This window comes from Candidatus Kerfeldbacteria bacterium (genome assembly GCA_016214565.1).
Classification (GTDB): Bacteria; Patescibacteriota; Patescibacteriia; order UBA10025; family JAHIVO01; genus JAXDBW01.
In genome coordinates this window covers 403206-518548 of sequence record JACROE010000002.1, presented here as the reverse complement: position 1 = coordinate 518548, position 115343 = coordinate 403206, and the positions used below count along the sequence as shown (strand labels likewise).

The 115343-nt window shown below is 48.3% G+C and carries 115 protein-coding genes, 6 tRNA genes, 2 rRNA genes and 1 pseudogene (2 of these 124 cut by a window edge); 81 read left to right on the top strand and 43 right to left on the bottom strand.

Going from position 1 to position 115343, the window contains the following annotated elements; all coding sequences use genetic code 11:
* The 6 genes from HZC01_02620 to HZC01_02595 all read right to left on the bottom strand — a co-directional run.
* Positions 1-578 carry the start of a beta-propeller domain-containing protein gene (locus HZC01_02620; GenBank protein MBI5037570.1) on the bottom strand. Its footprint begins 1837 nt before the window's first position, so 578 of the gene's 2415 nt are visible here — the first part of the coding sequence; the start codon lies at positions 576-578; its stop codon lies off the left edge, out of view.
* Between the two features lie 95 nt (positions 579-673).
* On the bottom strand, positions 674-2788 hold the full coding sequence (locus HZC01_02615; GenBank protein MBI5037569.1) for a lamin tail domain-containing protein: 2115 nt from the start codon (positions 2786-2788) through the stop codon (positions 674-676).
* Between the two features lie 75 nt (positions 2789-2863).
* Positions 2864-3289 (bottom strand): single-stranded DNA-binding protein, encoded by a 426-nt coding sequence (locus HZC01_02610; GenBank protein MBI5037568.1) that lies wholly within the window; start codon positions 3287-3289, stop codon positions 2864-2866.
* 280 nt (positions 3290-3569) lie between these two features.
* On the bottom strand, positions 3570-4121 hold the full coding sequence (locus HZC01_02605) for a hypothetical protein (GenBank protein ID MBI5037567.1): 552 nt from the start codon (positions 4119-4121) through the stop codon (positions 3570-3572).
* A gap of 84 nt (positions 4122-4205) precedes the next feature.
* Positions 4206-4880: a M23 family metallopeptidase gene (locus HZC01_02600; protein ID MBI5037566.1), complete on the bottom strand. Its 675-nt coding sequence runs from the start codon at positions 4878-4880 to the stop codon at positions 4206-4208.
* 1226 nt (positions 4881-6106) lie between these two features.
* Positions 6107-6826, bottom strand: a complete 720-nt coding sequence (locus tag HZC01_02595) for a hypothetical protein (protein MBI5037565.1) — start codon at positions 6824-6826, stop codon at positions 6107-6109.
* Positions 6827-7492: 666 nt separating this feature from the next.
* Between HZC01_02595 and HZC01_02590 the strand changes: the two genes are divergently transcribed.
* From HZC01_02590 to HZC01_02575, 4 genes are all read left to right on the top strand, one after another.
* Positions 7493-7579 (top strand) — tRNA-Leu (locus HZC01_02590).
* Positions 7580-7595: 16 nt separating this feature from the next.
* Positions 7596-8234: a hypothetical protein gene (locus HZC01_02585; protein ID MBI5037564.1), complete on the top strand. Its 639-nt coding sequence runs from the start codon at positions 7596-7598 to the stop codon at positions 8232-8234.
* 64 nt (positions 8235-8298) lie between these two features.
* Positions 8299-8844 (top strand): hypothetical protein, encoded by a 546-nt coding sequence (locus HZC01_02580; GenBank protein ID MBI5037563.1) that lies wholly within the window; start codon positions 8299-8301, stop codon positions 8842-8844.
* A 75-nt stretch (positions 8845-8919) separates the two neighbouring features.
* Positions 8920-9909: a hypothetical protein gene (locus HZC01_02575; protein ID MBI5037562.1), complete on the top strand. Its 990-nt coding sequence runs from the start codon at positions 8920-8922 to the stop codon at positions 9907-9909.
* 117 nt (positions 9910-10026) lie between these two features.
* Here the strand turns inward: HZC01_02575 and pyrC are convergent, their stop codons facing one another.
* On the bottom strand, positions 10027-11076 hold the full coding sequence (gene pyrC / locus HZC01_02570) for a dihydroorotase (GenBank protein ID MBI5037561.1): 1050 nt from the start codon (positions 11074-11076) through the stop codon (positions 10027-10029).
* Positions 11077-11219: 143 nt separating this feature from the next.
* Between pyrC and HZC01_02565 the strand changes: the two genes are divergently transcribed.
* From HZC01_02565 to HZC01_02520, 10 genes are all read left to right on the top strand, one after another.
* Positions 11220-11942, top strand: coding sequence for an FAD-dependent oxidoreductase (locus HZC01_02565; protein MBI5037560.1), 723 nt, complete (start codon positions 11220-11222; stop codon positions 11940-11942).
* A gap of 77 nt (positions 11943-12019) precedes the next feature.
* Positions 12020-12922, top strand: coding sequence for a dihydroorotate dehydrogenase (locus tag HZC01_02560; GenBank protein ID MBI5037559.1), 903 nt, complete (start codon positions 12020-12022; stop codon positions 12920-12922).
* Positions 12923-13078: 156 nt separating this feature from the next.
* Positions 13079-13441, top strand: a complete 363-nt coding sequence (locus tag HZC01_02555; GenBank protein MBI5037558.1) for a hypothetical protein — start codon at positions 13079-13081, stop codon at positions 13439-13441.
* 220 nt (positions 13442-13661) lie between these two features.
* Positions 13662-13883: an acyl carrier protein gene (acpP, locus tag HZC01_02550; protein MBI5037557.1), complete on the top strand. Its 222-nt coding sequence runs from the start codon at positions 13662-13664 to the stop codon at positions 13881-13883.
* Positions 13884-13980: 97 nt separating this feature from the next.
* Entirely contained in the window at positions 13981-14649 is a 669-nt protein-coding gene (locus tag HZC01_02545; GenBank protein MBI5037556.1) for an HD domain-containing protein, read from the top strand.
* A gap of 56 nt (positions 14650-14705) precedes the next feature.
* Positions 14706-15014: a GIY-YIG nuclease family protein gene (locus HZC01_02540; protein ID MBI5037555.1), complete on the top strand. Its 309-nt coding sequence runs from the start codon at positions 14706-14708 to the stop codon at positions 15012-15014.
* 706 nt (positions 15015-15720) lie between these two features.
* Positions 15721-18761 (top strand): 23S ribosomal RNA (locus HZC01_02535).
* A 127-nt stretch (positions 18762-18888) separates the two neighbouring features.
* Positions 18889-19005, top strand: a 5S ribosomal RNA gene (rrf, locus tag HZC01_02530).
* Positions 19006-19100: 95 nt separating this feature from the next.
* Complete coding sequence (locus HZC01_02525; protein MBI5037554.1) at positions 19101-19970, top strand: NDP-sugar synthase; 870 nt, start codon at positions 19101-19103, stop codon at positions 19968-19970.
* Between the two features lie 84 nt (positions 19971-20054).
* Positions 20055-21113, top strand: coding sequence for a carbohydrate kinase family protein (locus HZC01_02520; protein MBI5037553.1), 1059 nt, complete (start codon positions 20055-20057; stop codon positions 21111-21113).
* A gap of 61 nt (positions 21114-21174) precedes the next feature.
* Here the strand turns inward: HZC01_02520 and HZC01_02515 are convergent, their stop codons facing one another.
* Entirely contained in the window at positions 21175-22338 is a 1164-nt protein-coding gene (locus HZC01_02515) for a 6-phosphofructokinase (GenBank protein ID MBI5037552.1), read from the bottom strand.
* A gap of 130 nt (positions 22339-22468) precedes the next feature.
* Here HZC01_02515 and HZC01_02510 point away from each other — a divergent pair, with 130 nt between their 5' ends.
* On the top strand, positions 22469-23458 hold the full coding sequence (locus tag HZC01_02510) for a carbohydrate kinase family protein (GenBank protein ID MBI5037551.1): 990 nt from the start codon (positions 22469-22471) through the stop codon (positions 23456-23458).
* 44 nt (positions 23459-23502) lie between these two features.
* Here HZC01_02510 and HZC01_02505 read toward each other — a convergent pair whose 3' ends face one another.
* Positions 23503-24468, bottom strand: a complete 966-nt coding sequence (locus tag HZC01_02505; GenBank protein MBI5037550.1) for a hypothetical protein — start codon at positions 24466-24468, stop codon at positions 23503-23505.
* A 65-nt stretch (positions 24469-24533) separates the two neighbouring features.
* On the opposite strand from HZC01_02505, the gene HZC01_02500 reads away from it, so the two are divergent.
* From HZC01_02500 to HZC01_02455, 10 genes are all read left to right on the top strand, one after another.
* On the top strand, positions 24534-25796 hold the full coding sequence (locus HZC01_02500) for a DNA helicase UvrD (protein MBI5037549.1): 1263 nt from the start codon (positions 24534-24536) through the stop codon (positions 25794-25796).
* 1 nt (position 25797) lies between these two features.
* Positions 25798-26340, top strand: a complete 543-nt coding sequence (locus HZC01_02495; GenBank protein ID MBI5037548.1) for a class I SAM-dependent methyltransferase — start codon at positions 25798-25800, stop codon at positions 26338-26340.
* 26 nt (positions 26341-26366) lie between these two features.
* A tRNA-Ser gene (locus tag HZC01_02490) sits at positions 26367-26453 on the top strand.
* Between the two features lie 210 nt (positions 26454-26663).
* Positions 26664-27560, top strand: coding sequence for a DMT family transporter (locus tag HZC01_02485; protein ID MBI5037547.1), 897 nt, complete (start codon positions 26664-26666; stop codon positions 27558-27560).
* A 70-nt stretch (positions 27561-27630) separates the two neighbouring features.
* The gene (locus tag HZC01_02480; protein MBI5037546.1) at positions 27631-28257 is read left to right on the top strand and encodes a DedA family protein; all 627 of its coding nucleotides are present in this window, start codon (positions 27631-27633) and stop codon (positions 28255-28257) included.
* Positions 28258-28562: 305 nt separating this feature from the next.
* On the top strand, positions 28563-29414 hold the full coding sequence (locus HZC01_02475; GenBank protein MBI5037545.1) for a cytochrome b5 domain-containing protein: 852 nt from the start codon (positions 28563-28565) through the stop codon (positions 29412-29414).
* 2 nt (positions 29415-29416) lie between these two features.
* Positions 29417-29719, top strand: coding sequence for a hypothetical protein (locus tag HZC01_02470; protein MBI5037544.1), 303 nt, complete (start codon positions 29417-29419; stop codon positions 29717-29719).
* Positions 29720-29858: 139 nt separating this feature from the next.
* A complete protein-coding gene (msrA, locus tag HZC01_02465) occupies positions 29859-30398 on the top strand; it encodes a peptide-methionine (S)-S-oxide reductase MsrA (protein ID MBI5037543.1) in 540 nt (179 codons plus the stop codon).
* Positions 30399-30472: 74 nt separating this feature from the next.
* Positions 30473-31390: a DUF2807 domain-containing protein gene (locus tag HZC01_02460; protein ID MBI5037542.1), complete on the top strand. Its 918-nt coding sequence runs from the start codon at positions 30473-30475 to the stop codon at positions 31388-31390.
* Positions 31391-31460: 70 nt separating this feature from the next.
* Positions 31461-32753, top strand: a complete 1293-nt coding sequence (locus tag HZC01_02455) for a phosphoribosylamine--glycine ligase (GenBank protein MBI5037541.1) — start codon at positions 31461-31463, stop codon at positions 32751-32753.
* 26 nt (positions 32754-32779) lie between these two features.
* On the opposite strand, the gene HZC01_02450 is transcribed toward HZC01_02455, so the two are convergent.
* Positions 32780-33886: an ABC transporter permease gene (locus HZC01_02450; protein MBI5037540.1), complete on the bottom strand. Its 1107-nt coding sequence runs from the start codon at positions 33884-33886 to the stop codon at positions 32780-32782.
* A gap of 2 nt (positions 33887-33888) precedes the next feature.
* The gene (locus HZC01_02445; protein MBI5037539.1) at positions 33889-34833 is read right to left on the bottom strand and encodes an ABC transporter ATP-binding protein; all 945 of its coding nucleotides are present in this window, start codon (positions 34831-34833) and stop codon (positions 33889-33891) included.
* A 93-nt stretch (positions 34834-34926) separates the two neighbouring features.
* Between HZC01_02445 and HZC01_02440 the strand changes: the two genes are divergently transcribed.
* The 13 genes from HZC01_02440 to HZC01_02380 all read left to right on the top strand — a co-directional run bounded on the left by HZC01_02440 (position 34927) and on the right by HZC01_02380 (position 45159).
* Entirely contained in the window at positions 34927-35418 is a 492-nt protein-coding gene (locus HZC01_02440; GenBank protein ID MBI5037538.1) for a C39 family peptidase, read from the top strand.
* Positions 35415-35981 carry an MFS transporter gene (locus HZC01_02435; GenBank protein MBI5037537.1) on the top strand — a complete coding sequence of 189 codons (567 nt, stop codon included), beginning with the start codon at positions 35415-35417 and terminating at the stop codon, positions 35979-35981. The genes HZC01_02440 and HZC01_02435 overlap by 4 nt, the downstream gene beginning before the upstream one ends.
* 26 nt (positions 35982-36007) lie before the next feature.
* Positions 36008-36346 (top strand): hypothetical protein, encoded by a 339-nt coding sequence (locus HZC01_02430; GenBank protein MBI5037536.1) that lies wholly within the window; start codon positions 36008-36010, stop codon positions 36344-36346.
* Entirely contained in the window at positions 36318-36701 is a 384-nt protein-coding gene (gene msrB / locus HZC01_02425; GenBank protein ID MBI5037535.1) for a peptide-methionine (R)-S-oxide reductase MsrB, read from the top strand. Before HZC01_02430 ends, msrB begins: the two co-directional genes overlap by 29 nt.
* Positions 36698-37507 (top strand): protein phosphatase 2C domain-containing protein, encoded by an 810-nt coding sequence (locus HZC01_02420; GenBank protein ID MBI5037534.1) that lies wholly within the window; start codon positions 36698-36700, stop codon positions 37505-37507. Before msrB ends, HZC01_02420 begins: the two co-directional genes overlap by 4 nt.
* A 3-nt stretch (positions 37508-37510) precedes the next feature.
* Positions 37511-37825 carry a nucleotide pyrophosphohydrolase gene (locus HZC01_02415; GenBank protein ID MBI5037533.1) on the top strand — a complete coding sequence of 105 codons (315 nt, stop codon included), beginning with the start codon at positions 37511-37513 and terminating at the stop codon, positions 37823-37825.
* Between the two features lie 76 nt (positions 37826-37901).
* Positions 37902-38243, top strand: a complete 342-nt coding sequence (locus HZC01_02410) for a hypothetical protein (protein ID MBI5037532.1) — start codon at positions 37902-37904, stop codon at positions 38241-38243.
* A gap of 154 nt (positions 38244-38397) precedes the next feature.
* The gene (locus tag HZC01_02405) at positions 38398-39273 is read left to right on the top strand and encodes a UTP--glucose-1-phosphate uridylyltransferase (protein MBI5037531.1); all 876 of its coding nucleotides are present in this window, start codon (positions 38398-38400) and stop codon (positions 39271-39273) included.
* 4 nt (positions 39274-39277) lie between these two features.
* On the top strand, positions 39278-40654 hold the full coding sequence (locus HZC01_02400; GenBank protein ID MBI5037530.1) for an extracellular solute-binding protein: 1377 nt from the start codon (positions 39278-39280) through the stop codon (positions 40652-40654).
* 1 nt (position 40655) lies between these two features.
* Complete coding sequence (locus tag HZC01_02395) at positions 40656-42206, top strand: hypothetical protein (GenBank protein ID MBI5037529.1); 1551 nt, start codon at positions 40656-40658, stop codon at positions 42204-42206.
* A gap of 23 nt (positions 42207-42229) precedes the next feature.
* The gene (locus HZC01_02390; protein ID MBI5037528.1) at positions 42230-42622 is read left to right on the top strand and encodes a hypothetical protein; all 393 of its coding nucleotides are present in this window, start codon (positions 42230-42232) and stop codon (positions 42620-42622) included.
* 108 nt (positions 42623-42730) lie between these two features.
* Positions 42731-43084, top strand: a complete 354-nt coding sequence (locus tag HZC01_02385) for a hypothetical protein (GenBank protein ID MBI5037527.1) — start codon at positions 42731-42733, stop codon at positions 43082-43084.
* 98 nt (positions 43085-43182) lie between these two features.
* A complete protein-coding gene (locus tag HZC01_02380) occupies positions 43183-45159 on the top strand; it encodes a DUF2079 domain-containing protein (protein MBI5037526.1) in 1977 nt (658 codons plus the stop codon).
* On the opposite strand, the gene HZC01_02375 is transcribed toward HZC01_02380, so the two are convergent.
* From HZC01_02375 to HZC01_02345, 7 genes are all read right to left on the bottom strand, one after another.
* Positions 45146-46735: a hypothetical protein gene (locus HZC01_02375; protein ID MBI5037525.1), complete on the bottom strand. Its 1590-nt coding sequence runs from the start codon at positions 46733-46735 to the stop codon at positions 45146-45148. The two genes, HZC01_02380 and HZC01_02375, sit on opposite strands and share 14 nt — an antisense overlap.
* Entirely contained in the window at positions 46722-47645 is a 924-nt protein-coding gene (locus tag HZC01_02370; protein ID MBI5037524.1) for a flippase-like domain-containing protein, read from the bottom strand. The genes HZC01_02375 and HZC01_02370 overlap by 14 nt, the downstream gene beginning before the upstream one ends.
* Before the next feature lie 47 nt (positions 47646-47692).
* Positions 47693-48664 (bottom strand): glycosyltransferase family 2 protein, encoded by a 972-nt coding sequence (locus HZC01_02365; protein ID MBI5037523.1) that lies wholly within the window; start codon positions 48662-48664, stop codon positions 47693-47695.
* The gene (locus HZC01_02360; GenBank protein MBI5037522.1) at positions 48651-50114 is read right to left on the bottom strand and encodes a hypothetical protein; all 1464 of its coding nucleotides are present in this window, start codon (positions 50112-50114) and stop codon (positions 48651-48653) included. Before HZC01_02360 ends, HZC01_02365 begins: the two co-directional genes overlap by 14 nt.
* An 82-nt stretch (positions 50115-50196) precedes the next feature.
* Positions 50197-51393 (bottom strand): DUF2029 domain-containing protein, encoded by a 1197-nt coding sequence (locus HZC01_02355; GenBank protein MBI5037521.1) that lies wholly within the window; start codon positions 51391-51393, stop codon positions 50197-50199.
* A 2-nt stretch (positions 51394-51395) separates the two neighbouring features.
* Positions 51396-53015 carry a hypothetical protein gene (locus HZC01_02350; GenBank protein MBI5037520.1) on the bottom strand — a complete coding sequence of 540 codons (1620 nt, stop codon included), beginning with the start codon at positions 53013-53015 and terminating at the stop codon, positions 51396-51398.
* 30 nt (positions 53016-53045) lie between these two features.
* A complete protein-coding gene (locus tag HZC01_02345) occupies positions 53046-54119 on the bottom strand; it encodes a hypothetical protein (GenBank protein MBI5037519.1) in 1074 nt (357 codons plus the stop codon).
* Positions 54120-54220: 101 nt separating this feature from the next.
* Between HZC01_02345 and HZC01_02340 the strand changes: the two genes are divergently transcribed.
* The 8 genes from HZC01_02340 to HZC01_02305 all read left to right on the top strand — a co-directional run bounded on the left by HZC01_02340 (position 54221) and on the right by HZC01_02305 (position 63079).
* A complete protein-coding gene (locus HZC01_02340; protein MBI5037518.1) occupies positions 54221-54943 on the top strand; it encodes a YebC/PmpR family DNA-binding transcriptional regulator in 723 nt (240 codons plus the stop codon).
* Positions 54930-55427 carry a crossover junction endodeoxyribonuclease RuvC gene (ruvC, locus tag HZC01_02335; protein ID MBI5037517.1) on the top strand — a complete coding sequence of 166 codons (498 nt, stop codon included), beginning with the start codon at positions 54930-54932 and terminating at the stop codon, positions 55425-55427. The genes HZC01_02340 and ruvC overlap by 14 nt, the downstream gene beginning before the upstream one ends.
* Before the next feature lie 6 nt (positions 55428-55433).
* Positions 55434-56909, top strand: a complete 1476-nt coding sequence (locus HZC01_02330) for a glycogen synthase (protein ID MBI5037516.1) — start codon at positions 55434-55436, stop codon at positions 56907-56909.
* Positions 56906-58138 (top strand): polysaccharide deacetylase family protein, encoded by a 1233-nt coding sequence (locus tag HZC01_02325; GenBank protein MBI5037515.1) that lies wholly within the window; start codon positions 56906-56908, stop codon positions 58136-58138. The genes HZC01_02330 and HZC01_02325 overlap by 4 nt, the downstream gene beginning before the upstream one ends.
* Positions 58139-58146: 8 nt before the next feature.
* Positions 58147-59529, top strand: coding sequence for a UvrB/UvrC motif-containing protein (locus HZC01_02320; GenBank protein MBI5037514.1), 1383 nt, complete (start codon positions 58147-58149; stop codon positions 59527-59529).
* 2 nt (positions 59530-59531) lie between these two features.
* Complete coding sequence (locus HZC01_02315) at positions 59532-60515, top strand: phosphotransferase (GenBank protein MBI5037513.1); 984 nt, start codon at positions 59532-59534, stop codon at positions 60513-60515.
* Between the two features lie 106 nt (positions 60516-60621).
* Positions 60622-62124, top strand: coding sequence for a glycogen synthase GlgA (glgA, locus tag HZC01_02310; GenBank protein ID MBI5037512.1), 1503 nt, complete (start codon positions 60622-60624; stop codon positions 62122-62124).
* Positions 62099-63079, top strand: a complete 981-nt coding sequence (locus HZC01_02305) for a DUF4931 domain-containing protein (protein MBI5037511.1) — start codon at positions 62099-62101, stop codon at positions 63077-63079. Before glgA ends, HZC01_02305 begins: the two co-directional genes overlap by 26 nt.
* Here the strand turns inward: HZC01_02305 and HZC01_02300 are convergent.
* Positions 63076-64086, bottom strand: coding sequence for a hypothetical protein (locus HZC01_02300; protein ID MBI5037510.1), 1011 nt, complete (start codon positions 64084-64086; stop codon positions 63076-63078). The two genes, HZC01_02305 and HZC01_02300, sit on opposite strands and share 4 nt — an antisense overlap.
* Before the next feature lie 91 nt (positions 64087-64177).
* Between HZC01_02300 and HZC01_02295 the strand changes: the two genes are divergently transcribed.
* The gene (locus tag HZC01_02295; protein MBI5037509.1) at positions 64178-64522 is read left to right on the top strand and encodes a hypothetical protein; all 345 of its coding nucleotides are present in this window, start codon (positions 64178-64180) and stop codon (positions 64520-64522) included.
* Between the two features lie 81 nt (positions 64523-64603).
* Here HZC01_02295 and HZC01_02290 read toward each other — a convergent pair whose 3' ends face one another.
* Positions 64604-65791, bottom strand: a complete 1188-nt coding sequence (locus tag HZC01_02290; protein ID MBI5037508.1) for a tyrosine--tRNA ligase — start codon at positions 65789-65791, stop codon at positions 64604-64606.
* A 70-nt stretch (positions 65792-65861) separates the two neighbouring features.
* Between HZC01_02290 and HZC01_02285 the strand changes: the two genes are divergently transcribed.
* Positions 65862-66761 carry an ROK family protein gene (locus tag HZC01_02285; protein ID MBI5037507.1) on the top strand — a complete coding sequence of 300 codons (900 nt, stop codon included), beginning with the start codon at positions 65862-65864 and terminating at the stop codon, positions 66759-66761.
* 3 nt (positions 66762-66764) lie between these two features.
* Positions 66765-69395: a penicillin-binding protein gene (locus HZC01_02280; protein MBI5037506.1), complete on the top strand. Its 2631-nt coding sequence runs from the start codon at positions 66765-66767 to the stop codon at positions 69393-69395.
* Positions 69396-69456: 61 nt separating this feature from the next.
* On the opposite strand, the gene dnaN is transcribed toward HZC01_02280, so the two are convergent.
* Together dnaN and dnaA are read right to left on the bottom strand one after the other, a co-directional pair.
* On the bottom strand, positions 69457-70557 hold the full coding sequence (gene dnaN, locus HZC01_02275; GenBank protein ID MBI5037505.1) for a DNA polymerase III subunit beta: 1101 nt from the start codon (positions 70555-70557) through the stop codon (positions 69457-69459).
* Between the two features lie 279 nt (positions 70558-70836).
* On the bottom strand, positions 70837-72201 hold the full coding sequence (gene dnaA, locus HZC01_02270) for a chromosomal replication initiator protein DnaA (GenBank protein MBI5037504.1): 1365 nt from the start codon (positions 72199-72201) through the stop codon (positions 70837-70839).
* Between the two features lie 182 nt (positions 72202-72383).
* Between dnaA and rpmH the strand changes: the two genes are divergently transcribed.
* Genes rpmH through HZC01_02245 form a run of 5 tightly spaced genes read left to right on the top strand, consistent with a single transcriptional unit; the run spans position 72384 to position 74198 of the window.
* Positions 72384-72521 carry a 50S ribosomal protein L34 gene (gene rpmH, locus HZC01_02265; GenBank protein ID MBI5037503.1) on the top strand — a complete coding sequence of 46 codons (138 nt, stop codon included), beginning with the start codon at positions 72384-72386 and terminating at the stop codon, positions 72519-72521.
* A 21-nt stretch (positions 72522-72542) separates the two neighbouring features.
* Entirely contained in the window at positions 72543-72887 is a 345-nt protein-coding gene (gene rnpA / locus HZC01_02260; GenBank protein MBI5037502.1) for a ribonuclease P protein component, read from the top strand.
* Between the two features lie 6 nt (positions 72888-72893).
* Entirely contained in the window at positions 72894-73133 is a 240-nt protein-coding gene (gene yidD, locus HZC01_02255; GenBank protein MBI5037501.1) for a membrane protein insertion efficiency factor YidD, read from the top strand.
* A 20-nt stretch (positions 73134-73153) separates the two neighbouring features.
* On the top strand, positions 73154-73954 hold the full coding sequence (locus tag HZC01_02250) for a membrane protein insertase YidC (protein ID MBI5037500.1): 801 nt from the start codon (positions 73154-73156) through the stop codon (positions 73952-73954).
* Positions 73920-74198 (top strand): PRC-barrel domain-containing protein, encoded by a 279-nt coding sequence (locus HZC01_02245; GenBank protein ID MBI5037499.1) that lies wholly within the window; start codon positions 73920-73922, stop codon positions 74196-74198. The genes HZC01_02250 and HZC01_02245 overlap by 35 nt, the downstream gene beginning before the upstream one ends.
* Here the strand turns inward: HZC01_02245 and tsaE are convergent.
* Positions 74195-74641: a tRNA (adenosine(37)-N6)-threonylcarbamoyltransferase complex ATPase subunit type 1 TsaE gene (gene tsaE, locus HZC01_02240; GenBank protein MBI5037498.1), complete on the bottom strand. Its 447-nt coding sequence runs from the start codon at positions 74639-74641 to the stop codon at positions 74195-74197. The genes HZC01_02245 and tsaE overlap by 4 nt on opposite strands.
* Before the next feature lie 178 nt (positions 74642-74819).
* Here tsaE and HZC01_02235 point away from each other — a divergent pair, with 178 nt between their 5' ends.
* The 3 genes from HZC01_02235 to HZC01_02225 all read left to right on the top strand — a co-directional run bounded on the left by HZC01_02235 (position 74820) and on the right by HZC01_02225 (position 78040).
* Positions 74820-75965, top strand: coding sequence for a hypothetical protein (locus HZC01_02235; protein MBI5037497.1), 1146 nt, complete (start codon positions 74820-74822; stop codon positions 75963-75965).
* A 63-nt stretch (positions 75966-76028) separates the two neighbouring features.
* Positions 76029-77822 (top strand): type II/IV secretion system protein, encoded by a 1794-nt coding sequence (locus HZC01_02230; GenBank protein ID MBI5037496.1) that lies wholly within the window; start codon positions 76029-76031, stop codon positions 77820-77822.
* 20 nt (positions 77823-77842) lie between these two features.
* Complete coding sequence (locus tag HZC01_02225; protein MBI5037495.1) at positions 77843-78040, top strand: hypothetical protein; 198 nt, start codon at positions 77843-77845, stop codon at positions 78038-78040.
* A gap of 10 nt (positions 78041-78050) precedes the next feature.
* On the opposite strand, the gene HZC01_02220 is transcribed toward HZC01_02225, so the two are convergent.
* Together HZC01_02220 and tsaD are read right to left on the bottom strand one after the other, a co-directional pair.
* Positions 78051-80573 carry a valine--tRNA ligase gene (locus HZC01_02220; GenBank protein MBI5037494.1) on the bottom strand — a complete coding sequence of 841 codons (2523 nt, stop codon included), beginning with the start codon at positions 80571-80573 and terminating at the stop codon, positions 78051-78053.
* Between the two features lie 27 nt (positions 80574-80600).
* On the bottom strand, positions 80601-81620 hold the full coding sequence (gene tsaD / locus HZC01_02215) for a tRNA (adenosine(37)-N6)-threonylcarbamoyltransferase complex transferase subunit TsaD (GenBank protein ID MBI5037493.1): 1020 nt from the start codon (positions 81618-81620) through the stop codon (positions 80601-80603).
* Between the two features lie 132 nt (positions 81621-81752).
* On the opposite strand from tsaD, the gene HZC01_02210 reads away from it, so the two are divergent.
* Positions 81753-82106, top strand: coding sequence for a hypothetical protein (locus HZC01_02210; protein MBI5037492.1), 354 nt, complete (start codon positions 81753-81755; stop codon positions 82104-82106).
* A 51-nt stretch (positions 82107-82157) separates the two neighbouring features.
* Here HZC01_02210 and HZC01_02205 read toward each other — a convergent pair.
* Positions 82158-82232, bottom strand: a tRNA-Glu gene (locus tag HZC01_02205).
* Positions 82233-82395: 163 nt separating this feature from the next.
* Between HZC01_02205 and HZC01_02200 the strand changes: the two genes are divergently transcribed.
* The 5 genes and pseudogenes from HZC01_02200 (at position 82396) to ruvB (ending at position 87362) form a co-directional block, all read left to right on the top strand.
* Positions 82396-82887, top strand: a complete 492-nt coding sequence (locus HZC01_02200; GenBank protein MBI5037491.1) for an Hsp20/alpha crystallin family protein — start codon at positions 82396-82398, stop codon at positions 82885-82887.
* Positions 82888-82891: 4 nt separating this feature from the next.
* Positions 82892-83125: a hypothetical protein gene (locus HZC01_02195; GenBank protein MBI5037490.1), complete on the top strand. Its 234-nt coding sequence runs from the start codon at positions 82892-82894 to the stop codon at positions 83123-83125.
* 6 nt (positions 83126-83131) lie between these two features.
* Positions 83132-84991: a VanW family protein gene (locus HZC01_02190; protein MBI5037489.1), complete on the top strand. Its 1860-nt coding sequence runs from the start codon at positions 83132-83134 to the stop codon at positions 84989-84991.
* A gap of 301 nt (positions 84992-85292) precedes the next feature.
* Positions 85293-86249 (top strand): annotated as a pseudogene (locus tag HZC01_02185) (NGG1p interacting factor NIF3).
* 87 nt (positions 86250-86336) lie between these two features.
* Entirely contained in the window at positions 86337-87362 is a 1026-nt protein-coding gene (gene ruvB / locus HZC01_02180) for a Holliday junction branch migration DNA helicase RuvB (GenBank protein MBI5037488.1), read from the top strand.
* Here the strand turns inward: ruvB and HZC01_02175 are convergent.
* Positions 87359-88006 (bottom strand): sortase, encoded by a 648-nt coding sequence (locus tag HZC01_02175; GenBank protein MBI5037487.1) that lies wholly within the window; start codon positions 88004-88006, stop codon positions 87359-87361. The two genes, ruvB and HZC01_02175, sit on opposite strands and share 4 nt — an antisense overlap.
* An 83-nt stretch (positions 88007-88089) precedes the next feature.
* Here HZC01_02175 and HZC01_02170 point away from each other — a divergent pair, with 83 nt between their 5' ends.
* The 5 genes from HZC01_02170 to HZC01_02150 all read left to right on the top strand — a co-directional run bounded on the left by HZC01_02170 (position 88090) and on the right by HZC01_02150 (position 91329).
* Positions 88090-88350 (top strand): hypothetical protein, encoded by a 261-nt coding sequence (locus HZC01_02170; GenBank protein MBI5037486.1) that lies wholly within the window; start codon positions 88090-88092, stop codon positions 88348-88350.
* Entirely contained in the window at positions 88334-88951 is a 618-nt protein-coding gene (locus HZC01_02165; protein ID MBI5037485.1) for a PH domain-containing protein, read from the top strand. Before HZC01_02170 ends, HZC01_02165 begins: the two co-directional genes overlap by 17 nt.
* Positions 88911-89945: a tRNA preQ1(34) S-adenosylmethionine ribosyltransferase-isomerase QueA gene (gene queA, locus HZC01_02160; GenBank protein MBI5037484.1), complete on the top strand. Its 1035-nt coding sequence runs from the start codon at positions 88911-88913 to the stop codon at positions 89943-89945. The genes HZC01_02165 and queA overlap by 41 nt, the downstream gene beginning before the upstream one ends.
* Positions 89946-90062: 117 nt before the next feature.
* Positions 90063-90494, top strand: coding sequence for a hypothetical protein (locus HZC01_02155; protein MBI5037483.1), 432 nt, complete (start codon positions 90063-90065; stop codon positions 90492-90494).
* Between the two features lie 307 nt (positions 90495-90801).
* On the top strand, positions 90802-91329 hold the full coding sequence (locus HZC01_02150; protein ID MBI5037482.1) for a hypothetical protein: 528 nt from the start codon (positions 90802-90804) through the stop codon (positions 91327-91329).
* A gap of 8 nt (positions 91330-91337) precedes the next feature.
* On the opposite strand, the gene HZC01_02145 is transcribed toward HZC01_02150, so the two are convergent.
* From HZC01_02145 to HZC01_02135, 3 genes are read right to left on the bottom strand one after another with little or no spacing between them, the layout of a single operon-like run.
* A complete protein-coding gene (locus HZC01_02145; GenBank protein ID MBI5037481.1) occupies positions 91338-92066 on the bottom strand; it encodes a ferric reductase-like transmembrane domain-containing protein in 729 nt (242 codons plus the stop codon).
* Positions 92067-92068: 2 nt separating this feature from the next.
* A complete protein-coding gene (locus HZC01_02140; protein MBI5037480.1) occupies positions 92069-92737 on the bottom strand; it encodes a hypothetical protein in 669 nt (222 codons plus the stop codon).
* Positions 92738-92763: 26 nt separating this feature from the next.
* Positions 92764-94671 carry a hypothetical protein gene (locus tag HZC01_02135; protein ID MBI5037479.1) on the bottom strand — a complete coding sequence of 636 codons (1908 nt, stop codon included), beginning with the start codon at positions 94669-94671 and terminating at the stop codon, positions 92764-92766.
* Positions 94672-94953: 282 nt separating this feature from the next.
* On the opposite strand from HZC01_02135, the gene HZC01_02130 reads away from it, so the two are divergent.
* Genes HZC01_02130 through HZC01_02110 form a run of 5 tightly spaced genes read left to right on the top strand, consistent with a single transcriptional unit; the run spans position 94954 to position 101755 of the window.
* The gene (locus HZC01_02130; protein MBI5037478.1) at positions 94954-96372 is read left to right on the top strand and encodes a flippase; all 1419 of its coding nucleotides are present in this window, start codon (positions 94954-94956) and stop codon (positions 96370-96372) included.
* A 3-nt stretch (positions 96373-96375) separates the two neighbouring features.
* A complete protein-coding gene (locus tag HZC01_02125; protein ID MBI5037477.1) occupies positions 96376-97500 on the top strand; it encodes a glycosyltransferase family 4 protein in 1125 nt (374 codons plus the stop codon).
* A 1-nt stretch (position 97501) separates the two neighbouring features.
* On the top strand, positions 97502-98929 hold the full coding sequence (locus HZC01_02120; protein MBI5037476.1) for an O-antigen ligase family protein: 1428 nt from the start codon (positions 97502-97504) through the stop codon (positions 98927-98929).
* Positions 98916-100412, top strand: a complete 1497-nt coding sequence (locus HZC01_02115) for a glycosyltransferase family 39 protein (GenBank protein ID MBI5037475.1) — start codon at positions 98916-98918, stop codon at positions 100410-100412. The genes HZC01_02120 and HZC01_02115 overlap by 14 nt, the downstream gene beginning before the upstream one ends.
* A gap of 32 nt (positions 100413-100444) precedes the next feature.
* A complete protein-coding gene (locus HZC01_02110; protein ID MBI5037474.1) occupies positions 100445-101755 on the top strand; it encodes an O-antigen ligase family protein in 1311 nt (436 codons plus the stop codon).
* A gap of 197 nt (positions 101756-101952) precedes the next feature.
* Here the strand turns inward: HZC01_02110 and HZC01_02105 are convergent.
* From HZC01_02105 to HZC01_02075, 7 genes are all read right to left on the bottom strand, one after another.
* Positions 101953-102028, bottom strand: a tRNA-Ala gene (locus HZC01_02105).
* 166 nt (positions 102029-102194) lie between these two features.
* A complete protein-coding gene (locus tag HZC01_02100; protein MBI5037473.1) occupies positions 102195-102446 on the bottom strand; it encodes a hypothetical protein in 252 nt (83 codons plus the stop codon).
* Positions 102447-102476: 30 nt separating this feature from the next.
* Positions 102477-102553 (bottom strand) — tRNA-Val (locus HZC01_02095).
* Positions 102554-102579: 26 nt separating this feature from the next.
* Positions 102580-102654, bottom strand: a tRNA-Arg gene (locus HZC01_02090).
* Positions 102645-102917, bottom strand: coding sequence for a GIY-YIG nuclease family protein (locus HZC01_02085; GenBank protein ID MBI5037472.1), 273 nt, complete (start codon positions 102915-102917; stop codon positions 102645-102647). The genes HZC01_02090 and HZC01_02085 overlap by 10 nt, the downstream gene beginning before the upstream one ends.
* A gap of 178 nt (positions 102918-103095) precedes the next feature.
* A complete protein-coding gene (locus HZC01_02080; protein MBI5037471.1) occupies positions 103096-104151 on the bottom strand; it encodes a type IV pilus twitching motility protein PilT in 1056 nt (351 codons plus the stop codon).
* On the bottom strand, positions 104126-104296 hold the full coding sequence (locus HZC01_02075) for a hypothetical protein (protein MBI5037470.1): 171 nt from the start codon (positions 104294-104296) through the stop codon (positions 104126-104128). The genes HZC01_02080 and HZC01_02075 overlap by 26 nt, the downstream gene beginning before the upstream one ends.
* A gap of 169 nt (positions 104297-104465) precedes the next feature.
* On the opposite strand from HZC01_02075, the gene HZC01_02070 reads away from it, so the two are divergent.
* The 6 genes from HZC01_02070 to HZC01_02045 all read left to right on the top strand — a co-directional run bounded on the left by HZC01_02070 (position 104466) and on the right by HZC01_02045 (position 110375).
* Entirely contained in the window at positions 104466-105272 is an 807-nt protein-coding gene (locus tag HZC01_02070) for a HAMP domain-containing histidine kinase (protein ID MBI5037469.1), read from the top strand.
* 4 nt (positions 105273-105276) lie between these two features.
* Positions 105277-105666, top strand: a complete 390-nt coding sequence (locus HZC01_02065; protein ID MBI5037468.1) for a response regulator — start codon at positions 105277-105279, stop codon at positions 105664-105666.
* The gene (locus HZC01_02060) at positions 105656-107347 is read left to right on the top strand and encodes a type II/IV secretion system protein (protein ID MBI5037467.1); all 1692 of its coding nucleotides are present in this window, start codon (positions 105656-105658) and stop codon (positions 107345-107347) included. The genes HZC01_02065 and HZC01_02060 overlap by 11 nt, the downstream gene beginning before the upstream one ends.
* A 28-nt stretch (positions 107348-107375) precedes the next feature.
* Positions 107376-108587, top strand: a complete 1212-nt coding sequence (locus tag HZC01_02055; protein MBI5037466.1) for a type II secretion system F family protein — start codon at positions 107376-107378, stop codon at positions 108585-108587.
* 1 nt (position 108588) lies between these two features.
* A complete protein-coding gene (gene pilM / locus HZC01_02050) occupies positions 108589-109854 on the top strand; it encodes a pilus assembly protein PilM (GenBank protein MBI5037465.1) in 1266 nt (421 codons plus the stop codon).
* 71 nt (positions 109855-109925) lie between these two features.
* A complete protein-coding gene (locus tag HZC01_02045; protein ID MBI5037464.1) occupies positions 109926-110375 on the top strand; it encodes a prepilin-type N-terminal cleavage/methylation domain-containing protein in 450 nt (149 codons plus the stop codon).
* 70 nt (positions 110376-110445) lie between these two features.
* Here HZC01_02045 and HZC01_02040 read toward each other — a convergent pair whose 3' ends face one another.
* From HZC01_02040 to HZC01_02025, 4 genes are all read right to left on the bottom strand, one after another.
* Positions 110446-112059 (bottom strand): hypothetical protein, encoded by a 1614-nt coding sequence (locus HZC01_02040; GenBank protein ID MBI5037463.1) that lies wholly within the window; start codon positions 112057-112059, stop codon positions 110446-110448.
* A gap of 131 nt (positions 112060-112190) precedes the next feature.
* Positions 112191-112529, bottom strand: a complete 339-nt coding sequence (locus tag HZC01_02035; GenBank protein MBI5037462.1) for a hypothetical protein — start codon at positions 112527-112529, stop codon at positions 112191-112193.
* Positions 112530-112573: 44 nt separating this feature from the next.
* Positions 112574-112834: a hypothetical protein gene (locus HZC01_02030; protein ID MBI5037461.1), complete on the bottom strand. Its 261-nt coding sequence runs from the start codon at positions 112832-112834 to the stop codon at positions 112574-112576.
* Between the two features lie 77 nt (positions 112835-112911).
* Positions 112912-113178 (bottom strand): hypothetical protein, encoded by a 267-nt coding sequence (locus HZC01_02025; protein ID MBI5037460.1) that lies wholly within the window; start codon positions 113176-113178, stop codon positions 112912-112914.
* Positions 113179-113292: 114 nt separating this feature from the next.
* On the opposite strand from HZC01_02025, the gene HZC01_02020 reads away from it, so the two are divergent.
* Positions 113293-113868: a ribonuclease H-like domain-containing protein gene (locus HZC01_02020; protein MBI5037459.1), complete on the top strand. Its 576-nt coding sequence runs from the start codon at positions 113293-113295 to the stop codon at positions 113866-113868.
* Between the two features lie 146 nt (positions 113869-114014).
* Complete coding sequence (locus HZC01_02015; GenBank protein ID MBI5037458.1) at positions 114015-114278, top strand: RNA-binding protein; 264 nt, start codon at positions 114015-114017, stop codon at positions 114276-114278.
* Positions 114279-114452: 174 nt separating this feature from the next.
* Here HZC01_02015 and rpiB read toward each other — a convergent pair whose 3' ends face one another.
* Positions 114453-114881: a ribose 5-phosphate isomerase B gene (rpiB, locus tag HZC01_02010; GenBank protein MBI5037457.1), complete on the bottom strand. Its 429-nt coding sequence runs from the start codon at positions 114879-114881 to the stop codon at positions 114453-114455.
* 114 nt (positions 114882-114995) lie between these two features.
* Positions 114996-115343, bottom strand: the final stretch of a protein-coding gene (locus HZC01_02005; protein ID MBI5037456.1) for a DUF2029 domain-containing protein. The gene runs 975 nt beyond the window's last position; 348 of the gene's 1323 nt are visible here — the last part of the coding sequence; its start codon lies off the right edge, out of view; its stop codon occupies positions 114996-114998.

Genomic DNA, 115343 nt, shown 5'->3' with positions numbered 1-115343 from the left:
AAAGATTGTTTCGTGTCCGTTAAATCCGTGGTCCCTAGACCAAATGAAGTGCCTATATCATCCACGGCGCTGGTCGGCGCGGGCATTGCCTCACCAACGGCATCTATAGATCGAGCCATTGAACCGCTCAAGCCATAATAACTTCCCGCGGAATAATTCGCTTGAAGATACGCTACAAGTTCATCGGCATCATTAAATTGCTTCAGTGTGCTCTGGGCGGCTAACTGATCTCGAATTGGCACGAGCGTCGCGTTGGTCACGGGATCACCGGAACTCGTGAGGCCTCCAATCAGATCAAATCGATCATTGACGAAGTAAAGCGCAGCCGCAACCACGACCACTGCCAACACCGAGCCCATGGTCACCCAGGCGCGACGTGCCGACCCTATGCTTTCCCGCGCTACCGGCTGCTGAGCATGCAGCGCCTGGCGCACTGGTGCTACCGCTGACTCATTCATGGCAATATCAATTTGACTTGCTAGCCAGCCGTGTGAACGCAAATCTTCTCGAATCTGCTGATCGGTTTTCCCGGCTGCCCGAGACTGAATAATCCACTGGCTGATGTCATTGGTTGTCATAAGGGGTATAAGTATTAGTAATACATATATAGTATAGCTTTTTTAGGTAAAAAAAAGAAGCCAACTTCAGGCAAGACGGTTCTTTTCCCCTTTAACTATGACTGATGCCGAGCTCGATATTCTCTAATAATGTAAGCGGCCACTCCAGCAATCACCACCACTCCCGCCACTATTAAATATCGAGTGGTGGCGTGATTAGCACCGCTTGATTCAATCGGTATCACCACCGATTGATCCGTACTTGCGCCCAGCACCTGACCAGTTTCCCCAGCGCTCTCCGACTGAACAATAATATCATCAGCGGTCTGAGGCAGTAACCGCAAACCGGCGCTAGTTTTATCCAGCATTCCGCTGACAGTAATACGGTTGCCTGGCTCAAGCTTGGGCGGTTCGATGCCAGTAGCTTTTTGGATAAATACTCGCACAATAGTTCCCTGCTCATCCATGACATAAATCCCCCGGCTGTTCACCCGCTCCACCTCACCGGTAATAGTCAGTCGCGAACCAACCATCTCCTCATTCACATCACTGATTGCCACCAAGCCTAAATCAACGAGTGTATTTTTGGTATCTGCATTGGTCTCATCTTCAACGTCTAACTCAACAATTTTATTCGGCGCGCCGGGCGTCATCGCTTCCGTCCAAAACCATCGACCATCGGCCCGAGCAAAAGAATAATCCTTACTTGCTTTGCCGTAGGTCACGCCGTCAATAATCGCGCGCGACGGATCCAAGAGGTAAACTGTATCACCACTATTATTGAGGGCGATGCCGGTAGTTGGACGATCGGCAGACAGGCACGACTGCGCTCCAATAAAGCTGCCCTCGGAAAATGTATAATACTTTGATTGATCGGTGAGTTGCCAGCCTGCTAAATCAACGGATTGATCAGTCTCATTGCACAATTCAATATATTCACACGTACTATCAGCTGGTGAACAGCTAGGCAATAGTTCAAATAACCTCACGCCCTTAGAATAATCATAATCACGAACTTCAATCATTTGAGTTTCATCAGTGGCGGCGCCATGACTATCAGTGACGGTTAATCGAACGATGAATACCCCTGTGCGATCATAGGCATGTTCAGCCGTTTCACCGGATGCCGTCGTGCCATCACTAAAATCCCAACGATATTCAATCGGATCCGCATCCGGATCATCGCTTGACCGCGCGTCAAATCTCACTGTCTGCCACAAGCGCACGCTTTCAGTATCAGTCGTAAAATCTGCCACGGGCGGTTCGTTCGCAATCAGAAACTCATTAGCCAAACCAGGGGTGACCGCATCGGTCCATTGCCACGTTCCATCAACCAAAGCAAAAGACTGACCTTCATTGGCAGTCGCATACTCACGTTCATCAACCAAAGTGCCATCAGGCCAATACAGCTGCGCCGTATCGCCGGTGTTATTCAGAGAAATGCCCGTCGCTGACTTTTGAAATGCATAATACCCATGACCCGGAATAGATAATTCGGGAATAGTATACCGGCGGGTACTGGTGTCACCTAATTGCCAGCCGGTAACCACAACGCTCTCTCCACTCATGTTGATCACCTCTATGAACTCACCGTCATCCGTCCCTATCGGATTGGGAAATAATTCAGCTAATCGGATCGCATCGGAGTAGACTACCGGTGCTGGTTCTTCGTCCGGTATTATGGAGGCGCTATTCGACGGAGTAGGCGTATCACGAATAACAAAGTCGTTCGCATTATGATCACTATCGCCACCAACCATCAATCGCTCAATACTCTTCGTACTTCCCGGATTGCTCGCTGGCGCGCCCTCAAATGTCTGCGCACTGCCATAGCCAACCATATCAACGGTTTGACCACCAGCGTCTTTTAATACAACCGTGTTATTGTCAGCAATTGAACTACTGGTCGTATACACTAGATCTGCCGTCGGTTTACCGAGATATCCCGTCGGATGAGTAATGAGTAGAGAGCGCTGGGGTAATACGGTCATAGCACCAAAATTACTTACCAATACCGACTCAGTACCTGTGCTCGTTCGTTTCACCAGTTGCCAACCAGTAAGTGAAATAGAATTGCCAGTCGGATTAAATAGCTCAATATATTCATCAGTACTCTGGCCACTGATACCGCTAACCTTAATTTCATTAATGACAACGTGGCCAGCTTCTGCCGCGGCAAATCCAGACGGAACCATCATTATAAAAATGATAAAAATGTATAGTAGTTGCATAGATTAATACCCTCTTTCTTCCGGACCGTATCGAGACCTTCCCCAAGAACGATACGACCCGGGAGAAAAGGAGGATTACTCCTTTTCTGAAACCGGCACTTTATTAACGTCGATTTCCTCGACGACAACCTCATCATTGACCTTTGTCGTCGCATCCCCGGCTTTCTTTTTAGCTCCGCCGAGCATGATGAGATTCTCCAGTACGATTTCCGTACGAAAATGTTTCTGCTTATCTCGGCCTTCCCAGCTGCGATTGTGCAGCCGGCCGTCGAGATATACCCGATCGCCCTTCTTCAGGTACTTTCCCACTACCTCACCTAAACGCCCCCAGGCAACCACCGGTAAAAATTCCGTGGCTTCCTGACGCTTCTTTGTCTTCACGTCCACCCAGCGGTGGCTGGTGGCCACGCGGAAGAAAGCGGTCGACTGACCCGAAGGCAATGTCCGGACTTCCGGATTGACCGCCAGGTTTCCGATGATCTGCGTTTTGTTCAGATTCATAGATCTGTGCATACTTAGTTAATTAATGCTTTCCATCTGTCATGCGCGCTTGACAGTTTAGGAATAAAACTTAGAATATAAGCAAGCTCAAGAAATCTAAAAGCGTTTCAGCACTACCGCACTTTCATCCGACCACACCGTTTCCGCGGTAGCTATGGATGAGAGAGCAATGAAATGTTTTCGATTCTTACCTAGAGCGCCAAAAACCCGACCGACCTATCCCAAATACTAAGGTCGTGTTTTTGGGGTTGAGAATAATCAAAGATCCATAATGAAAAAACTATTCTAACTCAGTCGGAACTGCGCTGAGACCGTTTGCAACATTGAGTGAATACACTTGGCCCCCGTCATTAAAGTAAATCGTATCATTATTGGATCCTATAAGTTTCAGTGTTCCGGAGATTTTGCTTTGGGGGTCATATACAATTTCGGTAATCGCATTGGGATCCGGATCATTGAGATCAATGTAAAAGAATGTGGTAATCTCTTTGGAAACAGACGTCGCCGAGAAATAAATTCGACTGCTTTTTTCATCCCATATGAAACTATGTAACTGTGATGGGGCGTGAGTAGAAAAAGTTTTCCTAATCTCACCTGACGATGAATCAACTAGCGTGAGTGAAGAAGTGTCTGCTCGCTGATCGCTTTCGAGTAACACATATATATGATAACTAGCAATATAGAGGATATTCTCAGAACTAGAACTATTGGAAATCTGAGTGTTACCGTTAGTCGAATTTTCTTCATTATTGTTTTTCGATATAAGAATCAATGACACTACAATGATGATTGCTGCGAGAACGATGGCACTGAGTAAAACATTTTTCTTCATATATTATGTATTAATTACTTAAATGGATTATTGTAGAGAGGCCGAGGAACCTCTCTACAATATTGGTTTGATGATATCTCTTTACTAGAAGTAAAAAGCGGTGATGCAGGCGTAATACATATCATCATTGGGGGTCGGGATAATCGGCCAACCACCTGAGAAGTGGTCAATATTCTCAAATGATACGATATGCAGATGCGGCCCCGATGAACGACCGGACGTACCCATGGCGCCAAGATACCTCCCAACGCTTACCCAGGTTCCCAAGTTTACATCAAGAGCCACAAATGACAGATGCGCATAGCGTACAGCCACATGACGACTCCAGTCGTACACAACAACTTCGTTACCATAACCACCATTGCAGGCACTATTGATGTTGGCGCATGTTTTGTACACTTTCACAACCTGTCCACTGATACCGGCATGAATGGAAACTCTGGTATATGACGGGTGTGCCAGGTCGCGAGCATAATACTCAGCGCCGCGGTGATAGGACGATGTGCCGGTCCGATCACCATCAACACCCGTCCATCCACTGGGGCTGACACCGAGTGGCCATTTGACCGATAACCGGCCTCCGATGCTGGCCGCGGTTGGCTCAATCTCACCCTTACGGGTGGAATCATGGGTGGCGGATGAATCCATCGGCGGAGAGCCAGACTGCGTTGGCGACTGAATCGGCCGATCGCAGGCGATGCCGAGAAAAGTAATAGCCGAACCGGCCATCAACAGTTTAAAGAATAACGTGCGTGTCATAGTGACACCTTCCTTTCACGAAAAATCAGAATTTCAATTTATCGTCATGCATTCCGTGCACTAAATTGTAATGAACATGCTATTCGTGAAGGAGAGACCCACGGAAACTAACCTTCTCCCTACGAACTGACTGGCAGTGTAAATTGACTTACCTCGCTTTCTGCTCAGAATGAGCGGTTTGTTTATTTTGGATTTCCTAACTTAACTTCATTATTGATTAATTGTTGTTACTAATACTTTCATACTAAGAAATACTACTACAAATACCAACCACCCTAACAACGCCCCTTGCGCATACTTTTTGTACTTCAAATCATTAAGAAAGAACTACGCAGCAAATAAAGTAACTGCTCCAAAAATTGAAGATATCTCGACCGCGTACCAGGATTTTTCTGTGTTAATAAGTTCCTCCACCACCCTCAGAACAGACAATGGTACAAAAGCAAAAATAAAACCTCGTGTGCTTTCTTTTTTGAAAAATGGTTGGCGTCCAATCAACATACTGATTATTTACTAGGACTCTGAGTTTTTTTTATTTGACGGTCAAATAAAATGAAGATGATCGCTGCACCAAGTAAAACTAATAGATATTGCAACGAAAATGATTCCCAAATAAACACAAAATAATAGATAAGAGTGACGTAGACTAAAGCGAAGCAAGAACGTAACAATACCAAACGAGCAGCGGTAATATTCTGAAACTTGGCTTTTGACTGATACATCACGAAACTCGCAACTAGTATCAGTAATGCCCCTCCTGCAATGTACAGTTCAAAATACATAATAAGTAAATTAGTTTGAAATCTATTTTTTTAGTAATTTGAGCACTCGAGCAATAATTGTTAACAAATAACTAATGATAAAGCTCTCAATAACAACGAAAATGGGTAGCGCTATGTAACTTAATGGACTCTCGGTTCCTCTGACAAGTAATTCAGTCAATATCGTGGCTGGCAAAAAAGTTGAATAAACTATCTCGCCAACACCTCGGGAAAATGGTCCCAAGTCAAAAAACGAAAAAATTGCAAAAAATATACATATCGCAGCCATCCAAAGAAACGTATTTCGAGAAGGCTTTATTTGCAACTGTGGTGTTCCAATTTCCATATATTAATGTCAAGAGTATGCATATAATATTTTGTAGGGTAGAGAAACGAACGGATCCCTACCCTACTCTATCAACGATTGCCAGAATAGGGCTTGGCTTTCGGCTGGGTTGTCACCCACTAGTAAGCCGTCATCATGACCGAAGCAGATTTATCATTGTTCTGCACAACGACGAAGAGATAAGCAATATCTGCGCTTCCACTGTATAGTGTCTTAAAGGTATACCATGGAGCGCACCACCAGGCGGTCCACTGATTCCACCCAGAACTCGCATTCCTCCACGACGGTAACATGAGGACCTCGTAGTTCCAGACGATGTTGTTCTTGAACTTCAAGGTCTTATACCCGGCTTTGCGCGGATTATAGTACACCCAGGCTTGATCGCTGCTACCCATGATAACAGCATATACCCACTCATTATCTTTAAGATAATAATTGGTGATATTACCGCCGAGGGCGATAGCACTCGGAGCTAGTTGCCGTAGGTTTTTTTCATCCTCTGGCGAGATAGTGCCGGTATTGCCAAGATCAATCACTGGATGGATAAGTCGATATTCAGTGCCATCGAGAAGGACAATGGTCCTGATGACATCTTCATCAACAGCGCTGGCAGTAACCTCCTTTAGGTTATCGATGATCGTCGTATCGGTCGTTCCGATCACTTGTGAAAAATCATCCGGGAAATACAGGTTGCCATTTTTCACGAGATCAGCGGCATTTACCGTAATCTCGGGATTAACGACAACACTTGATGCTTTGTCGCTGGTCTTTGAACAACCAGCGATGACTACGATCGTGACCGTCAAGGCCCGGATCGTAAATTTCTTCCAGTTCAACATGATAACTACCTCTTGTAGTACATCGAGAAACCGCGAGTACTTGTGTCAAAAAACAAATGTAAGAAGAGACCCACGTTATCTTCCTACTGTTTTTCAGTCGTTGCCGACCTCCTTTCTCACTTTCAAAGTGCGTTTTGGACTTGTTAGGTACGGTTACCCACATTTTTTTGCGACGGCGATTATCGAGGACGGCCCGCCTAGACTCGGCGAGGCTGGCGCGAAATTGATGCATTCAATCAGTGAATATTTTTCATCAGCCATGGCGCGACGCGCTTCAGCTTTTGTGATCTACCGCCGTCTGTTTTTTCGTATGACAATGTTCATTTCTACTGTAATTATAGCAAAAAAATAACCACTCAAACAGTGTTGTATATCTAACTAAAATGATGTATGTTGAAAGCACACCCAAACTCAACGGAGGTGAGTGAGTCATGAATACCGCTCGTCGCATCCAGCTATTAGTACAAGCGTCACATCGGCGCACAACACTGGGCGTTCACGGCCCACAAAAAGAAAAGGACAGCCCTCCACCGGCACCACCAAAAACCAACAAATCAACCTAGTTCTCGCTCCAAACCATTTTCGACCCCATCAACCGGTGGGGTCGCCTTTTTACCTATTTGCTTGTTTGCTGGTAATGCCTATAATAGGTAGAATCATTTATATGCCGAGGTGGCGGAACTGGTATACGCGCTAGCCTTAGGAGCTAGTCCCCGCAAGGGGTTGGAGGTTCGAGTCCTCTCCTCGGCACCATATACAATTGAAGAATATGAACACCGAAGAACTACCTTCATCTGACCACCAATCATTCCGTGCCACGAATGACGACACATCTAGCGTGGAAAATGAACTTGCTGTCCTACAGCCAGAAAAAATTACCTTCGACGAGAAAAATTTCTCCCTGTTGATTAACCTTTCAGCAGAGACAATACAAACAGATGAGCTCACGGAATCCGCTGCGTCTCACCATATGACCAAAAAACCCGAATTCCATATCACTGCCTTTGGATTCAAAACCGGATCGGAAATAAAAAAGGCCGTTAAGGCAAGCGGCAATCCCAAACTATTCACCCAGATCAAGCAGCTTATTGAAACTGCCGATTTCAGCTACCGACTGGAACCGACACGATCACATATTGCTAAGGATTATCCCTTGGATCCCCAGCATCCTGACCGCGAACCCGAACATCGAGAATCATACATTCAAATGGTATCAGTGCCTGGATTAACCAAACTATACAACGATATCAATGCGTTGCTTGGCACCCACCTAGAACCGCCGCCCACCCACATCACCCTCTTTACTGGCAGCACGTACCCAGAGAATGCCAGCCAGGGCATTGGCATTCCTACTCAAGCTGAATTTGAAAAACTTGATCGACGCCACATTGCTGAGACACAAAAATAACGGCTGAAAAAAACTTGCCCGGGTTATGCTATACTGATGGTATTAAATCAATAATTTATTCACTATGCCCACCCCACCACTCGAGACGCCCAAGCCGTCGTCATCGAAAGCAAAAATAATTACCTGGGTCATCCTCGGCGCTATCTTTATCGGCGTGCCGATAATTTTTTTCATGACCAGCAAAGACGCGCCAGTGAATCCTAACGCAAACGTCGTCACTATTGATTATTACCGAGCCGGGGTGAAGACATCAATACCGGCAGATTCAGCGACATATGAATCCATCAAATCGTATATTGTGAGCGCTGTCAGGGATGTAGATAGTTTTAATGGATTCGCAACCACCAATGATGACATTACGCGAGCAAAAAATGGTGAAGCAATCGAGGTTGCCTACGGCAGCCTGCAAAATGAACTCTTTTCAATCACCAATGCATTAGACCTAGACTACAACCGTTTAGTTTTTGAGCCGACCGACACGTTCCAGCAAACTTCACGCATCTATTTTGCCATTGATGACCGATGGACGCATAGTACTGATTATTCAGGGACATGGGTAAATAGCTTATTCAATGAAGTCCGAGGTATCGTGCAAAACATAAATCAATAAATTCGGATAATCAATATTATTTTTTGTACAAGATTTTATTTATAGCTACTTATTAAGCAATAAAAATTAACGCTTATGAAAAATCAAAAAGGAGTTGCGAAAGCACCCCTCATCATGATCGGCCTTATTGTGTTGATATTGATCGCTGTCGGGGCGTGGGTATTGACCCAAGACAAGACGGATAATAATGCTCTTAATACAAACACGGCGGTCGGAAGAAATGAGAATGTAAATACGGCCAATGCGAATGAAAATATCAATACGACCACCAACTCAAATCAAACGACTACTGAAAATCCCTATGAGGGCGTGGATATTGCACTGAATGCATATGATATGAATACGATAAAAACGGGTGATAAAGTTGGTGTTATGACTGCACAAACTATCGGCACTGATGCGTCGGGGAATTTTACCGCACAATTTACTGGCGAGGCGACAATGACGGGGTACGTATCATATGATCCAGAGCAAATCGGAGCGACGTGCGATGGCGTAAATATGTATATATCTGCCACATCAGGAGAGGTGCTTCCGAGAGAAAAAAATGTTGGGCAGCCAGAGAGTATTTGCTTCACCAACACTGCCGAAGCGGTGGCTGCTTTTGAGCCTTTTGATCCATATGCGCCAGCTAATAATCGAGTGGTAGTGGTGATTGATGAGTACTTCGATACCCTTTCTGGTAATGGGCCAACCGCACGATTTGTCCGCAAAAGTACCTATGATGAGATCGCGAGCTGGGACACATACACAAATACGGACCTCGGTTTCACTCTAAAATTTCCAGCCAGCTGGGATGGATACACGGTCAATAACGCGAGTGCAACATCGGTAGTATTCACCCGCCCTCAAATAATCAATAACGAGGGTGACGCAGACGAGGCAAGCTTTACTGTATTGCGATTTGCTCAAGGATCGATCAGGCCTGATGACACAGTATTAATTAACACCTATGGTAATTATGATTTCGCATATAAAATGAACACTGGCGAATCATTAGATGATGAGACATACTGGTGGAATTTAATCCGGGATATCATTAACACATTCCAATATTCTCAATAGAGAAGGTTGAATGTTGAGCCATTGATTAACTTGACCGATCCGCTTCCTCCTCCTCAAATAAAGCGCCCGTTCAGCAAATACTGAGCGGGCGTTTGTGTTTCGAGCGGGCCAAAGGTGCTACGATTCCAATCGCCAGGCGAGTTCTTCGCCGGCACAGAATGGAATCAATTCCCCGGATTCCCCATAGGGAATCGATCGTGGCACGCACCGCGGCTTTTTGAGCAGGGTAACGGTGCCAGCGTTGAGGGGCAGTCCATAAAAATGCGCCCCGCGCCGACTGGCAAACGCTTCAAGGAGATGCAGTGCGTTGCACTCCTCAAAAACCTGTGCGTACAATTCCAGCGCGCATGGTGCCGAGAAACATCCCGCGCAACCGCAGGCTGATTCTTTTGCCGTACGTGCATGCGGCGCTGAGTCAGTCCCGAGAAAAAATTTCGGACTGTCCAGAGTAATCACGCTGCGCAAGGCCGACTGATGCGGAGTGGCCGCCTTCACGATTGGCAGACAGTATCGATGCGGATGCAATCCCCCCACCAATAAATCATTCCGATTATACATGAGGTGTTGCGGCGTGATGGTGGCAGCAACGTGCGGGGAGGAGGAGAGGACGAAATCAACCGCGTCCTGAGTCGTGATATGTTCGAGTACCACTCGCAAATGAGAAAACCGATTGATAATCGGTTGCAGCACCTGCTCGATGAAGATGCGCTCAAAATCGAATACATCGGCATTCGGATGCGTGGTGAGTGTGACCTCGCCATGCACTGACAGCACCAAATCACATTCTTCCATCGTTTCCAATACCGGATACAGTCCGAGGATATCAGTCACTCCGGTTTCAGAATTTGTGGTAGCACCGCGCGGATACAACTTTGCTGCAAAAACGATGCCAGAATCGCTTGCCTGCATAATTTCATCAGACGTCGTCTGATCGGTGAGATACAGCGTCATCAGCGGTTCGAAAGAATGATCACCAACGCATCCGAGAATCTGTTGGCGATACTCCTGTGCCTGCTGAGTAGTGGTAATCGGCGGGGTGCAATTGGGCATGATGAGCGCCCGAGCAAATTGCCGCGCCGTGTAAGGCGCGACCACTCGCAGAGCATTTTCCTGCCGCAGGTGGACGTGAAAATCGTCCGGTCGAATAATCGTCAATGGTTCAGACATGACTACGTTCCTTTCGGGGAATATACTGTAAAGAGCTTTTCACATTGTTGTACCATAAAGCCCCACCACTTGGCAATCATTGTCAGTAAGCAGGGGTGGGCTTTATGCAATTAGGATTCCGATGTATACTGACTGACGAACCTATGCCTGAATACGCAGCCAAATTGATGAGCCAACGAATCATCGCGCATGAGACGCGAGAATTTGTTTTTGAAAAACCGACCGGTTTTGATTTCAAACCAGGTCAATTCATGACTTTGATTCTCCCCGATCTGGATATGAAAGTACCCAAAGGCAACCGCCGCAGCATGTCGATTGCCTCATCGCCTACTGAATCGAACATATCGTTCGGCATGCGCATGGGGACTTCGGCATTCAAACAGCGGATTGAAAAGCTGAAACCAGGCGAAGCAATCAACTTGATGGGACCCTTTGGTCACTTCACCATGCCTGATGATGTCAATCAACCGTTAGTATTTCTCGCCGGCGGTATCGGCATCACACCATTCCTCGGCATGATCAAATATAGTATTGATACCAAATCACCACGCCAGCTTTATCTACTCTACGGCAACAGCTGTATCAGTAATTCATCCTATCTCCCGGAAATTGAAGCGCTCACCAAGCGATCAGACAAACTGCACTATTTGCCTACGATGAGTGACCTGACACATCTCGAACATGAGTGGAAGGGACAGACCGGATTCATCAATGCAGACTTGATCAAAAAAACCGTGCCCGACCACATGAGGCCGACCTATATGATTGTCGGACCGCCGGGCATGGTGGAGGCCATGGTGGCACTACTCAAAGAAATGGGCCTCCCCGACACACAAATCATCATCGAAAAATTTACTGGATACTAAAACCGTCGAGCTAAGCTCGATGGTTTTTTCTTAGCCAAAAAAGAACATTACCATTCTATAACCCCTGGAGGAATACCATGGATTTATTTTGTACCTGTCTCGGTTTGGAGCTGGAGCATCCGGTCATGAATGCTGCCGGCACCTGCAAACACCTGGACGGCGATCTCGGTGTACAGCAATTTTCCCGTTCTGCCACCGCAATGATTATGGTCGGCTCTGCGACGATTGAGTCACGGTTGGGCAATAGCGGCGACGTGTACTATCACGATACATACTTCTCCCTCAATTCAATCGGCCTGGCCAATCCGGGAATCGAATACTACCGTCGGAACCTGCCTGAGATGAACCAAATCAGTCATGGTGTCGGAAAACCGCTTGGCTTCAGCATCGCTGGCTTCACGCCGGATGAATACGCGATGATGGCAAAGGTGGCGGCTGAAGCGCATGTGGATCTGATCGAGCTCAATCTCGGTTGCCCCAATATCTGGGATGGCGGGAAACAAAAGCGTATTGCCAGCTTTGACCCCACGATGATTGCGGCGATCCTCGATGCGGTCACGCGGCAAATCGGCACGAGCTGCCGACTATCCGTGAAGCTCTCACCAATCGCCGACCCCTACCTGCTCCAGCAAGTCGGGTCATGCCTCTCCGCGTACCCGATCGTCAAAGCGATCACGGTATGCAACACCTTCCCGAATGCCCTGGCACTGAAAACCAACGGCCAGCCAGAGATTACTCCCGCTTCAGGCCTCGGTGGTCTAGCAGGCGCTGCACTCAAACCAATCGCCCTCGGGCAAATCCACCAGCTGCACACAATCCTTGGTGAGCAGGTCAGCTACATCGGCGTCGGCGGTATTACCACTGGCGCAGACGTCCGCGACTTTCTCCATGCCGGCGCTTCGTGCGTGCAAATCGCCACACCCATCATGAACCAGGGACTTCGTTCGTTCAGTATCATCCTCGATGGATTGATTGATTAACTCACTACCCATAATCAATCAGGGTAACATCAGATACTAGGGCACTAAAAAAACCGTTCACACAAGTGGACGGTTTTCTTCTTGACATCATCAGAATGGCATGATAATTTGGCTTAATTCTTTGACAATCACGAACACATACAGAAAGGAGTGACTATGTCACTGATCATGGTTCATCATCGGGGCTACACAGACGCCGTCCACCACCAGACCTTCTTAGAGTTCTTCAATGGGCTCGCACAAATAGTGGGGTCAGTGATGGGAGAAAACCCAAATGACTATTTCATATGGGAGTCCAAATTGCCCCATGTCGAACGGGCCGGCGTGGTGCCAAATGAAATCGATATTCTGATATTTATCGACAGTAAAGTATATTCGGAAGCCGAGACATGGCGCGCTACCCAGGAAATCACTAGCCAGATACAGCCGCTGATCCCGGCTGAGAGCTCATTCCGAGTCACGCTGATACCCGCGCCAATGTATTCTTGTCAGGCTTCGGGTACTGCGCCCGTCAAATAAGTACGTTCTTGATTACCAGAAGGGTCATGCCGAGTGACCCTTTCTTTTTTTATTATACAGCTACCGCCACTCACGGTATCACCTTGACACTACTGATAAAATTACCTACACTCAAACTCCAAAATTGCACAATCAACTAACAATCAATACACCCGAACTGGGAAGGAGTGCCACCATGAGCACCACTGAACCGCTGACCCGCGAGGGAATCCAGGCGCGAATGAAAAAAGCGCTGAAGGATCACGCCTCCGATGAGGCAATCAAGAATGTGACTGAGACATCGAATTTTTCGGCAGATCTCGAACTCGATTCGCTTGACCTGGTAGAAATGGTCATGGCAATTGAGGAAGAATTCGGGATAGAAATCCCGGAAGAAGATGCTCAAAAGCTTCACACCTTCGGTCAGATGACCGACTATCTGCTCGAGCGCGCGACGAAATAATCGCGTGCAAATTCTCCAGCCAAAACAAGGATCGTGCCCCCGGCGATCCTTTCTTTTTTTCTCGCCAAATGATAGACCACAGTGCTACACTATACGTATGCATATCAATAAAACCCAACGCACCATTATTAATCGCGTTGCTCGGGAAATGCGGCGTCGGTTCGGAGGCGAGGCGTCCGGCCACGACTGGCAGCACTTTCGTCGTGTCTGGGATAATGCCCGATACATTGGCAAGCAAGAAAAGGCAGACATGTTTATTGTTGAATTAGGCGCTCTACTGCATGACATAGCTGACCATAAATTTCATAACAATGACCATACCGTCGGACCGCGCGAAGCTCGAAAATTACTTGCCACATACCATCTTGATGAGAAAACGATCGACCATGTCGCGTATATCGTGGGCAATGTGTCATTTGGGAAAGCCGGTCGCAAAAAAACCATGAAAACCCTGGAGGGTAAAGTCGTGCAAGATGCCGATCGCCTAGACGCGGCTGGTGCCATTGCCATTGCCCGCACCTTCCACTATGGCGGCGGCCGGCAGCGACCCATCTATAACCCTCGCGTCAAACCGTTTAAACAGATGTCGGTAGCTGCGGCTAATCGCGGTGCTTCTTCTCTCCACCACTTCTATGAAAAATTGCTGCACATCCCCGAACTGATGAATACCAAAACCGGCAAACGGCTCTCCCTCCGCCGCCGAAAAATCATTGAGCAATTTCTCAAGGAGTTCCATAGAGAGTGGATTGGAGCTGATTTGAAATAAAAAATACTTTTAGCTAAACTACAAATGCCTCCCCATAACAAACGGGATCTTTTTGTATGAGGACTTTTTACGTCTACATCATGACGAATGACTGGAATACTGTCTTATATACGGGCGTCACGAATGATCTATCAAGCCGCGTTCTACAACACAAGCGTCGGGAAGTATCTGGTTTTACCCAGCGATATCATGTCACTAAACTAATCTATTATGAGGAATTTCAGTATGTGTATGATGCAATAGAACGGGAAAAGCAATTGAAGGGCTGGTTGCGCAGGAAAAAGGATGAATTGATCGCTAGTATGAATCCTAGGTGGAAAGATATTAGTGATGGCTGGTATAGTAAGGAGGAAATGTTAGTCTAATTCTTCTTTTGTCATCCCAACCCCTTTTGTCATCCCAACCCCCTTTTGTCATCCTGAGCGTAGCGAAGGATATAATTATATCCTTCGGTCGTCGAGTTCAGCTCGACTCCCTCAGGATGACAAGCGGGCGTCCTCGGACTCATAAGGAAAAATCGTTTGTCATTGCGAGGAGGAGTGAAACGACGACGTGGCAATCTCCCATTCAGCACTAAAGGTAAAACGCCTTGGATTCAGCATCTCCACCGCAGCACCACAATAACCCTATTCGAAATGCAATTGCAGGTGGGGTTGACACCCCTCCCAACATTCGATATAATGCCAAATACGGAAAAGTAATACACACAATATCCCCAGAAATATGCAAAAAACCTTATCATTAACCTCAAAAGGCGGCTAAATCACCCCAATATTTGAGTACTGATTTAGTCCCGCCCTCCGCGGGATTTTTGTTACCCCGCCGCGGGGTAACAACCCTGAGTGAGCCGAAGGCGAATCGAAGGGTCCCCTCGTTACCAGCTACCAGCACATTTTTGAAACCAAATACACGAACTGCCGATCACTCTACTATCTATAGAATGATTCCAGATCAGGTATTTGCGCGAACGTTGACAATTCGGGGCATAACAAACAACTAACACGCAATCTTCACAAAGAAGTAAGAACTCACTATGTGCCTATCTAATAGGCGGCACATCAGTGATTGCAATGCATAAGAGCGTACGGTGGATGCCTCGACATCAAAAGACGAAGAAGGACGTCGGAGCCTGCGATAAGCCTCGGGGAGGTGGCAACCAACCTGCGATCCGGGGATGTCCGAATGGGGAAACCCAATTGCGCATTAAACACGCAATTATCCATACCTGAATACATAGGGTATGAGAAGTATACCCAGTGAACTGAAACATCTTAGTAGCTGGAGGAAAAGAAAACAATTGTGCATTACTTTTCGTTGATCACGCGATGTTCGCGTTCAGCGATAAGTGATGTGCTCATTCCCTTAGTAGTGGCGAGCGAACGGGGAGGAGTCTAAATTCATTCTGTGAAATCAGTTGCCCTTCGGGGTGACTGAGGGAGAAGCGCAAGCTGCTGCAGGGTGGGTGTTGTGAGGGGATTATTATAGTATCTTGCGAATACTAGGAGTGACGATTCAGGGATTCTTTACCTGTTTCATCTTGTATGAAGCAGGCAAAGGGATTCTTGTCTACTTAGCAGAACGATCTGGAACGATCGGCCATAGACGGTGACAGCCCGGTAGGCGAAAAGTGGATAAGCGCTCTATAATTCTTCTCAAGTACCATGAGACTCGAGAAATCTTATGGGAATCTGGGACGACTATTGTCCCAAGGCTAAATACTTTTGATGATCGATAGTGAACCAGTACCGTGAGGGAACGGTGAAAAGCACCCCGGTGAGGGGGATGAAATAGTATCTGAAACCGTAACGCTTACAATCAGCCGGAGCCTGTCTATATGACGGGTGACGGTGTGCCTATTGAAGAATGATCCAACGAGTTTATCTATACAGTATAATCTAAGTCCGTGAAGGACGAAGGTGTAGTGAAAGCGAGCGTTAACCGCGCGTCTTTAACTGTATTGATAAGACCCGAAGCCGGGTGATCTACCCTTGACCAGGATGAACTTCGTAGAAATACGAAGGGAGGTCCGAACCCACGAGCCGTGCAACACTCGGGGATGAGTTGAGGGTAGCGGAGAAATTCCAATCGAACTCGGCAATAGCTGGTTCTCCTCGAAATAGTTTTAGGACTAGCCTGTTTGTGGCGACCAGGGGTAGAGCACTGAATGGGAACGGATGGCGTAAGCCTACCGTTTCCAACCAAACTCCGAATACTGGTATCGCTATACAAGCAGAGTCAGAAAGTGGGGTCTAAGCTCCACGTGTCAAAAGGGAAACAGCCCAGACCGCCAATTAAGGTCCCTAAATCTCAGTTAAGTGTAAAAGGTAGTGCCGTAACTTTAACAACCAGGAGGTTGGCTTAGAAGCAGCCATCCTTCAAAGAAAGCGTAACAGCTCACTGGTCAAGTTACAGTGCGCCGAAAATTACTCGGGGCTAAACTGAGTACCGAAATTGCGGATCTCCATAGTTTACTATGGAGGTGGTAGAGGAGCGTTCATACGCCACTGAAGCGGGATCGTGAGATCTGGTGGAGGTGTATGAAGTGAGAATGTTGGAATAAGTAGCATCAAGGAAGGTATTAAGAACCCTTCCCACCGAAAGTCCAAGGTTTCCTGGGCAACGCAAAACGACCCAGGGTTAGTCGGTCCTAAGGCGAGGCTGAAAAGCGTAGTCGATGGACAGCTGGTTAATATTCCAGCACCGCCCCTATGACTACTCATGCTGACGCATTTTTAAGGTTCGAACGTATTCTGACTACATACGTTGGTGTCCGGTTTACCGGATGACAGCAGGCCGCGGCGCAAGCCAAAGCCAATTCGAATTAGCGAAGTGCCAAGAAAAAGCATGAGCCCGATCATAGGAGCGACCGTACCGGAAACCGACACAGGTAGACGGGCGCGCAGATGCGCCAAGGTGTACGAGAGAACCCTCGTTTAGGAACTCGGCAAAACAGCGGACGTACCTTCGGTATATGTCCTCCCCACTTTATGTGGGGCGCAGCGAATGATCTCAAGCGACTGTTTACCAAAAACACAGGTCCCTGCTAAATCGCAAGATGACGTATAGGGGCTGATGCCTGGCCAGTGTCAGAACGTTAAGGGGAGAGGTTCACGCCTTGATCCGAAGCGCTGACGAACGCCGGCGATAACTATAATCGTCCTAAGGTAGCGAAATTCCTTGTCGGGTAAGTTCCGACCTGCACGAATGGCATAACGACTTGAGAACTCTCTCAACGAGGGACTCGGCGAAATTACACGACTCGTGAAGATGCGAGTTACCCGCGGTTAGACGAAAAGACCCCGTGAAGCTTTACTACAACTTGGCATTGAATTAAGGTTATATCTGCTTAGCATACGTGGGAGACTTTGAAGGTCGCCTTCTGGGGCGACTGGAGTCGAAATATGAAATACCACGCTGACGTGATTTTAATTCTAACCATAACCCGTTAACCGGGTTTGAGACAGTGTCTGGTGGGTAGTTTAACTGGGGCGGTTGCCTCCTAAAAAGTAACGGAGGCGTTTAAAGGTTGGCTAGGTCCGGATGGAAATCGGATTGATAGGGCAATGCCATAAGCCAGCTTTACTGCAAGACGTACATGTCGAGCAGTTACGAAAGTAGAACATAGTGATCCGACCGTTCGATATAGGACGGCGGAAGCTCAACGGATAAAAGTTACTCCGGGGATAACAGGCTGATCCCTTCCAAGAGTTCACATCGACGAAGGGGTTTGGCACCTCGATGTCGGCTCATCGCATCCTGGGGCTGGAGAAGGTCCCAAGGGTTTGGCTGTTCGCCAATTAAAGCGGTACGCGAGCTGGGTTCAGAACGTCGTGAGACAGTTCGGTCTCCTATCTACCGTGGGCGCGGAAACTTGAGAAGGCTCATCCCTAGTACGAGAGGACCGGGATGGACGAACCTCTAGTGTGCGAGCTGTCCTGTCAAGGGCACAAGCTCGGTAGCTACGTTCGGTACGGATAAGCGCTGAAAGCATCTAAGCGCGAAGCCGTCTTCAAGATTAGGTTTCATTATGAGCTTCCTGGGAGACTACCAGGTTGATAGGCTCTACGTGTACGACCCGTAAGGGTTTTAGCGGAGGAGTACTAATTAAGCCACATTGCAATCACTGATGTGCTAACACATCACTGATGAAGGTAACGTGTTAGTTTGTTAATTGCTCCCTAGATCAAGCAAGTATTTGATCGCTAAGGGCGCAGGGAATAATGTATTTATTTCCTGGCCTCTGGTGATTCAAGCGCCGGGGCCACACCTGATCCCATCTCGAACTCAGTCGTTAAGCCTGGCCGCGCCGATGATACTCCCCGCAAGCCGGGGCGGAACAGTAGGCCATTGCCAGTTTAATGAAAAACATCTTTCCAAAAGAAGGGTGTTTTTCTTTTTGCTAATATTAGCTCAAAAATATCAAAACGCTTGATTTATTTTGCATATACTGTATGATGGTGTATGACAATTTTGACCATATTATGGATAGAGCCAGACTTACTATTACCCTCAAAAAAGACCTACTCCCCCTGGTAGATGGGGTGATCGACGGCACCCGGATTCGGAATCGCTCGCATGCGATTGAGTACCTCTTGAGCCAGTCGTTGCGACCGCGAACAAATAAGGCGTTGATCTTAGCAGCTGGTCGTGGAGTAAACATGCGACCATTCACCTATGAAATTCCAAAGACATTGATCCCCGTCCAGGGAAAGCCGATCCTTGAATACTCTATCGAAATGCTTCGTGACGCCGGATTTACGGATTTATATATTATGGTCGGTCACTTAGGTGATAAAATCGTGGCACACTTCGGCGATGGATCTCGCTTCGGGGTAAAAATAACCTATATGAAAGAGCGCAAAGAACTCGGCACCGGCGCTGCGCTCCGCCAGGCAGAACAATACCTCCAGCGATCACCCTTCCTGATGCTCTATGGCGACGTGCTCATTGATATTTCAATAAAAGACTTTGTGGAATTTCACCGTACGCACGGCGGCACCGCTACCATGGCAATTACCTCAAGTGACAAGCCCTATGAATTCGGTGTCGTTAGACTACATGGTAATAAGATTGTGAAATTTACAGAAAAGCCAGAGCAGGGCAAACGCATGGGACACTTCGTCAATGCCGGATTATTCTTCCTCAATCCCGAAATATTTAAATATACTCCCCGTTCAGGATATTCTATGCTCGAAAAGGACGTCTTCCCGAAACTGGTTACCGAAGGAAAATTGATTGGATATCCTTTTGAGGGCGCCTGGTTCGACGTTGGGACACCTGAAATTTACGAAGAAGCGCTCCGCGACTGGAAAAAAGCTTAGTGAGTCAGCATACCAAGCACATCAGCGTGATTGGTATACCCGCTCACTGACAAATTAATAATCTGCCTAAGCACACGGATTCGTGTGAAGGAGGATCTTTTGAATAATATCCTTGTTGCTGCCTCAGTTAACATTGAGATGGCGGTTAAGGATGGTGAACTTTTTCACAACCCCTCACCGCTCAAGCGCATCTTGCGACCTGAGGAATTTTCTTTCTCAATCGCAGGATCAAGCTGCAATGTTGCCCGCACCATCAAACGCGCGGGAATCGAATCAGTTAAGCTCATCGCCACTATCGGTGATGACGCAATCGGCCGGCTCATTGCCAATGAGTTAGCCATGGAAGAAATTGACGTCTTCCCCCTGCACTGGAGGGACTCCAGTAATGTATCGGTCAACGTGGTCGTCAATGATCATAATGGCAACGGGGTATTTACTCGCAGCCACAACCGGAAAGGCAGCTATTTGCCCGACCGGCTCGGCCACGAGCACGCTAGAATCACGACGGAAGTACGGAAAACCAATCCACGCTTCCGCGTCGGTACCGGCGTCCAGCTGATGGATGTCAGCATCATTGATACCCTATTCGGGAGTGTCACTGATGATGACGGGAAACTCATCTGCAGCACAAATGTGTTGAATCCTGGAGTTTCCCTACTCAGCCCTGATTCGACCTCCTCCGAGGCAGAATCACACCGTCAGCGGGAACTAAAAAAGCTCCTGCAGAAAACCAACCTTTTGGTGCTCAACCAATTTGAGGAAGCAGAGCTCTACCAGTCTCTCGGCATTAGTTCGATTATCGAACTGCGCCATTGGTCTGGAAACCAAGAATTGGAAATGATCGTCACGCGCGATCAGCACGGCGCGATCTACCGTAACCACGGTGATGCTGAGGATTGCTCAATCCCCGCCTGCTACGTCCCTGACGTCGTCGACGCGACCGGTGCTGGCGATTGTTTTCTGGGTAATTTCATTGCCCAGCGCGTGCGTGGAGCAGACGTCCCGTCGGCCATGCAGTTTGCCGCAGCCGCGGCAGCTCTTTCGGTGAGACGCCTCGGCGCCTCAAATCCCCCCACCCTCGAGGAAACTCAAACCTTCCTCAATTCGTACATCGGGACCACATGTCCCACTCCACGTGTGTAGCAATTACACACTTTCCCACGACAAACAAAGCGACAGATGACCATTGTGTCTGTCGCTTTTCTTATTGGTGAGATATATCGGTGATCAAATGAAGATATGGGTCTGTCTGCCGCTGAGCTAAGGGGCCAAGAAATGGCTCGGCATACTTAATAAACGCATCCGTCACCTGAAATTGATCAAAATCAAAATACGAATCATCGATAAACCGCACCTTCCCCACTGCCTCCGCCAGCGGTATGTCAGATACATCAATTCGGCTGCCGCCCAGATCGCTCCGACGTACACATGCCATCTGACCAAGCGAACCATTCAGCGCAAGATCAACTGCATGTTCACCAAGCTGAAGCGCTATCTGGGCATCTATATCAATGGGATTCCCCGTCTGCATAAAGTTTCCCGGGAACAGGGGTTTGCCACTGATCCCGAGTTCCTCCGTTATTTTCTTACACAGCCCCATTGCCACAAATGCCTTCCGCTGCACTTGATAGGAATCAGCTTTATTGGCATCCTGGAGCATACCCTGTACTTCCCGATCAAACCGCGCCTCCTCGGACAAAACGACCGTGACATAGTTACCATTTTTTTCATATCGCTGCTGCACCGCTTGGAGAACAGCATCAAGTTTATACTCTCGTTCAGGCGGAAGGATAATATCAGCTAAACCATACGCAGCCGCTGCCGTCAGCCAGCCAGACTGTCGGCCGAGCACCTCAATCACAAATACACGGGATAGTGCATAGGCTGCGTCTACCTTTATTTCATAGGCGTACTGAGCCGTGTAGTGCGCTGCTGACGGATAGCCAGGCGACCAATAGGTACCCTGCAAATCATTATCAATCGTTTTCGGGATGCCGATGACTGGGATATTGTATTCGCGAAATAATCGGCTAGCCGCTCCCAGTGTATCATCACCGCCGATAGCGATAATATAATCTACACCATACTCTTTTATTTTCTCCTGAAGTATTGTAATGCCGTCATCCACGGCAAAGGGATTGGTTCGACTCGAACGCAAAAATGTCCCACCGACATGCCGCAACGGTGCGGCATCAAACGTTGTCAGGTCAATCACCTTACCGTGGGCACCCAAACACGCCCAGCCATAGAGCCCACCAAGTACGCGCATACCATGACGTTGCGCGGTTGTGATAACGCCGGCTAAGGTTGGGTTCAGCGCTGGAGCTAAACCGCCACCGGTAAATACTAATACAGTTTTTTTATCCATATGATTAGCCTCAATTGTATCAAATTTTCCCTCCACTGGACAGCTTGACAGAAGCCAGGTAACTCGGTACACTAGCGAATTAATATAGGTCATTCACATTTTAAAAACGCCTTCGAAAGGAGGGCATATAATGAAACCGTTGTACGAAATCAGTCACACCTCAGACCATGCCAACGGCATTGATCTGATTGTCGGATTCTCCATCTGCTACGAAATCGTCAGCAGATATGAATTCGTTCAGCGCGATGGTCGTGGCCGTCCGTTGCGATCGAAAATTCCGGTGACCTCACGGCATCGATATCCAGGCGGTACCTCTTTTGACGTTGCGGTCGCAAGCAAGATGTTTGGACTCAAACCTCACCTGATGGCTTCGGTATCAGAAGACACTAAGGAACTGGAGCGCCAATTCATCATCGGTGAGATTGAGAATATGGGTCTTTCATTTCATCCATTGACGGTGAAATCCCACACATCCGTGGGAAACATCATCATAGAGGGAGAGTTTGATCCGATTATTCTCTCATCCAAGTTCAAATATATCCGATCGGCTACCACTGCGGTCGAGCAGGAAACAAAGGCACTCCAGCCTGCCATGGTCGTTGCGACAGGCCTCATGCCAGAAGAAACCGAAATGGCAGAAGCTATGTTTACCGCTGCCGGCACCGCACCGCGGGTACTCAATCCTCGCATGGAGCTGATCGAAGCTAACGCATACTTTACGCGGTTGTTGAAACTGAGCCCGTTAGTTTTTATCAACCATGAAGAGCTTGGCAAAGCGATCGATTGCACACTCCCTGAAGATGGGGTGCGCCGCGAACACATTGACCGACTTCACGAGCTCGGCGCGGACGCAGTCATTGTCACCTGCAACGAATCAGGCGCAGTCATGAGCATACGCTCACAGGACTACTGGCACACCCAGGATGCACGCCGATTCGGTACCCCAATTGACAAAACGGGTGCTGGCGACTCGTTTCTCTCCGGATGTATTGCCGCCATCTTTAACGGTAAGAATCCCGACGAGATGCTTCGCTGGGGTGCTACCTGCGCGGGGCTGAAGGTGCTCCGTGAAGGAGGATCAAACGTTCCGTCGCTGGAAGATTTCAAAAACGCTCTGTAATTTCTTACAGATCATAAACGTTCAACCCAAACCTGAAGTCGCATCTACCCTTGTGGTGCGACTTCATTTTTTTCCCATCCGTCGGGAAATAGCGTCATAAGTCCTGAAGGGATGATGAGAAACGCCAATGGTAACATTATCCGCGTCTCATGGGGCCAACCCATTAAAAAATGGAGGGTGGTAAAAATTACAATATACGGCGCTGCCCGCTGCAAAAACATAGGCTTGGTAGACAAGCGCATAAACGGTAGGATCCAAAAGACACCAAAAACGGGAATAAAAAATAAATACACATTAATCAAAGGATGAAGTGCCAGCGACTGACTTAAAAAACTGATGTTGGCGGGTAATTGCCACAGCGGAGAATTATTGCCCTCAAAAAACACGTGGCGTGTGACATAAAATGCCGCCGCCCAGATTATGGCAAGGAGCGCAGTCTCGACAATCGTTCGCCACGTTCGCCCCCGACGCCACTGATACAGCGCAAACATTGGCAACAAAAAAATGATTGTTTCTTTTGCAAAGGTGCCTGCGGCAATGATGCCGGCTAACCACCAAAATTTTTGTTCGCGGATAAACCAAAGCCCGCCTAGAAAAAATGGATACAAAACGATGTCCGCCTCTTGTAAAAATGGAATGAATGAAATGGGCGTCAGTGCGGCAAACAGCACTACCGAAAATGTCGCCATAACCGGCCGCATCCATTTCAACAGAAACAAATGAAATAGGCACAGCGTGATAAAAGTAAAGACAAATCGAACGCTTAAGTACCCGATAAAAACTGGTTGCCCAAAAGGCTTGCTCGCCCCATCCGCGAGCCAATAGGATATAAGCCGAAATTGGCTGGAATCAGGCGCCGTGCCTGCACCAATCTGCTCATGCCAGTGCTCCCAATCATCGGGGATCTGCTGGGTATGAGTAAAAAAATAAACGCCCGTTAAGGACCAAGCCAGAAAAAAATAGAGAGCAAGGATACAAAGAATCTGTTTAGTTCCAGACGTGATGTGCATATCATATAGTCTACCACAGAGTAATTGCTCCGGGCAGCCCGTGAATGGTACAATGAGCCAATCATATGGCAGAAACTATTATTGACCTTCACCTGCACTCAAAATACTCCCGAGCTGTTTCGCGCGACATGAATCTCGAAGAAATGTCCCGCTGGGGCCAACGAAAAGGCATCCATGTTTTGGCGACCGCTGACTTTACTCACCCTGCCTGGTATGCAGAATTGAAAAATAAACTGAAGCTCCAAGAAAATGGCCTCTATACCCTACGATCAGCAATGGAACCAACACAGTTTGTATTAAGTACCGAATTGTCCTGTATTTATTCCCAGGACGGGAAAGTGCGGCGCATCCATATCTTAATTATCTTCCCGACTCTATCAGCAGTGGAAATTTTTAATAGCGCCCTCCAAAAAGAAGGCGCAAATCTCCGCGCCGACGGACGCCCGATCCTGGGTATGAGCGCAGAACGAATTGTTGAACTGGCTAAAACAGCCAGCGCGGAATCTATCATTATTCCCGCGCACATTTGGACGCCCTGGTTCTCTATGTTTGGGTCTATGTCGGGTTTTGATAGCGTCGCGCAATGTTTTGGCAAACAAGCGCCGCACATTCATGCAGTAGAAACGGGATTGTCCTCCGACCCGGCCATGAATTGGCGGCTCTCACAACTTGATCAGATTCAAATCGTTTCTTTTTCTGACGCACACTCAGCAAAAAAAATGGCGCGCGAGGCGACCGTGCTCGACCTCACTGAAATTTCGTACACAAATATTCGCCAATCCCTCGAGCACCCGACGGCAAAAAATCATATCAGCTATACCATTGAATTTTTCCCCGAGGAAGGTAAATACCATTTTGACGGGCATCGCGATTGTGGCGTTCGTCTCTCACCGTCGGAAACGAAACGAGTAAAAAATATTTGCCCCAAATGCAAAAAACCGTTGACCATCGGGGTAATGCATCGCGTCGATGCCCTGGCTGACCGACCAGAAAACTACACGCCAACTAATCGCCCACCATTCAAATCAATAGTCCCGCTCCAGGAAATCATTGCTGATGCCTTTGGCGTCGGGGTGAATAGCAAACGGGTACAAACGGAATTTGATACAATCGTAGAACATTGCGCTCCTGAATTTGAGGTGCTGCTCCATACCGACCTGGAAAAAATTTCCTCAACTGCCCAGCCAATCGTCGTGGAGGGCATCAAACGCGTCCGCGCGGGAAAACTACATATTCTTCCAGGCTTTGACGGTGAATTTGGCACGGTCAAAGTATTTACTGACGCTGAGCGGACCGCTGCAAAAATTAAACAGAAAGCATTATTCTAATATGGGACTAATCATTGCGCTCAGTCTACTCGTCATCACCATACTCTTTGCCATTTTGGCTGTATATATTTTTATCATTTTGCTTAAAACAAAGGTGCCGTTTGTCCGCACGCCGTTTTCCGTCATTGAAACAATCGTCCATGAAGTACATATTACGAATCATGATGTAGTCTATGATCTTGGCTGTGGCAATGCTCGAGTATTACTAGACATTGAGCGCGCAACTGGAGCGCGCGTCGTCGGCTATGAATTGTCTCCCTGGGCATATTTCTTAGCGCGAATGAACGTGAAGAACAATAAATCAAAAGCTGAAATACGATATCAAGATTTCTATAAAGCTGACTTGTCCGAAGCTACCGTTGTCTTTGCGTTTCTCATCGTAGCCGTCATGCCAAAAGTCGGCGCGCAACTAGAAAAACAGCTGAAACCAGGCACCACGGTGGTCTGCTATGGTTTCTCGATTCCTCAATGGATCCCTACAAAAACTATCCCAACTAGACAAAACGACCCAAAAGCGAGTAAAATCTACATTTACAAACGATAATGCAATAAGTGAATTGTGCCCACTCCGGAGACGTGGCAGAGTGGTTGAACGCGCTGGTTTCGAAAACCAGTAAGCCCTCACGGGCTTCGGAGGTTCGAATCCTCCCGTCTCCGGAGTGGATGCATAATTAACATATCTCGCCCGCCAAAGGCGGGTCCGCCTCCGGTGGACATAGCGGTAGGCCCGCAAGGGTCTCGGAGGTTCGAATCCTCCCGCCTCCGCTCTGAGAGACCCGTGAGAATCTCGAAGACCCTGAACTCGAGTGTAACGAGGAGTTCAGGGCTCCCGCCCTCCGAATAAATAAAAAATCCTTCTAACTATATATGTCTATAGAAGCTGGCATCTTTGCCGCCTTCATCGCCTTTCTCGCCTGGGGGTTTGGCGACTTTGCCATCCAGCGATCAGTACGCGGCGTAGGCGCAGTCCCGGCATTATTTTTTATCGGCATCTTTGGGTTAGTTGGATTACTCCCTTTTGTCTGGAATGACCTGCATCTTTTCTTTAACCAGGAGAATCTCGGCCTCTTGCTGCTCGCGACCGGGATTGTGACATTTGCCTACGCGATATTCTTTTTTGAATCCCTCGGGCGCGGCAAAATTTCGGTGGTAGAGCCCGTCATGAGTTTTGAGCTGCCCATGACCATCGCCATTGGAGTGATCATCATAGGCGAACGCCTCAGCCTGCTGCAATTCGTATTTGCCCTCACTGTCTTTGCTGGGCTCATTTTTACCGTGGTGCGCCGAGAGCCCCGGCACTGGTGGAACATCTTTTTTCGCCAGCGGTCGCGCCTCGAACAAGGCGTGATACTCGCTGGCATCGCTGTCCTGCTCTCAGCGGGCGCCAATGTTCTGACGGGCGTATTGAGCCAGGATTCAAAACCATTGCTCGCCATCTGGGGCGTCAATGCTATCTATACCGTACTGTGCCTGATCTGGATGCTCGCCCGCCGGGAAATGTCCGCTGCCTTTCGTCATGCCAAAACGTATTGGCGGCCAATCGCCCTCCAGGGCGTACTGGACAACGCCGCCTGGGTTGGCTTTGCCGCCGCGGTACAAGTACTGCCCATCTCAATTACCATAGCGATTACCGAAAGCTATATTGCCCTGGCAGCATTACTTGGCATACTCATTAATAAAGAAAAGCTGCAGCGGCACCAATATATCGGCATTGCTATTACCCTTATTGCGGCAGTAGTACTGGCCGTGGTCAGCGAGCGATAAAACAATGCTATTATACGTTTGGAATAGTGAGCACACATGCTATACTGATTGAATTGTCATACACGCACCTATGGCCATCACTGAAACAATCATTGAATTCGCCACCCATTTTATCGATGCTGCAGGATACCCCGGCATTCTACTTTTAATGATCTTAGAAAGCATGATTGCACCCATCCCCAGCGAGGCCGTCATGCCGTTTGCGGGATTCCTCATCCATCAGGGCACCATGACATGGCTATGGGTTGTGTTTGCCAGCACCCTCGGTAGTATAATCGGTTCACTCATCTCATATTGGATCGGCGCGTATGGCGGCCGGCCACTCGTCCTCAAATTTGGGAAATATCTGCTGCTCAATGAACATCATCTCGAGGCATCGGAAAAATTCTTCCAGCGACGGGGCAGCGTAGCAATTTTTGTCAGCCGGTTCATTCCGGTGGTGCGGCATTTTATCTCAATACCGGCCGGCATCAGTCGGATGCCCCTCGGGCGGTTTGTTCTCTTCACCACTATTGGTGCGGGATTATGGAACAGCTTCCTCGCCTGGGTAGGGGTGAAACTGGGAGAAAATTGGGAGCGCATTCATGTCTACGGATCAAAAATTGATATCGTGGTAGTTGCCATCATTCTCGGTGTCATCATATATTACGGCCGAGAACTGTGGCGCCAACGCCGCATTGCGCCACCAACCCCATAATACGCGCTCGAAAATAAACATCGGCCACTATACGTTTGTATGGTTGTATTATTTTATCTACAAAAAAATTTCAAAATTTCTGTAACACATTTTAATAATAACCGATATTATTTATACATTGGAGTGTTGACGGGGCTGGTCGGAGCTTTGATTCTCCCGTATACTATAGAAATTAGCGGTACACCGTCACAAGCACAAAAGTAAAGAAAGAAGCTTGAAGCCACTGAGGCACCATAGTAAACAATCATGAATCAGCTTGAAAAAAGTCTAGACATGACGCGTATCAAACAATACAACGATACCTTATGAAATCAGAACTGCTTTTTGGCACTATTGGCGTGCTCATTATTATCATTATTTCTATCGCAATTTGGACTGGATACCCGTACCTGCAGATTGGGACACCAACCACGAACACCACAACCAATGGTGCGTTAACGAACAAAACAACACAAACTCCCTCGGGCATGGAGATTCTCGCGCAGCACAATACAATTGAGGATTGTTGGCTGCTTATTAGTGGGAAAATATATGGTGTATCCAGCTATCTGGCGACCCATCCCGGCGGACGTGACGTTATCGCTCCATATTGCGGCAAAGACGCAACTACGGCATTCAGTACTAAAGATGGGCGCGGTACTACTCATTCTTCATTCGCCGTTTCTGAGCTAGCCCGATTTTATCTCGGCACACTCGAAAGTATAACGCCCACCACCACACAAAATAATAACGTCAATACGGAAACGCCAGCCACAAACACCGCCGCCCAACCAAGCGCTGCAACGCCAACCACCACAGGTACTTCCGTAACACTCGACACTGCCACTGTTGCGCGCCACAATAGCGCCGGGGATTGCTGGATTATTATAAGTAATACCGTATACGCTGTAACAAATTACCTGAACGCCCATCCCGGTGGGCGGGCTATCATCATTCCCTATTGCGGAAGAGATGCCACGAGCGCATTTTCGACGAAAGCCGGCCAAGGCAGTCATTCCTCAAACGCTCGATCTCAGCTAGCCAATTATGCGATCGGCACACTTAATAGCACAACAACCACGGAAACAATTCAGACAACCGAACAACAAATTAATTCCCAGACTCCACCCGCCAGTTCGGGAAATGATGACGGGGGATATGAATACGAGGACGACTAAGTATGACCAATACCTATATTATTACGAAGAAAATTCATCGATTGCTCGTGTTAATCATTAGCACCCTCGGACTCATCATGGCCATCACCGGCATTATCATGAAATATCCTGACATTGCACATAATATTTTAGGGTCAATTAATCTGGGCCAAGTCCGCAATCTTCACAATAAACTCAGCCCTATCTTTAGTATTGCGCTATTTCTGATGGCACTTACTGGGCTCTGGATGTATGTATACCCATCGCTGGCCGCTTGGCGTAGACGCCGTCAGCCGCCTGCCAATTCTTCGGACGAAACACTATAATAGCCACTCTAAGCATACGCTAGAACCAATGCGCTAATTGGTTATTTGTTGCGATCGCAATGATACAGAAGCTACTGAGGATCGAGAGGATAGACCGAATACATTTAAATATTATTAAACACACTAATTACATAAATATATGCCTACCTCCGATACCTATGCTACATTCGCTAGTGGTTGTTTCTGGTGCACTGAGGCGGTATTCAAACGGGTGCGCGGAGTAAGCCGTGTCGTCCCTGGATATACCGGGGGTACCATAGACGCACCTCACTATGACGACGTCTCCGGTGGCGACACGGGCCACGCAGAAGCAATCCAAATGACCTACGATCCAGCAATCATTCCGTATGAACAGTTGGTGAGAATATTTTTTGGCACCCATGACCCCACTCAACTCAATCGACAGGGACACGACGTTGGTAGCCAATACCGATCGGCTATTTTTTACCATGATGGTGCGCAGCGGACGGTCGCCGAACGAGTGCGGGATGAGCTTAATGAGGCGGAAACTTTTTCTGCCCCAATCGTTACCGAGATCCAACCAGCTGGAAAATTCTTTGAAGCGGAACCATACCATCATAATTATTATGAAACAAATCCAGACGCACCATATTGCCAGGTGGTTATTGACCCAAAAATTTCCCAGCTACGGAAGTCATTCCAAAAATGGTTAGTCTAGGCACCCGAGTAATGCGTGTTCATTTGGCACCGTTCATGATATGATACGGTAATATTTATTATTGAAAAAATAATATGGACGAGTCAATTAAGCCCTCTCCCTCACAACCAGTCGAGCAGCCAAAGCAACATGAAGCAACGCACAAATCAGGAACTAATCTCAATTGGCTATTGGTCACCATCGCGCTCATTATCATCGTGGTCATGCTTTTTGGCCAAGACCGTTATGGTGACGCCAAAACCGCAAACATCACTATTGAACCATTCACCAAAATATACCTCCAAGCCGGCGTCGGCCAACTCGTGCTCAAACAAGGTGAAACGGTTTCGCTCACGCTGGCCGCTCCCGAAGAATACCACCAGTGGGTCTCGACTGAAGTCCGCAATGGAGAGCTGATCATTGATGCGGATCTCCCCTGGTTCCAACGACTTTTTTTCGTCGGCCCTAAGAAAGAATCAATCATCTACACCCTGACCGTTACAGAGCTAAGCGATCTAACCATTGACGGGCTGATGGATATGCGAACCGAGGGTACTCTGACACAGGATTCGCTGCGTATCGTATTCAATGGAGCGACTGATGCGAAGCTCGAGCTTCAACTGTTGCGTCTCGAAGCCACCCTGAATGGTGCAGGTGAGATGCAATTAAGTGGAACTGCTGACAGTCAGCTGGTGACGATTGATGGCGCAGGTGAGATCGATGCGCAAGCATTGCGGGGGAAAGATGTTGAAGCCACCCTGAATGGTGCTGGGAGCGCCGAAGTACACGCGACTGAATCACTTACCGCCACCCTGAACGGTGCTGGATCAATTGAGTACGCAGGAAATCCCCCAACGGTTAAGGAAAATATTAACGGCGTCGGCTCAATAAATCCTATTAATAGTGAAGGAGAGGATGCAGATGAGGCGGAAAATGTTAATACGGCCAATACAAATGGCACTACGAATGACAATCAGAATACGAATGGGATAAATGGCAACGCTGCCAATTAGCCACTCCTCAGACACGTAGAAAAGAGTATACTCTAGAGGTGTAGACCACACTTAATCAAACTCGACGCCCATGGATTTCAAAAAATTCCTGTTTGTCTCTGACACCGCCCTGATTTCAGACATCGCTTGGCGGGTGGCCCAAGAGGGTCATGAGGTGAAATACTGGATCGCCGAAGAAGACGATCGGGACAGTGCTGACGGTTTTGTTAACAAAGTACAAAACTGGAGAGAACACACGGACTGGGCGGATGTTATAGTCTTCGATGACGTGATGGGATTTGGGGATACCGCCCAGAAACTCCGCAGCGCCGGAAAGCTGGTTATTGGCGGTACGCCCTACACCGACCGACTCGAGGAAGACCGAACCTTCGGCCAGGAAGAACTAAAACGACACGGCGTCAGCATCATTCCCTACCAGGAATTCACCGATTTCGACAAAGCCATAGAATACGTAAAAATGCACCCCGATGAATATGTCATCAAACCGTCGGGTGAGGCGCAAAACATCAAGCGCTTGCTTTTTGTCGGCATGGAAAAAGATGGCGCGGACGTGATTAGAATTCTCCAGGCCTATCGACATGTCTGGTCACATAAAATAAAAGTATTTCAGCTGCAACGCAAAATGACTGGCGTCGAAGTGGCAGTGGGAACTTTTTTTAACGGCTCTCAATTTATCACGCCGGTGAACATAAATTTTGAACACAAAAAATTATTTCCCGGCAATATCGGCCCGGCGACGGGTGAAATGGGGACGAGCATGTTCTGGTCAGAACCGAATCGCCTATTCAATCAAACCCTGCGCAAACTTGAAGCCACGCTGGCGCGCGAACGGTATGTCGGCTACATTGATCTGAATTGCATTGTAAACGGTAACGGGATCTACCCACTAGAATTCACCGCCCGTTTTGGCTACCCTACTATTTCCATTCAGCAAGAAAGCATGATCACGCCAATCGGTGAATTTCTCTACACGCTGGCAGCAGGAACGGAATCAAAACTGAAAGTAAAAAGCGGATTCCACGTCGGCGTACGCGTGGTGGTGCCGCCCTATCCCTACCGTGATAAGCGAACGTTTGACGCAAATTCAAAAGGCGCCGTGATTGTATTCACGGGCAAAAATACTGACGGCGTGCATATCGAGGATGTAAAGCTGGTAAACGGTGAATGGATTGTGACTGGCTCAACCGGCGTGGCGCTCATTGTGGTCGGCTCCGGCCCGACCATGCGCCAGGCCAAGGATCAGGCCTATAATCGCATTAAAAACATCCTCATCCCCAATATGTACTATCGCACCGATATCGGCGACCGGTGGAATGATGACTCTGATAAATTGCACTCCTGGGGGTACTTGCGGGAGGTGTAATCAAAGCTATTGAAACTTAGCTATTGCTAGTCCTTAAACCGAAACGTCTTCCAGGCTAAAAGAAAGGAGGCGACGACCCAGGCAGCCATAAAGCCGAGCTCAGTACCGAGCGCGGACAGATTTTCAGCGTTGATCGAAACCGCCCGCAAGGCGTCTATCAGTGGCGTTAAAGGGAGAAACCCGACCACTTTAGCCACCACTTTTGGCAATGTCTCGGTTGAGAAGAATACACCTGAAAAAAACATCATCGGCATAGTCACGATCTGCGACATGGCTTCAGCTGTTTTGGTGTTCTTTGAATACCCGGCCACCGCAAAACCAATATTGAGGAATATAATGCTCCCGAGTAACGCCAAAATGAATAAATATAAATAATTGCCGTACACCTGCACGCCAAAAGCGAGCCGAGCCAGAATAATGATCAAGGCAATCTGAACCAGCGTCATGGCCAGATAACTCAAGACCTCAGCAATCAAAAAATCACGAACTTTCAATGGGGTGGCAGAAAGCCGCTTCAATAGTTTGCGTTCACGATACCGAGAAATCCCAGTCGCAATGCCAATTACAGCAGAGTTCATCAGCGACATTCCCAGGATGCCAGGCATAATCATATCAATATAGCGCACATCCTTTGTCTGGACACTCTCTGCAGTATAGGTGAATAATTGCTGCGTCTGGCCAATCTGCATATTCATACTATCCACAAATTTATCCACGACACTGAGTGCTACCTGATTTGAGAGCATATTCCCCTCGTCATAATACACCTGCAACGGCGTGGGTTGTACCGGCGCGGTTGCAGCGGGATCGCCCGGATCAGGCAAGGCAAAACCACGGGGAATGAGTAAAACGAAATCAATCTCACCCTCAGTGAGCTGGACGCGCGCTTCGTCTAATGTTCCCGAAAATTCCTGCCGTTTCAAAAATTCGATCTGATTAAACCCATCCAAAAATTGTGTGGCAATTGGTGACTGAGCATTATCGATAGCAATATACTTCGCATCACCCATCCGCTCAAAATCAAATAGCCCAAAAATAATAATGAACATGAGCGGAAACACCAGCGACCAAAAAATCGCCTGCTTGTCGCGGTACGTCATTTTGATGTTATACCAGAGTAATTTCCACAACATACTTATTCCTGTAATTTTTTACCAGTAAATTCTATAAAAACATCTTCGAGATTTGCTGAGATAACCTGTAGATCACCCATAAAAACGTGTTTCTGCTCCGCCCACTTGTACAGGCTGGGCAATACTTCATTTCCGCGCGTCACCTGAATTGTCACCACGCCGTGATCATTGCGCTTCACGCCCAGCACGCCACTGATGGCCTTCAGGCTATCCAGATCAATCTGACCCTCGACCCCAAATTGGATGCGCGACGAAGAGTGCAACTGGCGGATTAGATTGGCTGGGGTATCCAGCGCAGCAATAATGCCACCTTCCATGATCCCCACCCGATGGCACAATGTTTCCGCCTCTTCCATATAATGAGTAGTAAGTACCACTGTCTTCCCCTGCTGATTTACGCGCTTTATGAAGTCCCACATCAAACGACGCGCATACGGATCCAGGCCGGTGGTTGGCTCATCGAGGAAAACAATTTCAGGATCATTCACCAGCGCTGCACATATGGAAAACCGCTGCGCTTGTCCACCAGACAACTGTTTCACCAGCGCCTTTTTCTTGTCCCTCAAATCAACAATGTCAAGCAACTGATCGACGTTCACTTTTTTACCATAGAACCGACCAAACAGCTCTAATATTTCCCCGAGCTGTAAATACTCATAGTAGGCGGATGACTGGAGTTGAATACCAATAATCCGTTTAACCTCTTGGCGCTGCTGATGGGTGTCCAATCCATTAATCAGCGTCTTACCCGAGGTTGGTTCTTGCAGGCCTTCGATAATTTCCAGGGTGGTCGTTTTGCCGGCGCCGTTTGGCCCAAGCAGACCGAATACCTCCCCACGCGCCACCGTGAATGAAATATTGTTAACCGCGACTAACTCACCCTTTGTATCGGGCGAAGGAAACTTTTTCACGAGATGTTGAACGTCGATGCTCAATTGAGATGTCATACAATAATTTTAGTATATCATAGCAGCCACCCCTCTCTCAACGAGAGGTTCCGCGGGCAGATGAACAATAAGTCTGTTATACTATCTATGCCTATGACGTCCCTCCGCATACCCTATTTCCACCAAAAAACCGACTACACCTGCGGCCCAGCTGTTGTGCGGATGATCCTGCGGCATTTTAAAAAAAACATCAGCGAAGCATCGCTGTCACGAAGGCTCAAAACGAACCGCGCCATCGGTACGCACCCCCGCGCCATCATCACGTTTCTGCGCCGTGCCGGGCTCTATGTGTACCTTAATGAATCATCGACGATGGCCGAACTTGCTTTCTTAATATCTAAAAAATATCCTGTCATTGTACTTTATCGAGAACCGGTGGATAATGAAGGACACTACGCCATAGTGGTTGAAATAAATCGGCGAATCATCACCCTGCATGATCCCTGGCACGGGCGGCATTTCAAAATCAGTCCGCGCTCATTTAATGCCCGCTGGCAAACATTCGAGCCCGGCATGCGCAGTCGCCACTGGTTGATTGCCGTGGCACAAAACAATGTTCAAATAGATAAGCAATTCCACTCATGAAACGCATCGTCAACACTGCAGAACGAATACTCCTCGTCGGAGGTAATATCTGGTATTTTGGCGAGGGCATGCTCGGCCCGCTCTTTGCCGTCTTTGCCGAGGACATCGGTGGCGACGTTTTTGACATTGCTTGGGCATGGGCCACCTATTTGATCGTGACCGGGATGTTAATGATCATTTTTGGCAAACTGTGGGACCGCACTCAAAATAAAGCGCAGCTCATGGTTGCTGGATACGCACTCAACGCACTGTGCACGTTTGGCTATCTCCTTGTCCAAAGTCCCACACACTTATTAATCGTCCAGGCTGGATTGGGCATTGCTGCCGCGATGGCCACTCCCACCTGGGATGCACTCTATGATAAACATGGCAGCGCTAACCGGATGGGCATGCTCTGGGGCATCAGCGAAGGCACGGCGCAAATCATTACCGGCATTGGCGTCATCGTGGGCGGAATCATCGTCTCCATATTCTCTTTCCCCGTTCTCTTCTGGTCGATGGGAAGCGTCCAAGTAGTCGCCACGCTCTACCAGGCGCAAAGCCTTAGAAAACAAAATCGCTAGCATTAATTCACTCATATCATTTTTGTATGTTCTTAACCGCCAACCTTAATCCAACCCCGCTCAAACATCGCCTGTATATTATCTCCAGCATCTTGCTGGGACTCCTGCTCTCAATTATGGCCCATGCCGTGATTGAAGAGATCTACCTGAGCTGGGCCACTGATTCCGGCCGAACGATCGTGTGGTATGGCAGCTGCGCTCTCCATCCGGCTATCCAAATCGGGTTATTGGCACTCGGCGCCCTTGCTGGCTACGGCCTCGGGCGAATGTGGTGGCGCATGGTCTATATTGACCGTCGCTGGGCAAAAGGCATATTAAACAATAAACCTCAATCCAATGAACCAACCTCACCCGAACACCAATAACAACCTAACGCCAGAACAATACAACGTGTGTTTTCTCAAAGGCACCGAACCGCCCGGGTCAGGTAAGTGGCTCAATAATAAAGCGCACGGCATCTATGTCTGTGTTAATTGTGGCCAAGAACTTTTTTCATCGGCTACGAAATTCGATTCCGGCACTGGCTGGCCGTCATTCTGGGATCCGGCGCATCAGGCGCACATCAGGACGGAAGCTGACGATTCGCTGGGCACACGGCGTATCGAAGTACTGTGCTCAAAATGCGGCGCCCATCTGGGACACGTCTTTCCCGATGGACCAAAACCAACCGGCCAGCGGTATTGTATTAATTCACTCGCGCTTGATTTTCAAAAAAAATGAAAATTGCTCACCTCACTGAAGCGGGGACTCCCGAACGGGCGAATGAAGACCGTCTACTGCTCGCCGAACCTGTATTTGCTATATTTGATGGGGCCACCAGTCTGGATGGCTACAAAAATGCCGATGGCATGACCGGCGGCGCACTTGCTTCAACCGTGGCATACGATACATTCTCAAAAGCAGGCGACTCATTACTTGAAAAAGCAGCCCAAGCAAACGCCAATTTGCGTCAGGCGATGATCAGGGCAAACGTCGATGCAACTAACAAAAAATCAATCTGGTGCACCACCATCGCGGCCGTCGAAATTAAACAAAACTCTTTTGATTGGATACAAATCAGCGACAGCCTTATCCTCATCATTTATTCAAACAATACCTATAAACTCTTGACGCCTGACTATGAGCACGACCTGCCCACCCTCCATCTATATAAAAAGTTGATTACCCAAGGTGTCACCGACCTTTTTTGCGCGGCTCAGCCGCAGATGATAGCCAATCGATATAATATGAATAAAACCTATGGAGTTCTCTCAGGTGAGCCCGAAGCATTAACTCGATTGAACCATGGCACCGAGTCGCTCGCCAATGTTTCATCCATTCTCCTCTTTTCTGATGGTGCGATATTCCCCAAAAAGGATCCTGACGATTCGGATGACTGGCATGCGTACATAGAACTATACAATCACGGCGGCATTCAGCTGCTGCATAAAACGATTCGCGAAATAGAACACAACGATCCACACTGTTGGACATACCCGCGTCTCAAACCCCACGACGACTTTAGTATTATTGCATTAACATTTTAAACTATGCCCATACACGACATGCAAGAACAAACCCACGCCTGGATTAGCCAGTACAAAGAAGGATACTGGCCACCCCATGAGATTCTTACCCAGATGACTGAGGAAATGGGCGAGATCGCTCGGGAGATCAATCATGCTTTTGGCATGAAAAAGAAAAAAGCCAATGAAGCGGACAACAGTATCAGCAATGAACTCGGTGATCTGCTCTTCAATATGTGCTGTCTGGCTAACTCACTCGGGATCGATCTGGACAAATCGTTCGCCGATACCATGAATAAAATCAATACGCGAGATATTAATAGATTTGAAAGAAAATAATGCAACGAGCGCACATTCTGTATCTTCTAATTTCCCTCGTGGCCATTGGCCTGCTCATTATGATGCTTGTTTCACTATGATGACACGCTGGCTGCCATTGTTACTATTGGGCATTGGCGGGGCTATTCTTACCGTTGGTGATATTGTCATGAAGTACTGGGTAGAATCTCAACGCCGCCCATTATATGTTATGGGGCTTATTATCTATTTGGGAGGCCTTGTTTTTCTCGCTGAAAGTTTTAAATACAAGAATATTGCGGTTGCCTCGACAATCTTTGTTATCTCTAATGTCACATTACTTGCCATTGTCAGCTGGCTACTATTCAAAGAACAGCTGAGTTGGTGGGAGCTCGTTGGTATAGCCTTAGGGATCACATCGGTGATTCTTCTGGAATTAGCGCCGCGATCAATGGAATAGTTTAGAAATAATACGCGCCACAAGGGTATTGCTCAAAAATCCGCTGACGTTCGACAATCATAGAGTTGCAATATTAGACTAGATCGGAAAATGTCGCGATTTACTTTTATGGGTTTTTGTGATATAATCAAACACGGTACTAAACAAAAATCCCATGAAAAAAGTCACAAAAGTTATTATCCCCGCCGCCGGTTTTGGTACGCGTTTTTTGCCTGTGACAAAAGCGCAGCCAAAAGAAATGCTGCCAATTGTTGACAAGCCAATCATTCAATATGTCGTCGAAGAAGCGGTGGCCTCAGGTATCACAGACATTATTATCGTCACGAGTTGGCAAAAACGATCATTGGAAGACCACTTTGATTACTCCCCCGAACTCGAAAAACAGCTTAAGGAATCTGGGAAAACAGAAAAACTAGAAGAAGTACGCGCCATAGCTAAGATGGCAAACTTTATTTATGTGCGCCAGAAAGGCCCCTATGGCAATGCGACCCCGGTCATCAGCGCTCAGCATGTCATCGGGCAGGACGAACCGTTTGCGGTACTCTGGGGTGACGAATTCATCGCCAGCCGACCCCCGCGCTTACGCCAATTAATTGATGCCTTTAATAAATATGGCAATACGGTCATCAGCGCGCTCCGAGTTCCGCCGACTCGCATCAATCATTATGGCATCGCTGATATTGATCTTGTAGCAAAAAATATTTTCAACATAAAGGCGATTGTCGAAAAACCTAAGCCAGCCGACGCCCCCTCGGATCTAGGTTTGCTCGGTGGCTACATTTTTACCCCTGGCATTATTCCCCATCTCAATGCACTTAAGCCGGGCAAAGATAATGAGCTCTGGCTGATTGATGCTATTAATGCCCTCATGCGCAAAGAAAAAGTATTCGCTTGCGAAATACAAAATGGAACCTACTACGACACGGGCAGCAAGCTCGAATATCTCAAGGCAAACATTGATTACGCCCTAGAGCGACCTGATCTGAGAGATGACTTGCGCGCATATTTAAAGAAAAAGGTTTCTGATTAACCCCATGAATAACCAACGCGGATTATCAAAAATTTTCATACTGGCACTTTTTGGATTTATTGCCCTGGTGATTTTGGGAGTTGTCTTTATTATTATCGGTTCCCAGTCAGAGGTTACCCCGACGCCCGTCACTATAAAAGTGTGGGGGGTGTTTGATGACACTACCGACTTGCAGCCGCTCTTTGATGCGTACACGAGTGCCCACCCATACGTTACGTTTAAATACACAAAGCTGCGCAACGAAGAATATGAAGATCGCTTGCTGAAAGGTTGGGCGACTGACACCGGCCCAGACATCTACGCGCTCCCTGCTTCATGGATAACCAAATACAAGACTGAATTCATTACCCCAATCCCCAAAACCACAAAAGTCGCTTACTATACCAAGAAGAAGGTTCTCTTCAAAACCGAAACGCAGATTACCATGCAGACGGATACGTCCCTGTCAGCCAATGACGTGCGACGCAATTACGTCGACGTCGTCTATAGCGATGTCGTAGCAGACAATGCCGTCTATGGATTACCCTTGGGTATCGACACGCTGGTCATGTATGTTAATCGTGAACTGCTGAATCAAGCAACCCTCGTGCAAGCACCGCAAACCTGGAACGAATTTACCAGCGCCGTGACGCGCTTGACCATCGTAGACGAGCAGCAAAATATCGTGCGAGCTGCCACCGCTCTCGGTACCACCGAAAACGTCATTCGATCCCAAGACATTCTGACACTGCTCATGCTCCAGAATGGAACCACGATGACTCGCGGCAGTACCATCAGTTTCGCTGGTGCCGCGACCAGCGATGCCAGTTATCTACCGGGGGTTGAAGCGCTTCGTTTCTATACCGATTTTGCTAACCCACAAAAAGCGGTCTACACCTGGAACGCCGAACAACCCAACGCCCTTGATCAATTCGCCCAAGGCGAACTCGCCTTTTTCTTCGGCTATCGTTACAATGAAGCGGAAATCATGTCAAAAAATCGAGGCGTTGATTATGACATTGTGGCCATCCCCCAGGTGGATCCAAACGCCAACGTCAATTATGCAAATTATTGGGTATACACAGTGGCTAAAAAAACCAAAGCCCCCAATGAAGCTTGGAATTTCCTGCAATTTATCAGCAGCCCGGCGCGAGTGAAGCAATATCTTGAGAGTACTAACCAGACCAGCTCTGTCCGATCGGTCCTTCAGGAGCAGTTGCAAAATCCGGAGACGGCCGCCGAGGCAGAACAGGCATTAACCGCCCAAAGTTGGTATCATGGCCGCGACCCACTCGCCGTGGATACTGCATTCAAAGAAATGATCGAAGCGGCTCTCGAGGATCCAACGACCATGCAGCAAGCTGTAAAAACCGCCGCCCAAAAAATTCAATTAGGATATTAGCATGAAACGTTCTCGCCGAAATAATTTTATCTTCCTTATCCTGGCCGGATTTATCCTCGGCTTATCTCTGGCCACCCCACTGGCGGCGCTAGCCCAAGAATACACCCGCTATGAAGAGGGTTTCACTATCATCCCTCAGGAATGTATCGATCCGAGCAAGGGTGATTGCGGACTCAATTCTTTTGTTCAGCTCTTCGTCAATCTGGCAAATGTTGGCCTGAAAATTCTCCCCTACATCGCCATCCTGATGATGATGTGGGCAGGATTTAATCTGATTCAGTCCGGAGGCAATCCAGAGAAAATCCAAGAAGGGAAAAAAATGATTGGCTCTGTGGTGCTGGGCGTCCTGATCGTAACCATACTCGCCTGGGCCTGGTCATATTTTGTCGTGTCAATTCTAACGGGAAGCGCAAATTTGTTCCCCAATACACCCTTTCAAAGGGAATGGTGGGGTGGCGGCGAAGTAGCTCAATTGCCCGAGGGTTCTGGCTGCTGCGTTGTGCCGGAATTAGGCTGTAGTGATCTCACTAAAGAAGAGTGTGATCAAATAGGCGCCGCATCATATGTGGCGCAATACTTTGGCGGCGGGACGGCTTTTCAAACATTTTGGCAAGGCGAAAATCAATTTTGTTATCAATTCCCTGCCCAGTGTGACAATTTCAAATTTGGTTGTTGTGTGCCACGAGATACCAATGCTACTACCTGCTACAATCCAAATGACCGTGGTTGCCTCGATTATCCCGGCACCGATCATGATGTGAATAATTGTGCCAACCTCGCTGGTCGATGCGTAACCGTCGAGGGTGAGGCCTCTACCGCGTCAGCCACAGGCTGCTGCGTTACTGGCAATTCCTGTAGCGCTTCCAATAATACGAACTGTACCGGCACTTTCTACCCAAACCAAAACTGCTCCCAAGTAAATGACTGCACCAGCGGCTGCTGCGTCGGAGGCGATTCATGCAGCTCGGGAAAAATTAACTGTACGGGCTCGTGGAATCCAGCGGCGTGCAATCAAGCGCCTAATGATGACAGCTGCCTCGTCGGCTGCTGCAAAGTAACCGATGGGACTTGGAATAATGTTAAATCCTGCTATACGGAAATAACCAAAGGGCAGTGCATCAGCCAATACGGGGCGGGCAACGTATACTTCAGCACTGATTCGACCGATTGCACCAATTATGCGGAGTGCGTAAACGGGTGCTGTGTCAGTAATAACTCATGCACCTCGGGCGCAGTCAATGACTCCTGTCCAGATCCGCTTAATAATTACAATGAAGCAACCACCTGTGCCGCAAATCCTGCCTGTGTGGAGGGGTGCTGTCTCTTTGCGGGAGCCACGACCTGTACGGACGGTATCCTGCGCAATAATTGCAACGGTGTCTTTTATGGCGGCAACTGTTCAAGCCGCGTCCAATGCACAACAACCGGGTGCTGCAAGGACGTCTTGAACGCTAATGGCGCATGCATTAATGGGTACGCCCAAGCCGCCTGTGGTGGCGCCCCTAACACATTCTGGGCTAACCAAACCTGCGCTGCGGCTGGCTGTACGTAATTATTTAGTGATACAATGAACCTATGACAACCACGAAACGAATTCATCTGCTCATGTTTGCCCTGATTACTAGTGTACTGGTTTTTTCTGCCTTGTTGCCAGCACCATCGGCCCTGGCCCAAGAAGGCCCGACACTCCCCAATCCGATTGGAGAAACTGCCGATCATAAGCCAATCAATCTCCTAGATGTTATGCTGCGCGTTATGCAGTTGGCTCTGGCGGCAGTGGATGTCTTTGCATTATTTATGTTTATCCTGGGCGGTTTCCAGTTACTCATATCTGCCGGCAATCCAGAACGGATTAAAAAAGCAAAAGACACGCTTGTTTGGGCGACACTGGGAATACTGGTCATAACATTAAGCTATTCAATTCTTAAATTTATCTTCGAAGAAGTCCGCGGGGCGTTTGGTAACTGATTGACTTTTTCGCGAAAACTGTGTATAATAGGTGCGTATCCTTGACAAAAGTCTGATTATTCGATATAACGTATTATCCTTTAATAACGAAAGGGGGTGAAATATACAATGAAAAAATTTGCTTCTCTCATCGCGCTCGTTGCCGTGTTAGCTCTTCCAGCAGTTGCATCAGCACAGGTGAACGTGGGCAGCACGCTCGGAACCACTTTTGGTCTCGGCACCGCTGACCTCGAGTCAACCGTGATCAATGTCGTTCAGTGGGTATTAGGATTCCTCGGCTTGATCGCTGTTATTATGATTTTAATCGGTGGCTTCCAGTGGATTACCGCTGGTGGTAATGAAGAAAAAGTCGCTTCAGCCAAGAAAGTCATCTCCGCCGCCGTTATTGGTTTGATTATCGTCTTGCTCGCTTGGGCAATCGTCATCTTCGTGGTCTCTCAGACCAACGACTTGACCAACTAGTCCATGCATTCGAGTATACTCGAACCATAAAACAGTCCCCGTCTCGCTAGAGACGGGGATTTGTTTTTACTGTTTTAGCACGGTACAATACTATATATATGTATATAACACCACGCGTCCGGCTGATGCTCGTCATCGGCGCGGTTATCATCTGGACCGGAACGGTCTCACTAGTCGCCATCCAGAAATACAATCACTTCGGCTTTGATGCGCTCGATCTGGGAATCTACGGGCAAGTATTCCACCATACAGCCGAGGGTCGATTATTTGAATTCACGGTGCACCCGCACAACTATCTGGGAGATCACGTCGAGCTATTTATACTGCCGCTAATTCCGCTCTATCTGATGTGGCCCACAACCGCCATGCTGCTCATCCTTCAGGCTGGAGCCCTGGCCAGTGGCGCTATTCCGCTGTTCTTAATTGCCCGACAGCGGTTGAAAGGAAATTACCCACTCCTGATTGCCGGAGCCTACTTGCTCTATCCGATCCTTTTTAATATTGCACTGTTTGAATTTCATATTCTACCGTTCGCCATTCCGCTTCTCGGCTGGATGCTCTACTGGTATTTTGAAAAAAAATTCTCATGGTTTCTGATTCTGACGATTCTAGCGCTCAGCGTGCGCGAAGATGTGGCGCTCGTGGTCATTATGTTTGGCATTTTGGCGCGTATCGAAAAACGCTCATGGCACTGGATACTGACGCCCATCGTACTCTCTGGTGCATGGTTTATTGCGGCAGTAAAAATTGCTGGGTATTTTAATCAAACCGGCGGATATAAATTCATCTCACTCTATTCATGGCTGGGAGAAACTCCTCGGGAAATTCTGATGACCGTGCTGACGAAGCCGTGGTTGCCGCTCGGACAGATCGTCAGTTTAAATAATATTCTCCTGATTCTCGGCTTAACGCTTCCCTTAGCTGCGCTTCCATTGATCAGATGGAAATACTACCTCGTACCAGTCCTGGTTGCACTTCAGCTTTTTTTGGCACCCTTTAGCGCCACTATCCTTATCCAAACCCATTATACCAGCCTGCTAATCCCTTTTGTCTTTCTCACGGTGGTGGTGGCACTAAGCACTCCGTTCCCGGCATTCCTGCAGAGGCCAATTCGCTGGCTCAATCAGGTCAAACCGCTTCCTACCGTGCTGGCCAGCGCGGCAATCCTTTATTCGTTTATCACCTTAAGTCCGCTGATGAGCCTAGTCTCTCGCGCGACGCCCAATGCTGAAACCAAGGCCAGCGTTACAATAAAACAAGAGGTGGTTAACGCCGTTAACCAATCTGACGCAGTTGTCGCCAGCTTTGATATGCTGCCGGCGCTCGCTGATCGCGATCGGCTCTATTCACTACATTACGCTTTCCTCGGCCACCGCCAATACTCAAACGCGCCCTTTGTCATACCGCGGCCCATCACCAGCCTGGTGATTGATGCCAGCGACTTTATCGTCTACCAATTGCAGGCGCAAACCATCTCCTCTTATGGAGAATACTATGATGAAGGGGCGGGGCGCATACGTTCGTTGATAGCGGATAATAATTTACAGGTAGCTACGGTAGCCGATAGCATCATTCGCTACGCTCCAGCGAACGATGATTCACCCCCGATCTTATACACCATTGGCGCTGAAATGCCAACCGATGCGCTGCTGACTGAACAAATACTGAATGATCAGCTCACGCTCGTCGGCTGGCGTCATGGACAATCCAACCCCATCGCCATACCATCAGGACGGGTAATATCCACTGAGCTCTACTGGCGGCCGACGCTGACTATCACTGACGACTATCTCATAGACCTACAAATACATGATGCGACGGGCACCCCGGTCTACCACAAATACTACCCCTTCGGTTATGGTATCTACCCCACCAGCGACTGGGAACCAGGCAACATCGTACAGACTAATTATTGGTTTGCTATTCCTGATGAATTTGCCAATATCACAAACTCCATCCAGCTCCAAGTCATGACCCTCGAGGGATATATGACGTTGGATGCGGGCCGCTCAACCGCTATGCACATCGCTCAAGAGACAATGATTGGCGACCCGATTCCCATTACTCTGGAATAAGCTCAAAAATTTGCACGCTGGCATTGGTATATACGAGTCGTAAATAATCTTTCTGACTAGGGTCATACGACCCGAGCTCTATTTCTTTTCGTCCATACCAAACATAGCGTATGTCGTCCGAACGGAGCAGGTGTTCTTTTTCGGCGTCCTCAGAGTTATCTCGCCAAAACCATTCTTGAATAGTGTATTTCCATGATAAATTAATCGTCTGTGGCCCATGGCCAATCCACACCACCCGGCCAGAATAGGCAGGAATATAATTTCCCATATAATAGCTGGAAAAAACAATATCGCGATATCCCGCGTGATCCCGGAGCCAATGCATGCCATCGACATCGGTTTGTGGTAAATAATAAGGCAATCCTGGTTTGGTGGAAAACAAATAAAATTCTTGGCCTAAAATCTGTAGATTAGTCAGTGGCAAAAACAATATCAGCCCCATAACCACACATAGCCGAGCTAATTGATTGCCCAATCGCTGCAATATAAATATTATGCCAAATACCGCCAGCATTATTATGGGAATCTGCATTCCCTCGGACATGCGTCGCTGGAAAGTAACCGGTACATAGATCAGCACGGCTGCCACCACGGCCCATATTACCAGAAATAATTGTCGCGGGTCTTTATTCCGCAGCACTCGCCAGCCACCGATTAATGCCAGAGGAATTAACAAGCCAAATCCGATCAGGTACATCCAAACGCTGGGTGAGTATAAAATATTTTGGGCTGACCAATTGCGGGTTACCCAATCATACTGTGCCAAAAACCACAAATAAAGAACCGGGGGCGCGGTCAGGAGCCCCAGCACCACATAATGCTTAACCCAATGCCACTGTATTCGGTTACTCCGAATAAACATAGTAACCATATACACCAGCAACACCCCGAACACCGTTGGGCCATTAAACGGATGAAACCAGATGAGAAAAAAACTAGCAATGCCCGCGCCTACACTATACCGCGATAGGTTTGTATCAAACGCTCGCAGCATTAAATACATAACGAGAATCAAGAGCGTCAACGATGCTAATAAATGTGGTGAGTGTAATGCAGATAGAAATGTTACACTTTCAGAAATCCATATATCCGTAGGATGTTCATAGATATTATTCGCGTCAAATAAAAATGGATTAAAGAATACGCCCAATCCCGAGGCAAAACTGAGCGTGACTAAAGCCCAACGTCGCCAACGTAGGTCACGAATAAAATACGACAAAAACTTATACAATACCCATACCAGAATGAGTATCCAAACCGACCGGGCAATATGCAACGCTAATAAATTGGAAATGCCACTAATCTTAGTAAGCCACCCGACTGAGAGCCAGAGCGGGTTGATAAACGCCCTCGCCTGTTCCTCATGCGTAAACAAATTGATAAAAACGCCTTCCCCCTGTCGCACTTGTTCAATCATGGAAAGAAATACATTGGTATCCCCCGGCGCGAGATGATGCAGGCCGGTAAAAACCATGCCCACCGGGCGCTGAAGATAGCCAAAAATAAATGGGAGTGCGGTTACGACCACGAGCACGATTGAAACGGCCCACACGGTATAGCGTTCATATGTTGTCATGCGCTCTGACATCAGAAGATGAAATAAATACAATTAAATAAGTCAGTCCATATGCCACCAGTTCGCTGAAAATGAAAATAATGCGGGCTACAAACGCAATAGTAATCGCGATGGCGATCGGAATTGACTGCTGAAGTAACAGTACCATACACCATTCTCGAATGCCAACGCCCGAAGGGGTAATGAGCACTAAAAAACCAATTACCCAGCTCACGGCAAAAATGCCAATGGATTGCAGAAGGTGATGAGGAATGCTTTCCCCTGCGGCGGTAATACCATACGCAAAGCTCAGGCCCGTTAATGCCCAGTACCCCAGATAGGTGAGTACCGTTGTTACTCGAGATTGATCGGGAACGATTTGCACTGAGAGTGATGGTTTAATCCAGTATAATAATTGAACAAAGCGCATCGGGTAAAAAAGAAATAAAGCGGCCACGAAACACAAAATGCCAATGAGCCAACGCAATAATGCTGTTTCTGGAATCAGAAATGATACGAGAAAAAAAGTAATCATACCCGACCACAAGAGCACCCCCGATTCATACACCATCAAATACATGGCTTGTTGCGGACGAACCCCCCAACGACGCATCATCAGAGCTTTTGCTGCCAGCCCAAAAATATTGCCCGGGATATACCGTATCAGCGCGGTTTGAGAATATAAAAACAGCGCCTGACGCATACCCGGTTGAAATCCACCCGGCTTGGCCAAACGGTGCCAGCACCACGCCAACCACAAAAAACTAGCAACCATACTGATGAACGCGACGGACAAATGGCCAAATTTCAAATGAACAAATGCCGCACGTACGTCCGTCCAATATGAAAATAGTGGTACACATATTGAAGCGGCCACAATAACTCCCATCAGAATCCGCAGCGCGCGCTTCACTAAATGAGTTACCGGCATATTGGATTAAATCGTTATGTACTCAAATATCATGTGTCCACGCTTCATCATCGCCGATCGTCTCGCTTGATAAATAATTCCTTATTATCCTCCATGTCAAACCACATGGCAAAGAATAATGACTGAAGTCCCGAAATAAAAAATAATGAAGCAAATAATGCGCTGGTGGTGGAGACGGGCCCGGCGGCTAAACGATACACAACCAGATATAAGCCGAAAAGTGATCCAATGCTGAAAAACAAAATGCCAAAGCTGTAAAAAAAGACAAGCGGGTGGAAATCACGCACGACATATTTCACCCATAACCGCCACACAAAACCCCGTAATAGCAACCACGATATTCTCGGGATGACACTGCTCAAGCGTATGCCCGATTTTTGTCCGGCATAAATAGGTCGAATTGGTATCTCAACCACGCGGGCATTAATGACATTCAATTTAACGAGTAGATCATTAGGAAACCCATAGGATGGATACAGCGCCTTCAGGTCAATCCGCTGCAACGTCTGAAGACTAATCGCAGTATAGCCGGTTTGTGAATCGACCATTTTCCAATATCCGGAAGCAATTTTAGTCAATAATGATAAAAAAGAATTCCCCAAAAAACGATATTTCGGCATCACATTCCACACATCAGCGTAAATCAACCGGTTGCCTTTCACATATTCCGCTTGACCATCCACCACCGGGGCAATAATATGTGCTAATTCAGCCGGATCCATTTGCCCATCACCCGCCATCACTGTCGTCACCGGCACCTGATGTTCGTTCGCCCACCGATAGCCGGTCGCGATCGCCGCGCCAACTCCTTGATTATACGTATGCCGTAAGATAATACAGCGATCTCCCGCATCGCTTGCTTGCATGGATGTAACGATATTCACTGTCTGATCACTGCTGTAATCATCCACAATAACAATATGATCCACAAATGACGGCATTGATCGTATTACCTCGGCGATATGATCTGCCTCATTATGGGCCGGAACAACAACTGCAATTTTTTTATTTGATATCATGTTTAATTTCTGACAATTTTTTCGGCATTAGACCTAAGCGAAATTGAGAAAAATCAAATAGCTTAACCAATACCATCGAAATCCAGAGCAGAACTGTTACAACGAACACGCCCATTTCATTATAAAATAATAGCCCAAAAGCGGTTAGGAGCACAAAATTCCAAATATAGATTGTGCTATCAACCAGTAGGGCTAATGGCAGTATCCAAACGAGATACCAAATATTAAGCTTGATACTGAGAAGCATCACAAGCATCAGCAGTACCCAAAAAAAACGCTTAACTAAACTTTCAAATCGCCAGGAACGGCCAGGCAGACACAGGGCAGCCAGCAAAATGAGAACAAAAACGCCAACATAGGCATTCCGCGTCATCCAACCAAGCTGCGCGGGATCAAGCGAAAACCAATCGCCCAACAGGTGCACCAAGCTTAACACCACTGCTTTTGGCAGCGTGATAAATTCAAGGCTATAAAATGCCCCTCGCAAATTTTCTACATTTGACGACCAGCCGCCAAACGGCCAATACGCAACAGCGGTAAAAATAGTGGCGCCCAAAATTGCGCCAATGATAGTCACAATCTTTTTCCACCATATCGCCGTCTGCCGAAAAATCAAGACAACAACGAAGGGAATCAAAACGATTAAGCTATATTTGATTAAAGCACCAACCAACAATACCCAAATTGCATACAGGTACCGTTGGCGTTGAATCAAAAAAAGTGCGCCCAATACGGCAACCAATAGCATAATATCATTATGCGCGGAGTGAACTACTTCAAATAATATAAAAGGGTTCCATAAAAAAAATGCAGTGCCAATTCGAGCGGCCTCACGAGAACGAACCAGTAAAATTTTATATATCAACCAGCTTGAGAGAACTAACCAACCTATATTTGCTAGACGATAGATTATTACATTGAGGGCAATTGAATCGCCTGCTACTCGAGTTAGACCAAGGCTATAGAGCACATACACGGGGCCATATCGCATCACTTGCTCAGGCCAGATGACGATTGAGCTGTACCCTAATTCAGCAGGTGCGATCTGGTAGGGATTAATCTCGTGGTTGGTGGTTATAATACTACGCACGACATATCCGTATACATCAGCGGAGAGAAATGGCGGGCTTACCAAGAGAATGGCAATAAATAGCACGGCACCAATACATATCCAGCGCCATCCATTTTTTTCCTGAACAGAGCGCCTGCATTTCCAAAAAAATAATGCGTACACCAAAAAAATAGCGGCCAACAACAAACTGACGGCCCGGGTGTTGACTACCATGAAGCCAGTCGTCACCGTGAGTTCACTCACATGACGCTGGGCAGTAAAGAGCGCCAATAACGTGAATAGAAAAAAAATAATGGACAAGGTAATGGCAAACCTCATCACGACATTTTGACGAGCCGGTTTTTTTTGAATGTCTGCGGCGAAAGCGCGATTGAGCATAGGGTGCGGTCACTTTCTTCTATCTTATCGGGTAGCTGGCCAAATCACACAGAACTCACAATCTGCCAAAAGTATACGCCATTCATTCAGATGGAGCAAGTTCTTTTTTATCTAATATTAGCAAAAAAACTCGTCTCACAATCAGCACTAAACAAACTATGATCACGAGGGATATACATAAATATCCAGTTGAAAATGGGCCCCACACCTGCCAAATCAAAGGAAAACTTACATAATTTAAAATATCGTACCCGATGATCAACCCGGCAAGCCGTTTGTCGGCCACCAGCAACAAGAGTGGCACAAACCAGACGATCCACTGTGGTGAATAAAATCGAGAAAATAAAGTAAACAAAACCGTCGCCAAACTCATCCAGAGAATCAGCTGACGTGGTGTTATGAGCCACTGAGCAACCACCCGCCATTGTACGAGTGCATACAACGGAAGACTGACCTGCAGCAGCAGAAAAACAGTGAGCCCTAAATAATTCAATGGTGGGATGCCAGTAGACAGCAGGGGGCCTTGCAACAGCATAAAATATAAACTGCCAACACCGCCAGCTCGAGCTCCATGAAACAAATACGGACGCAATGAAACGAATCCATCAACAACAAAGCTGGCGACCAACACGCTCGCCACGATACTCACCCCAATCAAATAAAATTCTCGTATCACTCGGCTGGCTCGCTCTCCCTCGGTCTGCTTGATATATGCATACAACAACGGGAGAAAAATAATGGGATACCATTTAATTAAAAAAGCGACGGCAAACAAAATCGCGGCCCAACGCCATCGATGACTCAATATCAATAATAATCCAATCTGAACTGCTAATGCGACCAGCACATCAAACCGACTCAACCCAAAATACAGCATCGAGGGCAGGAGTAGTAAAAAAATATACCAAGGGGAACGATTAAGTTTTTTTAAGAGGCGCAGGCTGATGACGACCAGGCTAACCAGCGTCACCGTATTCATGACAACCAATACCCAACGATACGTCTCATACTCGTTGCCAAACAAATAGGGTAGCGTAATATAGGCTAAACCTGCCTGCGGATATTCCTGAAAAATACTGGCATCATACGGTGTTATACCGCGCGTCACCCATGAACCCCGCTGATAAAAAATATCAAGCTCGTGATCATCCCGGATCAATCGCGCTTTCGCTCCCTCGCTCCCAAATGGCACCTGAATGAAATCAGGCGCCCATAGTACTACCATGGCGCAGCAACTAACGATTACCAATACTCCCCAGGTAATAAGCCGTATTCGCATATTTATTCAGACACCACTTCATAAATAATCGCCTCACCGTCGCGATACACTTGGCGAAACCCGTCCGTCCGCTTCACCGCAGAGTTGAACGCTGCATGATTGGATTCCACAAAAACATATTGCGCGTGAAACGTATCGCGAATCGTCTGATAGATGCCCTCCTTTTGCTTTCCCGTCGTAATATCGACGATACTATTCCACAAATCGACATTATACGTGTAGGAAAAGGTCGGATCAAGGCCGGCGATGTAATACGCCTGGGGACTGCGATAAAATAAAATGGGGAACTCATCCCAGCTTGAATGGAAAACGATGGCGCCAGTGGTGATATGATCACGCATCCACGCCCCTACACCGGCGAATCGTTCAGTCGAAATACCACTCAGATAATCTTGATGCAGTCGTTTGACGTCTTTGGTCATAATCGCCACACTGCCAATGACTAAATAAAGGCTTACAATAATAGTCACGATCAAATACTGTCGGGTCCAACGACGCAGCAGGGGCAACCACTCTTGTTTCCAATGATCCCCAGCGACAGCCCGGAACATCATCGCACTAAAAATAACGGCGACGGGGACGTAATATTCCACGTAACGTTTTGACTTGAGAGTGAACACCAAAAATACAATAAACAGAAGGGCGAGTGTCAATTGTTTGCGCCCCAGTCTCCGCCAAAAAGCAGCACCCAGAACCAGAGAAGATAATACTAAAACGGTGATCAAGGCGGTGCTGGTCAATAAATTAAGCCATTGGTATGGGTACCATTCACCACCTACCGCAATAACTTTCTGATAGTTTACCACTCCGATCTGAACAAATTGCTGCCAATAAAATTGAAGATTAACGGGAAAATGAGGGTTAATAAAAATTCCTACGGTGGTACCCGCTAAGACGACGCCGAGCATCCGCAGCTCTTTGCTTGCCCGCAAAATGTTCGGCCAGGCTAAACGCCCGCCGAGCCGAAACGCATCCAGCACTAAACTGACGAAAGCGTAAAACCCGCTTGCCATGATCAAAATGCTAAACCCGCCGTACGCCCATACATACCCGGCTGCCAAGAAAAATAACGGCACATACCGATAGCGAAACAATAAATACAATCCACCAACTAAAAATAATAATGAAACGACCGGCGCCTTCACCAGGTTCAGTCGAAACATAAATGGAGAAGAAGCAAGGAGAAGCACGGCGAACCAAAATGCTCCAGGCACACGCTCGCGCCGCAGCAATCCATACGCCAACATAATAAAGCCGGTATTCAACAGCACGTGGGCGAATTTAGTTCCTTGAATGGGATCAAAAAAGTGCGTAAAAGGAATCAAAAAAACGTGATACAAAAAATGCTGATCAATATAGGCATCCCGCAGCGTCGAAACTTGAAGCCAGGGAAAGGTGGTCATCACTCCCTGCGCAGCAATTTGCCTGGACATTTCGATATGATAAAACGAATCCGGATCAGGAAATGTATCAATTGATTGTATCCATATAAAAATCCCCAGACTGCCGACTAGAAGCAATGCCCAGGGGAAGAATCGACGAGTAGTTTGGGAAATGAAAAGCATCGTAAGTAGATTCAGACGCAGCAGTCCCCACCAAGCATGGAGGCGGAGACTGCTCATAAGCAGCTTAGCACGGGACGGTACCAATTGTCAGGACCGAGACAATTCTTTTTTGAAATAATCAACCACCGGTATCGGTGACGGGTCAATCTTATTGAGCAACGCGCCATAAAAACCAACATACCCAGAAAATGTCAACGCCTGCATCGCCTCAGCAAACACCGTGGGCCCCTTCACCTGATACCGGACAAAAGGAATGCCGGCCCGAGTCAACACGCGCTGAGTAATGGCAAAGCGCCGCTGATTCCGTGGATGATACGAGCGTGATTCCAAAAAAATAAACCCTAAATTTCGCTTATTAGACCTCGGGAAACGCAGACCCTCCATCAAATGGTGATTCATTTCCGAAATAAGAAAAAAATTGGAAAACGCTTTGCTATTTTCGTTCACTTGATTTGCCATAACGTGAGCAATCCCCGATAGATGCTCGGCTGCAATAATCACCGGCACCCGACCATGCACCGCCTGAGCCGTTTGTTTAGCCACATTACGCACGGTTGGGCGTGCTATGCCCAACGATGCGTGCGCCATCACAATCTGTCTAATTACCTGATTAAATTCAGATTGAGTAATTTTGAGCAGCCCAGCTTGGCACAGTAAACCCAGAATCCCAGCCACTGAATATCCGACTGCCATGCGCGGCTGTTGGGATGGGTTAAATCGTGGAGTGAAAATATATGCGGGGATTTTATGCTGGCGAGCGTAGCGAGCGAGGGTTCCTCCGGCGCATATAATCATTAACTTTGCTCGAGCACGAACGGCTGGCGCGATACTTGCGGTTATTTCCTCGGTTGTGCCTGAATAACTCGATACTATATATAATGTATCCCGATCAACAAATTTCGGAACGGTATACTGATTGGTCAGTATCAGCGGTAACGGTAGCCGATCTTGAAAAACAGTACGAATAACATCAGCGCCAAGCGCCGAACCGCCCATAGCGTTTATCACAATGTGCCGCACCCTGCGAAATGCTGGAGGAACAATGATGTGTCGAGTGTCATCCCAGGCCTGCTGGCATTGCAAAGCAAGTGATTCAATCGAACCGAGCATACCAGAACGATCATATCGTTTTACGACCGATCGATTATCTAAAATCCGCATAAAAAAGACGGTGAAAGTTTAACGTGATACCATTGATAATAACACAAAAATATGGTATAGTACAAAGGTTATCAGAATATTTTTCACCCATCGGTAGCGCTATGTCTGGTCACTCGAAATGGGCACAAATTAAACGTCAAAAAGCGGTCACCGACCAACGTCGTAGTGGCCTTTTTACCAAATTAGCAAAGGGTATTTCCGTTGCGGCTAAGCAGGGTGGCCCGGATCCGGAAATGAATTTTCGATTACGCATGGCGATTGATACGGCACGCTCCGCTAATATGCCAAATGATAACATCGAACGGGCTATCCAGCGTGCCGCCGGAGTTGGTGAAGGCGCTATCATCGAAGAGGTTGTTTATGAAGCCTATGGCCCCCATGGTGTAGCCGTCATTATTGAGGCGGCCACCGACAATAAAAACCGCACCGCCAGCGACATCAAACGAATACTCTCACATAATAATGCTAATTTAGGAAGTACCAATAGCGTTCGCTGGATGTTTACGTCAAAAGGGATTATCCGCGTTGATCGAGAAGACGTGAGCGATCCTGAAGCATTTGAATTAGCGGCCATCGAAGGTGGCGCCGAAGATATTCGTACTGATCCCGAAGGATTCACGATCACCAGCACGCCAGAATCATTGCCCAGCCTCAAAAAACATCTTGAAAAAAATCAATTCCGCCTCACCAGTACCGAAATCGAATCAGTCCCCCAATCCACCGTGCCCCTGGATGAAGCAGGACGCAACGGCATCCAAAAACTTATTGAAGAGCTAGAGGAAAGCGAAGACGTTACCAATATCTTTACCAATGCGGAAATCTAAACCGAAGCCCATCATCATGGGGATTGATCCGGGCCTCGCCACAACCGGATATGGCATTATCCAGGAACGGGCAACCGGATACCACATCATCAGCGCAGGTACGGTCACGACGCCAGCCCAGATGGCATTCGGTAAACGACTGCACACTATCTATGACGATCTGACTGGCCTGATGCAGCGGTACCGCCCCGACGTCGTCGCTATTGAACAATTATTTTTTGCTCGGAATGTTACGACCGCACTTACGGTTGGCCAAGCCCGCGGCGTTGCTTACCTCGCCGCAATCCAGATGGGCTGCCGCATCTGCGAATTTACCCCCCTTCAAGTCAAACAAGCAGTCACTGGCTATGGCCAGGCGGATAAATCCCAGATGCAAAAAATGGTTAAACAAATCCTCAAATTGCGCTCCCTGCCACGACCGGATGATATGGCTGATGCATTAGCTATCGCCCTGTGCGGCGCACACACCCATCTCCCCACCTAAATCTCTATGGCTGCAGCAAAAAAATTACGCATTGTCAGTGTTGCCTCAGAGGTGGCGCCGTATTCCAAAACCGGCGGTTTGGCCGATGTGGCCAAATCATTGCCCAAAGCCCTGTCTGAAAATGGACACACGGTGTATTTGATCACCCCGTTTTATAAATTCATGCAGCAGCAAAATCTTAATATGGTGGCGGTTCCGGGGAAAGCCACCGTCTCAGTAGGTAAAACAAAGTATAGTATCACCTTTAATAAATTACAGTATAATCGTCACCTGACAATACTATTTATCCATAACAACCAACTCTTCGGCAGCCGCTCCCATATTTATGGCTACCCAAACGACAATCTGCGCTTCTTTGTATTTAACATTGCTACTCTGAAATTGATTGAACTTTTGAAACTCCGTCCTGACGTCATACACTGCCATGATTGGCAAACCGGGCTGATCCCTAACTTCTTATCTAAACATCGTAATCGCTATCCTTCACTCAAACGGACTGCCACACTTTATACGCTGCACAATCTTACCTACCAAATGGGGAGTAATTGGTGGGAAGTGCCTATTAAAAAAATAGACCCCGGACGAGGCGACCCAACGAAAACTGCGTCGCAGCAAATCGCCAATCTTAATTTCACCAAGCGTGGCATCGTGTATGCTGATTTGATCAATACGGTCAGCGAGCGGTATGCCGAAGAAATCACAACACCAGAACTCGGACAGGGCCTAGATCGATTGCTACGCCAACGCAAAAGCGACCTCTACGGCATTATCAATGGCATTGATTACGCCGTCAATAACCCAGCCTTTGATAATAACTTGCCCTACCCATTCGACGTTAGCTCACTCTCCCGGAAGAAAAAAAACAAACTGGCATTGCAAAAAAAAGTTAGGCTCGACCAAAATCCCGATATCCCCTTAATCGGCGTGGTGAACCGCCTCACCGAACAAAAAGGATTTCGCTTAATCATGGAATCAATCGACGTACTTATCCGTCTACCACTACAAATGGTCATTGTGGGTAGCGGTTTTCGGGAGTACATCGCCTTCTTTAAGCGCATTGCAAAAAAACACCCAAAAAAGATTGGCATCTATACTCCGTTTACCGAGGAGCTAGCCTCATTAACGTATGCAGGTTCTGATATGTTCCTGATGCCATCGCGCTTTGAGCCCTGCGGACTGTCGCAATTAATCAGCCTACGGTACGGCTCCGTGCCGATCGTTCATGAAACCGGCGGACTTTCAGACACCGTAACTAATTTCAATCCCCGCACCCGAAAAGGCAATGGTTTCGTCTTCAAGCATTACAGCACGGCCGATTTCTTAATCGCCGTCGCCCGGGCAATGGAAAACTATAAATACCCAAGTGCCTGGGAAGAACTTATGCGCCGCGGTATGCAACAAACCTATTCCTGGGAATTGCCTGCGCAGAAGTACGTCCAACTATACGCGCTGGCTAAAAAAAACAAAAGCAAACGCGCATGAGAATAACTTGGGCAAATTTTTTCCATATCTACCAACCACCCCAGTGGTCGCTCCAGATTATTCGAAAAGTCGTTCGTGAGAGTTACCGACCACTGTTACAGGTACTCCGACGACATCCCCACATTCATATCACCCTCAACGTGAGCGCATCGCTGACTGAACAGCTTGCCCACCATGGGTACCGAGACATCATTCGTCTCATTACTGCCGCTGCCCGGCGTGGACAAGTTGAACTAGTGGGCTCGGCTATCTATCATCCGATACTGCCTAAATTGCCAAGTCACGAAGTGTTGCGCCAAATTGAACGTAATACAAAAGTTAATCGTGCCTATTTTGGATCAATCTACCAACCACGAGGATTTTTCTTCCCAGAAATGGCGTATGACCCCCGTGTCGCTACGCTCACTCAACAGCTGGGATTCCGCTGGTTCATCTTGGATGAAATTGCCCAGCGTGGGGAATTAGGTGCCATTGATCCTACATTTCGCTACCGACATACACACACTGGTCAAACGGTCATCTATCGAAATAAATGGCTTAGTGATTATATCGCCTTTCATATCCCGCTGAATAAACCAAACGCATTCTGGGATGAGGTTGATCACACCGCCTATACCGGTCATGCATTTATTACCGCCATGGACGGCGAAACCCTGGGTCATCATCGCCCCGGCGCCGAACGGCTTTGGGAACGACTGGTGACCAACAAGCGCGTGCAAACAGTTACTATTTCAGAATTAATTAAACAAACGCCAGTCGCGCGACCAACCACCCCACGTCGTTCTAGTTGGTCTTCCCGACCTGAAGAATTACGACGACGGCAGCCCTATATTCTTTGGGATGACGCAACCAATTCTATCCACCAGTTACAATGGCAATTATGTAGTCGAGTGATTGCGCTGGTACAAAAAAGCGTAAAACATCCTGAATATTCCAAAGCACGTACATTGCTTGATCAATATTGTGCGTCAGACCAATGGTGGTGGGCCTCAGCCAAACCGTGGTGGAGCCAAAAAATCATAGTGTCCAAAGCAACCGAATGGGTTGAGTTAGCCAATCTCCTTGCACCAAAACAACGTTGGGCACAAACATACGCCGATCATATTATCCATACTGCCGAGGTCTGGCAAAAACAAAATCGATTCAAGCGCATCGCGGATCGGTATCTCGCGGCGAGCCCGTATACCTATGTTCATTATATTGGGGGCAAAAAAATAACTTCATCATAACCACACCTATGTATTGGGCAAACTTTCTCCATATCTATCAACCACCCACCCAAAAAGAATATTGGGTAAAAAAAATCGCCAATGAGAGCTACCGCAAACTCATGAGCGGCCTCAAAAAACACCCCAGCGCCAAACTAACACTTAATATTAACGCTGGCTTGACCGAACTCTTTGATCGATATAATTGTAAAGATGTTATTCGCGATATTAGATTCTTAGCAGAGAAGGGGCAAATTGAATTGACCGCCAGCGCCAAATACCACCCCTTCCTCCCTCTCATGCCAGAATCTGAAATCAAGCGCCAAATTGAACTCAACACCATCACTAATAAAAAATTCTTTGGTGACATTTACAATCCAACCGGATTTTTCCCGCCCGAAATGGCCTATAGCCGTGCGGTTGGCGAAACAGTCGCCAAGCTCGGATATCGCTGGATGATTTTGGATGAGTTGGCTCACTCAGGCGACCTAAACCAGGTTGACTGGTCAACTATTTATGCGCTCAAAGGTTTTGATGACTTCTTTGTTTTTTTCCGAGAGCGAGCCGCCAGTTTCCGCATCCTTTCCGCAGAAATTGGCATGAGCGTCTTTTCCGGAAGCATGCTAGTGAAACTACTTGGCGAACGAGTGAATAATAATGAATACCTCATCACGGCAATGGATGGGGAAACGTTTGGACACCATCGCCCCGGTCTTGAGCAGCTCCTGTTTGACCTCTATGAGACACCAGAGCTCACCGCTGCCACCCTCAGCGATCTGCCAAGCCATTTTTCTAAACGAGCAGCCATTGACCCCCGACCATCATCGTGGGCACTGATGAAACGGGATATTGAACAAAACACACCGTATTCCCGCTGGCAGGATAAGGATAATGAAATCCATGCCATGCAATGGGAGCTCACCTATATGGCTATTTCCGCCGTGGAAAAATTAGGTCCCACCCATCCTGATTACCCCGTATTGCGCGAGCGGCTTGACCGCGGTGTACACTCTGACCAGTACTGGTGGGCGTCAGCGATGCCCTGGTGGAGTATCGAAATGATAGAAGCGGGCGCCAAAGATCTCAAGGAAATAGTGCAGCGCTCTCAACTCTCAGAGCAAGAGAAAATGCACGCTCAAGAACTGTATCAAAATATTATCTTCACTGCTTTTGAATGGCAACGCAGCGGCAAGGTAGACGTTATGGCCAAATCAGCCGACGAAGATGTGACCCAGCGCATCACCACTGACATCCCCTATATTCCGGCTGATGAATTCAAGCAAATGCTGGACAATCTCGAGAAGCAAATGCACGAAGCAGCAGATGCTCAGGAATACGAACGCGCCGCCCAAATCCGCAATCGAGTCAACGAGCTTAAAGAAAAACAAGATCAGCTGACCACCAAACACTAACTATGGTGATGGGAAAACATCCGCCACTCTCTGCTCCGGCGCAACGCCGGCTAATGGCACGCATCACTGCGTTGATGGAAGAAAAAAAGTTTCACCTTACCCAAATACGTTCCCGTGGTCCGCGGTATTTTTTGGCGAGCGGTACATACCACGGACGACCCGCAATATTTAAAATGACCATACGACCGATCGCTCAGGAGCGATTGACGAATGAAAAACTGGGGAGGGAATACCTCTTCCTATCGACCATTCAAAAATTACGCTCACCACTTTCACGCGCCACGCCACGCGTATGGCATGGGGGTATCAGTCCACATGCCTGGTACATCCGCGAAGAAATACGTGGTACAGGCGCACTGCAGCCACACAATGAAACAAAATATGTAAACTCATTTTTCAATCAATCTTCACAACGACAGATAGGAACAACACTCGCCTCACTGCAGCAACAAAAAATTAGCGTCTTCCCCAAATCTTTTCAATCACTGCTCTATTCTCCGCAATTGCCGAGCTTCCTGTGGAAATTTATCGCACCCTACGCGCAGTTAGTAGACACCTTTATGCAACAGCCGGGATTTGCTGCCAGCTGTCGACCATATTTTATGGCAGCCGACAAAGTATTCAAACGTGCCCCGCGCGTACTGGCACACCAAGAACTGTATCCGGCGCATTTCCTTCGCGCCGGGAAACAATGGAAAATCATTGATTGGGAAAATATTGGCTGGGCCCTTCCTACCTATGACTATGTAGCGATGTGGCTCCGCGCCCACGAGCGCCCCCGCTGGCAAGCGGCATGGCAAAAACATTACGAACACGCCTATCGCCACTATCCCGACGCCAAACGACTATGGGATATGACGGTCTTTATTCAATCTCTCTTCAATGTAGTCGGGTATCATTTTTACCCCCGACGCGCTCACTTTTCTCATCTTGCCCGAGCCGCTGCCAAACAGCTTCGGCAGTACCCACAATTTCCTTCCCGGTAAATATTATTGCACCGGGCTTTGTGCGCCAAACCAGACTCGGCCAATTACCGGCGGAAACGATTTTCATGGTACACTAATAGCAGAAACAAATATTTCCACGCACCCTATGAACGTACTCTTTATTGCTGCTGAACTAGCACCATTAGCAAAAGTTGGTGGTCTTGCCGATGTGGCTGGCGCCCTACCCAAAGCACTTATCAGCAACACCACTGATATCCGAGCAGTCATGCCAAAATACAGCACTATTACGCTCCCACCAAATGCAATGAAGCTGGTTGCGGAAAAAGTGCCCGTTGCATTTGCGGGGACCACTGAATATATCAGCATCTTTCAAACTACGATCCCGGATAGCCAAGTGCCACTGTATCTCATCGATAACCCCCACTACTTGGGTACAGGGAGTATTTATTTTGATGAAATAACCGGTCCTGAGAAAACCAAGCATGAGGCAGAGCGATTCCTTTTCTTTTCCCGGGCCGCCGTGGCGCTTCCTGCCGCGCTAGCATGGTACCCCGACATCATTCACTGCCAGGACTGGCATGTTGGCATGGTGCCCTTGATCAAGGATGTGCTGGGTAAATCAGATCCAAAACTGGCCAAAGCAAAAACGCTGCTCACTATTCACAATTTAGAATACCAGGGCTGGTACACCCAAGAAACCGTGCTTAACCTTTTAGGCTTCTCCATAGCAGACCATCCCGTGCTGGCTAATACAAAAGATGGGATGTTAATCAGCCTACGCCAGGGCATCTTAACCGCCGATGCTCTGAACGCGGTATCGCAGGCGTATGCCGAGGAAATACTCACCCCAGAATACGGCGCCAAACTGGAGGGAGACATTGCGACTCGCCGCGCTGATTTGTCCGGCATTTTAAATGGCATTGATGTAAGTATATTTGACCCCGCTACTGATCCCTTAATTACAAAAAAATTCTCAAACAATGACCGTGCCGGCAAAATTGCCTGCAAAGCGGCCCTGCAAAAAACAATGGGGCTGCCCCCGGCGCCCGAAAAGCCCCTCTTGGCCATTGTCACGCGCCTGGCTCAGCAAAAAGGCGTCGATCTCCTGGCCGACATCGCTGATGATATTGCCGCCATGGGCGCCCAGCTCATTGTCTTGGGCACCGGGCTTGAAACATTGGAGAAGCTGATGACCGACGCGGCGCTACGTCACCCCGAATCAATTGCGGTACGCATTGGATTTGATAATGCCCTGGCCCATCAGATCTATGCCGGCAGCGACGCTTTCCTCATGCCCTCCCGCTATGAGCCGTGCGGCCTAGGACAGATGATTGCCATGCGCTATGGCGCCCTGCCAATTGTCCGAGCCACGGGAGGACTGAAAGACACTGTGCACGAGGTTCGAGCTGATGGAACGGACGGAGAGGGCTTTGTCTTCACCGAATTAACCGCCGATGCATTCCGCAGCGCCATCCAGCGAGCGATCACCCTTTATCAGCAGCCAAAATCATGGCATACTGTAGTCATGCATGATATGGAACTGGATTTTTCCTGGGAAGCCTCAGCTCGCGCCTATCAAGCACTCTACGACAAACTGATTACTACAGCGAGCAAACCACACTATGCCAACGTCAAAAAAAACAAATAAGAAGCCTCTCCCCGAGGTTAAAATATTCCCTACTAATAGCGAAATCCGGATTGATGAAATCCACGATCGCTTTATTATCGTAGCGCCCAAACGCGCCAAACGCCCACATGATACACAACGCGTCCAGGATGTGCCGGTCAAATCGAAGGACTGTCCGTTCTGCTTGGAAACAAAAATGATGTCGCAACGGCCTCTGTATCAAGAAGGGCCCGACGAATGGTGGGAAATTAAGGTTATAAAAAATATCTTCCCTTTTGTCAGTCCAGACAACCCTAAAGCCTACGGTCATCAGGAAGTGGTTATCGAAACACCCCACCATAATAAAGAATTTGCAGAATTTGGCGAGGCCCACGTCTACCGAGTGCTGAAAGCATACGTGGCGCGCACCCTGGCTCTCATGCAAGATCCAAAAATCAAGTATATTATTATTTTCAAAAACCACGGTGGTGTTGCCGGCGCTTCACTGGTACACGCCCACTCTCAAATCATGGCGGCTGGCTTTGTGCCGAGCCATATAATTAACAAACTCAGCCGAGCTAATGCCTACCAAACGAAAAATGGCATCTCCTACTATAAAAAATTAGCCCAGGACGAAGCCCGCGGGCCGCGCCGTATCTACAGTGACAAATATCTCACCGCTTTCTGCCCCTACGCTTCATCCTACAATTATGAAGCGTGGATTGTGCCAAAACGGCAAGCAGACAATATCACCGTCCTTGAGGAAGACGAATTGAAGTCGCTCGCAAAAGTGCTCAAAAAAATTATCAAGCGTTTGAATGAGTTGCAGCTTCCCTACAATTTCTACATGCATCAAACCGTCACCGACGCGCAAGAATACTTTTATCTACGGGTATGCCCCCGCCGTGACACCTGGGCCGGCGTAGAGCTTGGTTCAAAGGTTATTGTGAACACGGTCGCACCCGAAGACGCCGCGAAATTCTACCGAGGACACTAGCGAATATCAGTCACAAGCTCAGTCAGCAGCTGCATCAATAATGCCAGATGCTTTTTCTGCTGTTCAATGGGCTGCTCGCGGGCAACAATGTCAGCTAAAATAGTGCCCAGCGACCGCTCAATCAGGCTGCCTCGAATCAGCTCAGCTGGCTCGCGCAGACCAAGTCCGATGGCCACCCGCACTAATCGTCGTCGCCAGGACCGAACCGGCAGCGCCCACTCCGCATACGGCAATCGCCAATCCCCGGACATTAAATAATCGGCCCACACCATAAACCCCAGCTCATACCCCTCCGGGTACATTTTGACATGGGCAAAATCAGTTAAATAATACCGATCACGCGTTTCATCATGATAAAGTTCTTTGGGCTTGAAATGCCCATGCGACCAGACCATCGCCCTGCCCGCAAAAAGTTTTCCAATGATGGCCATAGCGCGCCTAAAAAGAAGGGGGAACTCGGTTTCAGACAATAGCGTCGGCTGATGCCGCAACCGGCGCGCTTCCTCAGCGTGCACTGCCTGTTCGAACCAACGATAAATCCGATACTGGTGATACTCAGCTGCGGGCAGTTTTTCGGCGAGTGAGAGCTGACGAGTCGGCTGCTTCGGAAATTCTACTCGATACCATTGATACAATTGAAGAAAACGCTCCCGCGCCTCAACTGACAGTGGGGAAGCGAAGAAGCCGCCTGGCGTGGGCAATTCTTCCATGATCAGCCAACCCGCATGGGGCGACGCTATGGCAAAATCATACAATGCCGGGGCAATCAGCTGGGTGCTGGTACTGTGCTGTAACCAGGCTTGCAATGCCAGCGGCTCGTCACTCAACCGCCGTTCATCATATATCTTAAAAGCGGCCGGTTTATCCTGCCACGTGCCCAGGTAAATTATGTTACGCGGTATTGGGCGGCCCGGCTCCCACGCTTCGTAAATCTTCTTTCGAATATGAAATCCGCGCTCCTGAGCGATCTGCTGAGCTTTATGATGAAGTGGCGTTTTCTGATCCATAGGAATACCCACACGGTAGCATAGGAAGGGGAATAGTCAATTATCCACCTTGACGTATTTTTCGCAGGAGGTAAGATACAGGTCAATTCATATGACATACCAATCACCCCTCTTCTATATTGTCGCAATTCTCGCGGTAACCGCGCTCGGGGCTGGTTTTGCCATCTCTTACCAGGCTACTATTTCCACTCCGACCGCCTCAATTGCTCGGATTTCGAACCCTACGGTGCTGGGAGCTGCAACAGGGGAGCCGCTAGTTCTGCCCCTGGCAGCTGATACAATTGAATCAAATGCCGGACTCCTGCCCAGCCAAGTCAACCAAGTCTTCCTTGAATTATGCCACCGTCCCGCTCGATTAATAGAAATTGACCAATGGACCAACCAACCATTGGGCGCACTCGAAAACGCCGCTCCGACACTGGAGAATTGCAACTAACACAAACATCAAAACAGCCGCTCCATGCTTGCGACTGTTTTTTTGTTTTTATCGCCAAAGGCCTTCATCAAAAAGCTCGGACTATACAAGCACCGCTTTCATATAATGCCGGCCCTTTTTATACATCCCGTGCATCGGGCGCTTATTCGGGTCAACTACCTGTACGCCATCACATTCAATCGCGTTTTGGCCAATCAATCGACGCGCTTCGGATTTGCTTACGCTAAAAAGGAAGGCCACCATGTCAGCATTAGTCTTCAAATCTTTCCCTTTGATAGATTTTTCAGGAATATCTTTTGGCGCTTGCTTGTGAGTGAACGTCGAGGAGAAATCAGCCGCTGCTTTCGTCGCCGCGTTGGCGCTGTGATACATGGTCACCAGTTCGCGTGCCAGCAGTACTTTGAAATCGCGCGGGTTGTCCCCTGAGCGCATCGCCTGTACATACTCGCCAATCTGCTTCAAGGACACGTCGGTTAATAAAGTAAAATACTTAATAATGAGCGAATCGGGAAGCGACATCACTTTGCCAAACATGTCCTGGGGGGTGTCATCCAGCTCTATTGTGTTGCCTACACTCTTACTCATTTTGTGCGCACCATCCGTACCCTCGATCAATGGCACGGTCATGATGTCCTGTGGTTCCTGATCATAGCGCGGCTGGATAGTACGGGCGGCTAATACATTAAACGTCTGGTCAGTGCCACCCAGCTCAAGGTCGGCACGCAGGGCAACCGAATCATACCCCTGCAAAATCGGATACATCAACTCATGCACCCAGAGTGGCTTCATTTTTTTCAGTCGCTCCTGGAACATATCCCGCTCCAGCATCTGATTGACGGTGAAGTAGCTGGTCAGCTGAAAAAGCTCGGCAAAATCCATTGGCTTCAGCCATTCGGAGTTATAGCGTACTTCAGTTTTATTAATGTCCAAAATGCGCGCTGCTTGTTTCACATAGGACTTCATGTTCACCTTGATTTCTTTTTCGGTGAGCGGCTGACGGGCAGACAGCTTACCGCTAGGGTCGCCAATACGAGCCGTAAAATCGCCAACCAAAAAAATTACTCGGTGCCCCAGCTGCTGAAACTGGCGCAATTTGCGTAATACAACGGTATGCCCCAGGTGCAGCTTCGGGGAGGTGGGGTCAATGCCAAGCTTCACTCGAAGTCGCTTCCCCGATGTGAGCTTCTGTGAGAGGCTCTCCGCCACAACAACTTCTGCCACTCCGCGTGTCATGACCTCATGGATTGTGTCTTTTGAAATAGTTTTCATAGCCTATTCGTAGTTTATAGTATACCGTAACTTTGGTATAATAAAAAGGATTTCACAACAAATATTACCCATGCCTAGACGCACTATTGGCCTCGATATTGGCGGCACTAAAATCCAAGTAGGTATCATAACTGACGCCCACCAGGTCATCGCCAGCGACCAACTGCCCAATGACATTCGCGACACCGCACGCACGCTCAAAAGCATTACCCAGGCAATTGATCGGTTTTTTAGTACCCAGACCATCGGGGGTATCGGCGTTGGCATTACCGGCACCGTGGACACGGCCACCGGGATCGTAGCCGAATCGCCAAATCTGCCACACAATTGGCACCGGGTCCCCCTACAAAAAATCCTTGAGAAAAAGTACCGCGTCCCGGTTAGAATTGATAATGACGCAAACTGCATCGCACTCGCCGAAGCTACCGTTGGCCTAGGGAAAAAATACAACACTGTTCTCTCGATCACCATCGGCACGGGCATTGGTGCCGGGCTTGTCATCAACAAAAGAATCTACCACGGCGGCTTTAACGCCGTTGAATTTGGCCATACCATAATTGAATCTCCTTCGCTCGCTCGTTGCAGCTGTGGTCGTTACGGCCATTTCGAAGCGCTGGTCTCCGGCCGAGCCCTCCAATCAATCTACCGCCAAAAAACCGGCGCCAAACTTTCTTCATATGACATCGTGGCTGCGGCGCGAGCGGGAAAACGGGTGGCGAAGCAGGTGATGGCTCGTGCCAGCACTTCGCTGGCAATCGGGCTGGCGAATGCTATCCACGCTTACTCTCCAGAAATTATTGTGCTCGGTGGTGGCCTTGCCCACCTGCCAATGCTCATCAAGCCGGCCCTCAAACATATGAGGCCGCTAATCGCGCCGGCAATACTCAAGAAAACAAAAATCGTCGTGTCAAAATTACATTATGATGCCGGAGTAATTGGTGCTACACTTATTGTTCCTCGCCATCGGTAACCTATGCCTATCCCTTCGCTGCAACAACCAAATTTCCGTATTCGCAAGATTGGCCAGCGCGTCAGCCAGATTTCTGGCGCTGCGCATGAAAAACGGTCGTCCGCTCAACGCCCCCGACCGAAAGGCTGGAAGAAAAAACTAACCCGCTACGGCCTGCCTGGTCTCGGCATTTTGATAGTGCTAGCGGTAATTGGCGGAGTGGCGGCGTTTGCTTGGGTATCACGCGACCTGCCTGACCCAGATAAAGTAATTGATCGATCGGTGGCCCAGAGCACCAAAATTTACGCACGAGATGAAACCACGCTGCTCTACGAGATCCACGGCGACGTCCAACGAACGCTGATCCAAATAAAGGACGTGCCGGATATCATGAAGCAGGCAACTATTGCCATCGAAGATAATGACTTCTATAACCATAAAGGGTTTGACTTGCCCGGCATCGCCAAGGCGGTCTGTCATGAAGTAGTGGGTAATCTCGGCGGCCTCTGTCCACAGCGAGGCGGTTCAACCATCACCCAACAATTTGTAAAAAACGCAATCCTTACTGACGAGCGCTCCTACACCCGTAAGCTGAAAGAGTTAATTTTAGCCTACCAATTGGAGCAAAATTTCACCAAGGATCAGATTCTGCAAATGTATTTTAATGAAATCCCATTTGGCTCCACACGGTACGGAGTCGAGGCGGCAGCGCAGTCCTTCTTCGGTAAATCAGTGCGGGATGTGACCCTTGCCGAAGCGGCGTTCCTCGCTGCCATCCCAAATCGGCCCACCTACTACTCACCCTATGGCAACAATGTAGACGCGTTAAGCGTGCGCATTCATTTGGTGCTGGATACGATGGTGGAGCAGGGATATATCACAAAAGAGCAGGCTGATGAGGCCAAGACGATTAATCTTCTAGAAAAACTTCGCCCCCCATACGAAAATATTCGCGCACCCCACTTCGTCCTCTGGGTACGCGAGCAGCTGGCGGACAAATATGGCGAGACGGTCGTCGAGCAAGGCGGCCTGAAAGTCATCACCACGCTCAATATTGATAAGCAGCAGGTTGCCGAAGAGGTTATTGAAAAATACGCGCCAAAAAATGCCGAGCGATATAATGCAAGCAATGCCGCGCTCGTAAATATCGAGACGAAAACCGGGCAAATCCTCGCTATGGTCGGATCCAAAGATTACTTTGACGAATCAATTGACGGTCAGGTCAACGTTGCGCTTCGCCCCCGCCAACCCGGTTCCTCATTTAAACCGTTAGTGTATGCCAGCGCGTTTGCCAAGGGCTATACGGATAATACCATCCTCTTTGATTTAGTCACCAAATTCAAAACTGACGGCCCGGATTACGAGCCAAAAGATTACGACCTCGGTGAACGCGGCCCATTGACTATGCGGAAGGCGCTGGCAGGCTCACTTAACATTCCCGCGGTCAAAACATTATACCTAGCGGGGATTGATACGGTCTTGGAGAACGCACAAAAATTAGGTTACACTACCTTGGGTGATCGCAGTCGGTTTGGACTCTCGCTTGTCTTGGGCGGCGGAGAGGTTACTCTGCTTGAGCACACGGCGGCTTTTGCTACGTTTGCCCGCGAAGGAATATACCACCCACCGACCGGCATCTTGCGCGTCGAAGACCCCCAAGGAAAAATTTTAGAACAATACGAAGAGCGCTCCGAGGAGGTCTTTGATGCAAAAGCGCTCCGCCTACTCAATGACGTTCTGTCAGATGATAGCTCTCGTGCGTATATTTTTGGTGCCGGAGGCTACCTCACGCTACCCGGCCGGCCAGTCGCCGCAAAGACCGGAACGACCAATGACTACCGCGATGCCTGGACGATGGGCTACACGCCTTCCTATGCTACTGGCGTCTGGGTAGGCAATAATGATAATTCAGAGATGAGGCGCGGCGCTGATGGCTCAATCGTCGCGGCGCCAATCTGGCACGAATTTATGAAACGAACGGTCGGCGGTCCGGCCGAGCCATTTCAAAGACCGGCGGCAGACCCGGTCAGCAAACCCGTCTTACGCGGCGAACTCGAGGGTGGCACCACTATCCTGGTTGATTCAATTACAGGTAACCGCATACCCGACGAATGCAAAGACGCCTATCCGAAAAAATTTATCGCGGAAAAAACTGTGCGTATTGCCCATACTATTTTACACTACGTCAATAAGGATGACCCGCGCGGACCAGTCCCAAATAACCCGAGTGCCGACCCACAATACCAGCGCTGGGAAGAACCCATTCGCCGTTGGGCGGAAAAAAATAATTACCTTGAGACACTTCCTGCGCTTGAAGATTGTAAGATACATGATCCAGATCGCGCACCTGAAATCAGTATTACCGCGCCCATCACCGGCGACACGGTTGACCAGGCCGCTCTGAGCGTCACCGTTTCCGTGAGTGCCCCGAAGCCGCGAAAAATTACCAAGGTTGAATATTCGTTTGATGGTACCGCGATGCCAACGGCAACTAGGTCGCCTTTTAGTCTCGAATACACTATTCCCAAAGGGACGGTAGTGGGTTTCCATGATATTACCGCAACCGTGTATGATGACGTGGGTAATAGCGCCAGCACAACCACCACTATCAATTATCTCCCCACTCCTGCCACGAATGTAAATAGCGCTCCATAAAAACCAAAACCGCCCCCGGAGAATCCGAGAGCGGTTTTTAGATAGGTGCGTTACGAAACGGCTACTGCTTGATCGGCATGATGATATACACGTAATCATCCTTTCCTTTCGGCTTAATGAGCGCGGGACTGCTATTGGTCGTCAACTCTATAACACACTCGTCAGTTGTAATATTTTGCAATCCCTCCTGGAGAAAACGATGATTAAAAATGATGTCATTTGATTCGCCAGCAATTTCTGTTTCATATTGTGATTCACTGGCTCCAATCTGGACGTTGGTTGCCGATACCGTGATGCGTCCGGCGGGCTTATCAAAAATAAGCAAGATGTCATTGCTCCCCGGCTTGCAGAATAAACTAGCCTGTTTCACGGTGTTCGCAAAAGCGCGCACCTGCAGCGTGGCCCGCGTGGCCGATTCCTGAGGAATAATTTGTTTATAATCAGGGTAGTGCCCCTCAATGATCCGAGAGGTGAGCGAGACGCCACCGGTGCTGAAAACTATTTGATTCTCATTGCTCTTAATGTTTACCGAATCGCCTACCTCCTGAATTATTCGAATCAACTCCTGAGCAGTACGCATGGGAATAATGACGTGATACTCGGGTACTGATTCGGCCAAGGTCATCGTTCGCTCAGCGAGGCGATAGCTATCGGTTGCGGCCAGCGTCAGCGCAGTACCGTTGAATTGGAATAACACACCGCTGATCTCTGGTCTAGTTTCGTCATACGCCGCAGCAAAGGCCACGCTCGTCAGCGCATCTTTGAGTTGGGCAGCGGGGATAGATATTTCTCGCTGAGCCTCAACTGTCGGAATTAATGGGAATTCAGACGGGTCAACCCCTTTCATTGAGGTTTTTGCCTTTGTAGCACGCACATGGAGGGTTTGTTCAATAAGCTCCAATTCAATGTTTTCCTTCGGTAAAAGCGCTACATAATCATTAAGTGTTTTTGCCTGTACGGTTATGGATCCTTCTTGTTCGACCTTGCCGCGAACCTGAGTAATAATCCCGATTTCAAGGTTTGTTGTCATGAGCGTGACACTACCCTTTTCCGCTTTAATCAGCACGTTGTTAAGAATGGGTAGGGAAATATTTTTACTCGCTACATGGCTGACCAGGGAGAGGCCAGTCGCTAAATTTTCTTGTGTGCAAATTATCTTCATAGAGATTTAATAGATTAAGATATTGATAATAATGATAATAAGGGAGTGGACAGCGTGGATAAGTTTTTTTACACCGATGGAATAAAGAGATTCATCATCCTTCGCCGGTATAAGATGTGTATAGGCATGCGAACGAAAAGAGAACTATATGTGGACAAGTTTTTAAAAAAGGGAAAGTCAACTTTATTTTTATTTTTTATACAGACATGAAGCGCTGTCTGTCCTCAGTTGAGCCTGTGTGCATACACTGTCCATGCGCATCTCATCCACAATGTAAACCTATTCGTTGAACAATCGTTGTCGGATTAAATTAATATCATGACGGATTTTTTCATCATCATTAACCGCTTTTTTAATCTTTTCGTATGCGTGCATAGCAGTGGTGTGGTCACGGCCGCCCAACTCGTGTCCAATGGTCGGATAGGAGCACTTAGCCTCTTCGCGCATAAGGAACATGCAGATTTGCCGTGGGTTAACCAGTTCTTTTTTACGGCTGCTACCCAGCACGTCATCGACACCGACATCAAAAAAATCAGCAACGGTGGTGATAATCTGTTTGACGGTGATTGCCCCGTCGCGCTTTTGGTGCTCGGACATGCTGGAGAGAATTGATTTGACGGATTGGGCGCTTGGCGTGGAATTATCCAGCTGGTGATAGGCGATGATCCGATTGAGAGCACCCTCAAGCTCTCGGACATTACTCTGTACGGTTGTGGCGATTGCGGTGATGACGTCATCGGGTAAGGTGGCTGATTTTTCTCTAACCTTAGCCTTTAAAATAGCTACGCGGTTTTCAAAATCTGGCTGCGAAATATCCGCAATCATACCCCACTCGAAGCGCGATACCAGGCGACTTTCGAGCGCTGGGATGGCCTTGGGAGGGCGGTCAGAGCTAACGACAATTTGTTTGTTTTGCTGGTGTAAGGCGTTGAACGTATGAAAAAACTCTTCCTGGGTGCCCTCTTTGCCAGCGAGAAATTGAATATCATCAATCAGCAATAAATCCGCGGAGCGATAGTGATTTTTAAATCGATCGGCTTCACCGCTACTGATTGATTGGATAAATTCATTGGTGAACTTTTCGCAACTAACATAAATAATTGACTTATCCGGCCACCGCTTAAGGACTTCGTGGGCGATCGCTTGCATCAAGTGCGTTTTACCCAAGCCAGCTCCGCCATAGAGGAAGAGGGGGTTGTATACTTCGCCGGGGCGCTGGCTAACCGCCAGGCAGGCGGCATGAGCTAATTCATTGCTTTTACCAACAATAAAACTATCGAATGTATATCGTGCGTTGAGGCCAAAGCCGTTGCGTGCCGCGGGAACGGGTTCGGCTACGGCCGCGTCGCTCGTGCGAGCCGCATCTATACTTGGACCAACCGTGCCACCGGGGCGGCCGCTTTTGACAGCGTAGGTGATTGATTTTACTGAATTGTCGGTGGCGTTCTGAATTGCCTTAACGATCTCCTTGTGGTATTTATTTTCTAACCACGTTTTGGTGAATGCATTGGGCACCGCAATAATCACCGAACCATCCGCAAAGGTGTCGACGTATGTATTTTTAAACCAGGTGGTGAAATTTGCCTTGCTAAGTGATAGCTCGAGCTCTCCCAAGACGGCATCCCACAGTTGTTTGGTGTCCATAGAAAAAACTTCCTAAATGTTTACTCATGGTACCATAGTTCGTTGATTGGCAGAACCCGCTCCCACGAGGATAAAGTGCATAACCTGTGCATGAATAGTGGATAGCGGTTTTCCGTTGACCCAGGCAGTGTGCCCTGGTATACTGAGGACTAGCTTATTGTCCCTTTAGGAATATTTTGTTTATGTCTAAACGTACCTATCAACCCAAAAAACGTCGCCACAGCCGTGTTCATGGATTTCGCAATCGTTCTCGACGAGTGGGCGGACGGAAAATATTAGTTCGCCGCCGCCGCCGCGGTCGGCGGGTGTTGTCCAGCTAATTACTAGCTACTCGCGCCTCTATGTTGCCGCGTCCACTGCGCATTGCCCGTCGTGCTGACTGGGATCGCTTACACCGACGCGGTGTCGCCGTTCATAGCCGAGCACTGGTAATGAAATTTCAGGAGACCCATCGACCCCACACACGTTTTGGGTTTATTGTTGGCGTCAAGGTAAGCAAGCAGGCCACCGTGCGCAATCAAGTGAAGCGCCGGCTCCGAGCTTTTGTGGCTGCTGAACGCCCAACCGTGAAAAGCGGGTATGATATTATCTTTATTGCGCGTACACCGAGCGCGACAATGTCCGCCTCGCTGTTGCAGCAAACCGTTCGTACCCTGCTCCATCGCGGCCGCCTGCTCAATCGTTAATCTATGATGTCTACCCTTGTCTTATCATTAATTCGCTTGTATCAGCGCACGATCTCACCCGATCATGGGTGGTTTTCCTACCGGCATCCGTACGGGTATTGCCGACTGTATCCGAGCTGCTCGGAATATACCCACCGGTCTATTTCCCGCCATGGCCTGTGGCGCGGCAGTTGGCTGGGTATGCGGCGAATTTTGCGATGCAACCCCTGGCACGAACCAGGCCATGACCCCGTCCCCGACCGATAATTAATTTATTTGCTACCTTCATGATTGGAGACATATTTAATCTCATTTTACTCGAACCGATACTGAACGCCCTTGTTTTTATTTATCATTACATCCCTAATCTGGGGGCGGCAATTATTTTATTGACCCTACTGATCAAAGGCATCCTGTATTTCCCTTCCCGTTCGTCGATTGTAGCCCAAAAGCGATTGCAAGAAACCCAGCCGCAATTACAGGCGCTACAGCAAAAGTATAAAAATGATCGAGAAGAGCTGGGCCGACAAACCATGAAGTTTTATAAGGAGAACAAGGTTAACCCCCTTTCTTCATGTTTGCCGTTGTTGATTCAATTACCCATACTTATTGCTTTGTATCGAGCGTTTCTCGCCGTGTCCCAGACTGATCCGACGACGCATATCTTGATGGCAGAGCAATTAGAACATTTATACGGGCCGATGCGCGATATCTTTACCAGCAAGGCAATCAATTCTCAATTTCTTGGTTTTATTGATTTGTCGCAGACGAAAAATTGGGCTCTCGCTATAATTGCGGGCTTGGCCACCTTCTTCCAATCAAATATGTTAAGCCGCAAACAGCCGCCTGCCGTGCCTGGTGCGAAGGATGAAAGCATGACGGCCAGTATGAATAAGCAAATGCGCTACGTTCTCCCCGCCGTGACAGTTTTCTTCGGCATCCAGTTCCCCGCCGGACTGACGCTCTATTGGCTCGTATCCACTCTCTTCACTATCGCGCAACAGTATTTTGTTTTAAAGCGGCATCATGCATCCCCGTCCGGAGACCAAACCAATGGAACAACGCTGGAGCACAAAACAACTTCGTGATTTGCCGGTGTATACTAAATCAGGCACGCACCTCGGCACTGTAGTCGATGTGCAGCTTGATATGAATGCGCATCAGGTTCAGCATTATGTGGTGCGGCGCACAGATTTACTCGGCAGCTTGCTGGACAACACCGAGTTATTAGTCGCACCGAGCCAGGTAATTTCAGTTACGAAAAAAAAGATGGTCGTTGATGATACGACGACGCCGGTGCGCGCTGCCACCGAGGCCTCGGCCCCTATTTAGGCACGGGCGTGGTGGCGCTGGAGGAGCAGCGTTCGAGATGATTCGCTCCGTACCCGGAATTGGATGCTGATATGGGACGCATGGCGAAGTGATTGACTCATCCGATCCGCCCATTCGATCACGGTGACGGTGTCAGCCCTCCCCAACCATTCGCTGAGGCCGATTTCTGATAGCTCGGTGATATGACGCAGCCGGTATAGGTCGACATGGCAAAAATAGGCCAGCCGCCCCCGTCGGGCAATCGGGTAAAGATTTAGCAAGGTAAAGGTTGGACTGGGGATATGTCGTCGTATCCCAAGGCCACGGGCAAAACCTTGGGTAAAGGCGGTTTTGCCGCTCCCCAGGGTGCCGATCAGCGCATAGATCTCTCCCCCACGACATTTTTTTGCTAAGGTTTCAGCAAATTTCTTCGTTTCGGCTACCGATTTTGTAATTTTTTGCATAGTCGTATTGTACGGTAGAATATACTGCCCGCCAAGCTTGACAGGCAACTGCCTGCCCAGTATACTCAATTGATTTCTGTGATGCACATCTGAGACTTTTTCCCAGTTGGACAGGGTATCATTTGCGCGCTACAGAACACATCCTGATTGAGGATGGGTTATCTATTGTATTGATAGTATGGAACGATCTACGCATCAACAAGCTGCTGACGTATTACATAAAAGCACTAACATTGTTATTGCTTTGCCAATTAATCCGTCGACCGACGCCGTTGCCGCTGGACTGGGGCTTCATTTAGCTTTGGAAAAAATGAAAAAGAATTCGGTTGTTGTCGCGAGTGATTTTCGCGTGCCGGCGTCGCACCAATTTTTACCGAAAAGCGAGGCGATTCATTCTGATCTGACGGCATTGCGAAAGTTTATTATTTCATTGGATGTTTCTCGTACGCCTGTCGAAGAGCTGAGTTATGACTTCAGCAATGACCAAAAGCGACTCGATATTTTCATTACGCCGAAGAGCGGTTTTTTTGAAGCGCGGGACGTGACGTCTTCAGCCTCATCGTATGAATTTGATTTGATCATTGTGATTGACGCGCCGGAGCTTGAGAGTTTAGGTAAATTATACGATCAGAATACCGAGTTCTTTTATCACACCCCGATCATTAATATTGATCATAATCCGGCCAATGAATATTTTGGGGAAATAAATATTGTTGATCTCGTCGCGACCTCCACGTCGGAGATTATATTTGAGCTCCTGCGCGAATTGAAAAATAATATTTTAGACGAGTTCATTGCTACCAATCTTTTAGCCGGTATCATTTCGAAGACTAAGAGCTTCCAAACAACTACCGTCACGCCAAAATCATTGGCTATCAGCAGTCACTTGATTGAAAATGGCGCACGGCGAGAAGCAGTTATCAAAAATTTGTACCAAACGAAATCAATCAATACCCTCCGTTTGTGGGGTCGCGCTTTAGCTCGCCTCAAAACCGATTTGAACGGCCGGGTGGTCTGGTCATTATTGAATAAACAAGATTTTGAGAAATCAGGAGCAGGTTCGAGTGAATTAGACGGCGTGGTTGATGAGTTGATTGTGAATACTCCTGACGCGGAAATAGTTCTCGTGCTTTTCGAAGACGGTGAGCGCGTCGGCGTCATCGTGAGCACGGTCAAAGCGATCGATGGGATGACCATGTACAAAGAGTATCACCCCACTGGCACGCGCAATTTTACTCGTTTTTCAGTTCCTCAACCCGATTTGCTCGCTGGCGAGCGCATCGTCGTTGACATTGCAAAAAAATTCTTACAGAGCCGCTCATAGAGTGGTGAAAAGCGAATAGGTGTCCGTTTACCCAGAGACTCTTTTTTGGTATACTGCGTGGGTATGAACCAGGATATTACTTCAAAACATGAGCGAAGTATTGATGACTTGATTCGTCAATCTCACGATGGCGCCCCACAGGTTTCATCTGAAGAGGTTGAAGAAAAATTGAAATCAAAGATTCATGAAATTGAAGCCAAGAGGAAAGAGGAGGCAACTCAGGAAGAGGCGCAGCGAATGGGCGTCGGATATATTAACCTGAAAGGGTTCCCGATTGCGCCTGAAGCTCTTATCTTGATAGATGAAGACGTGGCCCGATCGTTGCAGGCGGTCTGTTTTTTTAAGACTGACCGCGAATTTCGTTTGGGAGCGATTAATCCTCTCGATCCCGAAGTGCAGAAAAAATTTGATGCCATTCAGGAAGAAACACAGTGTCATGGTGATTTATATGCGTTGTCCGCACTTAGCTTGGATGCAGCATTGAAGCTGTATGCCGCCCTCCCCCGCCCACGCACGTACGTGGCTGGTATTGAGATTAAGGAGGAGGATTTGAAGAAATACCAACGAGACATAAAATCATTCCGTGAGCTTCAGGAAAAGATCCAGCATGTCTCTACCAGCGACCTATTTACCATCATCATGGCCACCGCTATCCAGTCCCAGGCATCGGATGTGCATATCGAAGCAGAGCAAGATGACGTCAAGGTTCGATTTCGCGTTGATGGCGTGTTGTATGACGCTGCCATGTTGCAGAAGAAGATGTGGCCCAAGGTGATTAATCGAGTGAAATTATTGGCCAAACTAAAAATAAACGTTTCAGATATCCCCCAAGACGGTCGGTTTACCATCTTCATGACGAATGATTTTATTGACGTGCGTGTATCGACAGTACCGAGCGCGTATGGCGAAAGTATTGTGATGCGGTTGCTTATGTCATCATCCACCGGCATTGGACTGGACGGCATGGGCTTGGTTGGTCCCGCCTACGACATATTGATTCGAGAAATGAGCCGACCGAATGGCATGATTATCACGACTGGCCCCACTGGCTCTGGTAAAACGACGACGCTGTATGCGATATTAAAAAAATTGAACAGCCCAGAATCAAAAATAATTACTCTGGAAAACCCGATTGAATATCGTTTGAAGGGTGTGACCCAGAGCCAAGTGCAGGGCGGCGAGCAATCGGGCGAAAAAGAAGACATCCGTACTTTATTGAAGTCGGGAACGACCGGCCGGCAGCAGTTTACGTTTGCCACTGGACTGCGGGCGGTCTTACGCCAAGATCCCGACATTGTGATGGTCGGTGAAATTCGAGATCAAGAAACGGCAGAAATTGCCATTCAGGCAGCTTTGACCGGGCATCTCATGCTTTCAACGCTGCACACGAATAGCGCCGCCGGAGCCATCCCGCGGTTGTTGGCGATGAATGTCCGACCATTTCTCTTAGCACCCGCTTTGAATTTATTAATCGGTCAGCGGCTGGTTCGTCGGATTGACCCGGCGCATAAGGAGGAATATACGCCTGAAGCGGCCCAGCTTGAATTGGTGCATCAAGTGCTTGAATCCATTCCGCAGGAGATGCGGAGAAACGTCGATTCACAGCATCTGAAATTTTATCGGGGTATCCCAACACCGGAAAACCATGAAACCGGGTTTCGTGGACGTATCGGTATATTTGAAATGCTGACTATGAATCCAAATATTGAACAACTGATCTTGTCAGGCAAGGTTTCTGAATACGCCCTTAAAGAAGAGGGTCACAAGGCGGGTATGTTAACTATGCAGCAGGATGGCATTCTCAAGGCTTTGCAGGGCATTACCACAATCGATGAAGTATTCAAAGTCACCAAATAAGCAACTAACCATAAAAAAATATGGGCGAATTTGGTTCCATCAGTGAGCGAGAAATCCATCGAATCCAGGCGCAGGCCTCGGAAAAAGTTCGAGAGCAGCATGAAGCGCGTGATCGATGGGAAGAAGAGCGGAAACATAATCAAGCATTCCATGAGGGTCGGGATTATCATGGAATGAGCAAAGAAGACCTGGGTCGGTCCGCCCGGGCGCGTAAGTAGGAGCCGCTCCCTAACCGCGAGTCAAAGACTGAAGCCGTTCTCGCGCTTCGGCTAATTTTTCCCGCTCTCCCTCAATGACCGCTTCCGGGGCATGGTCAATGAAATTAGCATTCGAGAGCTTTTGTTCTAAGCGCTGAATGTATTCTGATAATTGATGCAGTTCTTTGTTGATTGAGGTGTCGTCACGGGTATAATCTAAGGCAAAATCAAGACCGGTGATGGTTCCCGTTGGTTTGGTAATGGGGCTGGCCGTGAGTGATTTTAATCGAGCCAGGCGCATAATACTTTCCTGATGCTCAATAATGACTGACTGGCGCTTACCGCTAATCACCGCATCAATGAGTGTGGTGGGCGATATTTTCTCTTCAGCGCGAATATTTCTAATGCTGCCGACGAAGTCCTGAAGGGTGGTGAATTTTTTTTCTGCTTCAGTATTGTGGTAGCGGCGTTGAGCCTGAGGCCAGGCGTGTACGATGAGCATAGATTTTTTTTCGGTGCCCGATAATCTCGACCAAACCTCCTCGGTCACATAGGGCATGTAGGGGTGGGCTAACGCGAGAAACGTTTCCAGGATATGGTAGAGCAGCGGAACGTTTAGATGAGATTTCGAAAGCTCAATGTACCAATCAGCCAACTCGCGCCAGAGGAAGTCATAGAGTGCGGTGCCGGCTTCCGAAAAGTTGTACGATTCGATGTGGGTAGTCACGGTGGTGATTAATCCCTGGAGCCGGCTCATAATCCATTGGTCAGCTAAGGTCGTCAGGCGCAGTGGTTCCTTCGTCTTCGGATGTGCCAATACATACCGCGCAACGTTCCACAGCTTATTGATGAAATTTCGGTAGCCAGCAATCTTTTCTTCGTAGAGACGGAAGTCTTGTCCGGGCGTCGTGCCCAGTATGAGTGATAAGCGAATGGCGTCAGTGCCGTACTTTTGGGTCATGGGGATTGGATCAACGCCCGTACCTTTTGACTTGGACATTTTTTTGCCGTCTTTATCCAGTACCATGCCGTGCAGGTACACTGTTTTGAAGGGAATTGATTTAGTGAAGTACAGGCTCAGCATAATCATGCGTGCTACCCAGAAGAAAATTAGATCCCAGCCGGTTTCCATGACCGTGGTGGGATGATAGCGCTTGAGGTCAGCCGTCCCGCGCTTCGGCCAGCCTAAGGTGGCAAAGGTCCAGAGTCCCGAAGAGAACCAGGTGTCCAATGTGTCCTCGTCTTGCACCCAGCCATTTCCTGGTTTTTTGATTGAAGCACGCACCTCGTCGCCTTTGTACCAAATCGGGATTTGATGACCCCACCATAATTGTCGGGAAATACACCAGTCTTTGATATTTTCCAGCCAGTGCGTGTAGACTTTATCAAATCGGTCAGGGATGATGGCGATTTTTTTCTGTTTGACTGCGCGCAGTCCAGCTGCGGCGAGTTTATCCATTTTGACAAACCATTGGCGAGAGATGAGCGGTTCAATCGGAGCGCTGGTTCGTTCGGATCGGGCTTGATTGTGCAGGTAATCAATAGTTTTTTCCAGCAATTCTTCCTCGTCTAAACGTTGAATAATAAGTTGGCGTGCTTGCTGAACGCTTTTGCCATAATATTCCCCCGCTTCTTTTGTGAGCATGCCATCCATGCCAATAATATTGATGATGGGGAGATGATGGTCCTGGCCGATTTCATAATCCAGCGGGTCATGGGCGGGAGTAACTTTGACCGCGCCAGTGCCAAAAGCTGGGTCAACGCGTTTGTCGGTGATGATCGGCACTTCGCGATTAACGATAGGGATCAGCACACTTTTACCGATGTACTCTTTGTATCGCGCATCATCGGGATTAACGGCGACCGCGGTATCGCCAAGCATAGTTTCAGGACGAGTCGTGGCGACGGTTACATATTTGGTACTGCCAAAGAGAGGATATTTGATGTAGTAGAGCTTACTGGTTGTTTCGACGTGTTTTACTTCCAGATCGGACAGCGCGGTTCGGCTTTTTGGATCCCAGTTCACAATTCGATTTCCGCGATAGATAAGTCCGTCCTTATACATGGTGATAAAGGCATGCTGAACTGCCTCGGTAAGCTTAGGATCCATGGTGAAATGTTCGCGTGACCAATCGCACGAGGCGCCGAGCTGGCGGATTTGCTCGGTAATGCGGCTGCCGTATTTTTTCTTCCAATCCCAGACGTGCTTCAGGAATGCCTCACGCCCCAGGGTGTGTCGGTCAAGCCCTGACTCTGCGATGAGACGTTCTACCATTACCTGCGTAGAGATACCAGCGTGGTCAGTGCCCGGCAGATAGAGCGCTTTGTACCCACGCATCCGGTAGAATCGCGTCAAAATGTCCTGGATGGTGATGCCGGTAGCATGCCCCAGATGCAATTCCCCAGTCACGTTTGGCGGGGGCATGGCTACGCTAAATGTCTTGGTGCGTTTACCCGGCAATTTGTCAGGATTAAAAAATCCTGACCGCTCCCAGCGCTGATAGATGGCTTGTTCAATTGATTGTGGTTCGTAGGCTTTTTCCAGGGGTTTCATGTATACAGTGTACCCGAAAATCAGCCATTAGACGAGTTCCCAATTGGGGTCGGCTTCCATGGTATGCCAGTCATCAAACCGTTTTTTACGCGCCTGGGCATATCCGGCCATGGCAATCATTGTCGCGTTATCAGTACAGAGTGAGAGCGGCGGAGTGCCATACTTGATACGGGGGTTCAGGGTGCGGACGGCTTGTTTGAGTTGTTCGCGCAGCGGTTGGTTGGCCGCCACTCCACCAGCGAGGATGACGCTTTTGGTGTGGTATTGGTTGGCAGCGCGGATTGTTTTTTGCACCAGAACATCGATGACCGCCTGCTGAAATGAAGCGCAGATGTCAGCCAGCGGCGGTTTTTTTGATTGATAGTGGTTGGTGAGCACGGTGAGCACAGCAGTCTTTAATCCGGCAAAACTGAAGTCATCATTGTTTTGATTGAGCATCGGCCGAGGGAAGTTGAAGCGCTGCGCATTCCCTTTAACAGCGAGTTTCTGTATGCGTGGCCCACCGGGGTACGGCAGCTTGAGCATCTTAGCGACTTTATCAAATGCTTCTCCGGCCGCATCATCTCTGGTTTGTCCGAGCAATCGGTATTGACCATGGTCGGTCATCAGGATTAGCTGGGTATGTCCGCCTGATACTACCAGACAGAGCACGGGGAAAGTAATGTTTGATTGGTCTAACCAGTTTGCATAGACGTGCCCCTCCATATGATTGACCCCGATCAGCGGTTTATTCCAGACATAGCTCAGGGTCTTGGCGGTTTGCACGCCGACCCGCAAGGAGGTAATCAAACCTGGACCGCGCGTCACCGCAATGGCATCAATATCATCCGGTGTTCGGTGCGTCGTGCGCAGGGCTTCCATGATGACCGGGATCATGTTGTGCACATGATGTCGCGCGGCAACTTCAGGCACCACGCCGCCGTATTTCCGGTGGGTGGCGATTTGGCTGGAGACGACGTGCGCTTCGATTTTTAGTCGTCCGCGATTGCCCGTGATAATGCTGACAGCCGTTTCGTCGCAACTTGTTTCTATCCCTAAGATACGCATAGTTAGGTGTATTGTACCACACCTGGCTCCGTCACTTGGTGGAGGCACGCTTGGCGTACCTATGCTATACTAATAATAATTCAAGGTTTTTATTATTCAATGTATTGAATTTTTAAGGCCATATTGCAGTTTATGCGTTTTCGCACTCTAGTATGTACATTCGTTATCGCCTGGTGTTTCGTTTCAGTCGCTACGCCCGCCTTTGCACTTACGAGCGAGCCCGATGCCGCTGGCCTCTTCAGTGAAACCCCCGACGTAATCACTCAGGGTGATAGCGCTCCGATTAATGAAGTCAAGACAATGCCTTCGAGCGTTTTGAATAATCGAATTGCCCAGCCGGCCAGCACAGCATCAAATACCAGCGCCACGGCTCAGAGTCGCGGCGAAATTTCATCCACTGACGCCATGGTTATCATTATTGCCGCGGTGCTCTTACTCGGTGGTGCGGTGGTGTGGATGATGACGCGACACAAAAAAACCGCATAGGCATTGTACGATGATGCGCTCAACGGTGACTGGGCTTTTTTTGTATGATTATGGTAGCCCCACGGGGAATCGAACCCCGGTTACCACATTGAAAGCGTGGTGTCCTAACCGTTAGACGATGGGGCCATGGTTGAATAGTTCGTTTATGGCCAGTGGCAGGGACGATGGGGCCATAAATGTAGTATCGCCAATCGTAGCGTACTTATTGGCGCGCGTCAATGCATGCCCATTATACTAGCACTTCTTGTATTAATATTGTATACTAATTGCATCTTTGAGCGATATTGATATGGCATCAGCTTCAAAAAATACCACAAACACCAAGGAAAAGCGAAAAGACGAATACGAGTATGACTTTACTCGTGATTTGGCTGCGTCGAATGGCAAAGCAGTGTCTGCTTCGACTCCACGCGCTATTGATCAGAATTGGCTGGACGACGATGATTTTGCCGGGCAATTGGCGGTCGACGTCTATCAGACTACTGACGAGATTGTCATCAAATCCACCATTGCCGGCGTTAAACCGGAAGACATTGATATCTCAGTTAATAATGACATGATTACCATTCGCGGCAAACGCGAAAAGGATCATGAAGTATCTGATCAGGATTATTTTTACCGTGAATGTTATTGGGGCGGGTTTTCTCGATCCATTATTCTCCCCTGCGATGTGAAGATTGACCAGATCAAGGCCACCATTCGTAATGGGGTCCTGAGCGTGACATTACCCAAAGCTGAAAAAGTAAACAAAGTAACGGTCGTTCGCGTCCACGAGGAATAATCCCATGATGATGACACCGGCCGCGTACCAAACCACGGTTACCGTCAAAGGGTTTGAAGGAACGCAGGCGCTTTTAGAATTGGCAGATCATCAAATTGTCCGCTGGCCCATCAAGGACTTGCCTGAAGCGCTGACTCAGGGGGCTGTTTTTCAGCTTGTCCTCTCCACTCCGCTCTCTGAAGAGCAGCATCGTGAGGAGCTGGCACGTGCCGTATTAAATACGCTATTGCGCTCGTAGTTGTGTATGGCAAAAAAACAAACGACAAAAAAGAGTAACAGCACGAAAGCTCCTAGTTCTACGGCGCCACGTTTTTCTTTTCGAACATATCGGGCCCCACTGTTAGTGCTCGGGATCTCTATCGTGGTGGGGGGTTCAGTTTTGCTCGGAACATTTGCCTATGGCGCGCAATTTGATGCTCGATTGTTGCCTCATACCCGTGTGGGCACATATGATATTGGAGATCGATCATATGATGCTGCCCGCGACGCCCTCGTACGCCATACTAATGAGTTATTAGATACGGGGATCACCTTGGTGTATGACGCACACGCGGTTGGTTTGGAAATGGTGTATGGCGATGCGGCCAACCCAGAATTGGCTACACCACTTGCGTCGTACCACATTGACGAGTCTTTGAATGATATTATCGCTGATCAGCGAAGTATGAGTTACCCTGAGCGCGCCTACTATGCTCTTCGGGGAAAAACATACCGTCCCAGCTTGAGCATTGATGCGGTGGCCATGTCAAAAGCGCTGAAGGCATTGTTGAGCGCCTATGAAGCACCCGCGCATGATGCAGTATTTGTCATTGCGGATGACTCGATTACCGTAGCTCCGGCAGAAGCGGGCACCGCTTTTTCCTATACGGATATTATGAGCTCCATTACTTCCCAATTGTTATCAATGCAGACCGCGTCGATTCCGATTAGTTTGCAGCCCGACCAACCCGACGTAGACGCCGCGGAAGCTACCACGCTTATTTCTACCGTTGGTGATGTATTAGCCCGGGCACCATATCAGTTGCAGTTTGATGAAAAAAAATGGGAGATAACCCGTGATCAGATTGCGGCATGGATACGGCCAGCAGCGGTTGATGGCGTATTCACCGTTGTTTTAGACAATGATCAGGCCGTGGCTTTTTTAGAAGAGGTTGCAACTGGAGTTGACGTTGCCGTCAAAGAATCAAAATTTCAGGTAAGCAATGGTCGAGTGACTGAATTTCAGCCAGCGGAAGAAGGTAGAACCGTCGATATCGCAGCTTCTGTAGTTGAGTTAAATGCCATGATTCAGAGCGACGCTCAATCAGCACAACTCGTCGTTGATATTATTGCACCCGAAGCAACCGAGGGGAGCGCCCTGAGCTATGGCATCAAAGAATTAATTGGTGAAGGCCGCTCCAATTTTAAAGGAAGTCCCGCTAATCGTCGACATAATATCGGCGTTGGGGCTAGTGCGCTGAATGGTTTGATGATCAAACCTGGAGAAGAGTTTTCTCTGATCAATGCACTGGGAGAAATAGATGGTGAGCACGGTTACAAACAAGAGTTGGTTATCAAAGGCAATAAGACCGTGCCTGAATATGGCGGAGGGCTGTGCCAGATTGGCACCACCACCTTCCGCTCAGTACTTGATGCGGGTTTGAAAATAACTGAACGGAAGAATCATTCGTACCGCGTCTCGTATTACGAACCCGCGGGGACTGATGCAACCATCTATGATCCGGCACCGGATTTCAAATTTATCAATGACACTGGACATCACGTCTTACTAACTACAGAAATCAATGGCGATGAACTTGTTTTTCGATTATATGGCACCGACGATGGTCGAACAGTATCTCTGACCAATCCGCGGATTTATAATTTAGCACCGCCGGGGCCAACCAAGCTGATCGAAACTACCGACCTCGCTCCCGGGGTCAAAAAGTGTACAGAAAAAGCCCACACCGGCGCTGACGCTGAGTTTAATCGGACGGTAACCTATGCTAATGGGGAGGTGATGGAGGAAACGTTTCGCAGTCATTATAAACCGTGGCAGGAAGTGTGTCTGATTGGAGTTGAGCCGACTCCGGCTGAACCCGCGGCAACCGAAGAGGCGCTGTAGCCGCCTCGGCCGGCGAGGCTGTTTTTTGGTACAAAAAAAGTACACTAGTCTGCAGTCAAGAAGGTTGTTCCCTGGTATGGCCAAGGACGAATCCCCGATCATCCGAATATGAACAACCTCCATGCTTGTCGTGACTGCAGGCTGGCGTACTCCTTTGATTTTCGCACCTTTCTGGAGGTACCGAAAATGAGAGATTTATTAATGAACAGGCCATGATAGCATGCCTACTGAACCTTGTCAAGGGGTGCGGGCAGGTGGTACTATGAGTAGGCTAATTTTCTGATTGATTACTATCACTATGATGACCATCAAACAAATTTACGATTTAGCCATCCGTCGCGGCATTGAAAACGATTTGCGCGGTCGCGCTGCGTTATCTCGTAAATTGGCACGCGAAGCAAAGCGATTTGCACACATGACAGCCGACGAGAAGAAAGAATACGATCGAGAATCGTTGACGAATCCGTATTCTGATACGCGCTATTTCAATGCGTCCCCTGATCGTCCGATCCGTCGAGCTATGGTTGGCATTGATATTGGTACTGAAGAGGTATTGCTTGCCAAGGAATTATCAGATATGGGCAAACCTATTGATCTGGTTTGGGCGCACCATCCGATTGGCGCCGCGTTAGCTGGTCTGCATGAAGTCATGCATATGCAGGCGGAAATTATGGAAACCTATGGCGTTCCTATTACCGTTGCAGAATCATTGATTCATCTCCGCATGAGCGAGGTGTCCCGATCAGTGAGTCCGATTAATCATAATCGCGTGGTTGATGCTGCTCGGCTGCTGGGCTATCCGCTCCTGTGCACGCATACGACTACCGACAATATGGTGGCCACCTTCCTGATGCGACTCTTTGAACGTAAGAGCAAAGAGATTGATACGGTTGGTGATATTATGCGCCTACTCAAAGAAATCCCAGAATACCAGGCAGCCACGAAATTAAAAGCCGGCCCCGTGCTTTATGCGGGTACCGAGGATCGGTTTGTGGGTAAAATTGCGGTAACGGAAGTGACGGGCGGCACCTCTGGTTCAAAAGACATGTATGAACGCTTGGCTCATGCCGGCGTCGGCACCATCATTGGTATGCATATGCAGGAAGAGCACAAGAAGCAAGCAGAGCAACACCATTTGAATGTGATTATTGCTGGGCATATGTCATCGGATTCGCTCGGGATGAATTTATTTCTGGACGAAATTGAGTCACGCGGCGTGGAAATAGTGCCTGTCGCAGGGTTGATTCGCGTTCGACGCGGTGCCGCAGCAAAACGCTTAGCCACATCAAGCAAACCCGGTAAACGCAAGCCCGCCCACCGCAAGAAAAAATAATTATAGAGTGCCATGGTGACGACTGATCGCATTGTAGCTCAGGAGGAACAAGCCGAGGATGACGGTTTTGATTTGAGTTTGCGGCCAAAGACACTTAATGAATTTATTGGTCAGGAGAAAGTAAAAGACAACCTGACAATTTTTATGCAGGCGGCTAAAAAGCGCGACGAGCCGATTGAGCACGTCCTGCTCCATGGTCCGCCCGGCATTGGCAAAACTACTCTTGCCCATATTATCGCGGCCGAGATGGGGGTTAATATTCGCGTTACCTCCGGTCCAGCCATTGAGAAAGCGGGAGACCTCGGCGCCATCATTACCAATCTTAACGATGGAGATATTTTATTTATTGATGAAATTCATCGATTGAATCGCTTGATCGAGGAAGTGCTCTATCCGGCTATGGAGGAGTACGCACTTGATATCGTAGTGGGTAAAGGCCCATCAGCAAAAACTTTACGTTTGGATTTGCCTCGCTTTACCTTAGTCGGCGCGACGACGCGGGTGCATCTCCTCTCCTCCCCGCTCCGGGATCGGTTTGGCAATGTGTATCGCTTGGATTTTTATGAGCAGAAAGACATTGAGCAGATTATTAAACGATCTGCCAAGATTTTAGGCGTTTCAGCAGAACCCGAAGCACTGGCAGAAGTTGCTAAGCGGGCACGACGAACGCCGCGCATCGCCAATCGGCTTTTAAAACGTGTCCGTGATTACGCACAGGTCAAAGGCGATGGAGCGATCACGGTAGCCATGGCCAATGAAGCATTGGAGCGCCTGGCAATTGACGCTTTTGGCCTAGACGAAACTGATCGGAAGATTCTTCATTATATTATTGATCATTATTCCGGCGGGCCGGTCGGCCTGAATACGATTGCGGCGGCGATTGCCGAAGATCAAAGCACGCTCGAAGATGTCTACGAGCCATTCTTGATGCAGATTGGATTCCTGGCGCGGACGCCGCGGGGACGGGTAGCTACGGCAGCCGCTTATCGCCATTTAGGCAAAGAAGAGCCAAAGAATTTGCAGAGCAAACTGGTCTAGTTAGTGGCCGGGCCAAACGTTGCTTCACTATCCAGCTCACACACGGCGATAAACCGTTTGAGCGCGGTTCCGATTGGATAGGATGTCTGCAGGGTGAGCATATATCGCTCATTATTGTATTGATCTAGTACAGAAACGTCCTTCGGGCCCACCACTTTTGTTTCAATCACTGTATAGATGTATAGTTCTCCCGCGTCATTAGTAATGCGCACCGCCGTACCTATCGGGATATCTACCAGCGGGGCAAACACTTTTTTGTAGCTGCCCGGTTTCCAGGCGTAGTCAGATGAATGTCCAAAGATGTAGGGATTGCCGAGCTCACCAACCGCCGCTGTTCCTGGATAGTGTACCACGCCGCTTGCTAGTGCTTCCTGAAATCGTTCTTCATTGGCCTCTTCGACGTATACGACGGGCGCTTGTATATCTCGATCAGGGATGTGGATGCGATTCGGCTCGCCTCGTTCGAGTGGCACCCGATGAACCGGGACCACGTTGGTATTCGTTCGTGTTCCAGGTATCACCGTGATGTCACCTGCCACGACATTGGTGTTCCCCCGCCATTTTTGGAATACCAAATAGCCAACAGTCACCGTGGCAACTACCAGGAGTACGGTTATGCTGATGTGCATTGTTCGTTTTGTCATAGTGGGCTTCATTGTACGGATTCCCTTCGGCTCGGTCAAGCTGACCTAGATGGCAGCGGACAAACAGGGTATACTATTTTCATATGGAATTTACACCCGTCTACATCGTGATTGTATATGTGTTGATAATCAGCGCGTTTGTTTTCATGGGCCTGCTCAATATTTACCATGTGATTCGTTTTTCGCATTTGCGAGCACCTAGCATTATTATGTCACTTCTTTTCTTAGTTTTTACCGTCGGTATTATCTTGGGTACCTTTGCCGTCCTGAAAGATTTCCCCTGGAATGAGCCGATTTCGATTTCCCTACCATTTATAAATGACGCCAATGAAGGACTGGAGTAACTATTATCTGCCAGGATTATCGGCTGACGAGCGGGTTGATCAAGTATTGCGTCGGCATAAGGTTGCCTTAGGTAGCCGCATCTTCATGTTTCTCATCGGCGGGATACTGCCGGTAGTGATTGTGTTCCTCTTGTACCGATTCACCATACTACTCGACGATCAGGCTAGTCTCGCTTATTTATTACTGGTGTTATTGGGCAGTATTTTTTATCTGTATATTACTTTATTTATCTACCATGCCTGGGTTGATTATTATTTAGACGTTTGGTTTATTACTAATAAGCGGATTATTGCGACGGAGCAGCATGGATTATTTCATCGCACAACCTCTGAATTACTGCTCAATCAAATCCAAGATGTGAGTAGCGAGACCAAGGGTTTTCTTCCCACTATTTTCCGTTATGGTAGCATCAGTGTGCAAACCGCTTCAGAGCAGGATCGGTTCATGTTTGCCGATGTGCCGAATGCCGACCTGGTCGCCAAACACATCCTTGATTTACATAATGCCTATCAACCAGCGGCGTCGATAACTACTCCCGGCGCTGCTCAACCAACTTCTAATGCCCAAACGCTACCCCCGACTCCGCCTGGCACAGTTTGATTATCGTGTGCCGTCGCAGGCAATTGCCCAGAAGCCAATCCGACCGCGGGATCACTCGCGGTTGTTGGTGATGGATCGGCAGACCGGCGTTTTGCAGCACCGCCATTTTTTTGATCTGCCCCAATTTCTTCAGCCGGGCGACGTCCTCGTCTTCAACAACAGCAAAGTCTTCCCCGCCCGATTAATGGCGCGGAAAGAAACCGGCGGTAAGCTCGAAGTATTTTTATTGCGTCCTAGGCACGGCAAAACTTGGGAGGTGCTCATCGGCGGAAAAATTCGGCGTATCGGAATGCGGCTGCGGTTTGGCCGTGGGTTATCGGGGGTGATCAGCAAACAAGGCAGTGCCGGCGTTTGGCAGGTGCGATTTTCCGCTTTGCCCGATCGGGTTCGGCGTATTGCCGAGTTGATTGGTTCGACCCCCACCCCGCCCTACATTAAACGCGCTGCCCGATTGCCCGATTATCAAACCGTGTATGCTGGTCCGATCGGCTCCGTGGCGGCGCCCACAGCGGGGTTTCATTTTACCAAGCGGTTGTTGCTTAAACTGAAACGTATGGGTGTGCAACTGGAGTATGTGACATTGCATGTGGGTTTTGGTACGTTTCAACCGATTACCACCGATGATATTACCAAGCATCGTATGCATCGGGAACATGCTGTTGTCGATGGTGGAACGGCGCGGCGGATTCACCAAGCAAAGAAAGAAGGCCGGCGCGTGATCGCGGTGGGCACCACATCTGTTCGAGTGTTAGAAACCGCGCTGGCACGAAAACACATCGGCGCTTTTCAGGGTTGGATCAATACTTATATTTATCCCGGGTACGGGTTCCGGATGACGGACGCCATGATTACTAATTTTCATGTACCGCAATCAAGCCTTTTATTATTGGTATCGGCTTTTGCTGGACGAGAGAAGATTCTCCGCGCTTATCGCAGTGGACTGCGGCGCGGTTATCGATTTCATAGCTTTGGAGACGCTATGTTGATGGTGTAGGCCGCTCTATGAGCGCCTATTGACAATCAAATTAATAGGGGGCTAATATAATCTATTCACGTGATAAATAATAGTTCTTCGATATATTGAAATAGAAAAACAGAAGGAGGATATCGCATGTCTCAACAGCGAGCCGGCAATCGTTGGAGCGAAAATGAAAGGTTTCTTTTGTTCGAGCTCTATGGTGAGTATCCCACCGAATGGGTAGCAGAGAGACTTGGTCGGTCAATGAATGCCGTGCGTAAGCAGGCTGCATTGTGCGGAATCAGAATCCGGTTTATGGCGTTAGATAGCGCGCTTGAGTTGCCCGCATCAAGGACATGGCGGAGCAAAAAGCAGTATGTCAAACGGCCGTGGCTTCGTTCAGAACTGAACTTTTTGCGCCGATACTATCCGTTCTCTATCACCCGGTGGATGGCCACACAGCTCAAACGGACTCCCAGTGCCATACGGAAGCAGGCAGCTTACTTCAGCATCAATAAGCTGCCACCGCGTCAGCTCAGAGAGCCGAAACGGTTTAAGCGGCCGCGACTGCTGGTGGCCTGGTAGGTTATCTGGAAGTCATACTGTTAAGGGAGTCCTATGAAGGGCTCTCTTTTTATTTATATTACTTAGGATTGCGGATTTGGGCGACACGATAGTTTAATGCAGCTTATGGCATTTCTTCGGGATACATATTGAGACACGGAAATCATATGCATAAGGAATGTACTGTCGTTGACGATCGTACTGTGTGGTTATCTATTTCATAGCTTTGGAGACGTCATGTTGATGACTTGACGTTCGTTTGAATCGTGTGATAGGTTTGCTGAATATAAACGAAGAATAGCTCTTACACAGCATCAAGGAGGATAGTATGGCTCGACAGGGAACCTTGGTACCGTCGGTTCAGGTGGGGAATCTGCAGCAGCTCGGTCAGCGTTTGAGATTCGCTCGGTCAATGGTGCCAACCACGATGAATGGCAAACCGACGATTTGCCTTCGATATCGCGGGCTGCTCCTGGCAGTATTCGGCGACAAACAGCCAATCTCTCAGGTCAGCCGTCCGAAAGTTTCGGCCCGTATCCATGTGAAATCAGGCACACCGTGGTCAGCCGCGGAAAAACGCAAACTTCGTCGCCAGTATGCGACTACTCCGATGGCGAAATTGTGCATTTCGCTTCGGCGAACCCGGGACTCGATTTACCATCAGGCGCAGTTACTGGGCCTGACCAAAAAAACGATTCACCGTAACGGGAGAGTCGAATTGCCCTGGACAAAACAGGCAGATCGCCGGTTGCGGCGGCTCTATCCCCGTCATACCGGGCGTGAAATTGCGGCACTGATGCAGCGACCCCTGGGCTCGGTGGCGGCTCGTATCGGCCGGCTCGGCCTCGTCAAATAAGCAATCAGTTATTGATTGCTCTCCCCGCCCTGGTGCATATCAGCGGCGGGGGTTTTATTTTCCGCTGACGCCGGTGCCGGCTGGCTGGCGAGCGTCTGGGCTCGAGCCGCTCGCGCTTTTTTCGAAATAAATACCGATCCACGGAAGATAATAACCGCGGCAGCACAAATGGAGACTATTAATCGAGGCGGCGGCAATCCATCAAATGATCGAAGCCAGGCAAGCCAATTCCCCCCTTCTATATATAGCGCTCGAACAATTAAGAGCGCATAAGCGAGGTATCCAAGGCGCAAGAGTTGCCGCCAGTGAATTGGCCCCAGGCGCCGCATTGCCCAATTATTTGAGACAATTGCCATCATCGTTAGAATGGTCATGGCGATCAGGCCAAGGATGATGTTTGGTGTAAAAAAGTTTTCAAAAAATCCATACCAATATCGATTGGGAAAGATGAAGAGCAGCATGACCGAGTGTAGCAGGGCAAAATAGTACCCGACTAGACCGTAATATTTACGGTAGCCGACGCGGGCATCCAGGAAATCCCACCAGTAGCCGATGCCAGAGAGGGCAAAAGAAATACCAATCATGAGTGCGGCAGTGCCCGCCACGGCCTGGCTCCAGGCGAGCGCCGTTAATCCGTCGTTATAGAGGTACACATAACCCACCAGCACCACCAAGATGCCGAACGCAAGCAGTATTGCGCTGCGCCACATACGAAGGTTCACAGGAAGTTGATTCATAGTTAATCAAATAACGTTTTTATTCTGCTGGCTTGTGCGGCAAATGCCGCCCAATAGTTTTTTTGTCGCTTGAGTTGAAGCTCCTGGGCAATTACTTGCCAATCAGAGGCAGAAATACGAATTGCTTTGAATCGTTCTGGATTAATACTTTTCAGGTATGAGGCGTGCTTGGTAAATTTTCCTGCAATATCATTGCCTCGAAATTCATCAAGTTTTTTTAGCATGCCTTGCCACGCCTTGTCTTCAATGGAAATTTTAGCGAACCGCTCCGGATCAATTGTTTTCATGTGGTGCGCGTGGGAGGCAAAGAGGATCCAATTGTTTTGCATGACAGTTTTTTTCAGTATGTTGAGGATGTTTGCCCACTGCGCATCTGAGATTTCGATATTGCGTGATCGTTCGGCGTCAATAAGCTTCATGCGCGCAAGGCGCGCGGCAAAAGCGTCCCAATTTTCTTGGCGGCGGTAGTTTTCTAATTCCCGCAGCATGCCTATCCACTCATTATCAGTGATGAGGACACTTTTAAATTGTTCGGGGTCAATCACCGACATGCGGGCGGCGTGCCAGGTATAGTCGCGCCAAAAATGACCGCGGGCGTAATTCTGTAGCTCGTCGGTCATATTGCGCCAATCTGACTCAGTAATTTCTATGTTTGGACCAATAATAGACATACCGCAGTCATTATAGCAGAGATTGGCTAATATATTTTTTTCGTGGCTGTACCGGTGTAATAGTGCTGGAGAATCCAGTCAAATGTTTTTTGTTCGTTGAGCGCATAGCCACGGGCACCATTCGCCGACATGCCCACCATGTGATTGCCGGATAGCGTTGTGGGGTTGCTGATGATGCCATAGGGATCAGCCACCGAAACCAGCCAGGGGAATTGAGTGCCTCCCCAAACTTCCTGGTAACTCCGGGTGCGTCCGTCAGTACCCGATGAGTATGCCGCTACAGCGATGCCTGAAGGATTCATCTCGCTGATTGCTTTTGGATGGGTAATCACCGTGCCGGCGGTTGCCTGGATGGCGCCCAGCGGATCGGTCGAGCGTTGCTCAAATCCGTAGCCTCGGTATACTTGATCGGTTATTGCGTTGATATCAAAACCAAGTTCAGGATATTTCCCACCTCGATTATGGTGCCAGAGAACGTAGGAGCGCGCTGCCACGATCAATGATTTGAGATATTCGGAGGGTTGTCCATTTGAAACCTCGGCTAAACCTTTCAGGTATGATTCTACCGGGAGTTCATTAATGACCCAGGCGCTGCTGGCATTTGGTTTACTGCGCACCTCAATAGCGCCGCGGAATGTATTGTCATTGAGCGATGGTTTCCAGGCAGGGCGGTTTTCATAACTACTTATCGTGCTCACTCCGACGGGATCAATTGGCTCAATGCGCCAATGGGTAGATATGTTGGTAGCGATGGTGACTGGCGTGCCGCCACTTTTCCGTTCGCTGGTGCCCGTGAGCACATTGGCCATCGTGTACTCTCCACTGGGCACGATGGTGACTGGCTGAGTTGCTTCATAGATACCAATGCGTACGGTCGGCTCGCCCGGGGCGCTCCCCGCTACTCCGACCTCTTGATTTCCTACCTTAAAGGTAATAGTGAATGTTCCACCCGGGATAAACATTTTATGTTCAGCAACCAGGGCAAACGATTCAGTGTAATAACCCGGGGTAGCCGGGGCTTTGAGGGCGAAGTAGAATCGTCCGCGCTCCCCCGAGTATATTCGGCTCTGTGCCAGCCGTCCGGGTCGGTAATAATATTCGCTCCAAAAGGGATGCTGGAAGGCGCTGACTCGGCCAATTGGCTTGTCCACGTTGACTGCGATAAAATTATTGCCAGTATTGTACCAATTTTTCAGCCCCGTATTCTCAAAATCAATCCAAAAGGTAAACGCTTTGCCTGGCGGTAGAGCGATCGTGCCGCCCTGGCTTCGCTCCGTCTCGCGGGCACGATAATCGGGGCGCTGTGCCACGCTTTGGCCAACACCGATATCGATGGTGGCATAACCACCATCAATCCAGGCGAGGTTTTCTGCGACTAGGTGGAAGTGCTCCTGGTACAGACCAGGCGTGGCTGGAGCCTGAAGGGCAATGCGGAATCGACCTATTTCACCAGGCCGAACTTCTCGCTGAAGCAGTTTCGCCGGTCGATAGGAGGCTGGCCAAAATGCGTGATGGAATTGACTGGTGCGGTTGGTGGGATTGGTTAAATTGAGTGCGACAAAATTTGGGCCGTCATTGTACCAGGTAGTGGTGCCGGTATTTTCAAAATCAATCCAAATGGTCACTGCTTGCTCCGGGTTCATGCGGATCACGCCGTGAGAACGATCTACTTCCTGTGCGCGATATGCGGGGGCTCGCTCATAGCTTACACCTAATACTTGTGGCGCCCGAGAAACGGGCATGTCGAGATAGCCAAGCGACCCTACATATCCGCTGGTCAGGTAGGCCGTTACGCTGGGTTGGACGGCATCCGGGGCAACCACTGGTATCATAATATTCTCGGCCATAACCTGTTGGAGGTAGCCGGGTATAAAGGGGATGATGAGCAATAGCATCAACGCTCCGAAGAGCGCGGTGGTATGGCGCTGGTACATAATGATGTTTGTTTTTGTTTTGTGCGACGATAATATCGCCGCTTGAATTTCAAGCCGCTCAGTATGAGTGTCAGATGGTTGGCGTCAATGGTATTTTTACATCAGCGCCAATTTTTTTATTTTTTGCCGAGCACTCAGCTAAGCGACAAGCGTTTATTTTTTTCTGTACCTCTATATGATAGCATAAAAAAACTCAATTGTCAATGAGCGATGTGCATGCTAAGCTATATTAATTCCAGAGAACTTTGTTACTGTACACATTTTTTGCTCAGCCAATATCGTATGTCAAATACTCGCGCCATTGCGCATAATACTATCGTTCAAATAATCGGCAAAGGAATCAGCACCATCATCGGCGTTGTTGTGGTGGGACTGTTGACGCGGTATTTGGGCGAAGCAGGATTTGGACAGTACACCATTGTGATGGCGTATCTGCAACTCTTTGGCATTCTGGTGGATATGGGGCTGTATGTTATTTTGGTGAAGCGCATATCAGAGCCGGGCATTGATGCTGACGCAGTCGCGAGTAATATTTTAACCTTGCGGTTAATTTCAGCGGTAGTGTTTCTAGGCTTAGCGCCGCTGGTCATTTTATTTTTTGATTACCCGAGTATAGTTAAGATGGGCGTGCTGATCACCACGCTGTCCTTTTTTGGCATTACGCTCAACCAAGTGTTATCCGGGATATTTCAGAAGCACATGCGCATGGATAAAGTGGTCATCGCTGAAGTGGTAGGTCGAATCGTACTGGTAGCCGGAACATACGGGTGTGTCGTGCTTGATTTGAATTTACTCTGGATATTGGCGGTAGTGAGTGTCAGCAGTCTCGTGAATTTCATGATGACGTACGTCTTCAGCCGGCAGTTTATTCGGCTCCGTTTACGATTTGATTGGGAAGTCTGGCGGTCGGTGATTCGAGACGCGTGGCCAATCGCCCTATCGATCGGATTTAATTTATTGTATTTCAAAACTGACGTACTTTTTCTCTCCCATTATCAGGGTGATGCGGCCGTTGGCTTGTATGGTGCAGCTAATAAGGTGTTAGAAGTACTCGTGACATTCCCCGCCATGTTTGCCGGCTTGGTGTTGCCGTTGTTAACCGCGGCATGGGTGAGCGGTGACCGGGAACGTTTTCGCGGCATATTACAAAAATCATATGATGCGATGCTGATGGTAGCGCTCCCCTTGATTGTGGGCACGATGCTGTTAGCTGACCCCATTATGCATTTAGTTGCCCCTGAATTCTCGGCTTCGCCGGATATTTTACGTTTATTAATAGTTGCTACGGGAATCATTTTTGTTGGTAATTTGTTTGGCAATACGGTGGTAGCGCTTAATCGTCAGCGTGCTACGCTTTGGTTGTACGGAGCGATTGCAGGGATAGCGTTAGTAGGATATATGGTCGCCATCCCCGCGCATTCATATTATGGAGCGGCGGTGGTACGCATTGTGGCCGAGTTTTTGATTACACTTTCGATGATCAGCATCGTGGGCATTACCAGCAAAGTGTGGCCACGCTTTGGCACCATGGCTAAAGTTGTCGTGGCGTGCGCGGCGATGGGAGCGGTAATTTTCATATTGCGCGACGCGCATGTGCTGCTGGCGATCATCGGCGGGGTGATTGCCTATGGTGTGGGGTTATTAGTTATGCGAGCCGTCACGACTGACACCATTCGAGAAATTATTAGTATTCGTCGATAGCGTATGCGGCCAATTCTCATATTAAAATTTCCCTATTCTTCACTTTTTGGCGGTGGTGAGCGCCATACGCTTATGATTGTGGAAGCGATGCAAAAGAAGGGACTGTCTTTTTTCTTTGCCGGCTCCTGCCGAGTACTCCTGAAGGAGTTCCGCGCTCGACGATGGCTGGCTATGCGCTGGTGGGCGGGCCCAGAACCAGTTTCTCGTTGGACACTCTTACTGTGGCCTTTTACCGCGCCGTTGGCCGGACTTTCATTGCTTGGATTGTTGCTGTGGTATCGATTGCGTCATGGAGTACGGACTTTGTATTGTTTGTCGCTTACTGAAAAAATATTAGGCACCATTCCTGCCCGATTGTGTGGTATGCGCGTTATTTGGATCGAACACGTGACCTGCGAGCGCTGGCTATCGCAAAATCCCTTGCGTTGGTGGTACGCTCGAATGGCTCGCTTGGTTAACATCGTTCCCGTATCTCATGTCATCGCCACCCAACTCCAAGACGATATTCATGTCCCCGCTGAGCGGATTCAGGTGATTTATACGGGGATTAATTTGAAGCAGTTCGTGCGTAAGGATTATGATTGGGAGAAATCGGCACGCTATAATATTGGTTGTGTAGCACGGCTTGAGAAAGAAAAGGGAATTGAATATTTATTGCATGCTTTGAAAATTGTTCGCGAGTTTGTTCCATTTGCTCGATTGATTATTGTTGGTGAAGGGAGTGAGCGGAAAAAATTAACTTGGTTGACGGAACGGCTTGATCTGAAAGAGCACGTGCAATGGATTGGCCGCCAGCGCGATGTAGCGCCCTGGTACCATTATTTTGATGCGTATGTCTTACCGTCCGTTACCCGAGAATCATTCGGCATCACCATCCTGGAAGCAATGGCCAGCGGCATTCCCGTGATTGCTTCGCGGATCGGCGGTACTGGTGAAATCATTACGCATGGGGTGAACGGTCGTTTGGCGCAACCGGGCAATAGCCAGGATTTAGCCGATCAATTATTATGGTTGTATAACAATCGATCAGCCGTTCGTACCATGGTTGACGCGGCCTATGATCGAGTCGCGCACGATTTCAGTGAGGTGCGCATGATGCAGCAATTTTATGCGCTTTTGGTCCACTAATATGCGTATCGCCTGGCTCGACGAAATGTCTCTAATCGATCGCCTCTTATTAGTGGTCATGCTGTGCGGCGTGCTCGGGCTTAGCCTGGGACTAACGATGGCGCCGTGGTATTTTGGGTGTGCTGCGGTGGTGTTTATCGCCGTGGTGCTCTTGATAGTGCGTCGGCCGTCGTTCGGGGTATATGTTATTGCCGCGGCGTTGCCGTTTGAGCGATTGGGGGCATATGAGCTTGGCGGGGTGACCATTCGTTTAAGCCAAATTATGTTGTTTGCTACCGCCGTAGCGTGGTTAATTCATCAAGTCATGGATCGCCCGGCGCGTTTGGTTCGCAATCCACTGTTACTGCCACTCAGTATTTTTCTTGCGGTAAACGTTATGTCGCTCATTAATACTCCAAATTTGCCGCGCTCCATTATCGTTTTAGCATATATTACATTTACTGCCAGCTTAGTATTTTGGATTCCAAATCTGATAACCAATACCGCTCAAATCAAACGATTGATTGCGGTTATGCTGATCAGTTACGTTTTAGTCAGTGCATTTGGCCTGTTCCAGTTTGCCGGTGATATGTTGGGACTCCCTCCCGAAATTACCGGCCTGCGCGATTTGTACACCCAGGACGTGCTTGGCTTCACTCGAGTTCAGTCAACTGCATACGAGCCACTGTACTTTGCTAATTATTTATTATTGCCGATTGCAATTGTCTTTACTTTCTTTTTATCACAACGAAGCGCCATGACCGGGACAGTCGCGCTTGTTCTCTTTGGTCTGGGAATGGTAGCTTTTATCCTTACGGTATCGCGTGGCGCATATATCGCCATTGCCGGGATGCTCATGGTGATTGCGCTATTTTATCTCAAGCGCGTGTTGCGACCGCGGTTAATCGTGTCGTTCGTGTTGGTGGGAGTGATCGTCGGCTGGATTGTGCTCCGCGCATTGGGGGCAGGCGGCGGATTATTTACACTAGAAAAATTTCAGGAGCATGTCATCAATGTTTTTTACGGGGCTTCATTTAATGAGCGGGTGTACACGTTTGAGCAAGCCTCGCTCGCCTGGCAGGAAGACCGGTTGCTCGGTGTAGGTGTGGGGGCGTTCGGTCCCTGGGTGGCCCCTCACCCTGCGTATATGCCTGATGACGGCTGGAAGATTGTTAATAATGAGTTTATCGAAATTTTGGCGGAGACCGGATTACTCGGGCTGATTAGTTTTTTGAGCTTGCTGGTGCTACTGCTTATACGCACGTTTCGGGCTATCCGCATTACCCGTGATGGGTATCTTCGGGCGGTACTCGTCGCATCATTAGCCGCGGTGATCGGCATAATTATCCAGTATCAGACATTTTCAACGCTGTATATAATGCACGTTTGGTTTGCCATAGCTTTTTTAGTAGCAGCACAAAATATTTCCATGAGCGATGCGCATACGTAATTGGCTACGACGACACGCGTTTGAAATGGCGCTCCTGGCCGTGGTAGTGGTTGTCGGGTCATTGTTGCGCCTAGTTGACGTTGGCCCCAGCATGCATTTCGGGACAGACGAAGGACGGGATGCATTTGTCGTGAATCAGCTGGTAACTGGCGAATCAATCCCACTGCTCGGACCAGCCGCCCCTAATAATCGGCCCGATTTTCATCTCGGAGCATTCTTTTATTATCTACTTGCTCCTGGTTATCTTGTGTCGAATAGTTCGCCCACGGCTGGTGCGGTAACAATTGCGATTTTTTCGTCACTGAGTATCATATTCATCTACGCGATTGGTCGTGCACTCTGGGATTGGCGTGCCGGCCTGGCTGCCGCTGCACTCTATAGCACCAGTTTTTTGATGGTGTACTATGGCCGATGGGCCTGGAATCCGAATGTGGTTCCATTCTTTATGCTGGTGATCATGTGGTGCGCTATTCAGATTATTCAGAAGAAAATGCAACCAGTCGCGTGGCATCTCTATGTTCTTGGTATCGCTGTAGGCGCGATCATTCAGCTTCATGGTACGGCGCTGCTTGTGGTACCTGTAATGTTAGGAATACTCGGGGTTTACTATCGGCCGCGATTTCGCTGGTGGCAATATTTTTTGGGCTTGCTACTGGTTGCCGCCATGAATCTCCCAACAATTATTTACGATATTACGAATCGATTGGCTAACGCACGAGGTTTTATCCGCGTGATGACACAGTCAGATAGTCCACACACGCTATCGATTGGGCAACGCCTTGATCGCTTGTATCATTTGGTGGAGAACTTTTTTCAGGACTGTCTCACTCATGGAGTCCCCTCGCGATGGTGGCAGTCGCTTCTGGTGATATTGGTTCTGGGTATTGGCGTTCATACAGTGCGCGCCTGGAAATCGCCACAGCAGAAAGAGCGCCTGATCATCATGACACTCTGGTTCTTGGTACCATTATTAATTTTTGCTCAATACCAGGAAGCAATCCCAACACATTATTTTGCCATATTATTTCCCGTGCCTTTTCTGTTCGTTGGCTGGCTGATGTATGTTGTTGGGAAACACCGATTGGCACAATTGGTTTGCGGGTCGATCGTCATCTTCCTTTGTTTTGTACAGGCTTGGTTTTCTGTACAGCTCGTGCATGACCTAGCGCCAACTGGTTCGCGCGCTAGTTCGTATCCATTGCGTTTAGATGAAATGCAGGCAGCGGTTCAATTGATTACTGATGATGCGAACGGTGTATCATTCACCGTGCAGTCATATCCCCTGGGTTCGTATGACCGAAGCTTTTCGTATCTTTTTATGAGGGCTGGCATAGCGCCCTCGGTGGTTTCGGCAGGCCTTGATTATCGTATAGTGGTGAGTCCTCAGTATCCGATTGATCAATGGAGTGCATTCGGTGATGTACAATCAGCCTGGCAGTCAGGCCCCCTGAGGGTGCTGCGTGTGGCGCCCCCTACTGATTAGTGGTGGAGCTGGCTGAGTAAATGATGTACACTATGGATATGCTTGATGCCGTTATAGTAATTATATTTGCTTTCATCTGGGCATATCTTGCCTGGCGCATGCTTGATTGGGCAGTGACGCTCGTGATTTTGTTTTTACCGGTATACTTGATTCGTTTTAATGTCGGGCCGTTACCCATGACGCTGCTTGAGCTTATGGTTATCATTGTTGTGGTGACGTGGAGCTGGCGCGCTATTCAAGAACGTAGTCGCACCCACGCGTCTTCCGTATTTTCCCCTTGGCGTTGGCTACTCATTGCCTGGGTGGTAGCCGGAGTTCTGGCTGTGGCTATTTCACCTGATGTGCGTGCGGCGCTAGGTTTATGGAAAGCATATATCATCGAACCAGCGTTGTTTTTCATAGTATTTGTTAATACCATTAAAACGCGTCAGCAGGTGCGCGGAGTTGTGTGGGCGCTCGGGGTGCTCGCCGTGGTGATTGGTTTTGTGACGCTTTTGCAATATACGAATATTTTGAGCATTCCGGGTGGGTATGGCCTCGAATCCCCGGCTCGAGCTACCGGCATGTTTCCATTCCCTACCGCAGTCGGGAAAATCATTGGTCCGATTATGGGGTTGTTTCTCGGTTTACTCTTTGGCGCAGCGCGCCTATGGCGGGGGACGCTCTGGGAAACAGTCCGTGAGCACGGATTTGTCATTGGCGTGCTGACGTTTAGTTTGGTGGCACTATTGTTTTCTGTTTCCCGCGGCGCGATAGCAGGGGTGCTCGTCAGTTTGGTGGTAGTTAGTTTTTTTTCCCGCTATCGCCGCGCGCTTTGGGCGGGCTTGTTAGTGATGGCCGTCGCTGCCTTAATGATTCCGGCGATTCGAAGTAATATTATGGATGTCGTTCAGGCGTCTGACGTGTCCACTGACGTGCGGCTCGTGATGTGGAAAGGAGCGACTCGCATTATTCAGGATCATCCGGTATTGGGTACTGGTTTAGCGAGTTTCCCAGTGGTCTACGGTGATTATAAAGAAGCGTCACACACAGAGTTTTTCCCCAACCCCGATCACCTATGGTTATCCTTGTGGATTGAGATGGGGTTGGCGGGTGTCGTAATATTTTGTATTATGATGGTACGTTTTTTCCAAATGATACGGCGAGCACTGCGGCAAGCAGATGCTGAGGTACGGTCACTGGCGATTGGGCTGATGGCGGCGATGATTGTACTGCTTGTGCATGGACTGCTTGATACCCCTTATTTTAAAAATGATTTAGCCATTCAATTTTGGACTTTAATTGGGTTGGCGGTTACCCTTCGGGGCTTGCCAGCTCCACAAGAGAAAATAATTAATTCATAATGCTTTATGGGAATTCCCGTGCGACCTACGTCTGACGATATCAATCGTGATTTTTATGGCGAAGGGGAAGGAGATGGAATGGGCGCCGAGCCAACCTTCACCGGAGAAGACGAGGAAAATCCTGAGGAATTGGAAGACGAAACCGTCTAACAATTAGAAAAACAAAAAACTCCTTCACGAAATGTTGAGGAGTTTTTTGGTGGACCCTACCGGGCTCGAACCGGTCACCTCCGCGTTGCAAACGCGGCGCTCTACCAAATGAGCTAAGGGCCCTCGTCTCAATGATGCTGCGGGTTTCGCGTACAGCTGACGCTGTCCACTGCACCCTTGGCATCATTGCCCCTCTCCCTCGCCCGCCCTATGGTCAGGCTCGGGTATTGAGTGTTGCCATTGACCTTTCAAATTTATTGATTGGCCGTATTGCTACGCGTCTCGTTTTCTAGCTGCTGACCGAAGAAAATGAGCTGCCAAATATGCCACGGATGATTGCCTGCAGCGCACCAGTCATATACAAGAATGAACCGATAATAACAATAATGCCAATTAATTTCCAGAATAGACGGGTGCCACCGTCCATACCCAGATGTTCTTCGGCCCAGGCGACTCTGCCAAAATTATTGACCAGCCAGTCAGCCTTCCAGGTGATGACGAAGCCGATACCGATCATGATAAAGCCAAGGACGTATTGCATAAGTTATTGATAACCGTTAGTTGTCGTTCGTGGTGGACGATGTAGGAGTCGAACCTACGACCTCCTCGGTGTAAACGAGGCGCTCTAACCAACTGAGCTAATCGTCCGATAGTAATCTGTTCGCTCGGTCGCTTGGTGCGCCCGGAGGGAATCGAACCCCCATCACTGGTTCCGAAGACCAGCACTCTATCCGTTGAGCTACGGGCGCGCAAGAGTAATCCTAATATATCCGTCTTCAATTATTTTTTCAATATAATCTTTACGCTTCCACGCTTTCAGTTTTCGTTCGGTGCGTCGGGCTTCAGCAATTGTAGAGAACAGTTGTTTGAATACAAGTTTTGGCTCAATCATTCGGTGGGTTGTTTTCGTGTGGCCTACCTGATGTTGAGTCAAACGTCGGTTGAGATCAATCGTACTGCCGATGTATAGTTTACCTTTATTATCTCGCAATATGTAGACGTAGCCACGCATAATTTTTATCCGCTCCGACGCTCCCGTAGGAGGTCGGAGCCCCGACTGAAGCGTCGGGGTTGAGCTACGGGCGCGGGTGAATAGAATCAGGCAACTCTAGCACGCGCGGCGTATAAAAGCAACCTTACCCTATCGAGATGATTGGTATGGTCAATAGTAGCGCGTAATTACTTTGATTTCAAGCGTCGAGAGCTTGAGGCGTGGCCATGTAGCTTTTGGCGATGTCTTTTTCAATAAATCCGTCCTCGTATAATCGTTTCAGATCTTGGTCCATCGTAAACATTCCCTCGTCAGCACTGGTCTGGATAACTGTTTTAATCTGGGGAATCTTGTTTTCCCGGATGAGGTTTCCAATCGCGTGATTATTGATAAGAATTTCTCTGGCAGCAATACGCCCTCCGCCGATTTTGGGCAAAAGCTGTTGAGAAATGATGCCTTTGAGGAAGAGGGATAATTGAAGTCGAACTTGAGGCTGTTGGTGGGGTGGGAATACGTCGATGATACGATCAACGGTTTGGCCGGCATTATAGGTGTGGAGGGTGGCTAGCACCAAATGCCCTGTTTCGGCTAGCGTAATCGTTGTGCCAATCGTTTCCAAATCACGCATTTCACCGACCAGAATGACATTGGGGTCTTGGCGCAGTACGTGCTTCAGGGCGCTGGCAAACGACAGCATGTCTGATGATAATTGGCGTTGGACAATCAGGCTTTTCCCCGAATTAGGTGGGTAGACAAATTCAATTGGATCCTCGAGGGTGACGATGTGCGCCGCTCGCTCCTGGTTTATCAGATTAATCATAGCCGCCAGCGTGGTTGACTTACCGCTGCCGGTTGGGCCTGTTACCAGCACGAGACCTTGTTTCATACGCATCAAGTCGTACACGATTTCTGGCATTAACAGATCTTGCATAGCTGGGATGACTCCCGAAATAATACGCGCCGCCAGAGCAATGTTATCTCGTTCCCAGAAACAATTGACCCGGAACCGTCCGTGGTTATTAATTTCGTATGAAAAATCGAGCTCACGCTCATGTAACAAAATTTGTTGCTGCTTGTCAGTGAGGATTTCAAAAATCATCTCTTGCAGCGCTTTGGCGGTTAGCGGTTTGACGTCACCGTTCATTTCGGCTAATTCTCCGTCAACCCGAAAAATTGGTTTTCGATCAACCGTCAGGTGGATGTCTGAGGCGCCGCGCCCGATTGCTTTATTAAATATGTCGTCGATTTTTGCCATACAAAGGTGTGGTTAAAAGCCGCTTCAGCACAAGCATGATGAGCAGCGGACGATTGTCTTTACGTGCATAGTAGATGTCATGGCCGAGGTTTTTTGAAAAAACAGGAGTCGTAAACGAAAAACGTTCGGTTAAATGATATGACATAGTTTTTATTTTTGTTTTAACTATCATCATTGTAGCATGGAAACGCCATTTCGTCAATATCCAGAATCATACAGCGATTGGAAAAGAATATTCTTGAGGGACAGGTTATGATGTTCGTTGACAAAAACACTTTTTCGTGTTATTTTTAACCTACTTTTTATATAAAAGTATGTCGTCGTTAACTATTGTTTTATTGATACTGTTGGTTGGTGCGATTGGGTGTGCCGGGTACTTCTACAGACGGATGTACCGCATCCGTCAAATTGAGCGACAAAAGGCTGACAATCGCCGTTCGGCATTTATTTCGATCATCAGCCATCAATTGCGAACCCCGCTTTCTGTGATTAAGGGGTATCTTGAAGGTGTTTTAACGGGCGATCAGGGACCTCTCAATGACGGACAAAAGGAGTATCTGCAGGAAGCCCTTGATATCAATCATGACACCATTAAATTAGTGAATGATTATCTTGAGGTCGTTCGTCTCGACATCGATAAACTGATTATTCATTTAGAACGGATACAACTCGAGGAATTAGTTGCCGAGGAGGTTAGCAAATTAACCCCATTGGCACGAGCTTCAAATTGCGAGCTGGTCTATACGCCGCCCGCCTCGGCTTTGCCGTCGGTGCAGGCTGATCGGATTAAACTGCGACAAGTCATTGAGAATATTTTAACTAACGCGATAAAATATACTAATGGTAAGGGCCGAGCGGTTATCACGCTTGAGCAGCGCGATGGTGCCATTCGTTTTTCTGTTGCAGACAACGGCGTAGGTGTACCGCAGGATCAATTGGATGAGGTGTTTACTAAGTTTACTCGGGGGAAAAATGTGATTCAAAAAAACACCCAGGGTTCAGGTATTGGCCTTTTTCTCGCGCGTATGATTGTCACTGCTCACGGCGGAGAAATCTGGCTAGACTCTAAGGAAAATAAGGGTACCACAGTATATTTCACCTTACCCATTGAACAGGATTAAACATATGCCAATTACAAAGAATATCTTATTGGTCGAAGATGAGCAATCATTACTGAAGATTTACAGTAATAAGCTTCGCAATAGTGGTTTCAATGTGTCGGTAGCTATTTCTGGTGATGAAGCGCTCCGCAAGGCCGAGACGGAACGCCCGGATATTATCTTGCTTGATCTTATGCTTCCCGGAAAAGACGGGTTTGCTGTACTTGAGGAACTGAAGCTCAAAGATGGAACCAAAGATATCCCCGTCGTTATTCTGTCTAACCTCGGCCAAGAATCAGATCGGGCGCGCGGTACGGCTCTTGGCGCCGTTGATTATTTAGTGAAATCAGACGTAGGGCTCATGGACCTCGTTGATAAGGTTAATCACTACCTGGCTGACCCGAATGGCGCTTGATCAGGAACAGCTGAAGCGTGAATTACTTGCCGCTGAACTTATTACTGAGGATCAGTTTAGTTCGGCTGTGGCGCGTGCGCGTGAACACCATACTTCGGTTGAGCAGGAATTGGTTGAAGCTGAATTAGTCAGCGATGAAAACCTCGGCCAAATTATCGCGGATCTATATAGCGTACCGTACGTCAACGTGACGACCAAACAGATTCCTGATTCGGTTTTGCGGGTCATTCCTGAGCTGGTGGCAAAACGCCAACGCCTCCTCGCATTTGAGCAAACCGGTGACGGCCTCAAGGTCGCCATGGTTGATCCAACTAATGAGGAGCTGAAATATTTTATTGAGAAAAAAACAGGCCATCGCGTCATCCCGCACTATACTACGGTGCGCAATATTAATGACGCGTTGAAGTTTTATCGCAAGGAGTTGACCGAGGCTTTTGATGATATTATTCAACATAATGTCGCGGCGGCGCAAGGTACGCCAGCGGCCAATCGCGAACTGCCGATCACGCGAATTGTTGATACAATTCTGCATTATGCCTATGAAAATAAGGCTTCCGATGTGCACATTGAACCGCACGAGGAATCAGTGGTCATCCGATTTCGTATCGATGGCATTCTCCATGATGTGGTGACGCTGCCCAAGGAATTGCATGCGTTTATCATCACTCGCATAAAAATCATGGCCAAACTGCGGACGGATGAACATCGGGCCGCTCAGGATGGTCGCCTTGATTTCCCGACCGAAGATGAGCAGGTAGACGTCCGCGTCTCAGTCATCCCTGTTTCTGATGGAGAAAAAGTTGTGATGCGGCTCTTAACCGAGAAATCCCGTCAGTTCAGTCTGGTAGAGCTGGGGATGAACGAATCGGATATGCGTAAGCTTGAACTGACGGTGCGTCGGCCGCACGGAATGATTTTAGCTACCGGGCCCACGGGTAGCGGTAAAACCACCACCCTGTATGCGTTATTAAAAATTTTGAATACGCGTGAAGTAAATATTTCTACCATTGAAGACCCGGTCGAATATGATATTGATGGCGTTAATCAGATACAGGTTGATTCAAAAACCAATCTCACGTTTGCGCTTGGCTTGCGGTCAATTCTCCGCCAAGACCCTGATATTGTTATGGTGGGTGAAATTCGAGATGAAGAGACTGCCAGCATCGCCATCAATGCGGCTATGACCGGTCACCTCGTGTTGTCTACGCTGCACACTAATGACGCGCCGACTACCTTGCCCCGACTGCTGGATATGAAAATCGAACCTTTTTTGATTGCGTCAACGGTAAACGTTGCTTTAGCTCAGCGCTTGGTACGCAAGATTCATCGTGGGTGCATTGAGAGCTATACGCCAGATTCAGTCGAATTGTCGCGCTATGCCAGCTTGCTTGGGGAGGCGCGTGCGCAGGCAATTGGCTTTTCTGAAAAAGGATTTCGTTTGTATCGGGGCAAGGGATGTGCGTTGTGCAATAACACTGGCTTTGAGGGGCGCGTCGGTATTTTTGAAGTCCTCGAAATGACGGAGCGTATACGGCAATTAATTATGCAACGGGCAAACAGCGACGTGATCCGCCAGGCGGCGATAGCCGAGGGGATGAGCACTATGCTTGATGATGGTCTGGAAAAGGCAAAACGAGGTATTACCACGGTTGACGAGGTTTTAAGGGCGGCCAATACCTAACGAAGAAGTTTTTGGGAGGGTTTTTATTATGGACTATCGCTATATCGCAACTACGCCACGAGGCATTGTTCAGCGGGGAACGCTGGCCGCAGACACGGCTACCGATGTGGCGCAACAATTACGCCAGAGAAATTTATCTATACTTTCGATTGCTCCAGCGACCGGCGGCTTTTCATTGACTAATACTAGTGGATTGGGTGGGCGGGTTGGCGCGCTGGATAAAGTGATTTTTGCCCGCCATTTAGCGATTATGCTTCGAGCCGGCCTTTCATTGGTTGAATCACTTGATACTATTCAGGGACAAAATGCCAGCCAAACCATGCAGCGCGTGGTGGCAGAGCTCATTCGCGACGTATCAAATGGAAAAAGTTTAGGTGACGCGATGAGCCGGTATCCCCGCGTCTTTACCTCGATTATGGTTGGCATGATTCGTATCGGTGAAGCGAGTGGCACTTTAGAGGAGAATCTCGAGTACATTGCTTCGGAATTAGAAAAAGATTATGAACTTAAGCGGAAGGTAAAATCAGCATTGCTATATCCTGGTATTGTCCTCTCGGCCACGGTTGTCTTGGGGATTGGTTTGAGTATTTTCATATTGCCTAAATTAGTACAATTATTTGATACATTTAGGATTGCGTTGCCGCCTACCACGGTTGTCTTTCTCAGCATTGCAACATTTTTAGTTGATTATGGATGGTATGTGTTGGCTGGAGCAGCCGTATGCATCATTGGTTTACGCGTGGCGCTGGTTGCCCCTCCAGTACGCCGCGTCATGCATCGTTTGTACCTGCGGATGCCAGTCGTGCAGCGACTGATCCGTAATGCAAATATTGCTCGACTGACCCGGATTGTTTCCATTTTATTGAAGAGCGGTATCACGATAAATGAGAGTCTGGGCATTACGGCGCAGGCTATTGAAAATACGGTGTATCGTGATTTGCTGATGTCGGCGCAGGTCGGTGTACAGAAGGGGCAGACACTTTCTTCAATTTTTGCCACCAGCCAGTATATTCCTGACATGGCCACTCGCATGATTGGTGTTGGTGAGCGCACGGGTAAGCTTGATTCAAGCCTGGGTTACTTAGCTTCTTTTTATGAAGAAGAAGTTGATGCGGCTACAAAAAATTTATCAACTGTTTTGGAGCCTACCTTATTGATTATCATCGGGTTAGTACTTGGATTTTTAGCAGTGGCAATTATTTCCCCTATTTATCAATTCACCGGATCATTACAGCAATAGTATGGCACGATTTTCTTTTTCCCAACGTACGTTTGGCATCGATCTTTCCGATCATTCCATTGAATTGATGGAAATTGGTAGTCGGTTTGGGCGCCCTCTGATCCGTACCGCTGGCCGGGTGGAGCTTGAGTCCGGCACGGTGGTAAACGGCCGGGTGGACATGAAGGACAAATTCGTGAGTGCCGTGCATCGGCTGCTTATGTCGGCAAATGTTGATCACCATGGCGGACACCGTGCCATTATTGCCATTCCGGAAACACAATTATATTTATATGTTTTTACCGTTCCTGGTGCTGTTCCTGAAGATCGGATTGGCGAATCCGTCCAATTTATGGCTGAGGAAACGCTCCCCTTAGCGTTCGACCAGGTATATCATGATTATCAGATTTTATCGCGTGGACCTGAGGGTATTGACGTTGTCTATGTGGCGTGTGCTCGAGATATTGTTGATACATTACGCACTTCTTTGTTAGCGGCTGGGATTACTCCGATTGTCATCGAACCTGAGTCGGCGGCTTTGGCACGCGCCATCATACCTGCTGGGCCAGTCCCACCTACGCTTATACTTGACATTGGGTCGCGAGCGAGCACCATAACTATATTTGACCGTCATGGCATTCGCTATTCATATACGGTTCCGGTGGCTGGGCATGCTTTTACTCAGGCATTGATGCGCGGTCGCAATATCAGCACTGAGGAAGCGGTGCGTTTAAAACGAGAACGATTGGTAAATATCCAAACTGCTGCTGAGCTCGCCGAGCCGTTACATCAAATTATTGAACGTATTAGCACCTCCATATTGTATTATGAACATAAGACTGGTTTCGCCGTGAGCCAAGCAATCCTTGTTGGCGGAAGTAGTTTATTGCCGGGGTTGGATCGGTATGTTCATGATCAGCTTCGTTTACCCGTCATCATCGGCAATCCCTTACACGGTCTGAATTATAATCGAGCTCAATTTCCCGATGATAATCGTCGTGTGCTCTATGCGACGGTTGCCGGCTTAGCCCTGCGTGGGGCAACTCACACTCGATTGCATCAGGGGCTTAATCTATTGCGGCATGAAGAGACGCACCGTCGGCTAGCTGTTGGTCACTGGTTTCATCGGGGCACGGCAACTCATCTACCCGTGGCCACGCCGGCTCCCCAGCGTGCGATGCATGCAGGACCCCCCAGCACATCAAAACGAACGAAATTATTATTGATGATTTTCTTTGGTCTGATTATTGTATTTTTGATTGTATTAATGATACGACCAAACGGATAGATTGACCGATTGCCCAGAATTTTTGTTATGGTATACTATAGCTATTCAATTAATAATTTATTAAGGTACGTATGAACAAAGGCAAAAAAATTCATGGATTTACCCTTTTAGAGCTTTTGGTCGTCATTGGAATCATTGGTATTTTGGCGGCGATCGTCATTATTGCCATCAATCCGGGACGCCAATTTGCTCAAGCGCGGAATGCCCAGCGTTGGAATGATGTGAATGCAATTTTGAATGCCGTTCATCAATATGCCGTTGATAATAATGGTGAGGTTCCCGCAGCCATTACCGCTGTTCCTACCACCGTTAGTAATGGCGGAATTGATATCTGCGATGATTTAGTTGGTACGACTGGTATTTATGTCACCGCCATTCCGGCTGATCCGCAGACCGGCAGCTATACTGACTGTACCACCTATAATTCTGGCTATCAGATTTCTCAGAATGCCACTTCAGGACGAGTTACGGTTACGGCTCCAAGCGCTGAGCTCACCACCACCATCACGGTTAGCCGATAACATACGATATATTTGCAAAACACTCCTGCTCGCGCAGGAGTGTTTTTATGTTAAAAAATATCAGCTTTCCCTAAAATGTTTCCTCTTTCTTCTGCTCCTGAAAGCTTACCCAGTCCTCGGTCGTTTCCACTAATAATTTGAAGGGGGCTTCAATAATAAAGTCCATGATAAACATGAAAACATTGACCTTCGATGTTTTTCGAGAAATCCATCGACCGACGCGCAGCACGGGTAATGCGAAAAAATCAAAAATAATATTCAGTGAATTGTCTCGACGATCAAGAATGACCAATTCTTTAGCGGTTTGACGCAAACGGAGACCAAAGAAGCTGATAACGCTCAGGAAGAAAAGGAATAAGAGGCCGGAGACAATCGAGAATTCAAGAGACATTAGCACCCAGATAATAGCGCTGAAGGAGATAATAAAGGCGAGTGCATATAAAATGTTAAAAATTGTATTGAGCACTCCGCTTGAACGGACGGTGCGTTGGCGCTTCTTGAGAATTTCCTTTTCCGGTAAATCGTACACTAGCTCCCGAATGCCTTGTAGAATTATTCGCGTATTCTCATCAGCGGGAACGCGCATTGAGGTTGCGATCAAAAACATGAGTATTGGGTGAAAGGTAACATTGATGATCAATGGAAGAAATTTAACATGCTTCAAAAAAATAATTTCATACGGTAATTCGAGGGTGAATGCAAGAATAGTTTTTGTGAGAAAAATATAAATAATGCTTCGCACGACACCGCGACTGAGTTTGGCAGCCGCTGTCGTGTAGCGTTTATTGCACGCATCATGAACTGCTTGTTCCAGTTGATTTGGGTCGCCAACAATTTGATCGGCACGGTCGGGGAAATTTTGAAAAACATCTTTGAGAACAGTAAAGATTGGACCAAAACGCTTCATGTAATTGTATAGCCGATCATTGACTGGATGATTGATCTGGCTTTCGATGCGGTTCATCAAATCAGGCAGTGTCTGAGCGAAGGGCACCGCTTCTGTCGGTGTGCTGAAGCGCCATTGGGGAGCATAGTAGTAGAGCAGGTGGTAGCGTAGCATGGCTGAGTCAGACTTGATCAAAGCCCGATGAATGGCAATATATATTTGGATATCTCGATCCTCGGGATTAAAGATGTCTTTTGATAAATCAACTTGCTCATGCAATGTTTTGTACATCAATTCAACCATAGCATCATCTCGAATGGATGGCTTTAGGTAATCCTCTATTTCAAATGACATCACCGATAATGTCCAATTATGCAATCGCCGACGTATTTTTGGGTCGGGCATAGTGCGGGTGATGGCATCAATCAGGTAAACATATTTTACAATAATGGATTCGACGTCTGGCAATCGCCGTTCGGGGAAATATTTATTTGGCAAATAGCCAGCTCGAATCAGTTCGCGTATCAGCGGGGCAGCCATGTGCGCCGGACGATCGCTGACAAAAATACGCCGTTTGAGGATGCGGGCGATGGCATTTTTCCGAATCAGATGCTCTTCCTGATAATCAATCGCTTGGCGGAGTTTTTCGTAAACATATGCCATTTTGCTGACCGTTTCATTGACGGCCACTTTTGGCTCATCTTTTGCTCCGGCAATTGATTCTTCATTGTGGCGCTCACGGAATACGGCGATGGTATCGCTGACGTTTTCCATGATACGTGTAGTTGATTGGCTCATAGGGTAATAACCGAGCACTATATCCTAATTTCTCGATACTGTCAATACTCGTGATAGGGGTATCGTATCACGTTTCAAACTGTTGATAAAGTTGTTTACACGTGGAAATAATTTGTTATACTTATACACAGTCAGCTCGCACCTTTTCTACTCCAGCGAACCCGGACTCGATCCGTGGATAGCGAAGGACAAGAAACGGAAAAACAAACACTTTTTTTCAAATCCGTATTACGCACACCGTGCGCTCCACAGCGCTTGGTGCGCTGATATATATTTCCGTTTTTCCCAACACCTTTCTCTTGCCATGCCGGCATTTGTATATCTGTCGGGATATCCCCGCGGAGATCAAGCTCTTGTAAGAAGGCGTTTGATGGTGAAATGGTGTTGTAAAAATATTCTTGTTTTTTCTTTTCCACGACTTTGTGTCTGTGGCGGTAGCCAACTCCGCATGTTCGCTTGACGAAAGCCATAGACGGGTGCCGACATATCTTTGTGGGCACCCTTTTTCCTTTCTTTAAAACCAGCTTGAGGTAATGGGTTTTTTTCGTAAACTGCCCGTACCATCTCCATCCACGACGAATTCATAGGTGCGGCCTTTGTGTTTGAACTCGACGCGTTGTTTTTGATGAGTTTCTTTGGCGAGCTTCATGAGCGATCCGAATTTTTCCATTTTCTCGCTATAGGAGTAGTGGTTGAGTATACCGTCTTCATCGACGATATCGTCTTTGAAATCGAGGACCATATGGATGACAGTTAATGATTTAGGCTGACGCATTTCATTTTACCATAAAAAAAGCCCGTCCTTACATTGAATAACAAGACGGGCGTTAGGGCGCGGCACCAAGTGCCATGTTAGATGGTTGCAACGTCGTTCGTTTCTGCATTTCTCCGGATGGTTTCCGGTATGGACTCAAGCCAGAGAATGAATAGAAACGGCGAGACGATCAAGAAGAGCATGAGGAAAATGGGGGTGGGAAGTCCTGGCCCAGCTTTGGTGCGCTCAATTGCGCTGAGGAGCGGGCAGAAGACCCATGAGCCGATGACATAGGAGAGTATCATGCCAATCAGCAGAGCGATCGTGATGATCCAGTTGACCGGATTCAAAAACGAGACCTTCATACAATCCTCCATGAAAGATGAATGTGCGGTTATTTTCGTAGCCTACTCCCTCGGGCTGGCGCTGTCAATGCTTTTCAGGGCTAGTATTTTTTGGTACACTACAGGTCAATTCATATGCATAAAGTTGTATTCGACATTGAAACGAAGAATGGATTTGGCGACCGTGGTTCGGCCAATCCACAGAAGCTGGAAATATCCCTGCTGGTTGTGTATGAGTATGACACTGATACATTTCACAGTTTTATGGAGCCGGAATTTCCTAAACTCTGGAAATTGTTGGAGAAGACCGATCTGATGATTGGTTTCAATTCTGATTATTTTGATATTCCGGTATTGAATCGATATTATCCTGGCGATCTGACGAAAATAAAAAGTCTCGATCTCTTGAGTGCCGTGTATAAGTCGTTGGGACGCCGGGTCTCGCTGGATATGCTCGCTGCTGGTACGCTCGGGATTCATAAGAGTGGCAAGGGGCTTGATGCGATCACGTGGTGGAAAAATGGCGAGATTGAGAAATTACGCCAGTACTGCACTGACGACGTACGTATCACGCGAGATATTTACGAGTACGCCCTCCGGCACAAGGCATTGAAGTATAAATTAGGCCCGGACGTACATACGGTACCGATTGATACGACTGGTTGGGACGAAAAAGTAACCGCGTCGCTCAATTATACCCTGCCATTTTAGGGGCGCCGCTTCATTGACACCCGCCACCGCACATGGTAGCATGCGGTTGTTCGCCTTTTTTTAGGGAATCTAGCGCATAATCGTGCTAGTATGGTAAAGGTCTTCCTAGAAAGAGCGAGTTAACAACTAAGTCTACACAACGCAAAATGGGTAACAAGCTCTTCGTAGGAAATCTTTCCTACAGCGTGACTGATGAAGAACTCGGCAATGCATTTGCTGAGGCCGGCACCGTCACGTCAGCGAAAGTGATTACCGATCGTATGACCGGCCGCTCACGCGGATTTGGCTTCGTGGAAATGTCCTCGGATGCCGAAGCGCAAACAGCGGTTCAGTCAGTCGATGGTAAAGAGATCGGTGGACGACCTGTCAAGGTGAGCGAAGCTCGCCCGCAGCAGGATCGCACCCGCTAGTCATCACTCTCGCGAATAATATTCGCAAAAAACGAAAAACACCCCTTCGGGGGTGTTTTTTGGATGCCTTGATTACTTATGGTTGCTCTGGGGTGTGATAATGCAGCGGCTGACTGATAATAAAACGAGGGGAAATGATTCTTCCCCTCGGATTTGAGTGTGCGTTGTGAGTCGTTATTCAATTTTGTCGAGGCGGCGTTGGTGGCGTTCCTCACCGGAAAATTCGGTGGTCAGCCAAACAGTGACAATTTCGATCGCCTGTTCGGCGGTAAGCACTCGACCACCCAGACATAGTACATTGGCATTGTTGTGCTGGCGCGACAGCCGAGCCGTCTCTGTATCATGGCAGAGGGCTGCCCGGATTCCGTGGAACCGGTTAGCGGCGATGGACATGCCGATGCCCGTGCCGCAGATCAGGATGCCGTGCCAGCTCTTACTGACTGCGCGGCATACGTCACGGATGTAGTCCGGGTAGTCGACCGGATCATTGGTCTTAGTGCCAAAATCGTGGGTCTGGTAGCCTCGCGCGTCGAGCGCTTCAATGAGCGCTTGTTTGAGCTCAAAGCCGCCATGATCAGCGGCAATGGCGATTGGGGTTAGCATGTGCGAACCTCCCTTTCTGGATTGTGATGGTGACTGGTGAGCGTTGTTAGGTTTGTCCCGCTACCTTATTCAATTCTATCTGGGTCGTCAAGTGGGGGCGTGGCGTATTCGAGTCTATCCTCGATTCAATGTTGGCGTCGGAAGGGTGTCGCGCGATGATGACCATGATCTCCAGGTCAATACCCCGTAGATTGACAGTAGTGCAATAATCTTTATTGACATAATCAGCGTGCCCACACCTTGCCGCATAAATGGGTACCAATAATATATATCCAAACAGATGACGGCGAATGCCAGCGCCATGATAATAAAGGCGTATCTCGCGAATTTGTTTGGTGGGGTGCTGGAATCAAAAAACCAAAAAAATGCAGGTATGGCAAGTACCAGGTAGTACTCCCAGACCAGCGGATTAATCAGGAGAAAGGTAATGCTGAGCAGTGACAGAGATAGTAGGCTGTCCTG

Excerpts from the sequence above, each read along its gene's own strand:
- HZC01_02155 (MBI5037483.1), top strand. The coding sequence starts at position 90,063 with ATGTCTCAACAGCGAGCCGGCAATCGTTGGAGCGAAAATGAAAGGTTT.
- HZC01_02040 (MBI5037463.1), bottom strand. The coding sequence starts at position 112,059 with ATGAGCCAATCAACTACACGTATCATGGAAAACGTCAGCGATACCATC.
- HZC01_02075 (MBI5037470.1), bottom strand. The coding sequence starts at position 104,296 with ATGTCATATCATTTAACCGAACGTTTTTCGTTTACGACTCCTGTTTTT.
- HZC01_02340 (MBI5037518.1), top strand. The coding sequence starts at position 54,221 with ATGTCTGGTCACTCGAAATGGGCACAAATTAAACGTCAAAAAGCGGTC.
- HZC01_02305 (MBI5037511.1), top strand. The coding sequence starts at position 62,099 with ATGCCAACGTCAAAAAAAACAAATAAGAAGCCTCTCCCCGAGGTTAAA.
- HZC01_02055 (MBI5037466.1), top strand. The coding sequence starts at position 107,376 with ATGGACTATCGCTATATCGCAACTACGCCACGAGGCATTGTTCAGCGG.
- HZC01_02080 (MBI5037471.1), bottom strand. The coding sequence starts at position 104,151 with ATGGCAAAAATCGACGACATATTTAATAAAGCAATCGGGCGCGGCGCC.
- HZC01_02405 (MBI5037531.1), top strand. The coding sequence starts at position 38,398 with ATGAAAAAAGTCACAAAAGTTATTATCCCCGCCGCCGGTTTTGGTACG.
- HZC01_02470 (MBI5037544.1), top strand. The coding sequence starts at position 29,417 with ATGACCAATACCTATATTATTACGAAGAAAATTCATCGATTGCTCGTG.
- tsaD (MBI5037493.1), bottom strand. The coding sequence starts at position 81,620 with ATGCGTATCTTAGGGATAGAAACAAGTTGCGACGAAACGGCTGTCAGC.
- msrA (MBI5037543.1), top strand. The coding sequence starts at position 29,859 with ATGCCTACCTCCGATACCTATGCTACATTCGCTAGTGGTTGTTTCTGG.
- HZC01_02110 (MBI5037474.1), top strand. The coding sequence starts at position 100,445 with ATGGATATGCTTGATGCCGTTATAGTAATTATATTTGCTTTCATCTGG.
- HZC01_02325 (MBI5037515.1), top strand. The coding sequence starts at position 56,906 with ATGAGAATAACTTGGGCAAATTTTTTCCATATCTACCAACCACCCCAG.
- HZC01_02100 (MBI5037473.1), bottom strand. The coding sequence starts at position 102,446 with ATGCAATACGTCCTTGGCTTTATCATGATCGGTATCGGCTTCGTCATC.
- HZC01_02505 (MBI5037550.1), bottom strand. The coding sequence starts at position 24,468 with ATGCACATCACGTCTGGAACTAAACAGATTCTTTGTATCCTTGCTCTC.
- HZC01_02115 (MBI5037475.1), top strand. The coding sequence starts at position 98,916 with ATGCGCATACGTAATTGGCTACGACGACACGCGTTTGAAATGGCGCTC.
- HZC01_02195 (MBI5037490.1), top strand. The coding sequence starts at position 82,892 with ATGATGATGACACCGGCCGCGTACCAAACCACGGTTACCGTCAAAGGG.
- HZC01_02540 (MBI5037555.1), top strand. The coding sequence starts at position 14,706 with ATGAGGACTTTTTACGTCTACATCATGACGAATGACTGGAATACTGTC.
- HZC01_02295 (MBI5037509.1), top strand. The coding sequence starts at position 64,178 with ATGACATACCAATCACCCCTCTTCTATATTGTCGCAATTCTCGCGGTA.
- HZC01_02060 (MBI5037467.1), top strand. The coding sequence starts at position 105,656 with ATGGCGCTTGATCAGGAACAGCTGAAGCGTGAATTACTTGCCGCTGAA.
- HZC01_02150 (MBI5037482.1), top strand. The coding sequence starts at position 90,802 with ATGGCTCGACAGGGAACCTTGGTACCGTCGGTTCAGGTGGGGAATCTG.
- HZC01_02330 (MBI5037516.1), top strand. The coding sequence starts at position 55,434 with ATGGCTGCAGCAAAAAAATTACGCATTGTCAGTGTTGCCTCAGAGGTG.
- HZC01_02170 (MBI5037486.1), top strand. The coding sequence starts at position 88,090 with ATGGAATTTACACCCGTCTACATCGTGATTGTATATGTGTTGATAATC.
- HZC01_02370 (MBI5037524.1), bottom strand. The coding sequence starts at position 47,645 with ATGCCGGTAACTCATTTAGTGAAGCGCGCGCTGCGGATTCTGATGGGA.
- HZC01_02580 (MBI5037563.1), top strand. The coding sequence starts at position 8,299 with ATGCCCACCCCACCACTCGAGACGCCCAAGCCGTCGTCATCGAAAGCA.
- HZC01_02245 (MBI5037499.1), top strand. The coding sequence starts at position 73,920 with ATGGAACAACGCTGGAGCACAAAACAACTTCGTGATTTGCCGGTGTAT.
- HZC01_02085 (MBI5037472.1), bottom strand. The coding sequence starts at position 102,917 with ATGCGTGGCTACGTCTACATATTGCGAGATAATAAAGGTAAACTATAC.
- HZC01_02225 (MBI5037495.1), top strand. The coding sequence starts at position 77,843 with ATGGGCGAATTTGGTTCCATCAGTGAGCGAGAAATCCATCGAATCCAG.
- HZC01_02595 (MBI5037565.1), bottom strand. The coding sequence starts at position 6,826 with ATGTTGAACTGGAAGAAATTTACGATCCGGGCCTTGACGGTCACGATC.
- HZC01_02415 (MBI5037533.1), top strand. The coding sequence starts at position 37,511 with ATGCCCATACACGACATGCAAGAACAAACCCACGCCTGGATTAGCCAG.
- HZC01_02025 (MBI5037460.1), bottom strand. The coding sequence starts at position 113,178 with ATGAAGGTCTCGTTTTTGAATCCGGTCAACTGGATCATCACGATCGCT.
- HZC01_02175 (MBI5037487.1), bottom strand. The coding sequence starts at position 88,006 with ATGACAAAACGAACAATGCACATCAGCATAACCGTACTCCTGGTAGTT.
- HZC01_02285 (MBI5037507.1), top strand. The coding sequence starts at position 65,862 with ATGCCTAGACGCACTATTGGCCTCGATATTGGCGGCACTAAAATCCAA.
- HZC01_02555 (MBI5037558.1), top strand. The coding sequence starts at position 13,079 with ATGTCACTGATCATGGTTCATCATCGGGGCTACACAGACGCCGTCCAC.
- HZC01_02035 (MBI5037462.1), bottom strand. The coding sequence starts at position 112,529 with ATGGCTTTCGTCAAGCGAACATGCGGAGTTGGCTACCGCCACAGACAC.
- HZC01_02230 (MBI5037496.1), top strand. The coding sequence starts at position 76,029 with ATGAACCAGGATATTACTTCAAAACATGAGCGAAGTATTGATGACTTG.
- HZC01_02350 (MBI5037520.1), bottom strand. The coding sequence starts at position 53,015 with ATGAGCAGTCTCCGCCTCCATGCTTGGTGGGGACTGCTGCGTCTGAAT.
- HZC01_02250 (MBI5037500.1), top strand. The coding sequence starts at position 73,154 with ATGATTGGAGACATATTTAATCTCATTTTACTCGAACCGATACTGAAC.
- pyrC (MBI5037561.1), bottom strand. The coding sequence starts at position 11,076 with ATGTCTGAACCATTGACGATTATTCGACCGGACGATTTTCACGTCCAC.
- dnaA (MBI5037504.1), bottom strand. The coding sequence starts at position 72,201 with ATGGACACCAAACAACTGTGGGATGCCGTCTTGGGAGAGCTCGAGCTA.
- HZC01_02575 (MBI5037562.1), top strand. The coding sequence starts at position 8,920 with ATGAAAAATCAAAAAGGAGTTGCGAAAGCACCCCTCATCATGATCGGC.
- rnpA (MBI5037502.1), top strand. The coding sequence starts at position 72,543 with ATGTTGCCGCGTCCACTGCGCATTGCCCGTCGTGCTGACTGGGATCGC.
- tsaE (MBI5037498.1), bottom strand. The coding sequence starts at position 74,641 with ATGCAAAAAATTACAAAATCGGTAGCCGAAACGAAGAAATTTGCTGAA.
- HZC01_02610 (MBI5037568.1), bottom strand. The coding sequence starts at position 3,289 with ATGAATCTGAACAAAACGCAGATCATCGGAAACCTGGCGGTCAATCCG.
- HZC01_02485 (MBI5037547.1), top strand. The coding sequence starts at position 26,664 with ATGTCTATAGAAGCTGGCATCTTTGCCGCCTTCATCGCCTTTCTCGCC.
- HZC01_02280 (MBI5037506.1), top strand. The coding sequence starts at position 66,765 with ATGCCTATCCCTTCGCTGCAACAACCAAATTTCCGTATTCGCAAGATT.
- HZC01_02140 (MBI5037480.1), bottom strand. The coding sequence starts at position 92,737 with ATGTCTATTATTGGTCCAAACATAGAAATTACTGAGTCAGATTGGCGC.
- HZC01_02065 (MBI5037468.1), top strand. The coding sequence starts at position 105,277 with ATGCCAATTACAAAGAATATCTTATTGGTCGAAGATGAGCAATCATTA.
- HZC01_02300 (MBI5037510.1), bottom strand. The coding sequence starts at position 64,086 with ATGGATCAGAAAACGCCACTTCATCATAAAGCTCAGCAGATCGCTCAG.
- HZC01_02070 (MBI5037469.1), top strand. The coding sequence starts at position 104,466 with ATGTCGTCGTTAACTATTGTTTTATTGATACTGTTGGTTGGTGCGATT.
- HZC01_02290 (MBI5037508.1), bottom strand. The coding sequence starts at position 65,791 with ATGAAAACTATTTCAAAAGACACAATCCATGAGGTCATGACACGCGGA.
- HZC01_02045 (MBI5037464.1), top strand. The coding sequence starts at position 109,926 with ATGAACAAAGGCAAAAAAATTCATGGATTTACCCTTTTAGAGCTTTTG.
- HZC01_02315 (MBI5037513.1), top strand. The coding sequence starts at position 59,532 with ATGGTGATGGGAAAACATCCGCCACTCTCTGCTCCGGCGCAACGCCGG.
- HZC01_02200 (MBI5037491.1), top strand. The coding sequence starts at position 82,396 with ATGGCATCAGCTTCAAAAAATACCACAAACACCAAGGAAAAGCGAAAA.
- HZC01_02410 (MBI5037532.1), top strand. The coding sequence starts at position 37,902 with ATGATGACACGCTGGCTGCCATTGTTACTATTGGGCATTGGCGGGGCT.
- HZC01_02375 (MBI5037525.1), bottom strand. The coding sequence starts at position 46,735 with ATGACAACATATGAACGCTATACCGTGTGGGCCGTTTCAATCGTGCTC.
- HZC01_02460 (MBI5037542.1), top strand. The coding sequence starts at position 30,473 with ATGGACGAGTCAATTAAGCCCTCTCCCTCACAACCAGTCGAGCAGCCA.
- HZC01_02585 (MBI5037564.1), top strand. The coding sequence starts at position 7,596 with ATGAACACCGAAGAACTACCTTCATCTGACCACCAATCATTCCGTGCC.
- HZC01_02600 (MBI5037566.1), bottom strand. The coding sequence starts at position 4,880 with ATGACACGCACGTTATTCTTTAAACTGTTGATGGCCGGTTCGGCTATT.
- HZC01_02030 (MBI5037461.1), bottom strand. The coding sequence starts at position 112,834 with ATGCGTCAGCCTAAATCATTAACTGTCATCCATATGGTCCTCGATTTC.
- HZC01_02450 (MBI5037540.1), bottom strand. The coding sequence starts at position 33,886 with ATGTTGTGGAAATTACTCTGGTATAACATCAAAATGACGTACCGCGAC.
- HZC01_02400 (MBI5037530.1), top strand. The coding sequence starts at position 39,278 with ATGAATAACCAACGCGGATTATCAAAAATTTTCATACTGGCACTTTTT.
- HZC01_02020 (MBI5037459.1), top strand. The coding sequence starts at position 113,293 with ATGCATAAAGTTGTATTCGACATTGAAACGAAGAATGGATTTGGCGAC.
- HZC01_02135 (MBI5037479.1), bottom strand. The coding sequence starts at position 94,671 with ATGTACCAGCGCCATACCACCGCGCTCTTCGGAGCGTTGATGCTATTG.
- HZC01_02125 (MBI5037477.1), top strand. The coding sequence starts at position 96,376 with ATGCGGCCAATTCTCATATTAAAATTTCCCTATTCTTCACTTTTTGGC.
- HZC01_02515 (MBI5037552.1), bottom strand. The coding sequence starts at position 22,338 with ATGGATAAAAAAACTGTATTAGTATTTACCGGTGGCGGTTTAGCTCCA.
- HZC01_02445 (MBI5037539.1), bottom strand. The coding sequence starts at position 34,833 with ATGACATCTCAATTGAGCATCGACGTTCAACATCTCGTGAAAAAGTTT.
- HZC01_02500 (MBI5037549.1), top strand. The coding sequence starts at position 24,534 with ATGGCAGAAACTATTATTGACCTTCACCTGCACTCAAAATACTCCCGA.
- ruvC (MBI5037517.1), top strand. The coding sequence starts at position 54,930 with ATGCGGAAATCTAAACCGAAGCCCATCATCATGGGGATTGATCCGGGC.
- HZC01_02390 (MBI5037528.1), top strand. The coding sequence starts at position 42,230 with ATGACAACCACGAAACGAATTCATCTGCTCATGTTTGCCCTGATTACT.
- HZC01_02455 (MBI5037541.1), top strand. The coding sequence starts at position 31,461 with ATGGATTTCAAAAAATTCCTGTTTGTCTCTGACACCGCCCTGATTTCA.
- yidD (MBI5037501.1), top strand. The coding sequence starts at position 72,894 with ATGTCTACCCTTGTCTTATCATTAATTCGCTTGTATCAGCGCACGATC.
- HZC01_02475 (MBI5037545.1), top strand. The coding sequence starts at position 28,563 with ATGAAATCAGAACTGCTTTTTGGCACTATTGGCGTGCTCATTATTATC.
- HZC01_02345 (MBI5037519.1), bottom strand. The coding sequence starts at position 54,119 with ATGCGGATTTTAGATAATCGATCGGTCGTAAAACGATATGATCGTTCT.
- acpP (MBI5037557.1), top strand. The coding sequence starts at position 13,662 with ATGAAAAAAGCGCTGAAGGATCACGCCTCCGATGAGGCAATCAAGAAT.
- msrB (MBI5037535.1), top strand. The coding sequence starts at position 36,318 with ATGAACCAACCTCACCCGAACACCAATAACAACCTAACGCCAGAACAA.
- HZC01_02480 (MBI5037546.1), top strand. The coding sequence starts at position 27,631 with ATGGCCATCACTGAAACAATCATTGAATTCGCCACCCATTTTATCGAT.
- rpiB (MBI5037457.1), bottom strand. The coding sequence starts at position 114,881 with ATGCTAACCCCAATCGCCATTGCCGCTGATCATGGCGGCTTTGAGCTC.
- HZC01_02525 (MBI5037554.1), top strand. The coding sequence starts at position 19,101 with ATGATGGTGTATGACAATTTTGACCATATTATGGATAGAGCCAGACTT.
- queA (MBI5037484.1), top strand. The coding sequence starts at position 88,911 with ATGCCCAAACGCTACCCCCGACTCCGCCTGGCACAGTTTGATTATCGT.
- HZC01_02380 (MBI5037526.1), top strand. The coding sequence starts at position 43,183 with ATGTATATAACACCACGCGTCCGGCTGATGCTCGTCATCGGCGCGGTT.
- HZC01_02440 (MBI5037538.1), top strand. The coding sequence starts at position 34,927 with ATGACGTCCCTCCGCATACCCTATTTCCACCAAAAAACCGACTACACC.
- HZC01_02320 (MBI5037514.1), top strand. The coding sequence starts at position 58,147 with ATGTATTGGGCAAACTTTCTCCATATCTATCAACCACCCACCCAAAAA.
- HZC01_02190 (MBI5037489.1), top strand. The coding sequence starts at position 83,132 with ATGGCAAAAAAACAAACGACAAAAAAGAGTAACAGCACGAAAGCTCCT.
- HZC01_02360 (MBI5037522.1), bottom strand. The coding sequence starts at position 50,114 with ATGCTCAATCGCGCTTTCGCCGCAGACATTCAAAAAAAACCGGCTCGT.
- HZC01_02560 (MBI5037559.1), top strand. The coding sequence starts at position 12,020 with ATGGATTTATTTTGTACCTGTCTCGGTTTGGAGCTGGAGCATCCGGTC.
- rpmH (MBI5037503.1), top strand. The coding sequence starts at position 72,384 with ATGTCTAAACGTACCTATCAACCCAAAAAACGTCGCCACAGCCGTGTT.
- HZC01_02385 (MBI5037527.1), top strand. The coding sequence starts at position 42,731 with ATGAAAAAATTTGCTTCTCTCATCGCGCTCGTTGCCGTGTTAGCTCTT.
- ruvB (MBI5037488.1), top strand. The coding sequence starts at position 86,337 with ATGGTGACGACTGATCGCATTGTAGCTCAGGAGGAACAAGCCGAGGAT.
- glgA (MBI5037512.1), top strand. The coding sequence starts at position 60,622 with ATGAACGTACTCTTTATTGCTGCTGAACTAGCACCATTAGCAAAAGTT.
- HZC01_02545 (MBI5037556.1), top strand. The coding sequence starts at position 13,981 with ATGCATATCAATAAAACCCAACGCACCATTATTAATCGCGTTGCTCGG.
- HZC01_02165 (MBI5037485.1), top strand. The coding sequence starts at position 88,334 with ATGAAGGACTGGAGTAACTATTATCTGCCAGGATTATCGGCTGACGAG.
- HZC01_02145 (MBI5037481.1), bottom strand. The coding sequence starts at position 92,066 with ATGAATCAACTTCCTGTGAACCTTCGTATGTGGCGCAGCGCAATACTG.
- dnaN (MBI5037505.1), bottom strand. The coding sequence starts at position 70,557 with ATGAAGATAATTTGCACACAAGAAAATTTAGCGACTGGCCTCTCCCTG.
- HZC01_02605 (MBI5037567.1), bottom strand. The coding sequence starts at position 4,121 with ATGAAGAAAAATGTTTTACTCAGTGCCATCGTTCTCGCAGCAATCATC.
- HZC01_02565 (MBI5037560.1), top strand. The coding sequence starts at position 11,220 with ATGCCTGAATACGCAGCCAAATTGATGAGCCAACGAATCATCGCGCAT.
- HZC01_02355 (MBI5037521.1), bottom strand. The coding sequence starts at position 51,393 with ATGCGAATACGGCTTATTACCTGGGGAGTATTGGTAATCGTTAGTTGC.
- HZC01_02120 (MBI5037476.1), top strand. The coding sequence starts at position 97,502 with ATGCGTATCGCCTGGCTCGACGAAATGTCTCTAATCGATCGCCTCTTA.
- HZC01_02435 (MBI5037537.1), top strand. The coding sequence starts at position 35,415 with ATGAAACGCATCGTCAACACTGCAGAACGAATACTCCTCGTCGGAGGT.
- HZC01_02365 (MBI5037523.1), bottom strand. The coding sequence starts at position 48,664 with ATGATATCAAATAAAAAAATTGCAGTTGTTGTTCCGGCCCATAATGAG.
- HZC01_02510 (MBI5037551.1), top strand. The coding sequence starts at position 22,469 with ATGAAACCGTTGTACGAAATCAGTCACACCTCAGACCATGCCAACGGC.
- HZC01_02395 (MBI5037529.1), top strand. The coding sequence starts at position 40,656 with ATGAAACGTTCTCGCCGAAATAATTTTATCTTCCTTATCCTGGCCGGA.
- HZC01_02130 (MBI5037478.1), top strand. The coding sequence starts at position 94,954 with ATGTCAAATACTCGCGCCATTGCGCATAATACTATCGTTCAAATAATC.
- HZC01_02015 (MBI5037458.1), top strand. The coding sequence starts at position 114,015 with ATGGGTAACAAGCTCTTCGTAGGAAATCTTTCCTACAGCGTGACTGAT.
- HZC01_02615 (MBI5037569.1), bottom strand. The coding sequence starts at position 2,788 with ATGCAACTACTATACATTTTTATCATTTTTATAATGATGGTTCCGTCT.
- HZC01_02210 (MBI5037492.1), top strand. The coding sequence starts at position 81,753 with ATGCGTTTTCGCACTCTAGTATGTACATTCGTTATCGCCTGGTGTTTC.
- HZC01_02420 (MBI5037534.1), top strand. The coding sequence starts at position 36,698 with ATGAAAATTGCTCACCTCACTGAAGCGGGGACTCCCGAACGGGCGAAT.
- HZC01_02430 (MBI5037536.1), top strand. The coding sequence starts at position 36,008 with ATGTTCTTAACCGCCAACCTTAATCCAACCCCGCTCAAACATCGCCTG.
- pilM (MBI5037465.1), top strand. The coding sequence starts at position 108,589 with ATGGCACGATTTTCTTTTTCCCAACGTACGTTTGGCATCGATCTTTCC.
- HZC01_02495 (MBI5037548.1), top strand. The coding sequence starts at position 25,798 with ATGGGACTAATCATTGCGCTCAGTCTACTCGTCATCACCATACTCTTT.
- HZC01_02235 (MBI5037497.1), top strand. The coding sequence starts at position 74,820 with ATGGAACGATCTACGCATCAACAAGCTGCTGACGTATTACATAAAAGC.
- HZC01_02220 (MBI5037494.1), bottom strand. The coding sequence starts at position 80,573 with ATGAAACCCCTGGAAAAAGCCTACGAACCACAATCAATTGAACAAGCC.